Origin of the sequence: Flavilitoribacter nigricans DSM 23189 = NBRC 102662 (genome assembly GCF_002646595.1) — a bacterium.
Classification (GTDB): domain Bacteria; phylum Bacteroidota; class Bacteroidia; order Chitinophagales; family Saprospiraceae; genus Flavilitoribacter; species Flavilitoribacter nigricans.
Window position 1 is genome coordinate 115,343 of the sequence record NZ_PDUD01000032.1, and the last position, 85,847, is coordinate 201,189.

Annotated in this window: 57 protein-coding genes (1 of these 57 cut by a window edge); 43 read left to right on the forward strand and 14 right to left on the reverse strand. The window is 50.6% G+C overall.

Features of this window, described 5'->3' with window-relative positions; all coding sequences use genetic code 11:
* The 9 genes from CRP01_RS27325 to CRP01_RS27365 form a co-directional block, all read left to right on the forward strand.
* Nucleotides 1-416, forward strand: the 3' portion of a protein-coding gene (locus CRP01_RS27325) for an outer membrane beta-barrel protein (protein ID WP_143473553.1). Its footprint begins 178 nt before the window's first position; 416 of the gene's 594 nt are visible here — the last part of the coding sequence; its start codon lies off the left edge, out of view; the stop codon is at nt 414-416.
* Between the two features lie 184 nt (nt 417-600).
* Nucleotides 601-1,104 carry a hypothetical protein gene (locus tag CRP01_RS27330; RefSeq protein ID WP_099153238.1) on the forward strand — a complete coding sequence of 168 codons (504 nt, stop codon included), beginning with the start codon at nt 601-603 and terminating at the stop codon, nt 1,102-1,104.
* 334 nt (nt 1,105-1,438) lie between these two features.
* Complete coding sequence (locus tag CRP01_RS27335; RefSeq protein WP_099153239.1) at nt 1,439-1,738, forward strand: bZIP transcription factor; 300 nt, start codon at nt 1,439-1,441, stop codon at nt 1,736-1,738.
* A 97-nt stretch (nt 1,739-1,835) separates the two neighbouring features.
* Nucleotides 1,836-2,216, forward strand: coding sequence for a phage holin family protein (locus CRP01_RS27340; protein WP_099153240.1), 381 nt, complete (start codon nt 1,836-1,838; stop codon nt 2,214-2,216).
* A 430-nt stretch (nt 2,217-2,646) separates the two neighbouring features.
* Nucleotides 2,647-4,197, forward strand: a complete 1,551-nt coding sequence (locus CRP01_RS27345) for a DUF6089 family protein (RefSeq protein ID WP_170110557.1) — start codon at nt 2,647-2,649, stop codon at nt 4,195-4,197.
* A 404-nt stretch (nt 4,198-4,601) separates the two neighbouring features.
* Nucleotides 4,602-6,143 (forward strand): DUF6089 family protein, encoded by a 1,542-nt coding sequence (locus CRP01_RS27350; protein ID WP_099153242.1) that lies wholly within the window; start codon nt 4,602-4,604, stop codon nt 6,141-6,143.
* Between the two features lie 193 nt (nt 6,144-6,336).
* Entirely contained in the window at nt 6,337-8,037 is a 1,701-nt protein-coding gene (locus CRP01_RS27355) for a DUF6909 family protein (RefSeq protein WP_099153243.1), read from the forward strand.
* 98 nt (nt 8,038-8,135) lie between these two features.
* The gene (locus CRP01_RS27360; RefSeq protein WP_099153244.1) at nt 8,136-9,164 is read left to right on the forward strand and encodes an SDR family oxidoreductase; all 1,029 of its coding nucleotides are present in this window, start codon (nt 8,136-8,138) and stop codon (nt 9,162-9,164) included.
* Nucleotides 9,165-9,166: 2 nt separating this feature from the next.
* On the forward strand, nt 9,167-10,072 hold the full coding sequence (locus tag CRP01_RS27365) for a helix-turn-helix domain-containing protein (protein WP_099153245.1): 906 nt from the start codon (nt 9,167-9,169) through the stop codon (nt 10,070-10,072).
* Between the two features lie 133 nt (nt 10,073-10,205).
* On the opposite strand, the gene CRP01_RS27370 is transcribed toward CRP01_RS27365, so the two are convergent.
* Nucleotides 10,206-10,898, reverse strand: coding sequence for a porin family protein (locus CRP01_RS27370; protein WP_099153246.1), 693 nt, complete (start codon nt 10,896-10,898; stop codon nt 10,206-10,208).
* Between the two features lie 366 nt (nt 10,899-11,264).
* On the opposite strand from CRP01_RS27370, the gene CRP01_RS27375 reads away from it, so the two are divergent.
* The 3 genes from CRP01_RS27375 (at nt 11,265) to CRP01_RS27385 (ending at nt 15,591) form a co-directional block, all read left to right on the forward strand.
* A complete protein-coding gene (locus CRP01_RS27375) occupies nt 11,265-11,810 on the forward strand; it encodes an NUDIX hydrolase (RefSeq protein ID WP_170110558.1) in 546 nt (181 codons plus the stop codon).
* Nucleotides 11,811-11,814: 4 nt separating this feature from the next.
* Nucleotides 11,815-14,025, forward strand: coding sequence for a transferrin receptor-like dimerization domain-containing protein (locus CRP01_RS27380; protein WP_099153248.1), 2,211 nt, complete (start codon nt 11,815-11,817; stop codon nt 14,023-14,025).
* 138 nt (nt 14,026-14,163) lie between these two features.
* Nucleotides 14,164-15,591: a serine hydrolase domain-containing protein gene (locus CRP01_RS27385; protein ID WP_099153293.1), complete on the forward strand. Its 1,428-nt coding sequence runs from the start codon at nt 14,164-14,166 to the stop codon at nt 15,589-15,591.
* A 278-nt stretch (nt 15,592-15,869) separates the two neighbouring features.
* On the opposite strand, the gene CRP01_RS27390 is transcribed toward CRP01_RS27385, so the two are convergent.
* The gene (locus CRP01_RS27390; protein ID WP_170110559.1) at nt 15,870-16,454 is read right to left on the reverse strand and encodes a porin family protein; all 585 of its coding nucleotides are present in this window, start codon (nt 16,452-16,454) and stop codon (nt 15,870-15,872) included.
* Nucleotides 16,455-16,696: 242 nt separating this feature from the next.
* On the opposite strand from CRP01_RS27390, the gene CRP01_RS27395 reads away from it, so the two are divergent.
* The 14 genes from CRP01_RS27395 (at nt 16,697) to CRP01_RS27465 (ending at nt 43,749) form a co-directional block, all read left to right on the forward strand.
* Nucleotides 16,697-17,200 (forward strand): hypothetical protein, encoded by a 504-nt coding sequence (locus CRP01_RS27395; RefSeq protein ID WP_099153250.1) that lies wholly within the window; start codon nt 16,697-16,699, stop codon nt 17,198-17,200.
* Between the two features lie 344 nt (nt 17,201-17,544).
* A complete protein-coding gene (locus CRP01_RS27405) occupies nt 17,545-19,509 on the forward strand; it encodes a DUF1592 domain-containing protein (RefSeq protein ID WP_099153251.1) in 1,965 nt (654 codons plus the stop codon).
* Between the two features lie 86 nt (nt 19,510-19,595).
* Entirely contained in the window at nt 19,596-20,984 is a 1,389-nt protein-coding gene (locus CRP01_RS27410) for a DUF1552 domain-containing protein (protein ID WP_099153252.1), read from the forward strand.
* A gap of 29 nt (nt 20,985-21,013) precedes the next feature.
* Entirely contained in the window at nt 21,014-22,474 is a 1,461-nt protein-coding gene (locus CRP01_RS27415; RefSeq protein ID WP_099153253.1) for a c-type cytochrome domain-containing protein, read from the forward strand.
* A 115-nt stretch (nt 22,475-22,589) separates the two neighbouring features.
* Nucleotides 22,590-23,642: an NHL repeat-containing protein gene (locus CRP01_RS27420; RefSeq protein WP_099153254.1), complete on the forward strand. Its 1,053-nt coding sequence runs from the start codon at nt 22,590-22,592 to the stop codon at nt 23,640-23,642.
* A gap of 61 nt (nt 23,643-23,703) precedes the next feature.
* Nucleotides 23,704-25,320 (forward strand): DUF6377 domain-containing protein, encoded by a 1,617-nt coding sequence (locus CRP01_RS27425; protein ID WP_143473554.1) that lies wholly within the window; start codon nt 23,704-23,706, stop codon nt 25,318-25,320.
* Nucleotides 25,321-25,607: 287 nt separating this feature from the next.
* A complete protein-coding gene (locus CRP01_RS27430; RefSeq protein WP_099153256.1) occupies nt 25,608-28,172 on the forward strand; it encodes an alpha-amylase family glycosyl hydrolase in 2,565 nt (854 codons plus the stop codon).
* 130 nt (nt 28,173-28,302) lie between these two features.
* Complete coding sequence (locus tag CRP01_RS27435) at nt 28,303-29,334, forward strand: FecR family protein (protein ID WP_099153257.1); 1,032 nt, start codon at nt 28,303-28,305, stop codon at nt 29,332-29,334.
* Between the two features lie 243 nt (nt 29,335-29,577).
* Nucleotides 29,578-32,994: a SusC/RagA family TonB-linked outer membrane protein gene (locus tag CRP01_RS27440; RefSeq protein WP_170110560.1), complete on the forward strand. Its 3,417-nt coding sequence runs from the start codon at nt 29,578-29,580 to the stop codon at nt 32,992-32,994.
* A 104-nt stretch (nt 32,995-33,098) separates the two neighbouring features.
* Nucleotides 33,099-36,089, forward strand: a complete 2,991-nt coding sequence (locus tag CRP01_RS27445; protein WP_099153259.1) for a SusC/RagA family TonB-linked outer membrane protein — start codon at nt 33,099-33,101, stop codon at nt 36,087-36,089.
* Between the two features lie 36 nt (nt 36,090-36,125).
* Nucleotides 36,126-37,700: a RagB/SusD family nutrient uptake outer membrane protein gene (locus CRP01_RS27450; protein ID WP_099153260.1), complete on the forward strand. Its 1,575-nt coding sequence runs from the start codon at nt 36,126-36,128 to the stop codon at nt 37,698-37,700.
* Between the two features lie 98 nt (nt 37,701-37,798).
* Nucleotides 37,799-39,643, forward strand: a complete 1,845-nt coding sequence (locus tag CRP01_RS27455; RefSeq protein ID WP_099153261.1) for a SusF/SusE family outer membrane protein — start codon at nt 37,799-37,801, stop codon at nt 39,641-39,643.
* 179 nt (nt 39,644-39,822) lie between these two features.
* Nucleotides 39,823-41,568, forward strand: coding sequence for an FG-GAP-like repeat-containing protein (locus tag CRP01_RS27460; protein WP_099153262.1), 1,746 nt, complete (start codon nt 39,823-39,825; stop codon nt 41,566-41,568).
* A 99-nt stretch (nt 41,569-41,667) separates the two neighbouring features.
* Complete coding sequence (locus CRP01_RS27465) at nt 41,668-43,749, forward strand: tetratricopeptide repeat protein (RefSeq protein WP_143473555.1); 2,082 nt, start codon at nt 41,668-41,670, stop codon at nt 43,747-43,749.
* A gap of 533 nt (nt 43,750-44,282) precedes the next feature.
* On the opposite strand, the gene CRP01_RS27470 is transcribed toward CRP01_RS27465, so the two are convergent.
* The 5 genes from CRP01_RS27470 to CRP01_RS27490 form a co-directional block, all read right to left on the reverse strand.
* Complete coding sequence (locus CRP01_RS27470; protein WP_233752772.1) at nt 44,283-46,481, reverse strand: xanthine dehydrogenase family protein molybdopterin-binding subunit; 2,199 nt, start codon at nt 46,479-46,481, stop codon at nt 44,283-44,285.
* Between the two features lie 60 nt (nt 46,482-46,541).
* Entirely contained in the window at nt 46,542-46,997 is a 456-nt protein-coding gene (locus CRP01_RS27475) for a (2Fe-2S)-binding protein (protein ID WP_099153264.1), read from the reverse strand.
* 104 nt (nt 46,998-47,101) lie between these two features.
* Nucleotides 47,102-47,908, reverse strand: coding sequence for an ABC transporter ATP-binding protein (locus CRP01_RS27480; RefSeq protein ID WP_222845821.1), 807 nt, complete (start codon nt 47,906-47,908; stop codon nt 47,102-47,104).
* 5 nt (nt 47,909-47,913) lie between these two features.
* A complete protein-coding gene (locus CRP01_RS27485) occupies nt 47,914-48,783 on the reverse strand; it encodes an ABC transporter permease (RefSeq protein ID WP_099153265.1) in 870 nt (289 codons plus the stop codon).
* A complete protein-coding gene (locus CRP01_RS27490) occupies nt 48,783-49,757 on the reverse strand; it encodes an ABC transporter substrate-binding protein (protein WP_099153266.1) in 975 nt (324 codons plus the stop codon). Before CRP01_RS27490 ends, CRP01_RS27485 begins: the two co-directional genes overlap by 1 nt.
* 177 nt (nt 49,758-49,934) lie before the next feature.
* Here CRP01_RS27490 and eat point away from each other — a divergent pair, with 177 nt between their 5' ends.
* The 3 genes from eat (at nt 49,935) to CRP01_RS27505 (ending at nt 53,567) form a co-directional block, all read left to right on the forward strand.
* A complete protein-coding gene (eat, locus tag CRP01_RS27495) occupies nt 49,935-51,254 on the forward strand; it encodes an ethanolamine permease (protein ID WP_099153267.1) in 1,320 nt (439 codons plus the stop codon).
* Between the two features lie 40 nt (nt 51,255-51,294).
* Nucleotides 51,295-52,680: a glutamine synthetase family protein gene (locus CRP01_RS27500; RefSeq protein WP_099153268.1), complete on the forward strand. Its 1,386-nt coding sequence runs from the start codon at nt 51,295-51,297 to the stop codon at nt 52,678-52,680.
* Between the two features lie 113 nt (nt 52,681-52,793).
* Nucleotides 52,794-53,567 (forward strand): glucose 1-dehydrogenase, encoded by a 774-nt coding sequence (locus tag CRP01_RS27505; protein WP_099153269.1) that lies wholly within the window; start codon nt 52,794-52,796, stop codon nt 53,565-53,567.
* A gap of 159 nt (nt 53,568-53,726) precedes the next feature.
* Here CRP01_RS27505 and CRP01_RS27510 read toward each other — a convergent pair whose 3' ends face one another.
* On the reverse strand, nt 53,727-54,599 hold the full coding sequence (locus tag CRP01_RS27510; RefSeq protein WP_099153270.1) for an AraC family transcriptional regulator: 873 nt from the start codon (nt 54,597-54,599) through the stop codon (nt 53,727-53,729).
* A gap of 650 nt (nt 54,600-55,249) precedes the next feature.
* Here CRP01_RS27510 and CRP01_RS27520 point away from each other — a divergent pair.
* The 4 genes from CRP01_RS27520 (at nt 55,250) to CRP01_RS27535 (ending at nt 62,731) form a co-directional block, all read left to right on the forward strand.
* A complete protein-coding gene (locus tag CRP01_RS27520) occupies nt 55,250-58,417 on the forward strand; it encodes a SusC/RagA family TonB-linked outer membrane protein (protein ID WP_099153272.1) in 3,168 nt (1,055 codons plus the stop codon).
* 27 nt (nt 58,418-58,444) lie between these two features.
* Complete coding sequence (locus CRP01_RS27525; RefSeq protein WP_099153273.1) at nt 58,445-60,316, forward strand: RagB/SusD family nutrient uptake outer membrane protein; 1,872 nt, start codon at nt 58,445-58,447, stop codon at nt 60,314-60,316.
* A 244-nt stretch (nt 60,317-60,560) separates the two neighbouring features.
* Nucleotides 60,561-61,955 carry an aldehyde dehydrogenase family protein gene (locus CRP01_RS27530; RefSeq protein ID WP_099153274.1) on the forward strand — a complete coding sequence of 465 codons (1,395 nt, stop codon included), beginning with the start codon at nt 60,561-60,563 and terminating at the stop codon, nt 61,953-61,955.
* Nucleotides 61,956-62,041: 86 nt separating this feature from the next.
* Nucleotides 62,042-62,731 (forward strand): type 1 glutamine amidotransferase, encoded by a 690-nt coding sequence (locus CRP01_RS27535; protein ID WP_099153275.1) that lies wholly within the window; start codon nt 62,042-62,044, stop codon nt 62,729-62,731.
* A gap of 665 nt (nt 62,732-63,396) precedes the next feature.
* On the opposite strand, the gene CRP01_RS27540 is transcribed toward CRP01_RS27535, so the two are convergent.
* Nucleotides 63,397-64,914, reverse strand: coding sequence for a hypothetical protein (locus CRP01_RS27540; RefSeq protein ID WP_099153276.1), 1,518 nt, complete (start codon nt 64,912-64,914; stop codon nt 63,397-63,399).
* Nucleotides 64,911-65,768 carry a toll/interleukin-1 receptor domain-containing protein gene (locus CRP01_RS27545; RefSeq protein ID WP_099153277.1) on the reverse strand — a complete coding sequence of 286 codons (858 nt, stop codon included), beginning with the start codon at nt 65,766-65,768 and terminating at the stop codon, nt 64,911-64,913. The genes CRP01_RS27540 and CRP01_RS27545 overlap by 4 nt, the downstream gene beginning before the upstream one ends.
* Before the next feature lie 274 nt (nt 65,769-66,042).
* On the opposite strand from CRP01_RS27545, the gene CRP01_RS42870 reads away from it, so the two are divergent.
* The gene (locus tag CRP01_RS42870; RefSeq protein ID WP_222845822.1) at nt 66,043-66,390 is read left to right on the forward strand and encodes a TIR domain-containing protein; all 348 of its coding nucleotides are present in this window, start codon (nt 66,043-66,045) and stop codon (nt 66,388-66,390) included.
* Nucleotides 66,391-66,621: 231 nt separating this feature from the next.
* On the opposite strand, the gene CRP01_RS27555 is transcribed toward CRP01_RS42870, so the two are convergent.
* From CRP01_RS27555 to CRP01_RS42465, 4 genes are all read right to left on the reverse strand, one after another.
* A complete protein-coding gene (locus tag CRP01_RS27555; RefSeq protein WP_099153278.1) occupies nt 66,622-67,335 on the reverse strand; it encodes a TIR domain-containing protein in 714 nt (237 codons plus the stop codon).
* 109 nt (nt 67,336-67,444) lie between these two features.
* Nucleotides 67,445-68,158: an SPOR domain-containing protein gene (locus CRP01_RS27560; RefSeq protein WP_099153279.1), complete on the reverse strand. Its 714-nt coding sequence runs from the start codon at nt 68,156-68,158 to the stop codon at nt 67,445-67,447.
* Nucleotides 68,159-68,548: 390 nt separating this feature from the next.
* A complete protein-coding gene (locus CRP01_RS27565; RefSeq protein WP_099153280.1) occupies nt 68,549-69,034 on the reverse strand; it encodes a hypothetical protein in 486 nt (161 codons plus the stop codon).
* A 500-nt stretch (nt 69,035-69,534) separates the two neighbouring features.
* On the reverse strand, nt 69,535-69,711 hold the full coding sequence (locus tag CRP01_RS42465) for a hypothetical protein (protein ID WP_170110561.1): 177 nt from the start codon (nt 69,709-69,711) through the stop codon (nt 69,535-69,537).
* A gap of 352 nt (nt 69,712-70,063) precedes the next feature.
* Here CRP01_RS42465 and CRP01_RS27570 point away from each other — a divergent pair, with 352 nt between their 5' ends.
* The 9 genes from CRP01_RS27570 to CRP01_RS27610 all read left to right on the forward strand — a co-directional run bounded on the left by CRP01_RS27570 (nt 70,064) and on the right by CRP01_RS27610 (nt 85,597).
* Entirely contained in the window at nt 70,064-70,852 is a 789-nt protein-coding gene (locus CRP01_RS27570; RefSeq protein ID WP_099153281.1) for a hypothetical protein, read from the forward strand.
* 371 nt (nt 70,853-71,223) lie between these two features.
* Nucleotides 71,224-72,588, forward strand: coding sequence for an isoprenoid biosynthesis enzyme family protein (locus tag CRP01_RS27575; protein ID WP_143473556.1), 1,365 nt, complete (start codon nt 71,224-71,226; stop codon nt 72,586-72,588).
* A 1,110-nt stretch (nt 72,589-73,698) separates the two neighbouring features.
* Nucleotides 73,699-76,152 (forward strand): hypothetical protein, encoded by a 2,454-nt coding sequence (locus tag CRP01_RS27580; protein WP_143473557.1) that lies wholly within the window; start codon nt 73,699-73,701, stop codon nt 76,150-76,152.
* Between the two features lie 11 nt (nt 76,153-76,163).
* Nucleotides 76,164-77,204, forward strand: coding sequence for a hypothetical protein (locus CRP01_RS27585; protein WP_099153284.1), 1,041 nt, complete (start codon nt 76,164-76,166; stop codon nt 77,202-77,204).
* Nucleotides 77,201-78,853, forward strand: a complete 1,653-nt coding sequence (locus tag CRP01_RS27590; protein ID WP_099153285.1) for a response regulator — start codon at nt 77,201-77,203, stop codon at nt 78,851-78,853. Before CRP01_RS27585 ends, CRP01_RS27590 begins: the two co-directional genes overlap by 4 nt.
* A 7-nt stretch (nt 78,854-78,860) precedes the next feature.
* On the forward strand, nt 78,861-80,369 hold the full coding sequence (locus tag CRP01_RS27595) for a sigma-54-dependent transcriptional regulator (protein ID WP_099153286.1): 1,509 nt from the start codon (nt 78,861-78,863) through the stop codon (nt 80,367-80,369).
* 4 nt (nt 80,370-80,373) lie between these two features.
* Complete coding sequence (locus tag CRP01_RS27600; RefSeq protein ID WP_099153287.1) at nt 80,374-81,249, forward strand: toll/interleukin-1 receptor domain-containing protein; 876 nt, start codon at nt 80,374-80,376, stop codon at nt 81,247-81,249.
* A gap of 63 nt (nt 81,250-81,312) precedes the next feature.
* On the forward strand, nt 81,313-84,498 hold the full coding sequence (locus CRP01_RS27605) for a hypothetical protein (protein WP_099153288.1): 3,186 nt from the start codon (nt 81,313-81,315) through the stop codon (nt 84,496-84,498).
* A gap of 319 nt (nt 84,499-84,817) precedes the next feature.
* The gene (locus CRP01_RS27610; RefSeq protein ID WP_099153289.1) at nt 84,818-85,597 is read left to right on the forward strand and encodes a TIR domain-containing protein; all 780 of its coding nucleotides are present in this window, start codon (nt 84,818-84,820) and stop codon (nt 85,595-85,597) included.
* Nucleotides 85,598-85,847: the final 250 nt, after the last annotated feature.

Below are 85,847 nucleotides of genomic sequence, written 5' to 3' on the forward strand. Positions count from 1 at the left end.
CCGTACTGAGCGACCGCTGGCAGCTCAGCCTGGAAATGCTCTTTTCCCAGCAGGGCAGCCACCGCACCCGCGACGATCTGTACTTTGGCCAGTACGATAACATCCGCCTGAATTTTGTGGAAACGCCCGTCATGATCAGTTTCAGGGACTGGAAATTCCACGTGAGCACCGGTTTTTCCTACGCCCGCCTGATCAGCTATAAGGCGGAATCCCCGATCGGGGAGGACCTGACGGATACGGAGACCTACCGCAACGATCTCTACTTCTGGGTAGTGGGCGCTACTTATTATTTCAATGATCGCTGGGGGCTCAACGTACGCTGGTCCCGGGCTCTGGTCGATCTGGAAACCCGGGAAGGAAAAACCCTGCTGGGTCGTAACCTGGGGATCCGGCTGATCTATGCACTACAGAAATGATCTTCCCGATGGATAGCTGGGTGGGGACGGATGTCGCATCCCGGTCCGGCACAAATTCTAAAACGAAATCCCGGCCACTTCTCGCGAATTACCTAAATTTACCGGATACACCTTATTTTCGGATCTGACGATTGCCGATCCCCGGCAGCGCGTGAAGCATCCGGAATTATCTAAGCATTTTACTATGACCCATTATTCAATCAAGGCACTGGCAGTACTGATCATCCTGTTGGTATCGGCCTGCGGCGGCAATACGAATGACGCCGGCGCCACTACCGCAGAAACACCCGCAAGCGAAACGCCGGCTCCGGCCGGAGAAAACCAGCAGACACTTACCTATCCTAGTCTGCCGATCGCCAAGATGCAGGAATTGTACGATTCGGTCGATTACATTGATTTCGTGTTCTACTACGCCAATTTCTCAATGAATCAGGCAAACGATTCGAGTATTAAAGCCACCCTGGCCCACGTATCGAACGAAGTGCCGACGGTGTATTCTTCCTGCCAGCCCATTGGGAGCCTCTTCTTTCAATCGCAGGGTAAGGAACTGATGCAGGCCGAACTGTATTTTTCGGATAAGTGTGTCTATTATATCTGGCTGGTAAATGGCCAGCGGACCTACGCCAACAAGATGACACCGGCCGGTTTCCAGTTCTACCAGCAGGTCTTTTCGCAGGGTGCGCAGTAAACCGGCCAGAGTGCTGACCGTTATAATGGGCTGTCTTTCCGGGCGTTTGCTTACTTCCGGCCGGGGTGCATAGTGGAACCGGCCGATTTTCGGATACGCCCCAGCGAACAGCTGCTTTATATAAAAACATTCCTAGGATCCATCGTACTTTTTTCTACACCGGTAGATAATATTGGGCGGGGCAGGGGGAAAAGGCTTAGTTTTGGAAAGACTGATTTAGTAAAAAGTATTAAAAACACAAGTTGCCCTTCGGCAGAACAGCGCTCCCTTCCGTCCGAATCTGCGCGCTTTTATAAAGAAGGCCTGCCAGGCAACTCAAATTAAAATAATTACCATGGCAAGAAGACTGAAATCCACCCCTTTCGCCCGCTTTTTGATCGCAATGCTATTTATCGTACCGCTGGCTTACATCGGTGCCTCCTATTATAACGGAGAGGATCCGATTGCTCTGATCAAGGATAAACTGGGGATAGAGGAAGGTAACCGTACAACGGTGGCCGAGGAGACGACTTATGACGACGAGACCTATGACTTTCGGCAGGAGATCGAGGACCTGAAAGACCGGATCGAAGAGTTGGAGCAGGAAAACGCAGACCTGAGAGATAAGGTCCGTCAGCTGGAAATGAAGCAGTAGCCGGGCGGCTCTAACCCAACTTCCATTTATCGTTTTGGGTTACAAAATGTGAGTCGCCGAATGACTCCAATGATTCCGTAACTAAAACCTTATAAATATGGATTTACCACTTTTACTTGATGGCATGATGCAGGCCAGCCTGGGTTCCTGGATCCTTCATATCCTGGTCAACGCCCTGGCGCTGATGGCTGCGGCCTATCTACTGAGCGGGGTAACCATTTCTGATTTTACCCGCGCCCTTATTCTGGCCGTGGTGCTGGCACTGCTGAACAGTACGTTGGGCGTGGTGCTGGATTTTATTTCCACGCCGATTCGCTGGTTGACCCTGGGGCTGTTCAGCATCGTTGTAGATGCCGTCGTTTTGAAAGTTGCCGATTACTTTATGAAAGGGTTTTCCATTAAGTCCTTTAGCTGGGCGCTGATCATGGCTGTGGTACTGGCAATATTCAATACGCTCTCCAACTGGATCTTTTTCTAAAGACTTCACCAAAATAACCGGAGATACCGGATAGCGTGAACAGGAGTTCTGGATTGGTAATACAGGAAACTGATCTACCGGTCGCAACTACCGGCTGCCGCCGGTGCTTTTTGAATTTAACCTTGGGTCACGATCCCGCCGTTCGCCGGATAATATTCCTGCTGCCAAGAGTGGCCGTTCACCGCCACCCTTGGCAGTGCCTTTTTGGCTCGTCCCCGAAGTCTACACGAATGAATTTGTCGGGAGATCAGTAAATTTTTCGAGTTTCCCCCCGCTGCGAAAGATCTTCGTTTCTCTCAGTATTTACGGGCGCATCCGGGTATTCCCTCCGCCGGGGGGATGATTTATCCGGCCGGGCTCAACACTTCGCTACCGCGAATAGATACAAAAGTCGTATCTTTCCGGTTCAATATGGGGGGACACGATGCATATGAACCGCTTAATTTTTTCCCTGTTTTTGCTTTTCTGTTGCTCACTCGGTGCTTTGGCCCAGGGGTCTCCATGGAAAATGGACTTCTACCTGGGAATAGCCAGCTATGCGGGTGATCTGGCAGACCATCCCTTCTATTCCGAAAACTGGAAGCCAAGTGTAGGCCTGGGCCTGCAGTACCGTCTCGGTGCTCCCCTGGCATTGAAGTCAGACTTTTATCACGGCCGCCTCAGTGGCAGTGATGAGTATTTTTCTACTTCCGACTGGCCGGACGGCGACCGGAGAGCCCGTTTCAACTCGGCTTTTACCCAATGGAATATTGCTTTGGAATACCATTTCCTGGAATCGGCAGCGCGGAATAGTCCCCGCCGACTGTCACCCTATCTGGCGCTTGGCGGCGGCTTACTGATCTATGAGCCGCGGATCAATTTCGGATTTACCCGTAATTCAGAACTGGAACAGGCCATTAGCGATGATATGGGAACCAATTACTCCAAGGTAGCGCTGAACGGTGACCTGACCGTCGGCCTGGATTACCGCATTTTTAAGGCCTGGTCCATTGGCCTGAGTATGAGTGTTCATCCCACCAATACCGATTATCTGGACGGCATGAGCTGGTCCGGCAATCCCAATAAAAATGACTGGTTTGCCAAGGGCGGACTGCGCCTCCAGCATCAGTTTAGTCACGAGCCCGATCGCGATCGGGATGGCGTTGCCGACAGCCGGGATGCCTGCCCCGATGTGGCCGGACTCCCGGGAATGCTGGGCTGCCCGGACTCCGACCGGGACGGATTGCACGACGGTGAAGACCTCTGCCCGAATGATCCGGGAGGGATCAATCTCCGGGGATGCCCGGATTCCGACGGGGACGGGATCGCAGATAAGGACGATCTATGTCCTTATGTCTACGGTCTGGTCCAGCGCGGCGGCTGCCCGATCGAAGATCGCGACGGCGATGGGATCGAGGACAGCAAAGACCTCTGCCCGAATTCCGCCGGGCCGCCCGAGCGCGAAGGCTGCCCGATCGTGGATACGGATCAGGATGGCATTCTGGACGAAGATGACCGCTGCCCCAGCGACTACGGTTTATCGATCTTTCAGGGATGCCCGGATACCGACGGCGACGGGATCGAGGATGGGCGGGATGCCTGTCCGACCCTGTTTGGCGTATACACCCACAATGGCTGCCCAGAAGTGATCTTCCCGGAAGAGGCGGCCGCCGAGATTAACCGGCAGGTATTGCTGTTTGATTCCGGGAGCGCCGATATTCCCCGTTTCCGGCTGCTGGATCAGGTAGTGGAGTTTATGCAGGAATATCCTACTTATAAGTTGACCATCAGCGGGTTTACGGATAGTGAAGGCAATTCCCAGGACAACCTTACCTTATCCAGGTCCCGGGCGCGGGCGTGTTTCCGTTACCTGGCCCAACAGGGCGTAGACGAAGCCCGGATGCGTTACCTGGGCATGGGGCAGAGTGATTCCGGACCGGATGATTTTTATCCGAAAGGCGAGGCGATGAATCGCCGGGTTGAGTTTTTTTTGTACCAATAGTTTAAAAAATAATCTTTTGATTGTAACTTTAGAGCAAGACCAGCGTAAAGGTCTTGAGATTGTCCAATTCCTCTGCTAAATTTTCCCCCTCTAATTACAACGTCAGTGCATTTTGCTATTTAGATCATCCCATTAGGTATAACAACCATTTCCTAGATCAAAATAAGAACACATTCTTCTCTACATTTTTGTGGGGTTACCTCCGCAATCCCATTGGTGTATTTAGTTGCTGCAGCTAAGCGGTAACCGTACGCCACATCCCTCGATTAGTGTCTGATTCCGCTCTGATGGCGCACCCGTCAGAGGCTAGGCGTGTATGTCCGGTGGTGTCGGACCAACCGCTCTGACCGGATTTCCCCCTTGATTAACACTAACGATTGAATAATTCAAAGAACCCTTTATTTATGCGAAAAATTTCTACACTCATCTGTATGCTGCTGTTCACCCTGACGGCGCATGCACAAACGACTTTCTGGGAAGGTGGACTGTTACTGGGAGGTGCCGCGATGGGAGGAGACCTGGTGGACGCTAAGTTTGGCTCTATGAACGATCTGAATTTCGCCTACGGTCTGATGGCCAGAAGGTATTTTCATCCGAACCTCGCCATCCGGGGCAATCTGCTGCGGAGCCGGCTCACCGGGAACGATGATCGTTACGAACGGCTGGCCGAACGCGGATTCCGCACCCAGACACCCCTCACGGAACTGTCTATGGATCTGGAATTTGATCTTTTCGGGCACCGGCGCGGCAACCCCGAGCTTACTTCCGGCCCGATCTCCCCTTACTTCCTGGTGGGGGTAGGCATGGCTTTTACCAATCCGAAAACAAATTACGGCTCGCTGGATGGCGACGCTCTGCAGGATCAGAATGCCGAGGTGTCCGGTACGCGCTTCGTCCTGCCGGTCGGCCTCGGACTGCGCATCGATATGGGAACCAATTGGGCCGCGGCGGTAGAGGTATCGCCCCGGGCGACTTTTTCGGACTATCTCGATGGGGTAAGTCTCTCCGGCAATCCGGATAAAAATGACTGGTACGGGATCGGTAGTGTCCAGTTGTGGTACAAACTGACCGTGGCGGATCGCGATCGCGACGGCATTGCGGATGCGGATGACGCCTGCCCGGATATTGCCGGCACGGAACTGGCCATGGGCTGTCCGGACCGGGATAACGATTCCGTTCCCGATGAACGGGATACCTGCCCGGATATTCCGGGAAGTGTGGCGCTGGCCGGTTGCCCGGATAGTGATAATGACGGCGTTACGGATTTCGACGATGAATGCCCGACCCAGGCCGGTCTGATCAGTATGAATGGCTGTCCGGATAGTGACGGCGACGGCATTGCCAACGGAAAGGACGAGTGCCCACTGGAGGCCGGTGTGGCAGAGAACGGTGGCTGCCCGGTACGCGACCGGGATAATGACGGGGTCATGGACGACGAAGATGACTGCCCGGACCGCTCCGGACCGATCGCCAATCAGGGCTGCCCCTACGGCGATGCGGACGGCGATGGTATTCCGGATAATGAAGATGACTGTCCGAATGCGGTCGGCGCGCTGGCCAACGGCGGCTGTCCGGAGGCCAAAGTGGCCGATAAAGCGCAGGAAGTGGTGGATTTTGCCACCAGGAACATTCAGTTCGCGACGGATAAGGCCGAATTTCTGGATGCTTCCTACGCCATTCTGGACGAAGTGGCCCAGGTGATGAAGCAGTACACCAATTACAAATTAAAGATCGAAGGCTTTACCGATAGTCGCGGTCGCAGTAATTACAATCAGGATCTGTCGGAGTCGCGGGCACGCCGTTGCTACGATTACCTGGTCAGTAAGGGCGTGCCGGCGGCACGGATGCAGTATCGCGGTTTTGGGGAAACCAATCCGGTAGCTTCCAACCTGACGGAGGAGGGCCGGATGCAAAACCGCCGGGTAGAGTTCTCCCTATTTCAATAGGCTCAATATTTTTGACTATAGTTTTATCATTTTTTTGAATGATTTGGGCACCTGCCATCCTTTGGACCGGCAGGTGCTTTTTTATGAATTGGCGGGATTACCAAAGGACCGGGGACCGGCCGATTCTCCCAACTTCTCAACTTCCGAATGCCCATTTTTCCTAACTTGCAGCCGAATTGCAAAACGAGCTGATATGTCCACACCCTATATACCGAGAACCCGGGCCCAGGAGTCCCGCGCCGCCATTGAACGTTTGTACATTGCCATGCGTCATCTCTTCATTCGCGGCAGTTACAAACCGCTGGGCGTTTCCGGCGAGGCAATGATCGAAGCGATGATGGTGCTCTGTCCGGAGATCTACGGATCGATCGCCGATCCCGAACGGGTAGAACTGGAAGGCCTGCTGTACATCTTTCAACGGCTGCCCCGGGGCATCGAGGAGTGCCGGTTTGTCCGCCTCATTTCCCGGGAAGGATTTGAGAATGCCAGCTTTCCGCCCATCGTGCCACCGAAACGCCGCCGCAACTGCTACCGCATTGACGAAGAAGAGATGTATATCGAAATGACCCGCGGTCGCAGTGATATCTACGACGTGCTGACCCACCTGACCTTCTTGTACATTGAAGCGGAAAAGATCCGCCGGAACAGCGAAGATCACCGGGGCCGGAAAAAGCGCGACTGGAACATGCTGGAAGAGGTCGTAAAGCGGGAGGAAGCGGGTGAACCCTTCAACAAGGAAGTTGCCTTTACCTATCTGAGCACCATTTTAGGGCGCACTTACGAAGAAACGGTGGAAGCCTGCGCCCGATTCTCCCAGGATCCCAATCTCAACAGTATTTTTCATATCGCCTACTGGATGGGGTACCGTTCCACCGAAGAAGCGGTGAACGAGAACGACCGGGAGATCTCTTTCTCTTCCGCCCTGCGGGAAAAGATCGGACATCACTACTACGGAGAGCTGTGGGCCCAGAATATCAAGGAATTCCTGATGGATAAGGGCCTGATCAACCGGCCGATCCACATCATCAGTGCCAACCTGCACAGTGTGATGAATACCCTCTACGCGCCGTATATTTTCAAAGGGAAGAAGAAAAACCTGGAAGAGATCGCCCGCGACCTGAGCCTGTTGCAGAACGAAACGCTCCGACAGAAGGTCGTGAGTTATGCGAGCAAAAAGGGCATGTACCAACTGGATGATCACAGCGGAACGAATATTACCGTCCAGATCTACGATCTGGCGCAGATCCCTCTGCAGAACCTGTCTTCCGAACTCCAGTGGAACGCGGATCACCTGGAAAAGGAAAAACCCGTGATCATCGTAATGGACTACGCCTTTGGCGAACAGGCCTACGAAACTCTGGACGAACTGCTCAAACCCTACGAAGAAGACGGTGAAAAGATCCCGCTGGATATCAAGTCCATCAATATCATGGGCAAAGCCGGTATCCTGGAAGGTGGGAAAGGGGATATTATGGTGCCCACGGCGCACGTATTTGAAGGAACGGCGGATAATTACCCGATCGAGAATGACTTCAAGCAAGAAGACTTTACCGGTTTTGGATTAAAAGTATTCGAAGGGCCGATGATCACCGTCCTGGGTACTTCGCTGCAGAATAAAGACATCCTGCGTTATTTTCGCCGATCTTCCTGGGGGGCCATCGGACTGGAAATGGAAGGAGCCCACTACCAGAAAGCCATCCAGGCGGCCACCCGTATTCGCCGGACGGGACCCAACGAGAACGTCATCCTGCGCTATGCCTATTACGCTTCGGACAATCCCCTGATCAGCGGGCATACCCTGGCTTCGGGAAGTCTCGGTGTGGACGGCGTAAAACCGACTTACCTGATCACCATCAAAATGTTGAACCGGATCCTGGGCGGAGATAAACGTTAATCTCTACCGCAGCTCCGAAAAGTATTGATACATCCGAGAATTGTATACCTGCCACTGGTGGGAAGGGGCGAATTTTGTATGCAAACAAACCAGATACCATGGCACCTTCCAAAAAAGTATTGCTCACCGGCGTAAGCGGATTTTTAGGTAGTCACACCACCATTCAGTTGCTCAATCGCGGCTATACCGTAACCGGTACGTTGCGGCGCATGGATCGGGGGGATTCCCTACGGGAGATCCTGGCCCGCCACACGCCGCACATCGACCGTCTCCGTTTTGCCGAAGCCGAACTGGAAGATCAGGAGGTATGGATGAAACTGATGGACGGCGTGGATTATGTGCAGCACATTGCTTCGCCTTTTCCCCGGGTCTTACCCGAGCGGGAAGAAGATCTGATCATCCCCGCCCGGGCGGGCGTACTGAACGTGCTGAAAGCAGCGGCGGCTAAACAGGTGAAACGAGTGGTGATGACCTCTTCTTCCGGAGCGATCGTGTACGGTAAGGACCGCGCCGACCGCAGCGGCACCTTTGACGAATCAGACTGGACCGACGTCAGTAAGCGGGAGGACACCACGCCCTATTTCCGCAGCAAGACCATTGCCGAAAAGGCGGCCTGGGATTTTATCGCCAACGAGGGGAAAGGACTGGAACTGGCGGTTATCTGCCCCGGAGCCATTTTAGGTCCGGTGCTGGAACAAGACTTTGGGACTTCGGCCAATATTGTGATCAAGACCATGGACGGCAGCTCTCCGGCCATTCCCCGCATCGGATTCGATATCGTAGACGTACGTTCGGTGGCCGATCTACAGATCCGGGCCATGGAAGCGCCGGAGGCGGCCAATCAGCGGTTTATCGGTTCGGCGGGTTTCTTGTCCTTTAAGGCCGTTGCCGATATTCTGCGGGAGGCGTATCCGGACCGCCGGATCCCCCGCATGATCCTGCCCAACTTTGCCGTTCGCCTGTTTGCCCGCATCGATAAAACCCTGCAACCGATCCTGCTGGACCTTGGTACGGAGAGAAAAGTTGACAACCGAAAAGCCCGAAATCTGTTAAATTGGAAACCTATTCCGGTAAAGGAAGCCGTTTTGTCCTGTGCCGAAAGTGTGATCGAATTAAACCTGGTCTGATCATGGAAAAGTGGTTGAAAGTAGACAGCATTGCCCAACTTGTGGAACTTTCCGGTTTTCCGCCGGTGGCTTACCCGTATTTTGCCATCATCCGGGTGGAGGATCTGGCCACGCTGCCGGGAGAATTTTTTCAACCCCTGGTGTTTAATTTTTACACGGCTGGACTGAAAAAGAACCTCTCCGGTGCCGTACGCTACGGTCGCGCTACCTACGATTTCAACAAAGGCGTACTGGGCTTTACGGCGCCGAACCAGGTGTTGGAGATCAATGAGGATATGAAGAATAACGGCTCCGGCTGGATGATCTTTTTTGAGATAGAATTTCTCCGGGGCCACGCACTGCAAAACAACATTGATCAGTACGGATTTTTCAACTACGATGTGAACGAAGCCCTGCATCTGTCCGATAAGGAAGAAAAGATCATTGAAGATATCTTTCAGCGGATGGCGGCCGAATACGAGAATAATATCGATCGTTTCAGCCGGGAAGTGATGTTGTCCTACCTGGATCTACTGCTCAAATATTCCAACCGCTATTACAGTCGTCAGTTCATCACCCGTAACGAGGTGGGCAGCGACCTGCTGAAAAGATTTGAACAGCAGCTTGGACAGTATTTCCGGGAAGGATTGTTCCGCAAGCTGGGATTGCCTACCGTCGCCTATTTTGCGGAAGCGCTGTGCGTTTCTCCGAATTATCTGAGCGATTTCCTGCGCTCTAATACCGGGAAAAGTACCCAGGAACACATCCATCTGGCCATTCTGGAACAGGCCAAGATCCTGCTGCTGAGTTCTTCCCGGACGGTCTCCCAGATCGCCTACGAACTGGGCTTTGAATATCCGCAGTATTTCAGCCGATTGTTTAAACAGAAGACGGGATTGACTCCGAGTGCTTTTCGGATGCGGGAGTGATTTTGGAGATGGGGTGAGTTGGAGACTGGGTGAGGTGGAGATTGGGTGAATGTGGCGAGGGGGAGCAACACTTTGGTTGCTCCCCCTCGCCGGTTGTTTCATAATGCTTGGATGTGGTGCTTAGGGCCTGGTTTTAGTTCAGGGGGACCATGAAGCCTACATTCACGCCAAATCCTTTGTTCTTGATCTTTTCGTCAACCAGTGGGAAGTTGTATAGTTCCGTGAATCCCTGGCTGTAGCGGGCATCGGCGAAGAACTTACCGAATCCGGTGGTATAACTTACACCCGCACCGGCGGTAGCGCCTACTTCAAAGCGGTTGTAGTTGATGTTATCCAGGTTGATATTCGTTGAACCCAGGTCGAAATCCACTAGTACACGGGCTTTCGTATCGATGCGTCCGGCAGTGGCGTATCCGAAAGTAGGACCGGCGGTTACGTAAGCCTGTAATCCTTCTCCTCCGAAAGTATATTTAGCTAGCAGGGGTACTTCCACGTAGCTGAATTTGGTTTCGGCACGGCCACCGACCGGCAATTGAATACCGAATAATTCCGTGTTATCCAGATTCGCTTTGGTGGTAAATCCTTTTTTCAGGAAATTCAGTTCGGTTTGCAGTGCAAACTGATCGGTAATACTATATTCTGTAACCAGGCCGAAATTAGCCTCGCTGATATTAGTAAAATCGGGAGCCAGCTCACCGAGTGCTTCGGTCGTGTGCAGGTTATTGAAGTTCATTCCGGTTTTTACACCTACGGATACCTGAGCGGTTGCAAAAATGGCCAGCGCCAGAGCGGCCAGGGTCAGTATGGATTTACGTGCGTTCAACATGACTGTGTATTCTTTTTGTTAGTGAAGTAGAACGGTTAATATCGAGTAGTGAGCAGCGGAACAGGACCGGTATTTTTTCTGGGTCATTCTCAAAGATCCGTCTCGTTTGACTCAATTTGCTACGCTCTACAGTAATAGCGTGTTAACAGGTACAAATATGGGCGCTTCGCTAGTTAAGGTGGGTTAAGCAGCTGTTAGGCTTTATTTAAAATTTTAATCTTTTCCCTCGCTTAAGTGAATAATTTTTAAAATCTTCGAGCTGCTGTTAATTTTGGTAACGGTGTCCGGAGCCGGGCGGGCGCTGTGATGGCCGGGTGCTGCAATTTTTCACACCTTTTCAGAACAAAACCCGGAGAACCGAGACCCATGTGGAAAAAGCTCAGCGAAAGGATCGCCTATAAAGGCTGGAGACAGATCAAGGTCAAGCAATTTGAATTGCCGGATGGGAAAATTGCGGAATTCGATATCCTGTCGAGCCGATCCTTCGTGACGGTAGCGGCCTTTACCACCGGCGGGGAGTTGATCCTGATCCGGCAGTACCGACCGGGACCGGAACGGGAACTGCTCAGCTTTTGCGAAGGAGCCATCGATCCGGGAGAGACGCCCGTACAGTCGGCCCACCGGGAATTGCTGGAGGAGACCGGCTACGCTACCGAAGAACTGATCTTTCTGAAAAAGCGATACAGTGCCTATACCGACCAGGAGCAGTTTTTTTTCCTGGCCCTGAATTGCCGGTACCAACAGGCCCCCGAACCCGACGCCGGAGAATTCCTCAGCGTAGAGCTCTCACCCGAATCACATTTCCGGGCCATGCTCCGGGATGCGGATAATGATCTGTTTAATAATATTGATGCGGCTTATCTTGCACTGGATTTCATTAGTGGCAGAACCACTCCACCTTCCAAACCGTAAATTTATGAAGTATACACTCACTACCATTTTAGGTCTGATGTTGACCCTGGGCGTGCTATCCGCCCAAAAGTCTTCGATAATGGGATTTTCCGCGCAGGCCGCCGAGCAGCAGAAGGCGCTGGAGGCCAAACTGGATAGTTACCTGAACGCCGAGAACCTCGACGAATGGATGAAATATATGACCGCCCGTCCCCACCACGTGGGTTCTCCCTACGATAAGGCCGTGGTCGATTATATGGCCGACAAGTTCCGCTCCTGGGGATACGATGTGGAGGTGGAAAAATTCGATGTCCTGTTTCCTACGCCCAAGGTCCGCCTGCTGGAACTGACCGCGCCGGAAAAATTTACGGCCAGCCTGACCGAACCGCCGGTAGATGGTGATGCTTCCTCCGCCCAGACGGAAGAGGCGCTGCCGCCCTACAACTGCTTCTCCATCGACGGTGATGTGGAAGCCGAGCTTGTATTTGTCAACTACGGCGTGCCGGCTGATTACGAAGAGCTGGAAAAACGCGGGATCGACGTTAAAGGAAAGATCGTGATCGCAAAATACCAGGGTTCCTGGCGCGGCATCAAACCCAAAGTGGCCGCCGAAAAGGGGGCGATCGGTTGTATCATCTATTCCGATCCGCGGGACGACGGCTATTTTCAGGGCGATGTCTATCCCGAAGGGCCCTACAAAAACGAATATGGCGTACAGCGGGGAGCGGTCATGGATTTGCCGCTGTTCCCCGGAGATCCGCTGACGCCCGGCTACGGAGCGACGGACGATGCCGAACGCCTGGAGATCGAAGATTCCCCGGCGCTCACCAAGATCCCCGTGCTGCCGATCTCTTACCACGATGCCCAGCCTTTACTGGAAGCCCTGGGTGGTCCGGTCGCGCCGGGTTCCTGGCGCGGTGCCCTGCCCATCACCTACCATTTGGGCCCCGGCCCGGCGAAGGTGCGGCTGAAACTGGAATTCAACTGGGAACTGCGCCCCGCCTACGACGTGATCGCCAAAATGCGGGGAAGTGAATATCCGGACGAATGGGTGATCCGCGGCAATCACCACGATGCCTGGGTGCACGGTGCGAATGATCCCGTCAGCGGTATGGTGACCGTTATGGAAGAAGCCCGGGCCGTAGCCGAACTGGCCAAAACGGGCTGGAAACCCAAACGCACCATCGTATACTGTGCCTGGGGTGCGGAAGAACCGGGCCTGCTGGGATCTACCGAATGGGTCGAAACCCACGCTGATGAACTGAAAGAAAAAGCGGTAGCCTATATCAATACCGACGGTACCGGCCGGGGATTCCTGTTTGCCGGTGGCTCGCATACGCTGGAGCAGTTTTTCGATCAAATCACGCGGGATGTGCAGGATCCACAAAAAGATGTAACGCTTTTTGAAAGGCGCAATGCCCTGGGCATGGTAAACGGTGCGCCCAAAATGAGCCACTACAAATTATCGGCCCTGGGTTCCGGATCGGACTATTCGCCTTTCTTCCAGCATTTGGGTATCGCCTCCTTCAATATGGGCTTCGGCGGGGAAAGCTCCGGCGGAGAATACCATACCATGTACGATTCTTACGAGCATTACTCCCGTTTCAAAGATCCGGGTTTCCAATACGGCACCACGCTGGTGAAGGTGGCCGGTCGCACTACGCTGCGCCTGGCGGATGCGGAGGTGTTGCCGTTTGAATTCAATCAGTTTACCAGTACGCTCTCCGGCTATATCGATGAGGTGACCAAACTGGCGGACAACCTACGGAGTCAGACGGAAAAGGAAAATATGCTGATCCGAGAAGGATTGTACGATCTGGCCGCTGATCCCGAGGAAACTTTTGTTGTGCCGGAAATAAAGGAAGAAGTACCCTATCTGAATTTCGCCCCTTTGCAAAATGGCCTGCACGCGATTGAAAAACAGGCTAAAGCTTACGCTAAAGTGCAGACTTCCGATTTGCCGAAAGCCAAAAAGCAGTCCTTGAACCAGCTCTTGAAGGATATGGAACGCGCCCTCACGCGGGACCACGGTCTGCCCCGGCGGCCCTGGTTCATTCACCATATCTATGCCCCCGGTTTTTACACCGGTTATGGGGTGAAAACCCTGCCGGGCGTTCGGGAAGCGATCGAACAGCGGGATTTTAAAGAAGCACAGGAGCAGATCGTTATTCTGGGAGAAGTACTGCAGGGCTTCGCCGACCAGATCGCAGCAGCGGTTGGGGTTGCCGGGAAATAATCCCGGAGGGGCCGGCCAATTTTTGGCCGGTAAACTGGTGACCACTACTTTCCAATCTAATCATCATTGCTCCGGGCCGGAAACTACTGCAGTCATCGGCCCGGAGCATCCATTTTTGCACCTTATTATTCGATACTCATGAGATCACTGCTATTTACCCTTTTACTCACTATCCTTTTAGTACCGGCCGTTGCCCAGCAGGAGGAAACCTACGACTACGCCCGTGGTCAGCGGGAGATGGTCCAATCCGGCGTACAGGCCATCTTAATGTGTAATGGGCTGTTCACCTCCGAGCGCACCCTGGAACAGGTTTACGCCCAGGAACTGGCCTATCTGCGCCAACCCATTGGCACCCCGCGCGGTGGGGATTATCAGGTCGACTGGGAGCGGAAAACCGTGGCGATCGGCACGCCCGGCGGTACTCCGGTGATGCGGGCGGTCTTTCGGGAGGGTTTGGGCTGTATCATCCTGCCCCCGGATCAGACCTTCGAAGCGATGGACGACCTGCCCCAAATGACTCTGCCGGTCGCTCCGGGAGATCCCGCCGAAATGGCCTGGCCGGACGGAGATAAATTAACTCCGCAGTCCCTGCCGGAAACCGTTGATGCAACCGCTCTGCAGGCGGCATCCGACTGGGCATTCGACCGGGAATCGCCGGAACAGGTCACCCTGAGCCTGCTGGTGGTGCACCAGGGACAGATCATTCACGAACGCTACGCACCGGGAGTAACGATGGCTACCAAAACCCGTACCTGGTCGACGGCCAAAAGTATCGCCGTGACCCTGATCGGAATGCTCGCGGACCGGGGGAAGATGGCGCTGGATGAACCCCTGGGGCTGGACTGGTTGCCCAAAGAACGAAACCCGGAAACGGACCCGCGCTCTGAGATCACTTTGCGCCATGTGCTGAATATGTCCAGTGGTCTGTACACGGTGGATAACCGGGGCATGGAATACGCGACCGGTTCGGGCCTGGCCTATTGGGCCGGTGCCAGCTCGGTCAAGGGCGCGCTCAACCGCGGACTGATCCGCCGGCCCGGTACTTTCTGGGATTACGAGAATTACGATACCATACTCGGAGTACTGGCCATGAAAAAAGCGCTGGAAGAGGAGGGAGAATCCTATCTGGAATACCCCCGCAAGGCCCTGTTGGATAAGATCGGAATGCGGAATACCTGGCTCAGTGTTGATCGTTTCGGTGATTTCATTTTGAGCAGTCAGGTCTACACCAACGCCCGGGATCTGGCGCGTTTTGGCCTCTTGTACCAGCAGAACGGGATCTGGAACGGAGAACGCTTACTATCGGAAGAGTGGATCGAATTTGTCCGGACTCCCGCACCGGCTACCGCCGAACGGGGCAACTTTTACGGCGGCCAGTGGTGGCTGGTACCGGACGATCGGACCGATGTGCCCGCAGATGCCTATTCCACTGCCGGCAATCGCGGACAGTTCGTCATCGTTGTACCTTCCCACGATCTGGTGATCGTCCGGCGCGGACTGGATTATGGTCGCCAGGGTTTCAATCGCTGGGATCTGACGCGGGAAGTGCTGAAGGCATTTGAATAAACCAAACTGAAAAATGCGGTCGGGTGGATATCTGAAATTCTAAAGGAAGGTGCAGCGCACCGGACTATTTTCAGCCCGAAGGGATGAAAATACATTGAGCTACAGCGTAGCGACCTGATCAACCGATAGGAAAAAACTGCAGGACGGTTTGCTATACCTATTTCTAAGTGATGGATTGCGTGATTAGGGAAACACCCACTGATCAGCAGAAGTAGGCCAAATAAAAAAGGCCGCAAAGCACTGGGCTTTGCGGCCTTTTTTATTCCAAGAGGGCGATATTACTCAATACCGAAAGACAGACCAACACTCACTTGTACGTGTTGGTTGTACAGTTCGGGGGTAGCATCAATTACATTGGAGAACCCTCGCAGGTAACGCACGTCGGTGTTCAGCCAGGTTCCTCCGGTGATACGGTAGTGGAAACCCAGACCGGCCGTACCGGCAAAGTCAAATTTATTGTAATTGTCGATCACTTCCCGCTCTCCCTGTTCGGCGTTCACCAACAGACCCGGAGCTACACCGGCGTAGATCTTGGGACGGAAGTCGTCACCGAGTTCGCGGAAAAAATACTGGAACATGATTGGCAGGCGTACGTAATTCAGAGCCAGATCACCGAAGTTATTACTTTCGGCACCTTCACCGGAATACAGCAGATCTACACCGATACCGGCTTTTTCGTTAATACTGTAAGTAGAAGTAATACCGGCAACCAATAGGGTATTGTTCTGAAAATCAGAACCGTCGCTGGTCAGATTGGCAAAATTGACACCTACACGGGGACCGATAGAAAAGGTCTGTGCAAAGGTCGTTGTGGTCAGCGCCACCAGGGCGGCAACAAATAGGGCTAATGATAACTTTTTCATGATTTGTTCTTCATTTGGTTTAAATGATTCGTTTTTATAACTACCGGTGGGTGGGTGCATGTTCGGTAACGAATAAGTTAAATTATGGGAGCGGTCCTGTATTCCGGTACATAATATCCCGGAGGAGGAAGCCTGTTTAATCGAGTTTTACCCCTGTAGAGGAAGTTCCGAAAAACGGAACTTTTCCGCCCGCAGCCCCGTTCATCAGATGAGTTTTGACCTGAATGATCAACCCAATATTCATGAGTATCGACCCCAACTTCAAATTCCGTCAGGCCCGCTATCTCTTCGAGGATTTTCAGGAATCGATAGCCAAATTATCGGTGATCGGCTATTGCTGTATTATGCTGGCCGTACTATTGGTAGTGTCCGGCGTATTATTTGGCGCGGACAGCAACCTGCACGCCCTGTTCAGTGCCGCTTCCGGTCTGGCCCTGATCCTGGCTCCCCGTCTGCTGGAACTGGAAGAAAGATCGATGATCTACTTTCTGCTTGCCGCTTACCTGTTGGTGGTGGCGGTAGAATATCTTACCCTGGGTTTACCCGATCGCTTCATCCCCGGCCTGGGCGAGTACGGCCGGACCAAAGTGATCGGTCTGGTAACCATCTTAAATGATCTTACTCCACTGCTCTATTTCGGCATTCGACTGGGCGTGAGTTATCTGTTCTTCCGCGTCCTGTTTTTCTGGCAAAAAGTAGATCAGTTGCCGGGGGAGCTGAAAATGAGACTGGGTTTGAAGAAATAAATATCGGATCCGGCTTTTATTCTGAAGAATACTACTGGACAAACGAGTAAGACGGGGTGACCAAGACATTGGCAGACCAGGTTGAATGGACCAGTCTCCCAATCCTCTTGTCTCCCCAACACCCACTCTCCCCATCACCCCGTCTCCAAATCTCCCCATCACCTACTCTCCCCATTTAAAAAAAATATAGCATCATATAATTTTAGAGTTTAGCAACTGGCTATCCCCTTCAATATCAAAGAATTCCTTATTTTTAAGACAGATGAATCTACTACCGTAACTTTAAGCATAAAGTTGGGTAGTATCCAAGAAAAACCAACCAACTCCTCCGGAGCCAGACCCATATGCGTTTTGCACTGATCACTTGCTTGGCCTTAGGGCTGTTCACTTCTACCTTATCCGCGGCCGGCTATCCGCCGGACCAGATCCACTACTGGGATGTGGTAATGCCCATCATGCGGAAGTACTGCAATCAGGAATGTCACAATGCCGATGATCTGAAGGGTGGGCTCAACCTAGAACGATACGATTTCATTTCCCGCATCCAGCGGGACGGCGAATTGTTTACCAGTCTGATCCGCCTGGTGGAAAACGGCGAAATGCCGCCGGAGAACAAACTGCAAATGCCGGCGGCGGAACAGGATACCCTGCTCAGCTATATCAAGAAATATCTGAAAGAGGCACTGGCTATTCCCAATCCGGGGCAGATCCCGCCGCGTCGCCTGAGTATGCGCGAATACGCCTACGCGATCCAGGACCTTACCGGAGTGTCCCTGGACCCTACGGAATTTTTCCCGAAGGATCCTTCCGGTGGTGAAGGTTTTGACAACTTCGCCCGGGTGCTCTACCTCAATCCTTTGTTGATGGAACGCTATCTGGAAGCTACCGAATACATCGTGGAGGAGGCCTATTGCAACGTGGATCGCTGGGAACGCATCGTTCCGGGATACCGGCAGAGTTTGGGTACCGCCCTGCGGGTGTGGTGGCAACGGGTCCGGCACGATCGCGATATCAGTCTGGAAGGGCCGCTGGCCGCCGCCGAAACGCAGATCACGGATTTTGCCACGCGTGCCTACCGGCGCATTCTGCTGCCGCAGGAAAAGCAAAAGCTACTCGACTTTTTTACCGAAGTATACCTCCAGCTCCCCGCTATTCCGGAGCGGTTCGATATCAGCATGCAACAGGTATTCAAGGCGGTTTTGCTTTCGCCCAATTTTTTGATCCGGCAGGAAAACGATCGCCCCACCGAAGATCCCTATCTGGTGAGTAGTTTTGAAATGGCCTCCCGCCTGTCCTTTTTCCTTTGGTCGAGCATCCCAGACGATACCCTGATGCAGGCTGCTTACCGCGACGAACTCCTGCAACCCGAACTCCTGCGTGTCCAGATAACGCGTATGCTGCGCAGCCCCAAGCTGAAGCGGATGGCCGAAAGTTTTGCCTCCCAGTGGCTGGAGATCGACAAACTGGCCGATCCCTCCCACAGCGTGGATGATAAGATCTTTCCCGAATACAGCCCGGACCTGGGGAAATGGATGCAGCAGGAGGCGGTAGATTATTTCTACTACACCCTCACCGGCAGCAACAACCTGCTGGAACTGATCGATGGCCGCTATACTTTCCTCAACGAACCGCTGGCCGAACACTACGGCATCGAGGGTATCGACGGGGAGAATATGCGCCGGGTGCAGCTCGACGACCCGATCCGCGGCGGTGTACTGGGCATGGGTGGCGTACTGACCGCTACCTCATTACCCCACCGGACCAGTCCGGTACTACGCGGCAAATGGGTGCTCGAAAAAATACTGGGTACGCCCGCTAAGGCTCCGCCGCCCGATGTGCCGGAACTGGAAGAGGCCAAAAAGACGAACGATGAGATGGCGCTGCGGGAATTGCTGACCATCCACCGGGCCAATCCTGCCTGCCAGGGTTGTCACCAAGAAATGGACGACCTGGGGTTTGCGCTGGAAAACTTCGATGCCATCGGCCGCTGGCGCGACAGCTACGGTATGAAGCTGGTCGATATCGATGCTTCGGGCATCATGAAAAGTGGAGAAGCGTTCAACGGGCCGGTAGAATTGAAGGCCCTGCTGCGCAGTAAAAAGGCCCAGTTCGCGAAAAGTTTCTCCCAGAAAGTGCTGGGTTTTGCCCTGGGACGCGGGATCGACTTTAAGGATTCCAAAACCGTAGCGGCGTTGAGTGAGACTTTGCTGGAAAATGATTTCGACGCTTCGCTTTTCCTTACGGAAGTGGCGATGAGCTATCCGTTCCGCTACAAACTGAGCGATCCGGTGGTGGTGCAGGAGTTTTAAACGCCCGTACTGGTTGTTCTGATAATTTGATCATATCGATCTGCAGGACCTTCGGGTACTGCCGGTTGTTCTGAAATACCCAAAACATGAAAAGAAAAGCCATTTCCCGTCGTAAAATGTTACAGGGTCTGGGCGCCTGTGTCGCCTTACCTTTCCTGGAAGCGATGACCCCGCCCGGCGTGAGCACGGCCCGCTACGTGGAACGTATCCGTCCGAAGCGGCTGGCCGTTTTTTATTTCCCGAACGGGGTACATTCCGAGCACTGGACACCCAAAGGCCGGGGCAATGACTTCGAACTTTCCCGCACCCTGAAACCGCTGGAGCCTTTCAAAAAGGACCTGCTGGTCCTCAGCGAATTGAAAAACCGGGAAGTGGACGTTCGGGGTACCGACGGGCACTACGCCAAAACGGCTCCGTTCCTGACCTGCCACAACATTACGAAAACCACGGGCTCGAATATTGATGTCAAAGGGGTATCTATGGATCAGGTGGCCGCCCGGCAGTTGGGTGGAGCAACGATGTTCCCTTCCCTGGAATACGGCGTGGATCCGATCATTAGCGGCGTGGACCAGAATGTAGGTTACACCCGCCTGTACGGATCGGCTATCTCCTGGGCCAGTCCGAATCAGCCCTGCTCCAAAGAGATTGATCCGCACCACGCCTTCAACCGGCTGTTCCGGACGGTAGTGCCCGGGGCTTCCAGCGGCGGGCAGGATCCCTGGCGGAAAAGCGTACTGGACCTGGTGATGGATGACGCCAAACGTCTGAACAAACACCTGGGAGCGGCCGATCAGAATAAAATGTCCGAATATCTGGAATCGGTGCGTTCGGTAGAAAAACGACTGACCTCCCAGGATAAGCTGCGGGAATTCGAAGCCAATATCACCCCGGATATTCGCAAAGAACTGGTAAAACTGAACGTAAGACTCAAGGATTATGTAGAGGTAAATTCCGGATATGACGTCACCCAAAAGGTGCGGCTGATGATGGACATTAACGCCCTGGCGCTCTGGAGTGATGCCACCCGGGTGACGACGTTCATGTTTGGTAATTCGGTAAGCAATCGCAATTTCTCTTTCCTGGACGGGGTGACCGGAAATCATCACACGATTTCTCACCACCGCTCCAACGACCGCCTGCTCGATATGTACAGCAAGATCAATTACTGGCATACGGAGCAATACGCCTACTTCCTGGAAAAAATGCGATCCATGAAGGAAGGCGATCAAAGCCTATTGGATCAGTCCATGGTGTTGTACGGCTCCAGCCTGCGGGACGGCAACAGTCACCAGGCTACGAACCTCCCCATCGTAGTGGCAGGCAAAGGCGGAGGCGCCCTGAAAACCGGACAAAACCTGGCCTTTGAAAAAGAGACGCCGCTGGCCAATCTCTATTTGGCAATGTTGAAGGCACTGGATGTTAAGGTCGATCAGTTTGGGGACAGTGAACGCGTACTGACTGAGATCCTGGCCTGAGATGCTGGCCTATATACGAATGAATCTGCATGAAGAAAAACCGACTTTTTTTACTCCTTCTGGTGATTGGCATTTTGCCGTTCCTGCCCGAGCCGACGTCTGAAACTGCGGGTGCCTGGACGGGCTTTCTGGGACGATTCCATATTTTGATCCTGCACTTTCCGGTAGTTTTGGTACTGGCGCTGGCCGGATTGGAACTGGCTAGGACCCGTCGGCCGCAATGGGACACGGGCCGCCTGGCCCGTCCCTTTTGGGTCACCACGCTGGGCAGTTGCCTGTTGAGCGTGCTGGCCGGATATATGTTATACCGCACCGGCGAATACCAGGGCGAACTGGTCCGGGACCACCTTTGGGGCGGCGTCCTGCTGACGGTATTTCTGAGCCTGGCGGCATTCCTGCGTTTCCAACCCACCGAAAAAACTTCAACAACCAGCAACATCCTGCAAAATGGTCTGCTGGCGCTGAGTGCTTTGCTGGTGATCTATACCAGCCACCAGGGAGGATCACTGACCCACGGGCCGGATTTTTTAACGGAGTACGCTCCCGCGCTCCGGGTCGAAGCGGTTTCGCCCCTGGAGCAAAAGCCAAAAGCCGAACTGCTGGTTTATCAGGACCTTATCGTACCCGTGCTGGACAAGCGCTGTTTTTCCTGCCACAATGAGTACAAGACCAAAGGCGATCTATTGATGACTTCCTTCCCTGAACTGATGCGCGGTGGAAAAAGCGGCAAAACCATGCTGGTAGCCGGTGAGCCGAAAGAGAGTGAGCTCTACCACCGGATCACCCTGCCGGAAACGGACGATGACCATATGCCGCCTCCGGAAAAACCGGGTTTGGAAGAGGACGAGATCGCACTGATGCGCTGGTGGATCGAAAGCGGTGCCGATCCGGAAATGCAACTGAGAGAGGGGCCGGAAAGCCCGGAAGGAAAAGCTTTAATCGATCGTCTGTTGCCCAACTTGTTCCAGGCCCGGCGCTTGCAGATGCGCCGCGAAAAAGAACAGGAGGCCCTGCTGCTTGAGATCAGGGAAAAGGCCACGCCACTGGGACTTACCATTGAGCCGGACCGGGAAGCTCCCGGTTTTTTCGCGATAGGGCAGACCATTCCCCCACAGCCGGTCAACGACGGGGCAGTGAGTGAATTACTGGAGTACGCGGAAGCCTTTTCCAAGGTGTCGCTGCCCGGCGCCCTGATCACCGACGATGGGCTTTTTGAACTGAGTAAAATGACGCATCTGAACCGCCTGTACCTGCCAAAAACCTGCATCAAAGGTCCGGGCCTGGCCTACCTGCAATCCCTGCCCACGCTGGAAGAGATCAACCTTTCGTATACCTTTCTCGACGATGCGGGAGCATTGAACCTGCTCCACTTGCCGCAGGTCAAAAAAGTGTATCTATTCGGTACCGAAATTGAACCCAATGTGTTGAAAGCCCTGCGCAGGAACTTGCCGGATGTGGAGATCCTGGAAGAGGAGGGCCCTTATTTTTAGGCGCAGTACTTCCGGGTGGAAAGGAGTCGTAAGCAAATTTTCCGGATTGATCGATTCGATGTCGTCTTCTATACCTTGTTGCTTAGCTTAGGGTAAGGCCAAACCTGAACCCGACATGAAACAACTGTATCTATTCTTTTTTGCTGCTTTGCTTAGTGCCGATCTGTCGGCGCATCCCTCCTACGGGATCGTGATCACCGAAAATAATGAGATCATTTTTTGTGATGTGCTCCACAATGAGGGCACCATCTGGAAACTGGATCAAACCGGTGAACTCCGGGAGATACTGACCGGACTGCACAGCCATTTTCTTTTCCTGGACCGGCAGGGCCATATCTGGGGAACCGATCACGATTATATCGCCGCCCGGGAGACCAACCGCAATACCCTCTGGCGACTGGTGGACGGGCAGCAGGAGACGATCATCCCACCCACGGAAGACCCCTCAGTGTTTAGTGGCGTCAATTTTGTGGCCGCTCCCGATGGTACCATTTACTTCGATACCGGAGGGCAACTGTATGTCCGTAGTACGGAAGGTGCAACCCGACTATTGTCCGACCATAAATTTGGCCGAATCATGAGTCTGCAACTAACCCCGGATGGGCAATTACTGGTGGTGGATAATTATGCGGATAATGGCTCCCTGATCCAGGTCTCTCCGCGGGGAGAGCTGACCATTATCGCAACCTGCCTGCTGGAGGACAGTCCGGCGGATCCACCCTTTGAAGAAGCGCGCTTCAATATGTTGTACGCTGCCTTTGCCGGCACCGACGGCGAGGTATTCGTGGCCAACAGTGGCAGTCGGCGGATCTCCCGGGTCGCCGCTGATGGTGCAATTACCCATATTTATCACAGTGAAAAACCCTGGTATCCGGTAGCGTATACCGAAAAAGACGGTATCGGGTATGTAATGGAAATGTGTTACCTGCCGGGCATCGGCAACCTCGGGCCGCAGATCATCCGGCTGGAAAATGGGGCTGCTACCGTACTGGTAAACGTAGATGCCGATAAAATGCCGGAAATTGCACCGCTGGACCCGGATAAAAACGAAGGGGAAAGGGCCGTACCCTCCAATTGGTTCTGGTACGGGCTGGGCGTAGTAATGCTTTTCATTCTGCTGGGATGGTGGTTTTCGCGGCGCAGGAATAACGCTATGATGGCGGACTAATCCGGTGAAAGTCCCGGCATAGGTGGCCAATAATCCGTAATTTGGCGGCACAATTCAAGATATGTCAAAACACTGGGTCACCTTACTGTTGGGTTTATTGATCGGAAGTATCGGCTACGGGCAGTCGGCGGTGGATTCACTCCTGCAGGAACTGGATGCAACGCTGGCCGACAGTAAGGTATACGCGGAGAAGAAGGAAGTCAGGATCAGGGAGTTGAAAGAGCAGTTGAAGGCGCCCGGAGTAGACAGTATGACGCGCTACGGGCTCTACGATCAGCTCTTCGAGGCCTATCGCCTGTACCGCTTTGATTCCGCCATGCAATTTATTTTCACCAAACTGGAATTTGCGGAAGCCACCGGGCGCGCGGACTGGATCCTGGATTCCAAATTGAAACTCTCGGCCGTACTCACCTCGGCGGGCATGTATAAAGAATCCCTCGATCATCTGGAGGCAGTAGAAAGAGAACTACTGTCCGGTACCAATCTGGAATTTTATTACCATACTTACAAACTGCTTTACGAATCGCTCCGGGATTACGCCTCGGACGATACCTATGCCCCATATTATGATCTGAAGGTCCGGGCCTATCAGGATTCCCTGTTGGGGACCCTGTCCCCCGATTCGGACGGCTATTTACTGGAATCCGGAGTCTTACTCCTCAGCAACGGCAAGCTGGAAGCCGCGGAAGATATCTACCGCGATATCGTCAACGAGCGGGAAGTGCCCGGAACGGCTGCTTACGCCCGGGCCGCCGCCACGCTTGCCCACATCTACGCCCGGCAGGGGCAGCAGGGATTGCAGAAGAAATTCCGTATCCTTTCGGCCATCTCGGACATCCAGGCGGCAGTGAAGGAAAACGCGGCCCTGACCGATCTGGCGGTACAGTTGTACCGGGAAGGGGACATCCCGCGGGCCAACCGCTATATCGAATTTGCGCTGGCCGACGCCAACTTCTACAACGCCCGCCAGCGAAAGGTCGAGATCTCGGAAGTCTATCCCATCATCACCGGGGCTTATCAAATGCAGATCGAACGGCAGAAAGCTATACTGGGGCGCTATCTGGGGATCATCGCCGTGATCTCCGTACTGCTCGTGATCGCCCTCGTCTGGATCTACTGGCAGATGCGTCGGCTGGCCCGCGCCCGAAAAAACCTGCACCAGGCGAACGTACAGCTACAGGAACTGAATCAGCAATTGAAGGAAGCGAATTTCGTCAAGGAAGAATACATCGGGCACTTCCTGAACCAATGTTCCGTCTACATCGAAAAGCTGGAGAACTACCAAAAACTGGTGCGGAAAAATGTACTGGCTAAAAAGATGAACACCCTGCTGGAAATGACCGAGCCGGATGCCATCAGCCAGGCGGAGCTAAAAGAATTCTACGCCAATTTCGACGCGGCCTTTCTTCGCCTGTACCCCGACTTTGTTTCGGAATTCAATGGACTACTGGACAAAGGCGAGCGGGTCAACCTGAAAAACGGGGAATTACTCAATACGGAACTACGCATCTTTGCACTCATTCGACTCGGCATTGCAGACAGCAATAAGATCGCGCACTTTTTGCGTTACTCGGTCAATACCATCTACAACTACCGGGCCCAGATCAAAAATAAATCCTCCATTGATCGCGATCAGTTTGAAGAAGAAGTAATGAAGATCGGGGCGATTCCGGCCTGATCATTGGAGAGCCGTACCGCCCGAAAATAAGGTCCAAAACCAGTCCTTCACCTTTCGGGTATTCCCGATTTTCTGGATTTTTCGCCCTTTCTATTCCACTTTTCCTTTGGTTTATCCACTTTTACGGCCACTCTTCTGGTTGTTAAGGTGTTGGTTTACAGGTTTTTATTTGTTTTTGGTGTCTTTGGGCGTCCACTATTCCCACACAGGGGGTAAAATCCACCTGCCTCTCCCCGTAAATTTGTAGCAGTATTTTATACTGCACTTCCTTCAACCTAAATAAAGTTATGAAACTGCCTTTAATCCGCACCCTCTGGCTCGCTGTGGGGCTCAGTTCACTGAGTCTGGCATCGGGACAGGATCTATCTCTTACCCTGCAGGTCGATATGCGACAGCAGAATGTTTCCGCGCAGGGGGTACACGTGGCCGGCAGTTTCCAGAGCGAAGCCGGTTTCCCCGCCGACTGGAATCCCGCTTCTACGCCCATGTCCGATCCGGATGGCGATAAGATCTACACCATCACGCTGCTGTTACCTGCGGGGACTTATGAGTACAAATTCATCAACGGCAATGCCTGGGGCAGCGACGAATCTCCACCCGCCGAATGTTCCGTTACCAATAATAATAACCGGATAGTCACGCTTGGCAGTGATCTGACCCTGCCGCCGGTACCTTTTAATGCCTGTAATGCCCAGTTGCGGCTCGCCGTCAATATGAGCGAGCAGACCGTCAGCCCCGATGGGGTGCACGTGATGGGAGACTTTCAGCAGGCAGCCGGTTTTCCCGCCGACTGGGACCCGGCCTCTATCGAATTGCTGGACCAAAATGGGGACGGCACCTACGAGATCACTTTACCCGTTCCGAACGGTACGTACCAATACGTTTTTGTGAACGGGAACACGGTCGACGGAGCGGAGATCATCCCGGAGGAGTGTTCCGTAACGGGAGCAAACGATTTGCGCTACCGGCAGGCCGATACCGATAGTGAAATCATCTACTGCTTCGGTACCTGCACGCCCTGCGATCCGGCTATCTCCACGAGTTATGAAACGCATTGGTGGAACGACGCCGTTTTCTACGAGATCTTCGTCCGGAGTTTTTACGATAGTGACAACGACGGGATCGGCGATTTTCGCGGGATCATCGAAAAACTGGATTATCTCAATGACGGAGATCCCGAAACCGATACGGACCTGGGCATCACCGGTATCTGGCTGATGCCGATGATGGCATCTCCGAGCTACCACGGCTACGATGTAACGGACTACTATGCGACCGAGCCCGACTACGGCACCATGGCCGATTTTGAGGCCTTGCTGGAAGCCGCGCACGCCCGGGGGATCAAAGTGATCATTGACTTTGTAATGAACCACAGTTCCGATCAGCATCCCTGGTTTACGCAGTCGGCAAATAGTCAATCGAATTTTCGCGACTGGTACATCTGGTCCGACAATAATCCCGGATTCAATGGTCCCTGGGGGCAAAATGTCTGGCACGCGCGGAACGGCGATTACTACTACGGCTTATTCTGGGGCGGCATGCCCGATCTGAATTACAGCCACCCGCCGCTCAAGGAAGAAATGTTCAACATTACCCGCTTCTGGCTGGACAAAGGCGTGGACGGCTTCCGGCTGGATGCGATCAAATATCTGGATGAAGACGGCACCCTGCTCGAAAATACGCCGGAAACCTTTACCCTGCTCGAAGAATTCAATACCGTCTACAAAACGGCCCGGCCGGATGCCTTTACCGTCGGTGAGGTCTGGTCGGCGACCAGTTCCGTTGTCCCCTATGTGCAAAATAACCGGCTGGATATCTGTTTCGATTTTGATTTGGCCGGCGCGATCCTCAATGCCGTCAACGGCGGCGATCCTGCTAATATACAAAACCAGTTTGGCGTGCTGCAGGCGGCTTATCCCAAATTGCAGTACGGCACCTTTTTAACTAACCACGACATCGATCGCGTCTTCAGTCAATTGGGAAATGATGCCAGCCGGATGAAACTGGCCGCCGCCCTGTACCTCAGTATGCCGGGCGTTCCTTTCATCTACTATGGCGAAGAAGTAGGCATGACCGGTACCGGCATCCACGAAAATATTCGCCGTCCGATGCAATGGTCCACTGCTGCCAACGGTGGATTCAGCAGCCATACGCCCTGGTACGGTCTGGGTAGCAATGTCGCTACCAATAATGTAGCAACCATGGCGGCAGAGCCGGGCTCTCTCTGGCAGCACTACCGCAAGCTGGTCCATATCCGCAACGATGAGGCCGCTCTTCGCCGCGGCTACCTGCTGGGCCTGGAAAGCAACACCGCCCGGACCTTAGGCTACGCCCGCATTTACGAAGAAGAAGCGGTACTGGTGGTGTCCAATTTCAATACGGCGGCGATCAGTCCGGAAATTACCCTGCCGGTTTCTTCCCTGACCCCGGGTACCTATTCGGTGCGGGAATTGTACAGTAGTACCGCGATGGGCACCGTAGAGATCAACGAGCAGGGCGGCTTCGGCAACTGGACGGCTGCTGCCGGATCGATGCTGAACCCACGCGAGACCTGGTTCCTAAAACTGGCAAGCACGGAACCCACGCCGGTACGGGAGCAACTAGCTCCGGAACTTGATTTTTCCCTACGCCCGAATCCGGCTTCGGATCAGGTAGACCTGCAATTCAACGACCTGCGTACTGACGGTGGACGGATCATCATTTTTAACGCTTCCGGCAGGTCACATTACGAAACGAATATCACCGGGGCCTCACTGAGCATTTCAACTCAGGAATGGCCCGCCGGCCTGTACTTTATAAAAGTGGTCATCGATGGGCGGGTAAGGACCCAGTCCCTGCTTATCCAGCATTGACCCGTACGAATGTAGCACCCGGGATCCCAGGAACCGGATCCGGAAACTTAAAACGAAAAAAAATTGGAATGAACAAGGTTACAAGCCTGCTCCCTTTGCTATCTATCAGTAACAGACTAAAAATCAATTGATGGAATTGGAAAATGGAGCATCGTTCTCAATTGAAGCCTTGATGGAGAATCCTGGTTTTAGGGCCTGGGTGCTTAAGGAAGATCAGCGGGAAGGGGAGTACTGGAAGGCGTATATCGCAGAACATCCGGAACGCCGGGAAGTGATAGAACAGGCCCGTTCGCTGCTGCTGGACATGAACGAACACTTTACGACCGATGATATGAACGCCGCTGCGGTGGAGCAAAAACTACAGGCTCAGTTGGAGCGGCTGGGAAGCCCCGAAAAGTTGGGGCGGAATTCCCGTTTTGAACTTCGTTGGACATCCGGATATCTCCGGCTGGCGGCGGCATCAATACTGCTGTTGCTCGTGGCCGGTATCGCCTGGTGGTGGATCCAGCGACCCTCCGACCTGTACGCCACGAATTTTGGCGAATGGGAAACGGTAACATTACCGGACGGATCACGGGTAAACATGAACGCCAATACCACCCTCCGGCTGGACGATCACTGGAACGATGGAGCGATCCGTCGCGTCTGGCTTTCCGGTGAGGCCTACTTTCAGGTAACAAAACAGAGTGACACCCACGGTCTTTTTCAGGTGATTACCGACGATCTGACCGTAGAGGTATTGGGCACTGCTTTCAATGTGCACAGTCGTGGAGAGCACACGGAAGTATATCTGGAAGAAGGCAGTGTGAACCTGGAACTGGCGGACGGAACCCAGGGAGCCATGCAACTGGAGCCTGGCGAAATGTTGACTTACTCCAAAGCACTGAGCACTATCGTGGAGAGCGGACCGGCTTCTAAAGAACTGACAACTTCCTGGAAAGACGGACTGCTCAAATTCGATAAAACGCCGATGCGGGAAGTGCTGCAGGAAGTAGAGGACATCTACGGAATTACTTTCCGTTTGGAAGACGAAAGCCAGTACGATCGCCCCATTACTTCCCAGGGCGTTCCGATGGAACAGCTGGAAGTGACCCTGCCCATACTGGCCCGGGCGCTGGGGCTGACGGTAGAGTTAGAAAATGATATTTATGTGATAAAATAGGGTAGCGGTGAAGGCGGGAATCGCTTACTTTTGCGGTAGCGACCCTCCCTAATAAACTCACCTGAGATCCTGTCTGAATTCCTTCAAGATCCCGGTAATACCGGTAGCAAACAAAAACCGACTAAACCTCGTCCTGAAGATTAAGTTTTTGGAACCTCGATAAAGCACTTTTACCGGTGGAACCCGCCAAAAAATGGGTATTGCCGGTAGATTACTTAGGGAACAATGGGATTATTCTGGTCATTGAGCAAGACGATTTCAGTAGCTAGCTGGCTGTGGTGCAGTCTGCTACCCGCTACTTTGCTTGCCTTTTCCGGAAGACCGCTACCCGCCGACCGACCGCTTCCCGATCTGCTGGAAGAAATGGGCGAGCGCTACCAGGTCTTCTTCACCTACGATGCCGATCTGCTCGGTGATACCCAAGTCAACTTCGAATTTAAAGAAGGGGAGCAACTGGAAACCGCCATTGATCGCCTGCTTCGCTACACCAACTTCCGCTACGAATCTTTCGGTGAAAAATACTTTGTGATCTACCGCGAGGGAGACCGCGATGAGCGCATGACCAAAAAGCTCAAGAAAAAGATCCGTCAGATCGAGCAACTGGAAAAACGCAGCGGACTAAATCTCCAACGCAAACAATCCGACCCCGAAAATCAACTGGGACTGATGATCGAGTCCCTCGCCGATCAAAAAGAAAAGATAGACCTGCAGGGCACGGTACATTCCAGTACCGGTGAACCGCTGTTCGGAGTGAACATCCGTCTCCTGAATGAGCCGAGCGGCACCATAACCGGACCGGACGGTGCTTTTACCCTCCACTTACCGCCCTACGCCAGCCTGGAATTTTCCTATGTAGGGTTCAAGCCGCAGGTGATCTCACTGGATGGCCGGACCACCACACTGGCCGTTAATCTGCAACCGGATCAATTGGCTCTGCAGGAAGTGGTTGTATTGGGCTACGGCACCACCCAGCGCGGCGATCAGACCGGCGTGGCGCAAACCGTGCAGGAAGAAGCTTTCCGGAAAGGCGCTAATGTGTCGCCGGAGCAACTGCTCAACGGCCGGGTAGCCGGTTTGCAGGTCCTCAGCGGCAACGGCGAACCCGGCGGGCAAATGTCCGTACGCATCCGCGGCGGCGGCTCCCTCAATGCCAGTAACGAACCATTATATGTGATCGATGGCGTTCCCATCGACAACCGGCCGCATAATCCCAGCGGGTTCCAAAGCGGCCGTAATCCCCTGAATGCTTTAAACCCCAACGATATAGAAAGTATCAGCGTACTGAAGGATGCTTCCGCCACGGCCATATACGGTTCGCGCGGAGCCAATGGAGTGCTGCTGATCACCACTAAAAAAGGTAGCATTGGCGGCCGGGACCAGATTACCTATGATGCCTGGTTATCGATGGCCACCAATGACCGGCGGGTGGAGGTGCTTAGTCCCGAAGAGTTCCGGCACACGGTGCAGGACAAAGCGCCTCGGCGCTTTCCCGAACTGGGTATTAGCGATACGGACTGGCAGGACGAGATCTTCCGCAAGGCCTACGGTCAAAACCATACGCTCGGCGTTTCCGGCGGCGGTAAGGACATGGGCTACCGGGCTTCTCTCGGTTACCTGCGGCAGGATGGGGTGGTCCAGTCGGCCTTTACCGAACGCTATAGTCTCAGCCTGAGCTACCACCAGCAATTTCTGCAGGACCAGTTGAAACTGGAAGCCAATTTCAAAGGAGCCAAGACGCGGGACCGTTTCGCAATTCAGTCGACTATCGGCAATGCGATCAACTTCGATCCGACCCAGTCGGTCCACGACGAGGCCAGCATCTGGGGCGGCTACTTCGAGTACGCAATGGATCAGGCCATCAAAAACCCGGTGGCGGAACTCGACCTCACCCGCGACCTGAGTGATAACTACCGAAGCATCGGCAATATCCAGTTGGAATACCGGTATCCGTCCATTCCCAGTCTTTCGGTGAAAACCAATCTGGGGTACGATCTGGCCACCGGTGAGCGCAAGCGCTATCTGCCTAAAGCACTGCGCAATCAGTATTCCAGCCAGGGCGAGATCCGGATCGCCAACTTCTTCCGGGCTTCCCTGTTGTGGGAATCCTATCTACATTTCCGCAAGGACCTGGCCAATATCGATACCCGGATCGACGCCACGGCGGGTTATTCTTACCAGGATTTTCAAAGCGAATATCCGGAGATCCGGGCCTGGGAACTGAATAATGATGTGCTCGGATTCAACGGTACGAGTTTCGCCGGTGAGTTTTTCGGCAGCAACAGTACGCTGCAAAACCGGTTGATCTCCTTCTTCGGTCGGGTAAATCTGCAGTGGCGGGAAAAATACCTGATGACCGTGACAGTTCGCCGCGACGGTTCCTCCCGTTTCAGCCCGGACAACCGCTGGGGGACTTTCCCTTCGGTGGCGTTGGCCTGGAAGATAGGGGAGGAGTCCTTTTTGCACGGCATCAGTCCCTGGGTTCAGAACCTAAAATTGCGCTTCAGCGCCGGCATCACCGGCAATCAGGAAATCGGAGATTATCAATATCTAAAGACTTACCAGTTTGGCGACAGCCAGGTGCGCTACCAGTTTGGGGATCAGTTTGTGACGACGGTCCGCCCCGGAGGTTCGGATCCCGGCCTGAAGTGGGAAGAAACGGCCTCCCTCAATGTTGGCCTTTCTTTCGATCTCTGGCAGGGCCGCGTTCGCGGAGAACTGGATTATTACTACCGCCGGACCAATGACCTACTGTCGCGGGTGATCGTACCGGCCGGGGTCAATCTGACCGATATTATTCTGACCAACATTGGATCGCTGAATAACGAGGGGCTGGAACTGGGCCTGGACGCGCGCCTGTTGCGTCGCAAATATTTCCAGTGGGATGTATCCGCTAACCTGTCCGTCAACCACAGCCGCATTTCACGCCTGACCAATTTTTCCGATCCGCGATTCCAGGGCTTTTCTACCGGGGAGATCTCAGGAGGGGCCGGCAATCGCATCCAGATCCTGCGTGTGGGTCAGCCGGCGAATGCCTTTTTTGTATTCCGCCACAAGCGGGATGAGAACGGACTGCCGCTCTCCGATCAATTCGATCACAATGAGGACGGCCGGATCAACCTGGCGGACATTTACGAAGATACCAACGGAGACGGCATCGTCAACGATAATGATAAAGTGCCTTACGGCAAACCCGCACCGGACCTGCTGTTCGGGTTCAGTTCGGACTGGCAGTTCGGTCAATGGGACATCAGTTGTACCTGGCGGGGGCAGCTGGGCAACTATGTATACAACAACATTCAATCGGTGGGTGGGAATTACGACCGGATCATCACCAATATCGTTCCGACGAATCTGACCCGGAGCGTGCAGGAAACCGGTTTCCTGCATCCGCAGTATTTCTCAGACTATTATGTGGAGGATGCCTCTTTCATCCGGTTGGATCAGGTCAGTGTGGGATACACATTTACCGGTCTGTCCCGGCTCGGGTATCTGCGACTATACGCCATGGCCAACAATCTGCTGGTATTGACCGGATACAGTGGTCTGGACCCCGAGATCGGTAACGCAAGCGGGAATGAGGATTATCCCAAATACGGGATCGACGACAATGTATTCCCGCGGGCCAGGACCTTTATGATTGGAGTAAAACTAATTATCTGATGGTATGATTATGCGATGATGCGAACGATGGACTCCTCGTCAAAACATCAAATGATCATACCATAAAATCATCAATAAAATTGATAACCAAATTAACTTAATTTATGAAACTTAACTTCGACATGCTAACCAAAGGTTTGCTCTTTGTGGGGATACTGCTGATGAGCCAGACCCTGTTGGCGCAGCGCGATATCAGCGGCCAGATCACGGACGCCGAAACGGGCGAACCGCTGATCGGAGCAAATATTCTGATTGTTGGTACCAGTACGGGTACCATAACCGATTTTGACGGCAATTATGCCATGACCCTGCCGGAAGGTACTACCGATCTGGAGGTCAGCTATACCGGCTATGCTTCCAAGCGCGTAACCGTGGGTTCGGAATCCGTGTTGAACATTCAACTCTCAGCCGGTGAGGTACTGGATGAGGTAGTAGTGATCGGCTACGGTTCGGTAAAAAAAGACGACGCGACCGGTTCGGTGAACGCTATTTCCGATGAAGATTTTAACAAAGGGGTCATTGTTTCTCCCGATCAGTTGATCACCGGTAAAGTGGCCGGGGTTCAGGTGAGTAAGAACAGTGGCGAGCCCGGGGGCGGTACTTCCATCCGCATTCGCGGGGGTACCTCCATCAATGCCGGTAACGAACCGCTGTTCGTGATCGACGGAGTGCCCATCGACAACAACGGCAACCCGGGTACCCGTAACCCGCTCAACTTCATCAACCCGAACGACATTGCTACGTTCACCGTACTGAAAGACGCTTCCGCAACGGCTATTTACGGATCTCGCGGTGCGAACGGGGTGATCATCATTACCACCAAAAGAGGCAAAGCCGGCAGCCCTAGCCGACTCACTTACGATGGTTCTTATACCACTTCCAATATTATTGATGATCTGCCGATCCTTTCTACAGAAGCCTTCCGCAACCTGGTAACTTTTGTCGCTCCGGAGCGTCTGGAACGCCTGGGGTCGGCGAGTACCAACTGGTTCGATGAAGTAACCCGCCCCGCTACCGGTCAGAATCACAACCTGAGCTTTACCGGTGGTGCGGAGAATATCGGTTACCGCGTATCCGTCGGTTACCAGGGACTGGAAGGGGTGATCAAGACTTCCAAAACGGAACGGACCACCATCGGTCTGAATTACAACCACTCGCTGCTGGATGAAACCCTTAATATCAATATCAACCTGAAAGGTGCCTTCACCAAAGATCGCTTCGATCAGGGACTGGGTGCTTCCTGGTATTTCGATCCGACCCAGCCGGTGTACGATCCGTCCAATACGGCTTTCGGCGGGTTCTTTGAATATGGTGTTGGTCTGGCGCCCCGGAACCCCGTTTCCGGGATCGAGCAGATCGACGCGACGGGCAGAAGCTTCCGTACGCTGGGTAACATCGAGTTCGAATATAAGATGGATGAACTGATCCAGGGCCTGAGCGCCAAGCTGAACCTGGGTTACGATGCGAATAATGGCCGGGCGGCGACCTTCACCCCGACGACCTACCGCAACAAACTGGTCAGTGACCGCGACGGTGAGATCTACATGGAAAACTTCACCCGTACGAGTTCTCTGCTGGATGCCTACCTGAATTACAAGCGTAGTTTCGGTGTGCACGATCTGGATATCACGGCGGGTTATTCTTACCAGGATTTTGATGCGGAGTTCCCGCAATTCCTGGCTTACGATCTGTCCAACGACATCTTCGGAACCAACAGTACCAATCCAGCTTCAGAATTCGAAGCTTCCAACTTTGTGGTACAGAACCGCCTGATCTCCTTCTTCGGTCGGATCAACTACGGCATCAACAGCAAATACCTGTTTACGGCTACGCTGCGGAGAGACGGTTCTACCCGTTTTGGTCCGGAAAACCGCTGGGGGCTTTTCCCATCGGCTGCATTTGCCTGGCGGATCCTGGAGGAAGATTTTGCCGACGGCCTGCGCGGCGTATTTTCCGATCTTAAACTACGCGTTGGTTACGGTATCACCGGTAACCAGGAGATCGGGGACTTCAACTACCTGCCGCGCTACTCCCTGAGTGACGCTCAGGCGCGCTACCTGTTCGGCAACCAGTACATTACCACGGTACGCCCCGACGCGTACGATGCCGGTCTGAAATGGGAGGAAACCGCTTCGCTGAACGTTGGTCTGGACTTTGGTTTCGGCAACGGCCGTTTCAGCGGTATTCTGGATTACTACAACAAGCGGACCAACGATCTGCTGTTTACGGTTAACGTTCCGGCGGGTACGAACCTGTCCGACCGCGTACTGACCAATATCGGTGAAGTAGAGAACGAAGGAGTGGAACTGACCCTGAACGCCATTGCTGTGGATTCCCGGGATTTCAAATGGGACCTCAGTGGTAACATCGCTTACAACCGCAACCAGATCCTGGCCATCGATCAGACCAGCGATGCGGGTATCCTGACCGGTGGTATCGCCGGTGGTGTGGGCAACAACGTACAGATCCTGCGCGTAGGCCAGCCGGCTTATTCCTTCTTCCTGTTCGAACACAAACTGGATGCGAACGGCCTGCCGCTGGTAGACGGTATCGATCACAATGACGACGGTACGATCAACCTGGCGGACATCTACGAAGATACTAACGGCGACGGTATGGTAAATGATCTGGACAAACGTCCGATCGAGAAACCCGCACCGGATTTCATCTTCGGTCTGACCTCGGCTATGTCCTACAAAGGATTTGACCTGAGCTTTACCCTGCGGGGAAGCCTCGGCAACTATGTGTATAACAACAGCTCTTCCGACGGCGGTTACCTCAACCGGGTGAACGAGCGCGGAGATATCTTCCTGAACAACGTTCACGAATCGGCACTGGTGACCCGCTTCAACGGGCCGCAGTACTTCTCGGATTACTACCTGGAAGACGGTTCTTTCCTGCGCCTGGACAACATTACACTGGGCTACAATTTCAATAACCTGGGCGGACGGACCAACCTGCGGGTATACGCTACGGCGAACAACCTGTTCCTGTTGACCAACTATACCGGCCTCGATCCGGAAGTAGGCGGTATTGACAACAATCCGTATCCCCGCTCCCGTTCCCTGGTGTTCGGTCTGACCCTGGGACTTTAATGAACATTATTAAACTGAATGTTAAAAGATTTTGCAATGAATAAGCTATTTAAATACGGTATGGTCCTGGCGCTTTTTGCGGCAACGGCTTGTACCGACCTTGATCTTTCACCAAAAAGTACCACAACGGCGGATGTCCTGTTCCAGGATGAATCCGCATACCGGGCTTTCCTGGCCCGCGTTTACTCCGGTCTGGCGGTAACCGGACAGGCCGGTCCTGCCGGTGCGGCGGATATTTCCAGTCTCGACGAAGGTTTCTCCAACTACCTGCGTCAGTACTGGCAATTCCAGGAGCTCACCACGGATGAAGCCGTGATCGCCTGGGGCGATGAGGGGCTGGGCGACCTGCACAACCACAACTGGACAGACGCCAACCAATTCGTTCGCGCCATTTACTACCGCATTTTCTTCCAGGTATCTATGGCCAACGAGTTCCTGCGCGAAACCACGGAGGAAAAACTGGATAGCCGCGGTGTCAGCGATGCTACCCGGGGCGATATTCAGGCCTACCGGGCGGAAGCTCGTTTCCTGCGGGCTCTGAGCTACTGGCACGGCATCGACCTGCTGGGTAATATTCCGTTCTACACGGAAGAGCAGGCCATCGGCTCCGACGCTCCCCGCCAGGCAACCCGCGAGGAAGTCTTCAACTTCCTGGATAGCGAACTGCAGGCCATCGAAAGCGATATTGTCGCAGCCGGCCAGAATGAATACGGCCGTGCCGACCGCGCTGCCCTCTGGATGCTGCAGGCGAAACTGTACCTCAACGCCGAAGTATATACCGGTACGGACCGCTACTCCGATGCGGTAGCTGCTACCAAAAAAGTGATCGATTCCGGCATCTACAGCCTGGAAGAAGATTACGATAACCTGTTCCTGACCGATAATGACAGCTCTCCCGAACTGATCTTTGCCATTCCTTTCGACGGAGAAAGCACCCAGACCTGGGGCGGTATGACCTACCTCATCCACGCACCCGTGGGCGGTAGCATGGATCCGGTGGATTACGGCATCAACGGCGGCTGGTTCGGTCTGCGTACCACCAGCGCTCTGGTCGACCTGTTCCCATCCGAGAGCGATGACATCGATGATCGGGCCAATTTCTACACCGACGGACAAACCAAAGAGATCAACTCTATCAGCAACTTTGCCGACGGCTACGCTATCGTTAAGTTCCAGAACGTCTCTTCCGAAGGTGAGCCGGGCTCTGACCTGGACCACGGTGACGCGGACTTTCCGATGTTCCGTCTGGGAGATGCCTATCTGATGTACGCCGAAGCGGTACTGAGAGGTGGCTCCGGTGGTGATCTGGCTACGGCCGTCGGATACATCAACGAGCTGCGCCAGCGCGCTTACGGTGACAATACCGGAAACATCGCCCAGGCCGACCTGGATCTGGATTTCATCCTCGACGAGCGGGCCCGCGAACTCTACTGGGAAGCGCACCGCCGGACGGACCTGATCCGCTTCAACCAGTTTACCGAAAACGGTGTCTGGCCCTGGAAAGGCAACGTAAAGGAAGGCCGTACGACCGAAGCTTTCCGCAACCTTTTGCCGATCCCGGCATCTGAGATCCTGGCCAATCCGAACCTCAGCCAGAATCAGGGATATTAAATCCGGCTCAGACTTTCCGGGTTTTGAGATCTGGAAAGTCTAAACCACGAAAAATATTAAAAATCAGTGCCGCTCCGGCGGCATAAACCAATAAGATCATGCAATTTAGATATAGCTTTTTATGGGTTGTGATCGGTCTGCTGACCTTTACAGCTTGTGAAAAAATGGAGGTGGATCAACTGGCCCTGACGGATTTTCCTCCGGGCCTGCTGGAGATCAGCCCGGCTGATAATGGCAAAGTCGTTATCGGCGATTTCGATGTAAAAGTAATTTTTGTAGACGGTACAACTTCTCCGTTGGCTAATGCGGAAGTAGCTCTGATGAACGCCGACGGTACCGAACTGGCGGCGGCTTCCAAATCGCTGAACGGTGTGCGGGATTCCATCGTGATCGAAGGCTCAACCTTCGGTGCGGCCGATCTCGGAGTGGGTACCTATTCTCTGAGCATTAAGGTGACAGACTCTAAAGGACAGGTACAGGAAAAGAACACCACCTTTGAGATCTCGCTGCTGCCTTTCCCGGCCAATTACAATGAAATGTATATCGCCGGTGCGTTCAACGGCTGGGGTGCCGATGCACTGACCCTGGTGGCGCCCAACACCTGGGAGATCAAGGAGATCGACCTGATGGGCGGTGCTTTCAAACTGAAGAACTGTGTGGACTGGTGCGACCAGGACTGGGGCGGTGACGCCAGTTGTAACGGTATTCTGGAGAATACTACCGGCGGTGGCCCCGATAATACCTGTGCCGGTAACGGCCTGGTGAACGTCCGTTTCAACGACCAGACCCTGCGGTATACTATTGAACCGGCAGTGCTGTTCGCTAAAAACGTGGCGGAACTCTATCTGCTGGGTACCTTCAATACCTTCCAGGGCTCGGACTACCAGTTCAGCCTGGTGGATGACAATACCTGGGTACTGAATGAAGTACTGCTGGAAAACGGCGCTCAGTTCAAATTTGCCGAAATGCCGGATTTTAACGGCAAAAATTACGGTGATGCCGAAGGGGATGGAATCGCCGAATTGTACGGACCTAATATCACCTTCGCCGAGCAGGATGCCTTCTATGACATCACCTTCAATGACAAAACGCTGGAATACAGCATCACCTTTGTACGCTTTCCTTCTATCGGGATCATCGGTTCGGCCACGCCCGGCGGCTGGGACAGCGATACCGATATGATGGACAACGGCGACGGTACCTTCAGTCTCAATATCGAGTTGATCGACGGCGAAGCCAAATTCCGCGCTAACGACAGCTGGGATACCAACTGGGGAGGAGGAGATTTTCCGACCGGCGTAGGTACCCTGGACGGTCCGAATATCCCGGTAACTGCCGGTAAATACGATGTGACTTTCAATCCGGAAACGGGAGCCTACTCCTTTGAGCTGGACGAAGGATTTGAGAGCGTAGGAATCATCGGCTCGGCTACCCCCAATGGCTGGGATAGTGATATCGATATGACCGACAACGGCGACGGTACCTACACCCTCCTGATCGGGTTGAATGATGGCGAGGTGAAATTCCGGGCGGATAACGACTGGGTGGTCAACTGGGGTAGTTTTAATTTCCCAACGGGAACCGGTGCGATCAACGGAGATAATATTCCGGTTACCGCTGGTCTGTATTTCGTAACGTTTGATTCCAATACCGGTGCCTATAATTTTGCCGAGGCTTCGGTCGGGATCATCGGCTCGGCTACCCCCGGCGGCTGGGATAGCGATACCGATATGACCTATGAAGGCAGCGGTATTGTTACCGTTACCATGGATCTGGTAGACGGAGAAGCGAAGTTCCGGGCCAACGATGCCTGGGACCTCAACTGGGGCGCCGGTGACTTCCCTACGGGTGTCGGTGCTTTGAACGGACCCAATATTCCCGTAGCAGCGGGTAATTATACCATCAAATTCAATGTGAATACCGGAGCGTATTCTTTTGAATAACATTTGTGCCTTGACACAATTCTACGGACGGGCAGCTTTTGGCTGCCCGTTTTCGTAATACCGACTTCGTAACACCGACTTTGTAACACCGACTTCCAGTCGGTGGAACCACCAACCGGAAGTCGGCCATTGCAAAGTCAATAAACTGCCGACTGGGAAGTCGGCCTTATGTTCCAAGCATGAAAAACAATGCAGCATTCCGGGTTGGTTTAATGCTTTTGTTCATTTCCGGCGTTTGTTCCGTTCGGGCTCAGTTCGAAGACCGGACGGCGGTGGCTGGTATCGGCAATACCGGACAACACCGTGGGATATCCATCATTGATTTCGATCAGGATGGCTGGGAGGACCTGTACTTTACCCGCCTGGATGGAGCCAATTTGCTGTATCGCAACGAAGGCAACGGTACCTTCACGGAGATAGCGGCGGCGGCCGGAATAGCTTACGCCGGCGCCAGCGGTACTGCGGTCTGGGGGGATCTGGACAACGACAACTGGCCGGACCTGGTACTGGCCAACCGACGGGAACCGAGCCGGATATATCGCAACAACGGCGACGGCACTTTCACGGATATTACGGCCGGCAGTGGGGTGGTGGTGAATGCACAGGTCATGTCCGTAAGTCTGGCGGACGTGGACAGCGACGGCCACCTGGATCTGTACTTCGCCAATCTCGGAGAGCAGAATGCATTTTATCTCAACAACGGTGACGGCACCTTTGCGGATTATACATACGCTTCCGGCGCTCTGGATGAGGGAATTGCCATGGGCACTGTTTTTTTCGATTACGATCGCGACGGTGATCCCGATCTTTATTTGACCCACGACGCCAACCAGCCGAATATTCTGTATCAGAATGTCGGTGGTGGTCATTTTGTGGATGTTTCCCGGGCTTCCGGGCTCGATCTGGCGGCACAGGGCATGGGCGTGGATGTAGCCGATATTGACGGTGACGGCTGGCTGGATGTTTACGTTACCAACCTCTACGAAAATATACTCTTCCGCAATCGCGGCGATGGTACCTTTGAGAATATTGCCGCCCGGGCCGGAGTGACCGACCGGGGTATGGGCTGGGGCACGCTTTTTCTGGATTATGATAATGACAGCCGCCCGGATCTTTACGTCGCCAACGAAACTAATTTCGGAGTAGCATATCAGTTTTACGACAACATCCTGTACCGAAATGTAGATGGCAGTATCTTCGAAACGGTTAGTGATCAGAATGCGGTGAAAAGTCCATTCGGAGGCTACGGCGTAGCCGGCGCGGATCTGGATCAGAACGGGCAGGTAGACCTGGTGATCGCTAATTCCGGACAGGATGGCAACCAGCTCTTACTCAATTTTCAACCGAATGATCACCACTGGACGACCATTCGCCTGCGCGGTACCCGGAGCAACCGTTCCGCTATTGGCGCCCGTGTACAGGTGGAAAGCGGTGATCTGGTGCTGGTCGATGAAGTAATTGCCGGATCGGGTTTTTCCGGCCAAAACAGCCTGTATCTGCATTTTGGCCTCGGTGATCGCAATCGGATCGACCGATTGACTATATCCTGGCCCGGGGGGGAGGAAGAGATATTTGAGGACCTTCCCGCGGATCAGTTGCTAACTTTCGTGGAAACCGTCGGTATCACCGCCGGCCGGGAATTACCATTATCTTCCGGACTGGAAGCGAAGGTCAGTCCGAATCCTTCGAATGGGCTATTTTCTTTGCAACTAAAACTGCCGGCATCCGTAAAAAACTATCAGCTTAGTATTTTCAACACTTATGGACAACTTATGTACCGTGATCAGGAGCCCGTATTATCGAAACAAGTGATTACCAGGACGCTAAATGTAAAGGATAAGCTTGTCCCCGGAATATACTATCTACAGTTGATCTCCGGGCGGCAATCCCGCACGCTAAAGATCCTGTTCCAGCATGAGGAGTGATTTTATAAGCTGTTCCGGCAAGTTTTGGAACAAACAGTCGGAGCTTTCTGGAAAATGTCTTTACTTTGAGAACATGGAGCGTCAAAACGTGATCAAATCTTGATTCGGTATTCTGCACTCATATTGGCCCTTATTTCCTTTACTCTGGTGGGACTGGCCCAAAACCCTACCATAGACAGTTTATGGCAGGCAGTAGAAAACGCTACGACCATCGCCGAGCAGGTTGACGAATCGAATTATCTTGCCGAACAATACCAGGACATCGAGCCCCGGGAGGCCATCGAGATCAGCCGGACCGCGCTTAGCCTGGCTACCCGCATCAATTACACCGAAGGTATATTTTACGCTTTAAATAATCTGGGAACCGCCTACGACGGTATCGGTCAGGGGGATAGCGCCTATTTCTTTTTCGTAAAAGCCCAGGAACTGGGCGTGGAACTGGGCGATGAGTACGCTATGTCCGTGGTGAAAAATAATTTTGGACTTTATTACCTCTTCCAGGGGAATTACCCGCTGGCGCTGAAATATTTTCAGGAATCGCTGGTGAGTATCAATGAGCCCGGATACTATATGGACCCGGTGGTTACCTACAACAATATCGGGGTCATTCACCAGGAACAGGGCAATCTCGATAAGGCCATCGAATATTTCCAGAAAGCCGGGGATGCTTCCTTCGAATCCGATGATAAACCATTTGCCTACCTCTGCTACGGGTACATCGCCCAGTTAAAGGAAGATCATTCCAGTGCACTCTCGTTTTATAATGAAGCGCTAAATATCTACCGGGAGGCCCACGATGATATGCATACCGGCGAAAGCCTGTATTATATGGGAGAATGTTATCTGGGGATGCAGGATTACGACCGGGCGAAAGCCGTACTCGATACCTCACTGCAGATCTACCATCGGTTGGGCATGGTCCCGGATGAGGTGGAGATCTACCGGGCTTTAGCTTCTGTATACGAAGCGGAAGGAAATAACGATGAGGCGCTTAAGCTTTATCACCAGGCGGCCGAACTGGGATTGGAAAGCGAAATGAATACTCTTCTGGTCCCCATTTTCAAAGCACTGGCCCGCCAGTATGCCCTCAAGCAGGATTACCGGGCAGCTTACGATTACCAACTCCGCTACCAGGAGCTGAATGACAATATTTACGACAACACTACCAAGGAGCGGATCGCCCAGTTGGAGCACAGTTACGAACTGGAATTCAACAAAGCGGAGCGGGACCGCCTGCAGGCCGAAAAAGACAAACGGGATGCCGTCGTCCGGCAGCGGACCGTCGTTGCGGCGGGGAGTACCGTGGTCACCATTTTACTGGCCGTACTGCTGGTCGTCTACTACCGGGCCAACCGGCAGAAAAAAGTGATCAACAAGGTGCTGGAAACCAAAGTGAAGCAGCGCACTGCGGAGCTGGAACTGGTCAACAACAAACTCCTCGTATCCAATTCCGAACTGGAACATGTGAATAATAAGTTGCTGGAATCCAACGAAGAGCTGGAACGCTTCACCTATATCGCATCCCACGACCTTAAGGAACCGCTAAGGAATATTACCAGCTTCATCAATCTGATCCAGCGTAAGGTCGGTGAAAAAGCGGATGAGGAACTTGAGGAGTACATGGATTACGTGATCCGGAATACCCGGCAGATGTATACCCTGATCGATGATGTGCTCAACTTTTCCCGGATCGCAGCCCTGGAAGTACGGGGTACCAAATACATTGAGTTGAATGTGCTGATGATCGATGTGGAAGCGACTTTAAGCCGGACGATCGCGGAAAAGAACGCCGAATTGGAAGTGGATACGCTACCGGTCATCCAGGCGCACAACACTCATGTCTTCATGCTGCTGAAAAACCTGATCGAGAACGGCCTGAAATACAATGAATCCCCGCAACCCCGGGTGAAGATCAGCTACCGCGAAGAGGGGGATTTTTATCGTTTCTCCGTGGAGGATAACGGGATTGGCATCGACCCGGTTTATCACGAACAGATCTTTGAGATGTTCAAACGAATGAATACCCGGGATAAATACGACGGGACCGGAATTGGCCTGGCCACCTGCAAAAAGATCGTCACCAAATACGGCGGTGAGATCGGCATCCGGAGTGAAGAAGGTAAAGGCAGTACCTTTTACTTTACCTGGCCGAAGCCACAGCCGCAGGAGGAATTGATTTAGCCGGGAGGCGTAAGCTCGACTTTCGCCTTTTCAACGATAGTATTCCGTGTCCTCGCAAAGCTATAAGCTAATTTTAAAATGTACTATCGTAAACCGGATGACTTAAAATCGCTCTCCTAAGAATCCCATTTTATCTCCAGGGCTATGCCCTTCCCGATCTTATCTCAATCATTTAGCTACAAATATTCCAGGGCTATGCCCTTATCCATGTCAGCGGTGTAGCTGGGAAAATATTTGTAGATCTGTAAGGGGTTTTACCTCGAAGGGCATAGCCCTGGCCAGGTATTGATTTAGGTGCAATATAAGATGCTCAAGTCGAGCCAGGAAACGGTCTTAAAACCGCTTACTGGCCTCCAAAGCGCGGATTTCACCACCACTCTGCACCTGTTTTTAACTCCGTAGCTGGGCTAAGGAGTGAATAATAGCTTTCGACTGGCAGCTCATACAGGTCTGTACCGGGGCAAGATCCGGGCTTTTCGCCGGCAGCAGAAGTTTTAAGATTGTTTCTAATTTATTCCTCCCGGCCGGATTTTTTAGGCATTCAGTATTGCTTTCACTTTTTCGGGCCGGAAAGGAATATGGCGCAGGGGCGTTCCCGTCAGGCTCAGGAAGGCATTGGCGATCGCACCTCCCACCAACGGCAGACTCAATTCTCCGATACTACTCGGAGCGCCCTCGGAGGCAATCAGGGAGATCTCAATATCTTCCGGCACATCGGCCATTCTCAGCAGCGGATAATCGTGGAAATTAGACTGTTGAACGGCACCGTCCTTGAAGGTGATACTTTCCTGGAGCACGCTACTGATCCCCATGACGATACCCCCTTCGATCTGGGCTTTGGTATTGGCCGGCTGCACCACGATACCGGCATCAACGGCCGTCCAGAAGCGATGGACGCGGATCTTGTACTGCTCGTCCACGGATATTTCCGCAACACCCGCAGCGAAGGACCCACCGTGATCGGTAACCGACAGACCGCGCGCCCGGCCTTCGGGGATCGCAGCATTGCCCCAGTCCGTCATCTGGGCCACCTCCTTGAGCACCTTCATTTCGCGGGGATGCTCCCGCATCAGGCGCAGGCGAAAGTTCAGCGGATCGCGGCCGAGATCATGGGCGATCTCATCCAGAAAAGTTTCGATGGCAAATTTATTGGCCCCGTGACTGACCGAGCGCCAGTGCTTGGTCCGTACTCCTTCATCGATATTGCGTACTTCTATGCGGTGGTTGGGTAGCGAGTAATAGTCGCACTTCCCGGCCGAGCCCAGAAGGCCTCCGCCGGTACCGGCAATGTAGTGACCCCAGGCGACCAGTTCTCCGGTCTCATCCACTCCGGCCTGCATGCGCTGCACACTGATCGGGCGGAATGCTCCGTAGCGGACATCGTCTTCCCGGGTCCAGATCAATTTTACCGGCTGATCCACTTTGGCAGCCAGCAGGGCTGCTTCCTCCACATAACCACTCATGGAACGCCGGCCGAAACCTCCACCGAGATAGCAGGGGTGGAATTTCACCTGCTCGAATTCGATACCCAGTGCGTCGGCTACGGCCTTCCGGCTGCCATCCATACCCTGGGTGCCGACCCACACCTCCGCGCTCTTTTTATCGGAGGTAACGGAAACCACGGCATTGAGCGGCTCCATTTGTGCGTGGTAAAGAAAGTCATTGCGGTATTCCAGATCATAGGTCTTCTGGGCACCGCGCATGGCACCGCTATAATTCCCGGACTCGCTTACCTTGCGACTATCGGCGGTGGTCTGTCGGGCGAGCTGCTGGTATTTGGCAAAAGCCGCCTCGCTGTCGTATCCCTGGGCCTGAGCGTCCTGGCTCCAGTCTACCTGCAGGGCGCGTTTGGCTTTCAGCGCCTTCTCGTAATTATCGGCTACGATACCGACACCATGGTCTAACATTACCACTTCCAGCACACCGTCCATTTTTCGGATGTCGGTTTCGTTCTTTAGCGTCGGTTTGGCACCGTGGACCGGAGTACGCAGTACTGAACCGTAGAGCATACCCGGCAGGTGAACGTCCATGGCAAACTGCGCCGTACCGTCCACCTTGGCCGGAATATCCCTTCTCGGCACATCCGTACCGATCAGGCGGAATTCTTCCGGTTTTTTCCAGGCCGATTCGGGGATCTCCCGTAATTCGATGCTGGTTTCGGTATCCGTCATCAGGGCGGCGAGGTCGCCGTAGCTGATCCGTTGTTTCCCTTTCGCGTCAACCACCGTGCCGGGCTCGGTACTCAACTGTCCGATATCAACTCCCCAGTGGGCAGCGGCCAGTTGCAGCAAGGCGTTCCGGGCCTGCGCTCCGGCGTGCCGCAGCGCCTGGAAATAACCACGGATGGTCCGGCTACCGACGGTCAGCATCGGTCCGCCGAGAGCACCGCTCCACTGCAGCCCGTAGGTGTCGGGTTCAACCGGTGCGGATTCAATGCGGACCATGTCCCAATCCGCATCCATTTCTTCGGCAAAGATCACCGCGAGGGCCGTCATGGAACCCTGTCCCATTTCGGCGGCCGGATTGTAGAAAATGATCTCTCCGTTCGGATTGAGCTTTACCCAGGCCGTGATCTCCTGATCGGGTAAAGTCTTTTTATTTTTGCCGGGCTCGGCAAAATATTTGAACCCCATCGCTCCGGCGGCAACCGCGAAGGTGACCCCTCCGGCGGCGGTCAGAAATTGGCGACGAGATAGTTTAGGTTTATTATTTTGTTCGGAAGGCATATTCATGATGAAAGTGGATTTGGGAGTTGTGAGAAATGCAGCGGCTACCGGTTTTCCGGTCGGGCTCTATGCGGAGGTTGAAGCCCGTTCGATGGCTTTGATGATCCGCAGGTAGGTGCCGCAGCGGCAGAGCACTCCGTTCATGTGGTTGACGATCTCTTCCCGGCTGGGACTGGGATTTTCGGCTAAAAGCGCCGCGGCCTGCATGATCTGGCCGGACTGGCAGTAGCCGCACTGGGGAACCTGCTCCGCGATCCAGGCTTCCTGCAGGGCGGAGAGCTTTTTCTCGGAAAGTCCCTCAATGGTCGTCACGGATTTTCCGGCTACACTGGCCAGAGGCGTGATGCAGGCCCGGGTTGGTACACCGTCAACGTGGACGGTACAGGATCCGCACTGGGCAATACCGCAGGCGAATTTGGTACCGGTGAGTTGTAAATTTTCGCGAATGGTCCACAGGAGATTGGCGTCTTCCGCAGTTTCCACTTCTATTGATTTTCCGTTGAGTTTAAATGATGTGGTCATAAACTATTGGGTTGGGTTGTAGGATTATAAATATACGGAAATTTTATGGATGCAGGGAGGAGAAACGGATGATTACCGGGCGAAGCGATCTGATCACTCCGGTATTACTGAAACCACTGGTACAGATCTTCCAGTCGCACCTTTTCCTTTTCGGAAGCATTCAGGTCCCGGATGATCCGGCCTTGGTCCATTTGAATAAGGCGATTGCCAAAGCGAAGCGACTCGCCCAGATTGTGGGTGATCATGATGGTCGTGAGCTGGAATTTGCCGATGATCTTTTCGGCCGTTCTGAGCACTACATCGGCGGATTTGGGGTCGAGTGCGGCGGTGGGTTCATCCAGCAGCAGGATATCCGTGTGATCCATTACGCTCATCAGCAGAGTAAGTGCCTGTCGCTGGCCGCCGGACAGGGAGCCCATAGGTTGCTGCAGCTTGTTCTCGAGGCCCAGTCCCAGTTCGGCGATCGTATCCTGCACTTTTTTGCGAAAGGCGTCATTGATGCCGATCCGCAGCGTTTTCGCAGCGGTGCGCAGCGCGGCCAGCCGGAAATTGTCGAGTATACTCAGGTCGGGGGCGGTACCGCCCAGCGGATCCTGAAAAACACGGGCGATCCAGCGACTGCGCCGGTGTTCGGGCAGGTCAGTAACTTCATTGCTCCGGATATAGATATTCCCCGCACTGGGCAGGATCGCTCCGGAGATCACATTAAGTAGGGTCGTTTTACCGGAACCATTACTACCGAGCAGCACGGTGAAGCTACCGGGGGCAATTTCCAGATCAATCCCCCGCAGGGCCTCCACTTCGTTGACTTCCCCGCGGTTGAAGGTTTTACTCACCTCCGCCAGGCGGATCATGGCCTTTTCGGCTTCCGGATGCTTATCGCTGGAAATGGTACTGGATCTGGTGCTCAAATTGATTAATGTTTGCGGCGTCGGGCCAGCCGTGGGATCCCGACAATGATTAAAACAAATAGCGCCGTGATCAGTTTCAGGAAATTCGGATTTACACCTACCGACAGCGCCACGGCCAGCACCATCTGAAAAAGGATGCAGCCCAGCATGACGGTCAACAGTTGTAACCAGATATTCCGGATGCCGATCCAGTTGATGAGCGCATCGCCGATCAGCACGGAGCCGAGACCGACCAGTACGATCCCGATCCCCATATTGATATCCGAGAAGTTCTGGTATTGGGCCACCAGAAAGCCGCTGATGGCCGTGAGGGCATTGGCAATAGCGAGACCGATGATCTTCATCCGGTCATTATTGATGCCCAGGGCGCGGGTCATGGATTCGCTGTTGCCCGTTGCGCGCATGGCAATGCCGAAATCGGTCCGCAGCAGGTAGGCGATCAGTCCGCTGAGAATGAACAGGAACAGCAGGCCGACCCAAAGCTCATTGTAGACCGAACGGCTGAAAATGGACAATTTATTGAAAATAGTTTCGAGATTGATCAATGGAATATTGGAACGCCCCATGACGCTGAGATTGACGGAATACAGGCCGGTCATGACCAGAATACCCGCCAGCAGGGCGTCGATCTTCAGCCGGGTGTGGACCAGTCCGGTCATCACTCCGGCTACCGCTCCGGAAAGCAGGGTAAGACCCAGCGTTGCGGAAAGCGTCCAGCCCTGGGTGAGGGCCACGGCGGTCACCGCCGCACCGAGGGTGTAACTTCCGTCGGTAGTAATGTCCGGTATTCGGAAGATCTTCATGGTGATAAAGATCCCCAGGCCCATCGCCGATAGACAAAGGCCCAGAACAAGGGCAGATATATAAAACTCCATCAGTTAATTGACTCGAAATTTTCCGGCACCTGGAGGCTGAACCGTTGGGCGGATTCCGGATTGTAAACCCGTTTGCGTAGCTGCACCATTTCCCACTCCAGTCCCTCGGTCGACTGGTTCTGCAGGAAGCGGGCCGCCTGTTCTCCGGCCTGATAACCCCACTGGTAGAGATCGGCGCCAAAGGCTGCCACCGCACCCCGTTTGACCAGTCCGGCTTCACTGGTAAAAACCGGTACGTCGTTCTCATTACAGGCTTTTAGAATGGTTTCGAAAGATCCGAAAACCGTATTGTCCGGGTTGGCAAAAAAGGCGTCGATATCCTCATTCAGCAGGGCGCCGGTTACCAGTTGCACATCGGCGGTGGTGTTTACCGGGCGGGCTACCAACTGGATACCGAGTTGTTGCGCCAGACCGTTCAGCCGGTTGAAGGCGGAAACGGACTGTGGTTCCGACTGATTGTACAGCAGACCGACCCGCAGGGTAGCGCCGGCCGGTTCGATCAGGCGGGGAATGATGGAAAAGGAAGTATCGATGTAATTCAGATTCTCGGCTACCCCGTAAAGGTTGGGCGGATCATTACCCGCGGCATCCTGCACTTCCATCAGTTCCGGCGTGGGAGCCACCATCATAAAGACGGGAATCTCTTTAGTATTCTGGATAGCCGTGATCGTCGACAGCGAGGGATTCGTCGCCATGAGGGTCACCTCCTGGGCGATCATATAGCGGACGATCTGGGTTAGCGTTGGGATGTCGCCCTGGGCATTCCGGTAGATCACTTCCAGGGTCTGATCCGCTTCCGAAAAGCCGGCGGCCTGCAGTGCGTCCAGAAAGCCGATCTTGGCCTGCTCGATGGTGCTGTCCTCAAAGGCATCGACAAAGCCGACGGTAGGCAGGCCCGTATCCGGATCGTTACAGGCCGGCAGTCCGAGCAAAAGCAACAACAGGAGCTGGAAATGGCGGATAGTTATTCTCATCGGGTAGTTTTCCTTTCAGATTGAATGCAAAATAAAATAACGATTGGTGAGGGCGAAGGTTTAAAAGTAATAAAAGTAGAGGGAAAGCGGGGAATATTCGTACAGACACATATTTTGTGCCGCGGCCCGCTGTAATTCCGTACAGAAACCCTATTTTAAGCGATTCAAATCTCTTCTATGGCTGAATCCAATACGAACGCAGTACAATTAAAACGGACGCTGGGCCCACTGATGCTTTGGGGCCTGGGGGTCGGTTATGTGATCTCCGGCATGTATTTCGGCTGGAATCTGGGGCTGGAAAAAGGGGGCACCCTGGGTCTGGCCACCGCTACCGGATTTATCATCCTGCTCTACCTCACTTTTACCTTTAGCTATACCGAGCTGGCCTGCGCCATTCCCAAAGCGGGCGGCGTATTCGATTACGCTATGCGTAGTCTGGGAAAAGACTGGGGTTTTCTGGGCGGCATGGCTCAGATCATCGAATTTGTCTTTGCGCCACCGGCCATCGCTTTTGCCATTGGGGCCTATCTGCACCTGCTATTGCCCTGGGCACCGGTGCTGGCCATCGCCATCACGGCCTACGTGATTTTTACCGCCCTGAATATTTACGGCGTGGAGGCAGCGGCCTCCTTTGAGCTTATCGTCACGGTGATCGCGGTGATCGGACTGCTCGTATTTGCGGGTACGGCTCTGCCGGAAGTACGACTGGAAAATCTACAGCAAAATGCGCTACCCAACGGCTGGTCCGGAGCTTTCGCCGCTATTCCGTTTGCCATCTGGTTCTTTCTGGCGATCGAGGGCGTAGCTAATGTAGCCGAGGAGACCATTAATCCCCAGAAAAACGTACTGATCGGTTTCGGCTCGGCCATTCTTACTCTGGTCGTATTGTGTATCATCACCTTTATCGCTACGGTGGGCGTCAACGGTTGGGAAACGGCCGTTTTCCCGGAGGCGGGTGCGGATCCTTCGGATTCTCCGCTGCCCCTGGTCATGGCGCAGTTGCTGGGAGCGGATCACTGGCTGTACACCCTGGTCACTTTTATCGGCCTGTTCGGCCTGGTCGCTTCGTTCCACGGTATCATCCTGGCGGCGGGCCGGGCTACCTATGAGTTTGGCCGGGAGGGATTTGCTCCCCGGATTCTGGGGCGGATCCAACCGAAATTCCGCACGCCGGCCAATGCCCTGGTGGCCAATATGGTGGTCGGCATCATTGCCCTACTGACCGGTAAAACCGGAGAGATCATTACCATCGCCTGTTTCGGGGCCCTGAGCCTCTACATCATTTCCATGATCTCCCTGCTGGCGCTGCGGCGTAAGGAACCGGAACTGGAACGCCCTTTCAAAGTGCCGTTCTACCCGCTGTCCCCCTATATCGCGCTGGTAATTGCCATTGTGGCGCTGGTGGCCATTACCATTTACAATTTTCAGCTGGCGCTGATCTATTTTGCTTTACTGGCCGTCGCTTATGTCTGGTTCCGGTTGGTGAAGAAAGACTAAGTTTAAAGGAATAACTACTGACCTCAAAAAATACATAGCAATGTCCGAGAAACCGATAAGAGGAATGCTCACTTTGGATCAATTAAAGCAAAAAGTGGCAGCGGAAGAAATAGAGACGGTCGTGGTGGCTTTCACCGATCACTACGGCCGGCTGACCGGTAAACGTTTCGATGCGGAATTCTTTCTGGAAAGCGCCGTGGAAGACGGTACCCACGGTTGCGATTATCTGCTTACAACCGATATGGAACTCGAGCCCGTACCGGGTTATAAACTGGCCAACTGGGAACTGGGCTACGGCGATTTTCACCTGGTGCCCGATATGTCCACCCTGCGGGAAGCCAGCTGGCTGCCGGGCACCGCGATCGTGCTTTGTGATGTGGAAAATGATAAAACCCACGATTACGTGGCGGAAGCTCCGCGCTCCATTCTCCGGAAGCAGCTCGGCGCGGCGGCCGAACTGGGCTACGATTGCTTTGCGGCTTCCGAACTGGAATACTATCTCTTTGAAAATAATTACCGCGAGGCTTTCGATGCCCACTATCAGGACCTCAAACCCCGGGGCTGGTATCTGGAAGATTATCAGATCCTGCAGAGTACCCGGATCGAGGATTTCACGGCGGCGGCGCGGCGGCACCTGAAACACTCCGGCGTGCCGGTGGAAAATTCCAAGGGGGAATGGGGCCTGGGACAGCACGAACTGAATGTCCGGTACGCCCAGGCGCTGACCATGGCCGATCGTCATATTGTGCTCAAGCAGTGTATGAAGGAAATTGCCGATCGCATGGGGATCTCCCTGACCTTTATGGCCAAATTCCACGCCGAGCGGGCGGGCTCCAGTTGCCACATCCACCTGAGTCTGTGGCAGGACGGGGAAAATGCCTTTGCCGGGGATCAGCAATTCGGGCCGGTGGCCGGTTCGGATGCTTTTCGCTGGTTCCTGGGTGGCTGGATGGCCCACGTGCCGGACGTAATGCCGTTTTACGCTCCGACCGTTAATTCCTATAAGCGCTATGTGGACGCCTCCTGGGCACCCACCCGCCTGGCCTGGAGCTACGACAACCGCACGGCCGGTTTTCGGGTGGTGGGCAAGGGATCGAGTCTGCGCATCGAGTGCCGGATACCGGGAGCGGATTGCAATCCCTACCTGGCTTTTGCGGCCGCTCTGGCGTCGGGACTGGATGGGATCCGCAACCAGATCGAACCGCCGGAGATCTTTGAGGGGGATATTTACGCGGCCAAACACCTACCGCGGGTGCCTTACACCCTTACCCAGGCGATCGAACAGTTTGAGCAGAGTGAGTTTGCCAAGACGGCTTTCGGCGAAGATGTGGTCGCGCATTACCTCCACTTTTTCAAAAAAGAACAGGAGGCCTTCGATCAATCCGTAACGGATTGGGAGCGGAAGCGGTATTTTGAGCGGATCTAAAAACAGTTTTAAAATAATTTCAATTACCCTGTTTACCGGGCAAGGTGCGTGGACGGAAGGGTAGGGGAGATCGCCCCTGCTTCCAGGCTCCCTGCCCCAAGCTTTTTCTAAACATGCGCCTAAAAAACAAAGTAGCACTAATTACCGGGGCCGGCAGCGGTATCGGTTTGCAGACCGCCCTTCGCTTCGCCGAGGAAGGAGCGAAGGTTGTTGCCGTAGATATTCAGGAGGTCAACGGCGATGTGGTAGTGGATATGATCCGGAAGAAAGGCGGTGAGGCCGCTTTCTGCCAGGCTGATGTATCCAAAGCAAAAGACTGCGAGCGAATGGTGGCCTTTGCGGAGGAAACCTACGGCCGGCTGGATATCCTGTTCAACAATGCGGGAATCATGCACAGTCAGGACGACAATGCCGAAACCACCGAAGAAGACGTCTGGGACCTGACCATGGATGTAAATGTCAAAGGAGTCTTTTTGGGCTGTAAATACGGCATCCCGGCTCTGCGCCGGGCGGGCGGCGGCAGCATTATCAATACGGCATCCTTTGTCGCATTCCTGGGAGCAGCTACCGCCCAGCTGGCTTATACGACCAGCAAAGGAGCCGTACTGGCCATGAGCCGGGAACTGGCGGTGATCCACGCCCGGGAAAATATCCGGGTAAATGCCTTGTGCCCGGGGCCTCTGCGCACGGACCTACTGATGAAATTCCTGAATACGGAGGCCAAAAAACAAAGACGCCTGGTACATATCCCTATGGGGCGTTTCGGGGAAGCCCGGGAAATGGCCGATGCGGCGCTTTTCCTGGCATCCGACGAATCCTCCTATATGACCGGTTCGGAAATGCTGGTGGACGGAGGCATCACAGCGGCTTACGTAACGCCCGAATAGGCGGCCGCAGGAATGAGGCGTTAGGAAAGTGGGTAGAAACTAACGATGACGCCTCATTCCCAGCTATGCTGACGTAAAATCGGTTTGGATTTTCCAAACCAATTCGAGTACACCATATACTGATCGAATCGGTTTGGGAAAATCCCAAACCACTTCGCGTCAAGTGTAGTCCAGATAATGCTGCTGGTACTGCGAGGGCGTGTACTTGGTCAGGCTTTTAAATTTCCGGTTGAAATTGGCCAGGTTGTTGAAACCGCACTCGTAGCAGATCTGGGAAACGGACATGCTGGAATTGGTCAATAATTTGCAGGCGTAGCCGATGCGCATCTCAATAATGAACTCCATGAGTGTCCGACTGGTTTTCTCTTTAAAAAACCGGCAAAAGGCCGTAGGGTGCAGACTGGCGACTTCGGCTACCTCTTCCAGACTGATCTTTTCTTTGTAGCGGTAATTGAGGTAATTGATGACCTTACTGAGCCGTTCTTCGCGGAAATCCTGGTATTCCGGCTGGTAGCCTTCGCTGGCTAACAATTTATAGTCATCACTTTTGGCCAGTTGCTGGAGGATCTCCAGTAAGAGTATGAGCTGTTCGAATCCGGGGCGACCGTGCAGGGCCAGTACTTTCTCCTCCAGTTTTTTGGCGGTAGCCATACCGAAACTAATGCCTTTCCTGGCCTGGACCAGCAATTGTTTGATGGCCGCAAGTTCGGGATATTCGTCCACCTGATCCCTGAAAAAATTCTCCGGGAAGTGGATGACGGTGGCTTTAACCTGGTAAGGGCGCTCCGTCGTTTTAAATATTTCATTAAAGTCCCAGAAATGCGGAATATGACTTCCGAGCAGCACGAAATCTCCGGCATTAAATTCCTCGATACTATCGGCGATGAAACGGGTGCCGTAGCTTTGGTGGATGAACATCAGTTCATTTTCACCGTGGAAATGTAGGGGGTAAATAACGTGGGGAAAGCTGCTCCATTTTACCCTTATGGTAGCGTGACCGGGAAACATCACTTTTTCGTGCATAATCTTCATACAGGGGGTATTTTAGAATTTAATTTGGCAATTCTGGTTGTTTAAAAATAAAACCAAACCTGTAAATTGATCCGTAAAATTAAAATTGCTAATAAAGTATTATGGATTGCTAATATGTTATTTGTGGGTATGGCGCCAGGTTAACTACATTTGTTTTATACCAGAAACGATATATAAACTTCTATAGCTTTTAATCAATAATAGACCCATAATCCCCAAATCAGGTTTCGGACCTTACACCCGGGCTTGAAGTGTATATAATTCACCACAATAAGTAGGTTTCTCAGAACCCCAAGGAGTGCATCCCGTCGGGTAATGGGACTCGTTTATCTGTAAGAAAAAGTTTTACAAACAGCTTTCAACTCTCAGTTAATGGTCGGCCATCCGAAACCAGATGGTTAAGGCAAGGCCAACTCTTTTCTCAGGCATAATGCACTTTTGTCCACTTGTTCTATCTGGCTTACCCAGGCGGTGCCCGAAATGAACAAGCGAATGCTGAAGTATCGCCTTCGTTACCAGAAAGACGTACGACTCCGTGTTTGACCTTATTGGTTCAATCACTTTTCTCAGTTCGTGGGCGACCATACAATATTAGCAACAGACCAACCAAATTCCTTTCCGTTTTAATTCAAAAAGAAAAGCCACTATTTATGCAACAAAATTTTACGCCAGAGCTTGAACAAGCCAGGCTAAACAAGCAAAAAACGCTGCAACGATTCGCCAAAGAGTTGTTGTTGCTCAGTGCACTGATCCTGTGCAGCTGGGCCGCTGGAGCGCAGTCCAGCCGAACCGTTACCGGGCAGGTAATGGACGAAAATGGAGAACCGCTGATCGGGGTGACCATCCTGGTGGAAGGCACTTCTACCGGAACCATTACCGATGTGGACGGTGGTTTCAGCATCGATGTGCCCGACGGCGCCCAAAGCCTTTCGGTATCCTATATCGGTTATCTGACCCAGGACGTCGAGATCGGGAACCAGACCCGGATCGAGGTTACCATGGAGCCGGACGCTATCGGTCTGGATGAAGTGGTGGTGATCGGCTACGGTACTACCAAGAAAAAGGACCTGACCGGCGCGGTGACGAGCATCGACGCCGAAAAGCTGGAAACTACCGCTACGTCCAACATGACGGATATGCTCCGGGCGAATGCGCCGGGCCTGAACGTTAACTTCAATGCCTCGGCCAAGGGGATCTCCAGCGCAGATGCACTGGAAGTACGCGGGCAGACCAACGTACGGGATGCTGCGGCCAACGCTCCACTGATCGTACTGGACGGAATGCTCTATTCCGGCGACCTTGCCGATATCAACCCGAATGACATCGCTTCTTTTGATATCCTGAAAGATGCCTCTTCGGCGGCCATCTACGGCTCCCGGGCTTCCAACGGGGTGATCATCATTACCACCAAAAAGGGTAAGACCGGCAAACCGACCATTAACGTCAGCTCCAGTATTGGTGTTGCTACGCTGTCGCACGCCAGACTGGACCCGATGACCGGTCCGCAGTTCATCGACTGGCGGATCGCCGGTTTTGAAAGTAACGAACGCCGGCAGGTGGATTTCCCAAACTATTATGATAATCCGAACAACCTGCCGAGCGGAGTAAGCGTAGATGAGTGGAAAAGCTACGACGGATCATCCGCATCGTCTGACCTGGTTGGCATCTGGCTCAACCGCATCGGTTTCTCTCCGATCGAGATCGCCAACTACAAAGCGGGAAATACTATTGACTGGACACAGTATGAATTTCAGAACGGTCTGCGTAATGACCACAACATCAGTATCTCCGGCCGTACGGATAACATTTCCTACTATTGGTCGCTGGGCTACGTGGAAAACGAAGGCTACGTGGTGAACGAAAAGTTTTCCGCTGTGCGCTCCCGCCTGAACCTGGAAGCCTCTATCACCAACTGGCTGAAAGTGGGTACCAACACCCAACTGGCGGTACGGGATGAATCTCCGATCCCTTCGAGTACCAACCTGACCAACGTAACGGCCTATTCTTCTTTCTACGAAGATGACGGTACAACGATCTCTTACGCTCCAACGGGTAATATTTCCGCTTCCCGTCATCCCTGGCTGGAATTGGTTTATCGCGATCGCTCCACGGCGATCAATACGTTGAGTAGCTTGATCTACGGAACGGTTGAATTGCCGCTGGGTATTACCTTTACCCACCAGTTCATTCCCCAGTTTAGTTTTGAGAACCAGTTTAATCACTGGTCTTCCGAACACCCGGAATGGGGCAACCAGGGCGGTATTGCCGAGCGTCTGCACCGTTCGAAGTACGAATGGCAGATCAATAACATCCTGAAATGGGACAAAACCTTCGACAAGCATCATTTTTCGGTTACCCTGTTGCAGAATGCCGAAAAGTATCAGAGCTGGTACGATCGGGTCCGCAGAAGCCAGTTTCAGCCGAGTGACGTGCTTGGTTTCAACAATATCGGTGGTGCTACTAACGACGTGGCGATCGAATCGGATGATCAATACGAAACAGCGGACGCTCTCATGGCTCGTCTGAACTATACTTTCAACGATCGGTACATGTTCACGGCTTCCTATCGCCGGGACGGATATTCCGCTTTCGGTCAGAAACACCCACATGCGAATTTCGCTTCGGCGGCTCTGGGATGGATCATTAGTGAAGAACCGTTCTTCAATATCAACGGACTGGATCTGCTGAAACTGCGCCTTTCTTACGGTACGAACGGTAACCGTTCCATCGGTCGTTATTCTGCTCTATCCGATCTGGCTACCGGCCGGTATGTACAGGTTATTGATGGTCAGCCGCAGTATGTATCTCAGTTATACGCCAACCGCCTGGCCAACTCCGATCTGAAGTGGGAACGTACCGGAGCGTATAATATCGGGATCGACTTTGCTACTGCCCGCGGCCGGATCTCCGGTAATTTCGAGCTGTATTACATGAAAACCGAAGATCTGCTGGTACAGCGGACCCTGCCCAACGTAACCGGTTATTTTAACGTATTTACCAATCTCGGTCAGGTGGATAACCGCGGCTTCGAGATCAGCCTGAACACCGTAAATGTGGACAACCCGGGTCTGACCTGGCGCAGTAACTTCATCCTTACCCACAACACTAATAAGATCGTACACCTGTACGGCGATATGGTAGACGTGGAGGATGAGAACGGCAATGTGATCGGCCAGCGGGAAGCGGATGACGTGACCAACGGCTGGTTTATCGGACACGGGATTGATCAGATCTGGGACTACGAAGTGCTGGGCATCTGGCAATCAGACGAAGAAGATGAGGCCGCCAGATACAGTCGCGAGCCGGGTGATTTCAAACTGAATGACGTTAACGGCGACGGCGTATACACTAACGACGACAAGGTCTTCCAGGGATATACCAAACCCCGCTACCGCGTAACGCTGGGCAACGATGTGCAGGTGAAAAACTGGAACCTTTCCGTCAAACTGTATTCTTACCTGGGCCACTTCGCTACGAACAACCACAAGCGGAACAACGATGTATTCTACGATCGTGGCGCTTCCTTTGATGTACCCTACTGGACGCCGGATAACCCGAACAACGAATGGGCACGGGTAGAAAGTTACGAGAGTGGGTTCAATGTATACGAGAACAGTTCCTTCATCCGTCTGGATAACGTGGCGCTGTCTTACGACGTACCGGCGAGCTTCCTGGAAAAATTCCGGCTCTCCCGGATGCGCATGTCGGTCATCGCCCAGAACCCTTATGTCTGGTCTCCGGTCTGGACCTGGATGGATCCGGAAAACCGGGGCTACACGCCGACCTATTATACCTTCAAGCTCAATTTAACCCTCTAACGAAACAAAGGAAAATAACAATTGAAAATGAGAAATATAACAAAATATAGCTTCCTCACCTTTGCCATACTGCTGCTCAGTATGGGCTGCAAAAAGGAGTTTCTGGAGCCGAAACCGTTATCGTTTTTCGCACCTGAAAATGCTTTTATCGATGCGGCCGGCTTTGATGCGGCCCTGGTGGCCTGTCTGCGGAACATCCGCCATGAGTTCTACGGAGATGGGAACCCAATGATCACCGAAAACCTTTTTTCCGAAGTTGCGGTAGAAGGAACTACGGATAAGACCGGCCCGGCCATGGACCTGAGGGCTCAGATCCTGCCCGATGCGAACCTGAATAGTACCAACACCAACCGGATCGGCTGGTACTGGGACGAAGGTTATCGCCGGATCCGCTACGCGAGCGTGGTGATCTCCCGGATCGATAATGCGGAATACGCTTCCGAAGAAGAGCGGAACCACGTACTGGGCAAAGCCTATTTTCACCGGGCTCGTACTTACTATCGTCTGGCCCATCAGTTTGGTGATGTGCCACTGGTATTGGGAGAAACTACTGCGCCACGGCTGGATTTTTACACGGTAACCCGGGAAAGTATCCTGCGCAAGTGTAAAAAAGACCTGGAGTTTGCCGCCATGTGGGTAAAAGCGGAATGGGAAACCAATGTGATCGGGGACGTAACCAAGTCTGCCGTCAATCAGGTACTGACCAAAGTTAACCTGGCCCTGCTGGAATTTGACGACGCCATTGCTTCGGCCAACGCGATCATCAACGACGGACACCACGCCCTGATGACCGAAAGATTTGGTGTAGATAAAGATGATCCCGCTAAAAATGTAGTTTGGGATCTGCACCAGGCGCCCAACAAAGCCCTGGCCGAAAATACCGAACGTCTCTACGTGATGGTGGCCCGGGAAGGGTTTGAAGAAGACGGCAATAGCCGGACTTCCATCATGCGTCAGACCGTACCTTTCTGGGGTGGTACCGGCAAGATCAAAACTCCGAACGGTAATGCCGGAATGCGGGATGTACCTCTGGGGAACAGTGGGGTGGAGATCGATCTGGTGACCAAATACGGCCGGGGTATCGGCCGTTGCCGCCAGACGCCCTACCACCATACCGATATCTGGACCGATCCTAATGACCTGCGTCACGCTGAAGGCAACTGGGTAGATATGGAGGATCTGGTCTACAATCACCCTTCCCTGAAAGATGCCGGTGATCCTTACTACGGACAAAACTTACAACTTTACGATGCCAACGGTGGCATCCTGTGTACGGATACGATCCGCTCCTGGTACGGCTGGCCGTATTACAAACTCTACGTAGCGGATCCGACGGACCTGACGCCGGACGGTGGCCGTGGCGACTGGTACCTTTATCGCCTGGCGGAAACTTACCTGCTGCGGGCGGAAGCCTACTTCTGGAAAGGAGACCTGGTGAATGCCGCTGCGTCCCTCAATCCCGTACGTACCCGTGCGGGTGCGGCCGAGATCCCCGCCGGAGAGATCAACATGGATGTGATCCTGAACGAGCGGGCCCGGGAACTGTTCTACGAAGAACCACGCAAAACGGAGCTGACCCGGATCGCTTTCATCTTTGCCGAAACGGGAACACCGGCCTACAACGGCAAGAGCTACAGCATGGCCAACTTTTCGGAAGACAATTTCTGGTACGATCGCGTAGTGGAGAAGAACATTTTCTATCGTACCAACGTACGGGCTCCGCACTACAACTATACTGTAGCGCCCTGGCTGGTGCTCTGGCCGGTTCCGGCCAACGCCATCAACGCCAACGTACAGGGACATATCAATCAGAACAAAGGTTATCCCGGCGAAGAGAACCGGGAAGAGCCCTGGGTGTGGGTTGATGGAGAAGGTGACGGTGAAATTGTACCGAGATAAAACAAAAATTCCTGTATTAGGAAAAAATTAATCTGACTTTTAGACCTTCCGGGTTGTGTAGACTCGGAAGGTCTTTATTTTTGCGTAGTTCATTTTCACCCGGGGTAGCAAAAAACAAGTTTTTGATTTAAGGCGAGGCCTTCAGCTAGCAGGCGAGATGCAGGCAGGAAGCATGTCCACTAAAAGACCGCCTCAGATCGAGAAGATATTCTTTGCTGCTCCCCTATTTCGAAAAAACATCCCGATGGCCCAAAAATATTTCCACGTTATCAGTCCGATCGACGGTTCGGATATTCTACAGAGAGAATTCGCCCAGGCATCCATAATTGAGTCTACCCTGGAACAGGCCCGGCAGGCCCAGACCTCCTGGAAACAAACTTCCATTGCCCAAAGAGCGGCCATCTGCCGTCGGGCGGTAGCTTACTTTCTGGAGCACGCTGACATCATCGGCGAAGAGCTGAGCCGACAAATGGGCCGCCCCATACGCTATACACCGATGGAGATCACTAAAGGTTTCCAGGAACGGGCCCACTATATGATCGATATTGCCGAGGAGGCTTTGTCCGACATCGCTGTGGAGGAAATACCCGGTTTCCAGCGGTTTATCCGTCGGGATCCATTCGGAGTGGTGCTGGTGCTGGCTCCCTGGAATTATCCTTACCTCACCTCCGTCAATGCGGTGATCCCGGCCATCATGGCGGGCAACAGTGTGATCCTGAAGCACGCCCAGCAGACCCCGCTTTGTGCGGAGCGATACGCGGCCGCTTTTGAATATGCGGGTTTACCCGAAGGTGTTTTTCAGTATCTGCATATGTCCCACCCCCAGGTCGCGAGAGTAGTAAAAGACCCGCGGATCGACCATGTCGCTTTTACCGGATCGGTCGCCGGCGGCCAGGCGGTACAATCGGCTATCAGTGAGCGATTCATTACCGCCGGTCTGGAACTGGGGGGTAAGGATCCGGCATACGTACGGGCGGATGCCGATCTGGATTTCGCCGTAGAAAATGTGGTGGACGGCGCCTTTTTTAACTCCGGGCAATCCTGTTGCGGCATTGAAAGGATCTACGTACACGAAAGCCGTTTCGATGATTTTGTGGAAGCGGCTACCCAACTGACAAAAAGCTACGTGCTCGGGGATCCTTTGCTTCCCGAAACCACCCTGGGACCGATGGTCCGGATCACCGCTGCCGAATTTGCCAAAGAACAGATCGCAGAGGCGATCCTGCACGGAGCCAAAGCGATGATCGATCCCCTGGATTTTCCGGCCCACCAGCCGGAAACACCTTATCTGGCACCGCAGATCCTCATCAATGTGGATCACAGTATGCGCGTGATGCGGGAAGAGAGTTTTGCCCCGGTAGTCGGGATTATGCCCGTCAAAGACGATGCGGAAGCGATCCGCTTAATGAACGACAGCCGCTACGGACTTACGGCTTCGGTCTGGACCAAAGATGCAGTAGCCGCACTGCGGATCGGAGACCAGATCGAGACCGGCACCTGGTTCATGAATCGCTGTGACTATCTGGACCCGGCCCTGGCCTGGACGGGCGTCAAGGATTCCGGCCGCGGCGTAACGCTATCCAGACTGGGTTATGATGCGCTGACGCGGGTGAAGTCATTTCATTTGCGTTTGGGATAAAATCTTTTTTAAACGATATGATCTTTTATAGGATAAAGGTTTGTCCTGTGTCTCAAAGATTTTAATAACTAACTGGAGGTTAATTAATGAAATTAGGACTCTTACAATGCGATCACGTCGCCGATCATCTGCTTGCACTGAACGGTGACTACGACGAACAATTTACCAAATTACTTCCGGATTTTGAATGGTCTTATTATGATCTCACTGCCGGTCAATTCCCCGCTACCCTCGATGAATGTAACGCTTATCTCTGTACCGGGTCTAAATATTCCGTTTATGATAATATTTCCTGGATCCATCAGCTCAAGCACATTGTGCGTGAGATCTACTATGAGCAAATTCCCTTCGTCGGCGTCTGCTTTGGTCACCAGATGATAGCACATGCGCTGGGCGGCCGAGTAGATAAAGGGGCATGTGGTTGGTGCGTTGGCATACATACCTTCAACGTATTACAACGGGAAGAATGGATGGTGCCTTTCCAGCCAGCTTTCAATATACTTATGTCCTGCCAGGACCAGGTGCTGGAGTTACCGCAGGACAGTACCGTGCTGGCAGAAACGGCAGATTGTCGGGTGGGCATGTTCCTTGTGGGAGAACGTATGCTTGGGGTGCAGGGGCATCCTGAGTTTTCGGTGGCCTATGCACAGTCTTTGATGAAGGGGCGACGGGAGCGGATTGGCGAAGATAAGGTGTTGGTAGGTTTAGAAAGTCTGTGTTATAGATTGGAAATAGTCATAATCAGGGAGTGGATGATTAAATTCTTAAAGGGGTAGTGTTACATAAAGTGTATCAAACGTGCCGATTAATATGTTAAAGAACATTTTTTCGGAAAAGCCCTCAATGCTGTAGATACAATTTCAATCTTTTTTCAAAAATAATATACAGCTTTGATATGGACATGTTCTAATTGTAGAACTGCCGATTCCATTTGCTCATAATATCATCTTTGACCAGGTATAATAGTTTGATTAAGGCATCATCCTAGGTGAAAGCACCTTTGGTCTTGGCGATTCTTCGTAGCTGCTGATGGAAGCCTTCGATAAGATTGGTGGTGTAATTGACCTTTCGGATCTACGGAATATACTGAAAGTATTTAGAAAGCTGATCCCAATTCCTGCACCACGAGGCGATAACCACCCTACACTTCTTGCCTAAGGTAGCATCCAGCTTGTCCAGGTTACGCTCGGCCAGATCATTAATCCTGTGGCCTGATAGATCAATTTGAGATCCTTTATAAAGGGGCGCACATCTTTTCAGTCGATGTATTTCCGGAAATCGCGGATCTGGTGAAATATGCAAAGCTGAACTTCAGTTTTGGGGAAGATGCTCTCAATGGACTAAGCAAAAACCGAGAGGATTTCAATACATGCGATGAAAACATCCTGCAAATCCCGGTTTTGTAGGTCGGTCAGGACTTGGAAAATATTTTTTACGCCTTTCATTGGGGAACCATGTAAGGATCTTTTTTATCGTACTCATCCTTTTTTGTCTTCCAGTATTCTTTAACGGTAATAAGAATGGCGTTTGATCTGGTAGCTGGTAAACGATCATCCGCCAATTGGACCAATTGTCGAAGGTCCGGACTGAGCATCGGTGAAAAGCCATTCATGTTTTGATCGGTATAGGAACTCAATTGTTTCTTCGCTTCGATTTGATCACGAAGCCGCTTAATCAGTTTTTCATCCGTTAATGTAAAGGAAATTCGTTGGTCATTGTAAAAGGAAATAATAATCTGGAGTGTTTCCAACTCATAAGAATGGTTGAGTATTTTTGATTCAACCTGCTCAGTACCGATACTTACGATGTCACGGTAATAATATTGATTGGTTATGCCACCTATTTTTTTTTCTAAAATAAAATCATAAAAAAGGCCGTAAATTCCAATAGTTTCGGCGGTCATATAGATGAAATAGATGTAGTATATAGCATACATTGGCGATCCATCATTCACTCGCAAACCTAATTGGTGATTGAAATAATGCTTCTCGAGTATATCTTTACCGAGCACTTCATTTGCTTGCACCATCCCCCACTCTTCAATATTTAGCCCTTTAGTTTTTCGACTCTTAAGCGTCCCTTTTAGCGGGATAATCTGGCCGCCAAGCCTCAGTTCCTGAACAGCTAACCTGTCTAGTGTCAAGATTTCTTCATTTAGCCACTGACTAATCTGCTGATCGGATACCATAATTTGATATGGCAGGGGGTGATTTTGGTATACTAGCGATTGTAAATAACGTTGTTCTTTTTCAAGGTCTAACGCATAACTATGGAATACAACAACTTTCCTTGATAAAAAAAATAGCGGCATTATGACGCTGTTCCGAAATTTATAAAAGCAAATTAGAAAGAGTAGGTTCGCAGGTAAAATCCCTGTCCAATAATAACAGAAATAAACTCCTGCCAGTATTAAAAAAAACCAGGCAAACTTTTCAAGCCTTCTCTCATGGTATAATTCTTTTTCTGTTTTGAAATCTTCGATTAACTTTTTGTGTCTTCTTGCCAATTCAGTTTTCGAAAGTCGAAAAAAATAATCCCATTTGTTTAACTGGGTCCCGCTTAATTTCCTTCTTTCTTTTCCGTCGATGAAAAATTTTTTTATCCCATCCAATACATAAGGAGTTCCTGTTCTAAAAATCGGATAATCATTGAGATCATCACTAATAGTCGGAGTTATATCATTTACTTCAATGATCATAAGTTCCTCCTCATCGATATCTATTTCTTCAGACTCGAAACGATCTATGGTAAAAATGTTTACACCTAAGTTACCTTTGTAGATTATATAAATCCGATCACTATTCTGAAGAGATGGTATCATCCAGGCATGTAAAGGGATGTTTAATTTCCTTCGTCTCAAAAAACTTAATATTCCCTTCGGTGCGGATTCCAGACGATTAATTTGAGTCAGGTATTTCCAAGTATCTTGCTTAATACTTGAGCTTGGAGGAGATGTCATCTCAGCAGAAATTTGGTTTTGAAATGAAAGGAAATGGAACAATTTAGTTGTCCGATCAAATACCCGATCGGTGGTTCAGCAATTGTTGATATCTGGGCTATGAGGTCGTCGGAGGATGTAGATACTGTTCGAAACCTGGTCTCATAATAGTCGTGTACAATTAGAGCAATTATAAATAAATTAGTAGGCAAAAGGTCCTTTTCACGCTGAGCTATTTCGAGTCGTTGATATAGTTCTTCTATTTTTTTAGGACTTAAATTATCCAAAGTAAGATCAACATTTTTTAAAATAGCAATGCAGTACAGCAAGTTGTAAACCGGAACTTCGGGCTCCATTTTTAATTCATCCCAGATACGTTTACTAATCTTATTTGTATCTTCTTTTGCAAAGAAAATCTGGTACAGCGCAAGAACTTCATGGACACTATGTTCCTTTTGGAAATGCCCAAATTTGTTTTGAATTTTCTTTAGATGTTGCAATAATTTAGAATCGCCATTTTCTTTAAAGTAATCTAAAACATGGAGCTTTCTCAGTGAAAAAGGAATCTGGCAATTATCCAATCTAACCGGAAGAATATAGACTTGTCCTTCTGGCATCAAACTCGCCTGATCCAATGCAATATTTAGTTCGGCGTGGACATATCCTTTTTTATGTACTGCTGCATTGGAAAGACAGAAAATAAAAACGTCAGTCTGTTCTATGACCTGCTCAATTTCAGATTTCCATTGTTGGCCTACAATTAGATTGACTTCATCGAACCAAGGATTAAAACCGGCCCTTTTCAGGAGATCATACAGGTGGCGAACTATGTCACTGTCTTCTTTTGCATGGGAGATGAAAACTTTGAATGCCATCGAAAAATTTTATGAGCTAAAGAATGCAACTTCGTGTGACAGCTATTTAAAGCTGAAAGGCAAACGGAAATTACGAATAACACCACAGATCCGATTATAACTTTTGTTATATTCCCAATAATACTGGAAAGCGTAATTATGTAGCGGAAAGTAAACTTCCCTAGGCCCCCGTTATTTTGATAAATGGCCCTTGGAGTTAGGACGCGCTCTTCTCTTTTTCTCTTTTCCTGCCGGCCTCTTGTAGATCATATGTTAGATCTCAAGAAATTAAATCATGGCTACCTTAAGGCACAAAGTTTTTGTTAGTTATCATCACGCCAATGATCAGGTCAATTGCGATCAATTTGAAACATTGTTTGCAGATACCCATCAGATCACGGTCACTAAGTGTGTACGGATTAGTGAAATAGACCCATACCAGAATGCCGAACGCCTCGGGCAGATCATCAGAGATCAATATTTAAGAGATATCATGGTGACGGTCGTGTTGATCTTACAGAGACCTGGAAGCGGAAATATGTTGACTGGAAAATTGGGGCCAGTATCCGAAACGCGAAGAACAACGCCCGGTCAGGTCTGTCGGGGATTTTTCTGCCCAGTCATGGCAACCACGGCGAAATAAGGTATGATCCTTATTCGATCCCACCACGATTACACGATATTGGTTGTTGTGGTTTTGCGAAATTATATCATTGGTCTGATGATTCTTCTACTGTTCAAAATTGGATACATGAGGCTTTCACTTGTCGTTTTAAAGTTAATCCCGATTACTCCTATACGACATTTAGGAAAAACCGCTTGGGAGTGCAGTGGCAGAGGTAGATCTTTGAGTGAATAGAATTACCTGCCGAAATCACTCAGTCCCATTACTAAAACTACTAATTTCATTCAATAGATTTAGTAGATTGAAAACAATTCGATTACGTTGAACACTGGCGTCATTAAACGCAATGATTCCGATCATCTCATCTTGTTTCAATTTACTGTGCTGATTTTTAAGCATAAAGATTGGGTTTTGAAAAAGTTCTAGTGCAGCATCGGTCTTAATGATATTCTCCAACTCATTGATCGCCCTTTCGGTGCGGGCATGGCTCACCAACTCTTTAATCCTTGCAAATTTTGGTGCTAAACTTTCAGCCAAACTCACTTGCAGGAACTGCTCCAGGAAGGCAAATAGCTTATCTTTACCATTTGGTGAAAAATACCGTATAGCCTGATATTTGCTCAGTTTGTACTGGCCGGTGTCAAGCCTGCTGATCGGGATATCATCCAACAGGATCGGTATAATGTAGGCAGTCTCATGCTCTCGTTTGGTGACCTCTTCCAATGCCAACCTGATCTCCGTATGGACATAGCTACTCACAGGCAGCAACTGGTCGGAAAAACAGATAAAAAAGAGCTTGGCTTTTTTTATGGCCAGTTGAATATGGCTTTCCCATTCCGCACCCGGCGGCAGGTCGGATTCGTCCATCCAAGGATCGAAGTTCATGGTTTTGAGTTCATTGAATAAGGATCGGACGCGTTGCTTGTCGTTGGAGGCGTGGGCCAGGAAGATGGTTTTGGTCATGTTTGAGCAATTAAGGTTGTAAGTCAGCTTCGGTTTGGATGTGATCAATATAATAAAAAAAGGAACTATCTGAAAAGATAGCTCCCTCAAGGGCCAAGACAAAAAAAGATTATGAACTGGTAATATTTATTCTTTCTAAGCCCCAGGTCTTAATAGGGAAACAACCGGAAAAATGACGTTTTAATACTGATACCTGCCTGCGAGCAGAAGTTAGGTCCTGAAATTGTCCGATCAATACCTTATAGGAAGTCTTGCTGCCCTGCTTTTGCACTCCCACGAATAAGTCCTGTTGTGTAAATCTAAGTTTGTTTCCCTCGATGAAGATTATGGCATTTTGCAGATCTGAGAAGGAAGCAACCTGATTACTGTAGATGAAATCCGAGACGGTAGATATTTCCAAAGGCACCTGACGTTCTTCATGATAGGCGGTGGTTAAGTCTTGGTGCGAATCAATTATCTTATCTGGCTTTACCGTTGACTGGAGTCGGGAAGGTAAGTGAGTAAAGCCTGGCTTTCTATCGGCGAAGTATGCAGGGTAGATGGTAAACCATGCAGGATCAATACCATTATCGTTGAGCTGAATAGCATTGAATTCTGCGTTAGGCTGTTTCTTTTGCAGCAGTAGGTTACTGACCTTGGTAAATAAGCTACCATCGGATAATTTGGAAAAAGCAACGACAATAGCAAGGCATATTAACAAAAGTAGGGTTCTCTGAGCACTCAACTGAAATGGGCTCTTGCTTTTATTCCCCTGTTGTTTGAGCTTCAAGCAGACCAGTACAACGGCGATAACGGTGCAGACGAGGATCTTGAAAATAGTCATATGGCATGGATTTGAGTGTAGTTTAATCGAAGATTCACCAGTACTGATGAAAATTCCATGCCAGGAAAATATCTGCACTTTTATTTTGACTTAAATAATTGATTTTCAGTTTTTTAATTGGGTGTAAAATTTTTTTATTATAAATTAAATCTTTTAGAATTCCTGCGAAAAACGAATTTTCTGTCGAGAAATCCGAAAGAAATTAGAATACGATCTTAGCGTATTCAAGACGGAACCAGGCCGAAAAAATTAGACCTCCTGTAATTCTTTACAGAAGGTCTTCGACAAATGGAGATGAGTATTATGCAACTTTAAAACCAGTGAACCAACCTAATTAATTCAAGCTTACTTTGGGATTTTATTCTACGGTCTCGACGATGGGTTGAATGTTCATTTCAGGTCGATAATGATCTGACTGGTCCCGGGCCTTCTTGTTATTTTTACAACCAGGTGATTTTGCTTTTGTAACGTATCCTGAAATACCACGGTGATTGCCGGACTTTTCACATAATCAATACCAATTATACTGGATTGGTCATGTTTCAAGTCTAGCTTCAATTGTATCATATTATTGCCGGCAACTGTTGTATTGGTATGAATAATCTTCGTGTGATAGCTGACCGGCACTTCCGGATTTGGCGCAGGGAGGTCGTTCAGTTTGTCTTGTGCCGGAAAAAGGAAAATGGCAATTGCGCTTGTAAAGCCAAGCAGCAAATTCTTCTTAAAATCAAATGAGCTGCCTAAATATTCTTCTTCCGCTTCTTCAATGACTGCTCCGAATAATCGTTTTACTTTTTGTAATGGAGCACGATGAGCGCGCTTATCACCTAGGGTGGATAATAGCATTCTGATAATCGTTATTAGATTGAACTCCATTGGATACGGTTTACTGTTTTCGTTTGTTGACCAGTCTCTCTATTGGAGAGTGGTTTAGGTTGGAGCGGAAAAAACATTTCCACTCCAACCGGGTTTGTATATGGTGGTTTTGACGACAGGTCTGCTCATTAAATGAACAGAGAGAGCAGTGGCTTTAGAAAGTAGATGAGTAATCCACAATTGCTCTGTCTGAAGCAGGTACTCAAGGGCGGAGGTCTTTCGGGATGGCTCATTTTTTTGGATCTTACAGGTGTGTTAAATGAAACAGGAGTTGCCGTAAAATTGAGATTGGACTGGAGGCCAACCCGGACCTCCAGTATCCAACGACGGTGGCAATGATATTCTCTCTACATTTATTCGATTTTGCAAGGTGATGGAAATTGGATCTGTTCACGTAAAGGGGGCGGAGGACTTCCGTTCTTTCGCGGATACTTTTTTCGTTCCAGGGTGTGCTTCTGCATACTTGACAATTTTAGAGGTTAAGTAAATAAAGGATTCGTTCAGAAATGCCGGTAGTGCTGTCGACGGTATTCCGGGGCGGAACAATCGTCTTTTCTGCGAACTACGGCATAATTTCTTGGCGGCATTTGAGGGAAGTAGAGGGTGGACTTCAATTCCTGGATTAGCTGCCGAAATATCCGGGATAAACTTCCTTTCTTAAAATCTTTAGTTTTCATTTTTCAAGTTTTGTTGTTTGTCTATTGAGATGCCATTACTATGCCAAAAATCATAATAAATTGATTTTAAGTTGTTTATGTTTGGGATTAAAATCTAGAGTTATCAATAATTCGAATTTTTGTCGGATAAACTTTCGTAGAATTCTAAAATTATCGGAATGAAGAGCATGAAAGGATGGAATAAATAGTAGCTATAGGACCTGGTGTTTTTCCTATCGACCAGATTAATATTGACTTTTACTACCTTTAGTTATGTGATAGAATATAAAAGCACAGTATAATATCTATTGCTTTCAGGATAAATAATACGCTCAAAGACAAAATTCACAACAACTCAAATATTTCCTTTCGGATGAAGAAATTTAAAAAAGCTTATCAATTGGTGATAACTCCTCTGATCGTTACCGCCCTGATCGGGATTCTACTTGCCTGGCTTAAAACTTCCAAATTTCCTGAATGGGAAATCGAAATTGTGTTTATATGTATATTGATCGGTGTAGTGGTTAGGTTGATTCTAGTGACGGAAGAGAATCGGGAAATAAGCGAAAGGGTATATTATTTACTGAAATCCATAAATGTCGAAGATAACTTCAATGAGTTGGCAATAATCCTTGGACTAAAATCGATGGCGAAATACCAGGGAGATCAGATTGAAGTGAGCCGGGAAGATGTATTGATTTTTTGGTACGAAAGCGTCTCCCGGGTAAGAAGTAGCCTGGATGTAGTAACCTTTGCTAAACCGAGCGAGACTTGGGAACTAGGGTGGAACAAACGGGCTCAGGGTATTCAGCAGGAAAGGATTGCTCATGATTGTAAGATCGAGAGAGTATTCGTTCTGAACAATAATGACCTGGAAAGTGATTACGAAGTTATATTCCGGGAACAGGAAGAGATCGGCATCACCGTATATTGGGTTAGAGAGGAAATATTAGCCGCTAACCAGTTGATCAAACAATATCTGAATGAAATTGGCACCAAAGACTTTGCCATAGTGGACCGAAGGTGGATCCTGCGAACTTTTCTGGAAAAGAGAAATCGAAAGATCAGCAAGGCAGATGCCACCAAAAACAGAGAGATTCTGCGGAAGGCAACGCTGGTTTTTGATGAAGCTAAAAAAAATAGTACACGCTACACCGGCTGATCCAAAGCCAAAAATTCTAATATTTTTAGAATTTTATTCTAAAAATATTAGAATTTTAAAATGGATAAATTTTGGCAGGAATACTTATGTTGCTGAATGTTAAATGTTTATGTGATTAGATGCGAAATTGGCATGAGATTAGACTTTATCTTTCTTTATCAATGTGAGGATGCACCTTTAAGGCATTTAGGCATACGATCCTAATAGAGTTATAAATGCCTACCCAAAAGACTAATGGCTAAGCAATTTTTTTAACCTCAGAAAATAATACACTTGAAACAAAGGCTAACGTATTTCGTAAATCATTTTTACACATCTCTTAAAGCAGTAATGTGATTGCTTTTTGATCGTAAATTTCAAGTGGCAGTGCAATGGGAAAAGATCAAAGACACGAACTTATGCACCAGGTTAAAACCTGGATTGCTCGCGAACTCCCCGCCGTAAAGGTTAGGTGCGAAGAAGAACTTGGAAGCATTATCCTGAATCAAGAAGAGGGTAACAGTTTGCAGGATTATGTATTTTCGATGATCGATAAACACATCAAAGAAATAAAAGTCCGATCGAGTTTCACCATCGTAGCCTATCGCTTCCTGCGCGAAATGGCTAAAGCCAGGAAGGCCCGCTGTAAAGCCATTAAAAAAGAGACGCTCGATCAGATTGCTTTTGTAGCCGAGGCCTCGATGACCATGATGTATATGTATAATGATATTCTGGACAATAAGGCTGAGGTGAAAAATTGTCTTCACTATAAGATCATGGTACCGGGCACTAATATCTTCAGAGATCTGCTATTGGATTACATTAATGAACTGGATATATCTACCGTGCAAAAATTAAAGGTGCAGGATATATTTAGAAAAGCTTACAAGCAGGTGAATTCCGGTCAGATCATCGACAAAAGTTTTCGATTCGATAGTCTGGTTTATAATAAAGAGGTCAAGAACATTAATGAAAGTTTGAGAAATGATGAACTTGATAAGATTCTTTTAGATATCCAGGCGCTGAAAGATGAGTTTCCCGGCCATGATAATCTCTTCGATGTTTATTTTACCCGGATCTATCTAACCAATTCCAGTTTACTGAAGGCGCTGGTGGAAGTCATTGTGTATTTAACTGGATATGAGGGTAGAGGAAGAAAACAGTTAGAAGGTTTTGCCGAAATGATGGGGCTTTATATGCAGATCGTAAATGATTGTAAAGATTTTGTGCTGGATGTAAAAAGGACGTGGGAAACTGGAGAAAAACCACGATATCATTCCAATGTCCTTTCGGACCTTCATAATGAAACCGTATCGCTGCCGATTGCACTGCATTATCTTTCTCAGGAAACAGTTTCTACAAATATCGTTAACCAATTTATTCATGATAGGCTGAGAGATCCTAACCGCGGGATTAACCAATACCAGTTCGAATTGCGGGGACAACACAACAAAATACTCAAAGAAATTATCGAGAGTAAAGGTTTGACCCGGGCGATGGCCGTCGGCAGGGCAATTGCCATTAAAGCAATAGACTACCTTAAAGCCGGTCTGAAAGCGGAATGGGAACATACAGAGCAACATCAACATTTAAGAGTTTTGGCCGGTTATCCTGATATGGCCTTCAATAATCGTTATTATTTTCACATATGGAAAGCCAAAGCTGCCTATAAAAGCCATAGATTTTATCGATGTGAAGATTATCTTTTTGCTAAAAAAACAAGCTGCCCGAAGGGCAGCGCAATAGTGGGTATATAAATAAGTCAAGAGACAGTAAGAAACTTTTACCGAATCCAATCCAAAGTCCTCCCTTAACTGATTTTCTTGAGACAGATCTATAACAAAAGTTATATTTAGTAACTCCCCACATTTGTCGAATATTGAAAGTGGAATTGTCGCTGTATTTATGGTGTAGTGGACGATGCGGAATAAATTGGGCATCAGGCCTTTGATTTTCAATTTATATTAATTAAATTGCTTATAAATCCATTCCCACGGGCATTTCCCTTTAATCAAACTACTATCTCCATTCTTTACTAGCGTCTATTCATTGGTAATTGTCGCTTGTTGATCAGTCGATCAATGATGTGGTACTATGATGCACTTTCACATTAGTTTATATTGTCATGCACTTCCCCCCGCACTCGGCAATAAAACAGAACTTAACTTATGTCCAAGACAAAAAAGCCAGAAATTAGAATCGACGGAAGGCAAAAGATAGAAAATTTTAAGAAAGACTTTTGTGTTCAGTTGGTGAATCGATTGTATCCATTGGTGAAGTGGATTACTGACTGCCAGAATGATATTTTATTATTACTCAATATTTATGATCGACGGCCCTCGATTTTTACCGAACAATTGATCTACGGAGGCTTAGCAGCTCAACTCAAGTTCCTGTCTAAAGGAAGCACGAAGGAGGTTGACCGAGCATTGAAAGAAATTACGGAATTTGATCTTCCGCTTGGAGCCGGTAAAGTGGCGAGTAAGTTATACGATGAGTTTATCAGAGGTGAACTCGGTATAACTGACCTACAGGTAGGAAGATTAAAAGATTACTTCGAAGAGGCCCGCCGGGAAGGTCAAGGCAGTTTAAAGGGAGAGCAGGCATTGGAATATCCAATTCTCGATCATTTTTTTGATATTGGTAAAGATAGGTATCTTTCTTTTCCCTTGATTCAGTTCGGGGATTTCGATGGCGTAGTTCATCTTATTTTTAAAAATACGGATATCTTTCGCTTTAGTCCTGCAGGTGTCTGGAAGCAGTTGATTAGGATTTTCAGTAGTGAATACGAAAACCTTTTGCTTGGATGGGAACTGGTTGGCTCAAATATTCAGCGAAAGTCAACTGTACGGGCACAACTGGAATATTTGACCAGTAAAGAATACGAGGAAGCGGCTACGACCAACCCCATCTTCCGGGAATTGCGGTATCGCCAGTACTATGAAGGCTCCTACGATTACTTGTTGAAGCGGGTAGACCTGAATGATATTATCCCCGACCAATTCAAAGACGAGCACCGCAAGCGGGCCATTATATCGATCCTGATTGACTCCTACGCCCACAATATCAGCGCCCACAGCCTCACGGTATTGAAATGGTGGTTCCAGCAAAGAGCCTTCACGGATGTAGAGATCCAAAACCTCATTGAAGAACTCAAGGAAAAATCTTCCTTTGACGAGTGGGGGGTAAGCCTGAGGGATTATCTCAATAGACGGTTCCCGGAGGAATATAGCCTGGAATCGATCGAAGAGGGAATCCTACTGCAGGTGGCCCACTGGATCAAGATCGTAGATAAGCGCCGGGAGATAGGTAATTATTTACCGGTGCGGGATCAATTGCCCTCACTGGCCGAAGAACTACACCCACTCTTCAAATTTCTGTTGGAGAAAGGAGCCTTCTGGAGCGGGATCACCCGGGATCAACAATTTGGAGGGGAGATGCGGAATATGTACGATATCCTCTGGAACGACTTTATTCGTAATCCGCTGTACCTGGGTACGATCGCTCACTCTGAAAAGATCACCAAACTACATATTCAGATCCGGATCTACTCGGGCCGGCGGTATCCCGCCGAAAGCGACGATTTCATCCGGAGCTATGAGCTCGAAAAAGACGAGCAGGGACAGGTCCTGAGCGGTACTCTGGCAACCATTAATGTAGGTGGTGGAGAAAATGACAAAACCATCAAACACAAATATATTATTCCTGGAACCTTGCACGATTCCCTTAAGGCAAAACTGGAAACCTTTGAGATCTTTCTTCCGGGAGGAGTCGTGGGAAAACACTCCCTGTTCACGCTGATCGAGAACGAGATCCGCAACGTCAAACATTTCCAGGAACCCGACCTGGCAAAAATGCGGACCGACGGTTTAAAGCTGGTGATCGCCATTCGGCCGGGCAACCTCTCCTACGAGCCGCACCGGCTAACCAACAAGCCTCTATATAAGATCGGCGTATGGCTGGGGCACGAAACCATTCTTTACAACAAAGGTGAGCATCTCGTGGTCAAACGCCTGGAGACTCTGAAAAAGGATATCATTACCCAGGATACCAATCAGGCGCGCTTGGGTGGGAATTTTCAAGATAAGATCTGTGCGGCTATGCTGTTTAACAACAGTTTCATCAGTGTGGAAAGAAGGGTTTATGAACGAGATGACCGGTACTATCCCTGGCTGCGTTCGGCCTTCAGCACCGGAGTTGATCAAGGTGAACTGACCGAAACAGATTTTGAGATCAAGAACAGTAATCTGGAAAGGGCCAAAGAGGAATTAACCGAACCCGCGGAGGACAAGCAAAAGGGCTTTTTCAAAAAATACTTTCATTTGTGGCGGGCCGCGCCGTTGTATAAACTGGAGAGCCTGAATGCCATTCAGTCCGAAAACGTGGCCCGCTTCAAGATCGTTACCATTCCCGATGACAATTGGAAGAAAGCGGTCCGCGAACTGGGCGTCATCCGGATCCTGCCGGAGGAGTCCGCGGGTATGCAATGGGAAGAAGCCTATCAGAAATGGCTGAATATTTGGTTGAAGGAGAAAGAGGTCCTGATCGAGTTAGTACACGGCAAAACGGCAGTGGGTTATATCGTCTACGATCAGCAGCAGGCTGCTTACTATAATCAGGATGACTACCTTGTACTGGATAATGAAGTACAGGAAAATTATGCCTACTACACGAAAACGGAACTTCGCTTTGCACACGGTACGAATCCAGGTGGAGCAGAGGCCAAACTGGGGCTACTCGCTGTACGAAATCATGGAGTATTGGTCAGGAAATTTTTCGACAACCTGGAAACTATCAGTGATTTTGACCGGGCTACCATCACCCCGGCACATATTCTGGAACTGGTGGAAGTGATCCAGACCCGCATCTGTATTTTTGATAAACGGGTAGCCGACCGTATTACGGATGAAAAACGGGCCTTCCTGAATGAACGTTTAAATTGCGGGATTTATTCTGAAGATGAAGAACAGTGGGAGACAATCAAAAAAGCGCCCGGCCTGAGCCACTACCACTTTATCATTATGCACCTATCGTTTCTGGAGGCGATGAAGAACAATGAAGGTAAGCGCTACGGAGAAGAAGGAATCGTCGACTTTATCGATGAACAGATCGGCGATCAGTTGGGAGACAATTGTATCTTCGTGGTCACCACCGGCCGTGGTCGAGAGCAATGGTGGCGAAAACTGAAAGATAGCAAATATATGACCCATACCACTTTCCGTCCGGTGGAATCGCTGATCGAGGCGGTCGAAACGGCCAGCCTGAAGAACGATGATCTGGAGCTGAAATTTAATTTGGTAAAAACACTGTTCGGTTCCTAAAATCTGCTATTATGCCACAGACCTACGAAAGAGAAAGGGTAATGCTGATCTGTTGGAAATGGCGTGATTTCGAACTGAAGCAACGGATCGTCAGTAATGCGCTACTGAAAGAGAAACCCTACAAAAAAGTACTTAAAGACATAGAGGCGTTCAGGGACATACTCTTTGATGAATTTACTGTCTGCGACGAATTGCCGGATGAAACCACGCCGGCGGTCGTACCCCGGGCAGTCATTGTACGTACCTACGTGACCCATGAACTCAATAATCTCGAGTGTAAAAGTTATGCTTATATCAAAGCGCTGATCGATCTGTACAAAACAGACGGTAATGATCTTTATGTATTCCTGCACCGCCGGGATCATTTCGGCGACCAGGAAGTGGGGGATATTCTGACCCAGACCGCGGCCGATAAGTGTTTCCTCATCGGGGAGGGGCGTGATCAGATCTATTACCGGGATTTTCGCAATCAGGGTCTCCTTGGTGATAACGGTAAGTTCTATCGCTCACCGATCAATCCCAATAAGCCACCCGTAACAGTGGCAAATCACAAGACCAAGAAAGTCTTTCAGCCGCACTTCGATAAGATATGGGAATACTATCACCACGAATTTCATACCAAGATATTCGAACTAAAAGAAGATTTGCTGGTGTATTTTTATAAAATGTATCCGGATGATAAGCCCTGGGATAGTGACCGGATGAAGGCTGAACTAGAAGAAGATGAATGCCTGCGCCTGCGCCTAGCCAGCTTTATTGATCATGATACGTACCAACTATCCAATGATGAGATCAATCGTTTGAAAGCATTCGGGATTCAGGTGGAAAAATCCTATGAATTTGACGATTGCCGGAAAAATCTGGTCGAGAATTATCACCTGGGTGCTGAATACGAACGCATCGCCAATTTTCTAACGCATCTCTTTTTTACCGGCAGCAATGGAAACGAAGGCTCGGTCAATACCGTACTTCGGGAAATCGTAGCCGGTTTTTCGCAATTGTTAGAAAGCATCAAGCAACAGGAATCTGACTCCATAAGTACAGGATCATGAAGCAGCTCAATATTCGCTACTTATGCACACAGAAAAACGTCGAGGCGAGGCTGTGGCGGCATTTCGGTAAAAGATATCAGCTCGAGGCTTTCGATAAGCATATGTCTGATTATACCTCTATTGATGCCATGCTCATTGTTGAGCCGGTCCGTGTAAAGGGGCATTATTTGTCGGTCTATGAGGTCTGGAAGTTATTCCTGGCCCGGCAAAGTCCCAAAACCAAACTACTCATTGCCGGATTTACGGTTAACACGCACCCGAACTTCATTAACTTGTTGAATCTTCACGACAAATATGACCTAAAGAAAGCTATTGATAAAGCCAACCCTTGTCATAAGAACTGGGATGAAGGTCAGGTCGGGAACGGTTACGGCAAGGTGTCCACCAAACTTCAGATGTTTTTCAAAGGACACAATTACAACAGCATCATCGGAGCCGCCAGCAAGGTGCGCCAAATGTTGAACAATGTGGATCTGTCCCTGCACGGCAGCGAATCGCTCAAGCGGGAAAAAGAAGATTTTAAGACTATTTGGGAGAACCTCTTGTGGCCCAAGCGCAACTATTTCCGCAGTTTCTACAGCCGCTGGTACAATTATCGGGACTATTTCGACTGCATGCCTTTCTTTTCACAAATGGAAGCAGTGAAGGCGCATGGTTTTATCAATGAGTTGCAGGAATTCCTGAACGGGAAGAAAGAACTCGAAGCTAAGATTTTGGCGGAGAAAGAGCAGCAATACCGACGCATGGACCCCTTCAGCCGGATCGGAGAGATCATTCAGGTATTTCGACAGATCGACGCCAAGTATATTGCCCCCAACAGCATCGGCAATATTTTATTGATTGACGACGATCCGCACTTTCACCACCAATTGAAGGAAAACCTGACCAGCTTTTCTTTCAACAGTCTGTATACGGTCGAAGCGGCGAAAAATATAACAGTGAAGGAACCGATCCATTTGATCCTTCTTGATCTTGAACTTAATAAGGAAAAGGGTATTTTCAGTGGACTGGATCTCATCTCCGAACTCAAGCATAGATTTCCGGATACCCCCTTATCGGTGGTAAGTGTAGCCGAGGAAAGGGAGATCATAGAACTGGCCATTGTAGAAGAGGGCGCAGATTTTTACCTGTCTAAATCCCTTTATGATGCCGAAAAATGGACTACTTTGTTCATTCATCTCCTGACCAATCGAAGGTTTTCTTTGGGCGAGATCCTGATTTTCAATCAGACGCAAAAGATCGAAGAGAAGCCTTATATATTGGTAGTAGAGGACGAAAAAGACTGGTACGACCGAATCGCCGAATTGAGCCCAGACTATATGTTCAAGCAGGCACATACCATCCAGCAGGCCTCCGATATGTTGCGTTCGGGGGTTTATGATCTCGTTCTGCTCGATCTCTACTTTGTGATCGAAGGGGAACGGAAGATCGAAGGGCTACCGTTTGTGCGGAACATCAAGTTCAATTATCCTGATATACCCCTAATCGTTGTCTCGGCCGAAACCAGCCCGGAGATCATGAAGGAAGTACATGCTAACGGGGCCGATCGTTATCTGTCTAAGGCCACCTTTGATGCCAGAGAATGGTTAGAGATACTGAATGTGTTTATCAATTTGAAACAGGCCCGCGATCAAACGAAAATTGTGTAGGTGCTATATGGTTAAAGGTAAGCATACGATATTGGTTGTTGATGATGACTGGACCTTTCTCCGGGGGGTAGAACAAGGCCTGAAAGAAGTATTTGCACTTAAGCTAATTCCTTCTATCGATGCGGCCAAAAAGATTTTTGTAGATTCTAAGTTTGATCTGGTGCTGTTGGACTTGGTATTTAATCAAAGAAGCAATATACAGGATAGTCTCGACTTCCTGGCTTTAGTCCAGCGGGAACAACCAGGTTTACCAGTGATCGTTATGTCACAGTATGATAATGATCACAATTTCGTCCAGGCCATTCAGCAGGGGGCTGTCCACTATTTCCGAAAGGAAAAAATGAATTACGAGCTTTGGATCAAAGAGATCAAGACCTGGATCAGACATTCGGAAACCAGCGGTCCTAAAGAACTGGATAAGGATCCCGAGACGGGTGCTCAAACTACTGCGGAAGGGATTAAAAAAAGGGATACAGCTTCCCAAGAGTACCATTTTTTGGGAGAAACGCCCCGGATTATAGAAATAAAGGAAGAACTGGTCGCCCTGTCCCAGGAGCCGGACATTACCGTGCTGCTACTGGGGGAGACCGGAGTCGGGAAAGAGGTGGCCGCGCACTATCTACACAAGCAGGGGGCCCGTAGGCATATGCCCTTTGTGGCAGTCAACCTGAGTGTCGTAACGGAAACACTGATGGAAAGTACGCTTTTCGGCCACAAAAAGGGCGCCTTTACGCACGCGCTGGCGGATTCTGTCGGTGCTTTCGGTGAGGCCGACGGTGGCACTTTATTTTTGGATGAGATCGGTGAGATCCGCCCTGATCTGCAGGTTAAGCTATTGCGATTTTTGCAGGATAAGATCATCCGGCCGGTAGGCGGCACCGAGCGGGCTATCGATGTACAAATTGTCGCTGCAACCAACAAAGACCTTAAGAAAGAAATTGCCAAGAAAAACTTTAGAAGCGATCTGTTCCAGCGGATCAATGACTTCCCTATTGTCATTCCCCCCCTCCGGGAAAGAAGAGAAGATATCCCACTACTCGTCGAACATTACCTGGGCCTCAAGAGGCAGTCTTCGAAGATATTGACGGAAACGGTATGGGACTGCTTTATTAGTTATCACTGGCCCGGTAATATCCGCGAACTTGTAAAACTGATCAAGCGGCTGCTGGTGAAAAAGCGGCTGGCTAAGGCGGATAAGATCGATGAGTCTTTTCTGCCGGTGGAAATGCTGAAACCTGTAGTAGGTACAAACAGGACGGGTTCATCTTCCGGGACGGAAGCTTTCTCGATAGAAGAAATTGATGGGTTAGAAGCCCAAATGGCTTACGAGGAACTCGCTCGGATTGAAGAAGCCTTGAGACGCCTTGACAAAAAAGGGCTAGTGGTTAAAGAGCTGCAATTTAAGAATCACGACCAACTACGCAATCGGATCTTTAGCCTGCATAAAAACCACGAAACACTGTTTATCTATTTTCCGACGATTTGCAGGAAATTTAAGCTAGATCAAACGTCCTAGATCAATGAGCACCTCCAGAAGTATTTTGTGGGTCGAGGATGATGTTGATACGCAAATGGAAATGCAAAAGGCGTTTGGTGAAAAATACAAGATAGTTTTTTCTCCTACGAGTAGAAGTGCTGAAATCCTATTGTTGGAGGGACCGTCAAACTATGATTTGGTGGTTGTGGATCTCTTTCTGGAGAGTATGAGCAGAGATGACGGATTGAATTTGATTAAGTATATCAGCCGTACTCATCCAGTACTTCCGGTTATCGCCGTTACTGGAGAAGGAAGACACGAAGATTTACTTTCAGCCCATCGATTAGGTGCATCCCACAGTTTCATCAAGACCGATTTTGACGGTGAACGATGGGGCAACGAATTTGAAAATTATTTGAAGCCTTATGTATTCATTTCGTATAGCAGCAAGAACCGGGCCTTTGCCGAACTTCTGGAGAATCGTCTAACTCCTCACTGCCGGAAAGTGTGGCTGGATAATATCGAGTTGAAAGGGGGCGCAGTACCGATCCGTGAGATCGCAGAAGGTATCAGAAAAGCGACTCATTTCCTGCCCATTCTATCTGAGGCTTATTTACAATCTGATTGGGTGGAAAAGGAATACGATATCGTATCCCGGCAGGAAATAAGCGGCCTTACGCGTGTGATACCGATCACCTACGGTATCCACGAGGCTGACGTGCCTAATTATTTTACACAACTCCGGATCGATTTCGGCAAGGTGCTGAATCTGATCGGGCATGTTGATCTGCATCATGCGGTTTTTCATAAGAGTGCCAGACCAATGCACGAAATATTCGACACTGCTCTGCAAGAACTGGATCAGCAGTTCGAAAGACTACTTCGGGCACTGCGCAAAAGAAAGCCCGAGAAGTATTGATAGAATCATTTATGAAAAATTAGAGTAGTACAGTTCGTTTTCCGCAGCTAAATCAATCAGTTTATGACACAAGCCAAGAACCAACCTTCTTCCGGCAACATTTATTTCACCATTCCCGAATTCGAAAAATTCGGAGAAGTACTGCACGATCGACTGCACGGCATGATCTACCACGTGGAGGAATTGCACAGCCGTTTTATGCTAATCACCAATCTTTTCGACCGGGATCCAAAACGTATCGCCGCTTTGCGGGAAGAAGGTAAAAAGGATTTGGAGGCCTTGTGTTATTGTGGGACCGGTCGCCAGCGGTACATCCTCGAACTGGAGGAACCGGAATATTATATTAAGAAAAACGGTGGGCAATGGGATCGGGAGAAATGGCAAAAGCTCAGGGATAAGAACTGGAATGAATTGCGGTATCGGAAAATGACCAGAGCGATGAAAAAGGTGGAGACCTTTGACTACTTCGATCAATTCCGGAAGGGAGAAATTCCGGAGGATAAACAAACGGGGCTCGGCCTGGAAGATATCAAGGTCAGCGATCTGAAGATCTATTTTAAGAGTCTCGATAACGTCCTGCAGAAAAACGAGCATCCGATAATCTCGGACTACTTCGATATTGAAAAAGATAAATACATCGGGATACCAGTGCTCGGTCTCGGCCTGTTCCAGGGTATCGTCTGGATCGTTTTTACGGATGAGGTAACTGAAAAGTTCAGCGATCGGGATCGGATAAAACGCCTGATCCGGCTTTTCCAGATGGAATATGACAACCTCGCACTCAACTGGCAATTGAGCGGAGACGGCATCAGCAAGCAATCCCTGATCGATCGGGCGATCGATCGAATGGAAGAGACTAATCCCATACAACGATCCTGCAACATCAGGCTGTACTACGACATATCGGAACATTACCACCGGGAAAGAATTGAACAGAATGAATCGGTCACCAGAAGGGTCAGAGACCAATTTCAGAAGACTGCCATCATTTCGATCATGTTAGATGCTTTTGCAAAGAACGTCAGTACGCAAAGCCTCGCTACCTTAGCCTGGTGGTTTAAGGAACACGCTGAGATCGCCAGGTTGGAAGAAGAACTGTCGGGAGCCCACTTCAACCCGTTGATCCGGTACTCGAAAGTGGTTGAGAACCATCCGGGTTTTTCCAAAGAACTCTATCCGTTATTCAAATTTCTGTTGGAAAAAGGAGCTTTTTGGAGCGGGATCACCCGGCAAAACAATTTTACCGGCGAGATGGATGATCTTTTCCACCTGCTGTGGCACGAATTTGTCTATAATCCGCTTTATCTGGGTACGCTTGCCGTGTCGAAGCAGGTGCTGAAATTGCGTATCCGCGTCACTATTTACAGTGAAGATAGGCAAAGTGTACGTTTTCGTTTTGTGAAGTTCAAAACGATAAAGAAGAACGCCGATGGGAAACTGCTGGACGGAGAATTTGCGGTCATCAACCTGGAGGACTTCCAGGCCGGGCTGGTGAGCAGGGATAAAAGCGTGTTTGTGGAAAAAGGTACCGCCTTTGAGCTATTGCGGCCGGAACTGGAGAAATACCGTGCTTTCTTTCCGGGTGGGGTAGTGGGTAAGCAGGCTTTCTTTACCCTGCTGGAGAATGAGATCCGCAATGTGAAGCATTTCCGGCAACAGACTTTGAAAAACATCCAGGAGCAGGGCCTGGTGCTGAATATTTCGATCTTTGAGGCCTATCTGGACACGGAAAAAGAAGAATATGCGCTGGCACCGGAATTATTCAAGATCGGCGTCTGGTTGCAACATCAGGTCCGGATCGGTGCCGATCTGATGCTGCGTAGGATAGAAGGCCTGGACGAGGACATCGTCAGTGACGTCTCTCATCAGCCAAAATTTGGAGGGAATCACCAGGATAAGATCTGTGCTGCGCTGCTCATGACCAATTCCTTTCATCTGGTGCAGGATAAAGAGTCGGAAATTGGAAAGATTTATTACCCCTGGGTAAAAACCGCAAGTCAGGAGATGGAGATCAGCGGGGGCAAACACATCGCCTTTGAAGTGAGCAGTAGAAAATACAAGGAGCCGGGAGCTGTCGATAAAATTAAAGAGCTAATGGTAAGTAAAGAGGCTCATCTGAAAAAGTATTTCCATCTCTGGCGGGCGGACGACATCTACACCATCAAGGACCGGGAATACCGAAAGGTGACAATGGATAACCTGGCCCGACACCGGTTCCTACACCTGACCAGGGCACCCCTGGGTACCTACAAAAAATACCGGGCAGATGGTTTGATCCGGATTATTTCCAAGGATATTCCCAAACTGGCTGGTATTGCTGATGCCTATCAGTATTGGATGCCTATTTGGTTGAAGGCCGACAACGGTAATCTGGACTTTGTGGTGGATTTTCTGGAGAGGGATAGCCCGATTGTCCGTCTTACCTTTATTGCAGGTTCCGGTGCAGATCGCGGAGGAACCATCCAAATCGAAAATGCAGAGGAGATCCAGCGGACCGAACAAGATCGGGAAAGACTGGAAGCCTATCGATCAATCCCCAACCGAACGACTGTTTCCCTGGTTCGGGGAGCGCGTTTTCAAACCAGCCCCAAACACTTCAATTACAGCCCAGAAGGAGCTCTGATCAATCGATTTGCCGGCGGGGCAAACTTAGCTGCACTCAGTAGATTAAGTGAGGGCGGAGCCTTTGAACTCCTGGAAGTCGTTGCTACCAGGATCTGTATTTTTAACCGCTGGATCTACAACCGGTTAAATCTGCGGCGAGACCTGGATGTTCAGAATGGTAAGATACTAAGCGAGACGAAGAGCCGCTGGCAAGCTGAACATCTGACCTCTTACCGGGAAAAACTATTCCTCGATTTTCGCGAAGAAACGCCGGAAGACTGGGAGAAGGTGAAGGCCGGAGGTTTGCTGTCTCATCATTTTGTCATCTTAAATTTATCATTCATTGAAGAAATGACGGACAAACAAGGACGATTTTACACCGAAGAAAGGATCATTGAGTTCATTGATGAGCAAATACTGCAGGGGACAAAACCCGAATCGGTAAAGCGAGATTTCGTATTGGTGATCGCAACGGAAGGCGCACGAACCACCTGGTGGGACGCTATAGCCCAGGAGTCGGCCTACGCCAGTTTTATCACTTTCCGACCCATTGAATCCATTCAGGAAGTATTCGAGGATGCCGTGCAGATGGCCGATGATTTTCAGCTGAAATACAATATGGTGAAATTGCTTTTTGGGTCTTGATCGATGGAAGATGTCAGGTCCGGATCTCGGTATGGATCGGAGCTAAATCTCTGGAATTATCAGAAAAAAAATCTAACAGTTTTAGAATTGATTCAAATAATAAATGAATAACATATGATGTAAGTGTTTGGTATACAATAAGGTGTGATCAAAAGTCAGAACTGGCACTGTATTGGTGAGGTAAATAGTAATTAGAGCTACTCCCCCTCAGCCTCCAAGTTCAAAATACTTAATGGCTCCAGTAGGAGTTAACCAATTATTTAGTTGGTTGAAGGAGGGACGGGCATTGATTATTCTTTAACGTTCAAATTAAATTGAGATGTATTTTCCTTTACCACCACCACCGAAACTGCTGCTCATCGACGATGATCACGAATTTTGTCAGGAACTCAGGCAGGCGCTTGGTAATGTTTGCGATCTCGAAATTGCTAACAATAAAGGCGATGCCTTGGCTAAAGTTCGGCAAAAAAAGTACCAAGTCTTACTGCTCGATCTGTTTATTGAGAATAAAGACCACAACGGTAAACCGGACGGTTTGGATTTTTTAAGCGAGATCTATGAAATCGACTGCAATCTGCCGGTGGTCATTATTTCCAATAACAAGGATGCCCGTATCGCGCGGGACGCCTTTAAGGAGTTTCGCGTCTGGGATTTTATCTACAAAGGAGATCCTTTTCAGAAACTGCACGATAGAATTCAGGATATCATCAAACTCTCGGTTTTCATCTCTTACTCCTCAAAGGACCGAAAGTTTGTGGATCTTCTGCTGGAACAAATGGATAATGCCTCCATCAGTTACTGGCAGGATGTTAAAAAGATCAAGCCCGGCCAGAGTTTGAATCACAGCATCCCACAGGGGATCGCAAAGGCTAGTCATTATCTTGTGGTCCTATCCAAGCATTCGATCAAATCCTCGTGGGTGAAAAGAGAATTGTACTTTGCCCAGGAGAATGAGAAACTGATCCTACCGCTTGTTTATGACCCCGGTGATTGGAAACTACCGGATGAGATCAAATTTCTAATTTCTGATGCGCATCAGATTCACATTGAGAGTCCGTTCAAAAGGGAAGTTGAAAAAATTGCGGAACTGATGCGGTAGTTAATTCGTACCGCTCACCCAAGTCTCATATTCCATACGATGAACACTACTCCAGAAAACTTCCTTTCCTCTCTAAACCCTAATGATGCATGAATGTCTGTAATAGCTCATGCATCATTAGCGGTTTTAATTCGGCCATCCCTGTAAATTCTAGGTGATTAACTTTCAATAAATTAGCTTAGGAAAAGGCAAATAAAATACCCCGAATCTAGGCACATTTGCCTATTTTCGGGGTAAACATTTTATTAGA

Coding starts and splice junctions, on each gene's coding strand:
- CRP01_RS27330 (WP_099153238.1), top strand. CDS start 601: ATGACCCATTATTCAATCAAGGCACTGGCAGTACTGATCATCCTGTTG.
- CRP01_RS27335 (WP_099153239.1), top strand. CDS start 1,439: ATGGCAAGAAGACTGAAATCCACCCCTTTCGCCCGCTTTTTGATCGCA.
- CRP01_RS27340 (WP_099153240.1), top strand. CDS start 1,836: ATGGATTTACCACTTTTACTTGATGGCATGATGCAGGCCAGCCTGGGT.
- CRP01_RS27345 (WP_170110557.1), top strand. CDS start 2,647: ATGAACCGCTTAATTTTTTCCCTGTTTTTGCTTTTCTGTTGCTCACTC.
- CRP01_RS27350 (WP_099153242.1), top strand. CDS start 4,602: ATGCGAAAAATTTCTACACTCATCTGTATGCTGCTGTTCACCCTGACG.
- CRP01_RS27355 (WP_099153243.1), top strand. CDS start 6,337: ATGTCCACACCCTATATACCGAGAACCCGGGCCCAGGAGTCCCGCGCC.
- CRP01_RS27360 (WP_099153244.1), top strand. CDS start 8,136: ATGGCACCTTCCAAAAAAGTATTGCTCACCGGCGTAAGCGGATTTTTA.
- CRP01_RS27365 (WP_099153245.1), top strand. CDS start 9,167: ATGGAAAAGTGGTTGAAAGTAGACAGCATTGCCCAACTTGTGGAACTT.
- CRP01_RS27370 (WP_099153246.1), bottom strand. CDS start 10,898: ATGTTGAACGCACGTAAATCCATACTGACCCTGGCCGCTCTGGCGCTG.
- CRP01_RS27375 (WP_170110558.1), top strand. CDS start 11,265: ATGTGGAAAAAGCTCAGCGAAAGGATCGCCTATAAAGGCTGGAGACAG.
- CRP01_RS27380 (WP_099153248.1), top strand. CDS start 11,815: ATGAAGTATACACTCACTACCATTTTAGGTCTGATGTTGACCCTGGGC.
- CRP01_RS27385 (WP_099153293.1), top strand. CDS start 14,164: ATGAGATCACTGCTATTTACCCTTTTACTCACTATCCTTTTAGTACCG.
- CRP01_RS27390 (WP_170110559.1), bottom strand. CDS start 16,454: ATGAAAAAGTTATCATTAGCCCTATTTGTTGCCGCCCTGGTGGCGCTG.
- CRP01_RS27395 (WP_099153250.1), top strand. CDS start 16,697: ATGAGTATCGACCCCAACTTCAAATTCCGTCAGGCCCGCTATCTCTTC.
- CRP01_RS27405 (WP_099153251.1), top strand. CDS start 17,545: ATGCGTTTTGCACTGATCACTTGCTTGGCCTTAGGGCTGTTCACTTCT.
- CRP01_RS27410 (WP_099153252.1), top strand. CDS start 19,596: ATGAAAAGAAAAGCCATTTCCCGTCGTAAAATGTTACAGGGTCTGGGC.
- CRP01_RS27415 (WP_099153253.1), top strand. CDS start 21,014: ATGAAGAAAAACCGACTTTTTTTACTCCTTCTGGTGATTGGCATTTTG.
- CRP01_RS27420 (WP_099153254.1), top strand. CDS start 22,590: ATGAAACAACTGTATCTATTCTTTTTTGCTGCTTTGCTTAGTGCCGAT.
- CRP01_RS27425 (WP_143473554.1), top strand. CDS start 23,704: ATGTCAAAACACTGGGTCACCTTACTGTTGGGTTTATTGATCGGAAGT.
- CRP01_RS27430 (WP_099153256.1), top strand. CDS start 25,608: ATGAAACTGCCTTTAATCCGCACCCTCTGGCTCGCTGTGGGGCTCAGT.
- CRP01_RS27435 (WP_099153257.1), top strand. CDS start 28,303: ATGGAATTGGAAAATGGAGCATCGTTCTCAATTGAAGCCTTGATGGAG.
- CRP01_RS27445 (WP_099153259.1), top strand. CDS start 33,099: ATGAAACTTAACTTCGACATGCTAACCAAAGGTTTGCTCTTTGTGGGG.
- CRP01_RS27450 (WP_099153260.1), top strand. CDS start 36,126: ATGAATAAGCTATTTAAATACGGTATGGTCCTGGCGCTTTTTGCGGCA.
- CRP01_RS27455 (WP_099153261.1), top strand. CDS start 37,799: ATGCAATTTAGATATAGCTTTTTATGGGTTGTGATCGGTCTGCTGACC.
- CRP01_RS27460 (WP_099153262.1), top strand. CDS start 39,823: ATGAAAAACAATGCAGCATTCCGGGTTGGTTTAATGCTTTTGTTCATT.
- CRP01_RS27470 (WP_233752772.1), bottom strand. CDS start 46,481: ATGAATATGCCTTCCGAACAAAATAATAAACCTAAACTATCTCGTCGC.
- CRP01_RS27475 (WP_099153264.1), bottom strand. CDS start 46,997: ATGACCACATCATTTAAACTCAACGGAAAATCAATAGAAGTGGAAACT.
- CRP01_RS27485 (WP_099153265.1), bottom strand. CDS start 48,783: ATGGAGTTTTATATATCTGCCCTTGTTCTGGGCCTTTGTCTATCGGCG.
- CRP01_RS27490 (WP_099153266.1), bottom strand. CDS start 49,757: ATGAGAATAACTATCCGCCATTTCCAGCTCCTGTTGTTGCTTTTGCTC.
- eat (WP_099153267.1), top strand. CDS start 49,935: ATGGCTGAATCCAATACGAACGCAGTACAATTAAAACGGACGCTGGGC.
- CRP01_RS27500 (WP_099153268.1), top strand. CDS start 51,295: ATGTCCGAGAAACCGATAAGAGGAATGCTCACTTTGGATCAATTAAAG.
- CRP01_RS27505 (WP_099153269.1), top strand. CDS start 52,794: ATGCGCCTAAAAAACAAAGTAGCACTAATTACCGGGGCCGGCAGCGGT.
- CRP01_RS27510 (WP_099153270.1), bottom strand. CDS start 54,599: ATGAAGATTATGCACGAAAAAGTGATGTTTCCCGGTCACGCTACCATA.
- CRP01_RS27520 (WP_099153272.1), top strand. CDS start 55,250: ATGCAACAAAATTTTACGCCAGAGCTTGAACAAGCCAGGCTAAACAAG.
- CRP01_RS27525 (WP_099153273.1), top strand. CDS start 58,445: ATGAGAAATATAACAAAATATAGCTTCCTCACCTTTGCCATACTGCTG.
- CRP01_RS27530 (WP_099153274.1), top strand. CDS start 60,561: ATGGCCCAAAAATATTTCCACGTTATCAGTCCGATCGACGGTTCGGAT.
- CRP01_RS27535 (WP_099153275.1), top strand. CDS start 62,042: ATGAAATTAGGACTCTTACAATGCGATCACGTCGCCGATCATCTGCTT.
- CRP01_RS27540 (WP_099153276.1), bottom strand. CDS start 64,914: ATGACATCTCCTCCAAGCTCAAGTATTAAGCAAGATACTTGGAAATAC.
- CRP01_RS27545 (WP_099153277.1), bottom strand. CDS start 65,768: ATGGCATTCAAAGTTTTCATCTCCCATGCAAAAGAAGACAGTGACATA.
- CRP01_RS42870 (WP_222845822.1), top strand. CDS start 66,043: ATGGCTACCTTAAGGCACAAAGTTTTTGTTAGTTATCATCACGCCAAT.
- CRP01_RS27555 (WP_099153278.1), bottom strand. CDS start 67,335: ATGACCAAAACCATCTTCCTGGCCCACGCCTCCAACGACAAGCAACGC.
- CRP01_RS27560 (WP_099153279.1), bottom strand. CDS start 68,158: ATGACTATTTTCAAGATCCTCGTCTGCACCGTTATCGCCGTTGTACTG.
- CRP01_RS27565 (WP_099153280.1), bottom strand. CDS start 69,034: ATGGAGTTCAATCTAATAACGATTATCAGAATGCTATTATCCACCCTA.
- CRP01_RS42465 (WP_170110561.1), bottom strand. CDS start 69,711: ATGAAAACTAAAGATTTTAAGAAAGGAAGTTTATCCCGGATATTTCGG.
- CRP01_RS27570 (WP_099153281.1), top strand. CDS start 70,064: ATGAAGAAATTTAAAAAAGCTTATCAATTGGTGATAACTCCTCTGATC.
- CRP01_RS27575 (WP_143473556.1), top strand. CDS start 71,224: ATGGGAAAAGATCAAAGACACGAACTTATGCACCAGGTTAAAACCTGG.
- CRP01_RS27585 (WP_099153284.1), top strand. CDS start 76,164: ATGCCACAGACCTACGAAAGAGAAAGGGTAATGCTGATCTGTTGGAAA.
- CRP01_RS27590 (WP_099153285.1), top strand. CDS start 77,201: ATGAAGCAGCTCAATATTCGCTACTTATGCACACAGAAAAACGTCGAG.
- CRP01_RS27595 (WP_099153286.1), top strand. CDS start 78,861: ATGGTTAAAGGTAAGCATACGATATTGGTTGTTGATGATGACTGGACC.
- CRP01_RS27600 (WP_099153287.1), top strand. CDS start 80,374: ATGAGCACCTCCAGAAGTATTTTGTGGGTCGAGGATGATGTTGATACG.
- CRP01_RS27605 (WP_099153288.1), top strand. CDS start 81,313: ATGACACAAGCCAAGAACCAACCTTCTTCCGGCAACATTTATTTCACC.
- CRP01_RS27610 (WP_099153289.1), top strand. CDS start 84,818: ATGTATTTTCCTTTACCACCACCACCGAAACTGCTGCTCATCGACGAT.